The 111,920-nt window shown below is 32.9% G+C and carries 103 protein-coding genes; 35 read left to right on the top strand and 68 right to left on the bottom strand.

Annotated elements, in window-relative coordinates; all coding sequences use genetic code 11:
* Positions 1–216 precede the first annotated feature (216 nt).
* Positions 217–1,218 carry a transposase gene (locus tag CHB81_RS21490; RefSeq protein ID WP_089353376.1) on the top strand — a complete coding sequence of 334 codons (1,002 nt, stop codon included), beginning with the start codon at positions 217–219 and terminating at the stop codon, positions 1,216–1,218.
* Positions 1,219–1,322: 104 nt separating this feature from the next.
* Here the strand turns inward: CHB81_RS21490 and CHB81_RS21485 are convergent, their stop codons facing one another.
* The 5 genes from CHB81_RS21485 to CHB81_RS21465 all read right to left on the bottom strand — a co-directional run bounded on the left by CHB81_RS21485 (position 1,323) and on the right by CHB81_RS21465 (position 5,777).
* The gene (locus tag CHB81_RS21485; RefSeq protein ID WP_089353887.1) at positions 1,323–1,814 is read right to left on the bottom strand and encodes a hypothetical protein; all 492 of its coding nucleotides are present in this window, start codon (positions 1,812–1,814) and stop codon (positions 1,323–1,325) included.
* Positions 1,815–1,847: 33 nt separating this feature from the next.
* Positions 1,848–2,279: a hypothetical protein gene (locus CHB81_RS21480; protein ID WP_089353886.1), complete on the bottom strand. Its 432-nt coding sequence runs from the start codon at positions 2,277–2,279 to the stop codon at positions 1,848–1,850.
* Between the two features lie 83 nt (positions 2,280–2,362).
* Positions 2,363–3,433, bottom strand: a complete 1,071-nt coding sequence (locus CHB81_RS21475; RefSeq protein ID WP_176427565.1) for a PQQ-binding-like beta-propeller repeat protein — start codon at positions 3,431–3,433, stop codon at positions 2,363–2,365.
* 126 nt (positions 3,434–3,559) lie between these two features.
* Positions 3,560–4,483 carry a S9 family peptidase gene (locus CHB81_RS21470; protein ID WP_089353884.1) on the bottom strand — a complete coding sequence of 308 codons (924 nt, stop codon included), beginning with the start codon at positions 4,481–4,483 and terminating at the stop codon, positions 3,560–3,562.
* A 271-nt stretch (positions 4,484–4,754) separates the two neighbouring features.
* Complete coding sequence (locus tag CHB81_RS21465) at positions 4,755–5,777, bottom strand: aldo/keto reductase (protein ID WP_089353883.1); 1,023 nt, start codon at positions 5,775–5,777, stop codon at positions 4,755–4,757.
* A 521-nt stretch (positions 5,778–6,298) separates the two neighbouring features.
* Here CHB81_RS21465 and CHB81_RS21460 point away from each other — a divergent pair.
* Positions 6,299–6,604 carry a MazG nucleotide pyrophosphohydrolase domain-containing protein gene (locus tag CHB81_RS21460; protein WP_217899737.1) on the top strand — a complete coding sequence of 102 codons (306 nt, stop codon included), beginning with the start codon at positions 6,299–6,301 and terminating at the stop codon, positions 6,602–6,604.
* A gap of 355 nt (positions 6,605–6,959) precedes the next feature.
* On the opposite strand, the gene lysA is transcribed toward CHB81_RS21460, so the two are convergent.
* The 3 genes from lysA to gltB all read right to left on the bottom strand — a co-directional run bounded on the left by lysA (position 6,960) and on the right by gltB (position 14,755).
* Positions 6,960–8,183: a diaminopimelate decarboxylase gene (lysA, locus tag CHB81_RS21455; RefSeq protein ID WP_089353882.1), complete on the bottom strand. Its 1,224-nt coding sequence runs from the start codon at positions 8,181–8,183 to the stop codon at positions 6,960–6,962.
* Between the two features lie 492 nt (positions 8,184–8,675).
* The gene (locus CHB81_RS21450; RefSeq protein ID WP_089353881.1) at positions 8,676–10,130 is read right to left on the bottom strand and encodes a glutamate synthase subunit beta; all 1,455 of its coding nucleotides are present in this window, start codon (positions 10,128–10,130) and stop codon (positions 8,676–8,678) included.
* An 83-nt stretch (positions 10,131–10,213) separates the two neighbouring features.
* Complete coding sequence (gene gltB / locus CHB81_RS21445; protein WP_089353880.1) at positions 10,214–14,755, bottom strand: glutamate synthase large subunit; 4,542 nt, start codon at positions 14,753–14,755, stop codon at positions 10,214–10,216.
* Between the two features lie 415 nt (positions 14,756–15,170).
* Between gltB and sucC the strand changes: the two genes are divergently transcribed.
* Positions 15,171–16,364 carry an ADP-forming succinate--CoA ligase subunit beta gene (gene sucC, locus CHB81_RS21440; protein WP_089353895.1) on the top strand — a complete coding sequence of 398 codons (1,194 nt, stop codon included), beginning with the start codon at positions 15,171–15,173 and terminating at the stop codon, positions 16,362–16,364.
* A 242-nt stretch (positions 16,365–16,606) separates the two neighbouring features.
* On the opposite strand, the gene CHB81_RS21435 is transcribed toward sucC, so the two are convergent.
* Entirely contained in the window at positions 16,607–17,392 is a 786-nt protein-coding gene (locus tag CHB81_RS21435; protein ID WP_089353879.1) for a DUF5694 domain-containing protein, read from the bottom strand.
* A gap of 221 nt (positions 17,393–17,613) precedes the next feature.
* Between CHB81_RS21435 and CHB81_RS21430 the strand changes: the two genes are divergently transcribed.
* Together CHB81_RS21430 and CHB81_RS21425 are read left to right on the top strand one after the other, a co-directional pair.
* Complete coding sequence (locus CHB81_RS21430; RefSeq protein ID WP_089353878.1) at positions 17,614–18,654, top strand: sensor histidine kinase; 1,041 nt, start codon at positions 17,614–17,616, stop codon at positions 18,652–18,654.
* A 1-nt stretch (position 18,655) separates the two neighbouring features.
* Complete coding sequence (locus CHB81_RS21425) at positions 18,656–19,363, top strand: LytTR family DNA-binding domain-containing protein (RefSeq protein ID WP_089353877.1); 708 nt, start codon at positions 18,656–18,658, stop codon at positions 19,361–19,363.
* 8 nt (positions 19,364–19,371) lie between these two features.
* On the opposite strand, the gene CHB81_RS21420 is transcribed toward CHB81_RS21425, so the two are convergent.
* From CHB81_RS21420 to CHB81_RS21400, 5 genes are all read right to left on the bottom strand, one after another.
* Complete coding sequence (locus CHB81_RS21420) at positions 19,372–19,779, bottom strand: hypothetical protein (RefSeq protein ID WP_089353876.1); 408 nt, start codon at positions 19,777–19,779, stop codon at positions 19,372–19,374.
* A gap of 207 nt (positions 19,780–19,986) precedes the next feature.
* Entirely contained in the window at positions 19,987–20,451 is a 465-nt protein-coding gene (locus CHB81_RS21415; RefSeq protein WP_089353875.1) for a DUF1456 family protein, read from the bottom strand.
* A 170-nt stretch (positions 20,452–20,621) separates the two neighbouring features.
* Positions 20,622–21,647 carry an aminotransferase class I/II-fold pyridoxal phosphate-dependent enzyme gene (locus tag CHB81_RS21410; protein ID WP_089353874.1) on the bottom strand — a complete coding sequence of 342 codons (1,026 nt, stop codon included), beginning with the start codon at positions 21,645–21,647 and terminating at the stop codon, positions 20,622–20,624.
* Between the two features lie 5 nt (positions 21,648–21,652).
* Positions 21,653–22,663 carry a dipeptide epimerase gene (locus tag CHB81_RS21405; RefSeq protein ID WP_089353873.1) on the bottom strand — a complete coding sequence of 337 codons (1,011 nt, stop codon included), beginning with the start codon at positions 22,661–22,663 and terminating at the stop codon, positions 21,653–21,655.
* A gap of 19 nt (positions 22,664–22,682) precedes the next feature.
* Positions 22,683–23,486 carry an alpha/beta hydrolase gene (locus CHB81_RS21400; protein ID WP_089353872.1) on the bottom strand — a complete coding sequence of 268 codons (804 nt, stop codon included), beginning with the start codon at positions 23,484–23,486 and terminating at the stop codon, positions 22,683–22,685.
* A 56-nt stretch (positions 23,487–23,542) separates the two neighbouring features.
* Between CHB81_RS21400 and CHB81_RS21395 the strand changes: the two genes are divergently transcribed.
* A complete protein-coding gene (locus tag CHB81_RS21395; RefSeq protein WP_089353871.1) occupies positions 23,543–23,944 on the top strand; it encodes an excinuclease ABC subunit B in 402 nt (133 codons plus the stop codon).
* Here the strand turns inward: CHB81_RS21395 and uvrB are convergent.
* The 13 genes from uvrB to CHB81_RS21325 all read right to left on the bottom strand — a co-directional run bounded on the left by uvrB (position 23,941) and on the right by CHB81_RS21325 (position 37,355).
* A complete protein-coding gene (gene uvrB, locus CHB81_RS21390) occupies positions 23,941–25,932 on the bottom strand; it encodes an excinuclease ABC subunit UvrB (protein ID WP_089353870.1) in 1,992 nt (663 codons plus the stop codon). The two genes, CHB81_RS21395 and uvrB, sit on opposite strands and share 4 nt — an antisense overlap.
* A 171-nt stretch (positions 25,933–26,103) precedes the next feature.
* Complete coding sequence (locus CHB81_RS21385) at positions 26,104–27,048, bottom strand: alpha/beta fold hydrolase (RefSeq protein ID WP_089353869.1); 945 nt, start codon at positions 27,046–27,048, stop codon at positions 26,104–26,106.
* Between the two features lie 74 nt (positions 27,049–27,122).
* On the bottom strand, positions 27,123–27,362 hold the full coding sequence (locus tag CHB81_RS21380) for a uroporphyrinogen decarboxylase (protein ID WP_089353868.1): 240 nt from the start codon (positions 27,360–27,362) through the stop codon (positions 27,123–27,125).
* Positions 27,363–27,483: 121 nt separating this feature from the next.
* Positions 27,484–27,786: a type II toxin-antitoxin system RelE/ParE family toxin gene (locus tag CHB81_RS21375; RefSeq protein ID WP_089353867.1), complete on the bottom strand. Its 303-nt coding sequence runs from the start codon at positions 27,784–27,786 to the stop codon at positions 27,484–27,486.
* Complete coding sequence (locus tag CHB81_RS21370; protein ID WP_089353866.1) at positions 27,771–28,001, bottom strand: hypothetical protein; 231 nt, start codon at positions 27,999–28,001, stop codon at positions 27,771–27,773. The genes CHB81_RS21375 and CHB81_RS21370 overlap by 16 nt, the downstream gene beginning before the upstream one ends.
* Before the next feature lie 57 nt (positions 28,002–28,058).
* Positions 28,059–29,009 (bottom strand): 23S rRNA (adenine(1618)-N(6))-methyltransferase RlmF, encoded by a 951-nt coding sequence (rlmF, locus tag CHB81_RS21365; RefSeq protein WP_089353865.1) that lies wholly within the window; start codon positions 29,007–29,009, stop codon positions 28,059–28,061.
* A gap of 217 nt (positions 29,010–29,226) precedes the next feature.
* Entirely contained in the window at positions 29,227–29,889 is a 663-nt protein-coding gene (locus CHB81_RS21355; RefSeq protein ID WP_089353863.1) for a thiamine diphosphokinase, read from the bottom strand.
* Positions 29,890–30,088: 199 nt separating this feature from the next.
* Positions 30,089–30,544: a RidA family protein gene (locus CHB81_RS21350; RefSeq protein WP_089353862.1), complete on the bottom strand. Its 456-nt coding sequence runs from the start codon at positions 30,542–30,544 to the stop codon at positions 30,089–30,091.
* Between the two features lie 130 nt (positions 30,545–30,674).
* Positions 30,675–31,127 carry a DinB family protein gene (locus CHB81_RS21345; protein WP_089353861.1) on the bottom strand — a complete coding sequence of 151 codons (453 nt, stop codon included), beginning with the start codon at positions 31,125–31,127 and terminating at the stop codon, positions 30,675–30,677.
* A gap of 48 nt (positions 31,128–31,175) precedes the next feature.
* Positions 31,176–31,658: a GyrI-like domain-containing protein gene (locus tag CHB81_RS21340; protein ID WP_089353860.1), complete on the bottom strand. Its 483-nt coding sequence runs from the start codon at positions 31,656–31,658 to the stop codon at positions 31,176–31,178.
* Positions 31,659–31,670: 12 nt separating this feature from the next.
* Positions 31,671–32,492: a DUF4249 domain-containing protein gene (locus tag CHB81_RS21335; RefSeq protein WP_089353859.1), complete on the bottom strand. Its 822-nt coding sequence runs from the start codon at positions 32,490–32,492 to the stop codon at positions 31,671–31,673.
* 34 nt (positions 32,493–32,526) lie between these two features.
* Entirely contained in the window at positions 32,527–34,908 is a 2,382-nt protein-coding gene (locus CHB81_RS21330) for a TonB-dependent receptor (protein WP_089353858.1), read from the bottom strand.
* 224 nt (positions 34,909–35,132) lie between these two features.
* Positions 35,133–37,355, bottom strand: coding sequence for an NADP-dependent isocitrate dehydrogenase (locus tag CHB81_RS21325; RefSeq protein ID WP_089353857.1), 2,223 nt, complete (start codon positions 37,353–37,355; stop codon positions 35,133–35,135).
* Positions 37,356–37,758: 403 nt separating this feature from the next.
* On the opposite strand from CHB81_RS21325, the gene CHB81_RS21320 reads away from it, so the two are divergent.
* Positions 37,759–38,172, top strand: coding sequence for a helix-turn-helix transcriptional regulator (locus CHB81_RS21320; protein ID WP_089353856.1), 414 nt, complete (start codon positions 37,759–37,761; stop codon positions 38,170–38,172).
* Between the two features lie 548 nt (positions 38,173–38,720).
* Here the strand turns inward: CHB81_RS21320 and rplS are convergent.
* Together rplS and trmD are read right to left on the bottom strand one after the other, a co-directional pair.
* The gene (gene rplS, locus CHB81_RS21315; RefSeq protein ID WP_055098496.1) at positions 38,721–39,071 is read right to left on the bottom strand and encodes a 50S ribosomal protein L19; all 351 of its coding nucleotides are present in this window, start codon (positions 39,069–39,071) and stop codon (positions 38,721–38,723) included.
* Positions 39,072–39,332: 261 nt separating this feature from the next.
* A complete protein-coding gene (gene trmD, locus CHB81_RS21310; RefSeq protein ID WP_089353855.1) occupies positions 39,333–40,013 on the bottom strand; it encodes a tRNA (guanosine(37)-N1)-methyltransferase TrmD in 681 nt (226 codons plus the stop codon).
* Positions 40,014–40,235: 222 nt separating this feature from the next.
* Between trmD and CHB81_RS21305 the strand changes: the two genes are divergently transcribed.
* The 8 genes from CHB81_RS21305 to CHB81_RS21270 all read left to right on the top strand — a co-directional run bounded on the left by CHB81_RS21305 (position 40,236) and on the right by CHB81_RS21270 (position 46,581).
* The gene (locus tag CHB81_RS21305) at positions 40,236–40,700 is read left to right on the top strand and encodes a nuclear transport factor 2 family protein (RefSeq protein WP_089353854.1); all 465 of its coding nucleotides are present in this window, start codon (positions 40,236–40,238) and stop codon (positions 40,698–40,700) included.
* A 448-nt stretch (positions 40,701–41,148) separates the two neighbouring features.
* Complete coding sequence (locus CHB81_RS21300) at positions 41,149–42,021, top strand: archaemetzincin (RefSeq protein WP_089353853.1); 873 nt, start codon at positions 41,149–41,151, stop codon at positions 42,019–42,021.
* A 3-nt stretch (positions 42,022–42,024) separates the two neighbouring features.
* Positions 42,025–42,561 carry an NADPH-dependent FMN reductase gene (locus CHB81_RS21295; protein WP_089353852.1) on the top strand — a complete coding sequence of 179 codons (537 nt, stop codon included), beginning with the start codon at positions 42,025–42,027 and terminating at the stop codon, positions 42,559–42,561.
* A gap of 55 nt (positions 42,562–42,616) precedes the next feature.
* Complete coding sequence (locus CHB81_RS21290; RefSeq protein ID WP_089353851.1) at positions 42,617–43,489, top strand: sugar phosphate isomerase/epimerase; 873 nt, start codon at positions 42,617–42,619, stop codon at positions 43,487–43,489.
* Positions 43,490–43,539: 50 nt separating this feature from the next.
* Positions 43,540–43,890, top strand: coding sequence for a cupin domain-containing protein (locus CHB81_RS21285; RefSeq protein WP_089353850.1), 351 nt, complete (start codon positions 43,540–43,542; stop codon positions 43,888–43,890).
* A 142-nt stretch (positions 43,891–44,032) separates the two neighbouring features.
* Entirely contained in the window at positions 44,033–45,181 is a 1,149-nt protein-coding gene (locus CHB81_RS21280; protein ID WP_254921216.1) for an MFS transporter, read from the top strand.
* 60 nt (positions 45,182–45,241) lie between these two features.
* Positions 45,242–46,174, top strand: coding sequence for a peptidylprolyl isomerase (locus CHB81_RS21275; protein WP_089353848.1), 933 nt, complete (start codon positions 45,242–45,244; stop codon positions 46,172–46,174).
* Positions 46,175–46,269: 95 nt separating this feature from the next.
* Complete coding sequence (locus CHB81_RS21270; protein ID WP_089353894.1) at positions 46,270–46,581, top strand: cytochrome c; 312 nt, start codon at positions 46,270–46,272, stop codon at positions 46,579–46,581.
* Between the two features lie 113 nt (positions 46,582–46,694).
* Here CHB81_RS21270 and CHB81_RS21265 read toward each other — a convergent pair whose 3' ends face one another.
* From CHB81_RS21265 to CHB81_RS21255, 3 genes are all read right to left on the bottom strand, one after another.
* Positions 46,695–47,090, bottom strand: coding sequence for a GreA/GreB family elongation factor (locus tag CHB81_RS21265; RefSeq protein WP_089353847.1), 396 nt, complete (start codon positions 47,088–47,090; stop codon positions 46,695–46,697).
* A 427-nt stretch (positions 47,091–47,517) separates the two neighbouring features.
* Positions 47,518–48,072 carry a thioredoxin family protein gene (locus CHB81_RS21260; protein ID WP_089353846.1) on the bottom strand — a complete coding sequence of 185 codons (555 nt, stop codon included), beginning with the start codon at positions 48,070–48,072 and terminating at the stop codon, positions 47,518–47,520.
* Positions 48,073–48,275: 203 nt separating this feature from the next.
* On the bottom strand, positions 48,276–49,169 hold the full coding sequence (locus CHB81_RS21255) for an alpha/beta fold hydrolase (RefSeq protein ID WP_089353893.1): 894 nt from the start codon (positions 49,167–49,169) through the stop codon (positions 48,276–48,278).
* 136 nt (positions 49,170–49,305) lie between these two features.
* Between CHB81_RS21255 and CHB81_RS21250 the strand changes: the two genes are divergently transcribed.
* Positions 49,306–49,641, top strand: coding sequence for a tRNA-binding protein (locus CHB81_RS21250; RefSeq protein ID WP_089353845.1), 336 nt, complete (start codon positions 49,306–49,308; stop codon positions 49,639–49,641).
* Positions 49,642–49,927: 286 nt separating this feature from the next.
* Here the strand turns inward: CHB81_RS21250 and CHB81_RS21245 are convergent, their stop codons facing one another.
* The 3 genes from CHB81_RS21245 to CHB81_RS21235 all read right to left on the bottom strand — a co-directional run bounded on the left by CHB81_RS21245 (position 49,928) and on the right by CHB81_RS21235 (position 52,846).
* Positions 49,928–50,473, bottom strand: coding sequence for an alpha/beta hydrolase (locus CHB81_RS21245; RefSeq protein WP_089353844.1), 546 nt, complete (start codon positions 50,471–50,473; stop codon positions 49,928–49,930).
* 156 nt (positions 50,474–50,629) lie between these two features.
* A complete protein-coding gene (locus CHB81_RS21240; protein WP_017495419.1) occupies positions 50,630–50,998 on the bottom strand; it encodes a PUR family DNA/RNA-binding protein in 369 nt (122 codons plus the stop codon).
* Positions 50,999–51,067: 69 nt separating this feature from the next.
* Positions 51,068–52,846 carry an ABC transporter ATP-binding protein gene (locus CHB81_RS21235; RefSeq protein ID WP_089353843.1) on the bottom strand — a complete coding sequence of 593 codons (1,779 nt, stop codon included), beginning with the start codon at positions 52,844–52,846 and terminating at the stop codon, positions 51,068–51,070.
* A gap of 203 nt (positions 52,847–53,049) precedes the next feature.
* Here CHB81_RS21235 and CHB81_RS21230 point away from each other — a divergent pair, with 203 nt between their 5' ends.
* The 3 genes from CHB81_RS21230 to yajC all read left to right on the top strand — a co-directional run bounded on the left by CHB81_RS21230 (position 53,050) and on the right by yajC (position 55,691).
* Entirely contained in the window at positions 53,050–54,156 is a 1,107-nt protein-coding gene (locus tag CHB81_RS21230) for a Glu/Leu/Phe/Val dehydrogenase (protein WP_089353842.1), read from the top strand.
* A gap of 253 nt (positions 54,157–54,409) precedes the next feature.
* Positions 54,410–55,321 (top strand): transcription antitermination factor NusB, encoded by a 912-nt coding sequence (gene nusB, locus CHB81_RS21225; protein ID WP_089353892.1) that lies wholly within the window; start codon positions 54,410–54,412, stop codon positions 55,319–55,321.
* 94 nt (positions 55,322–55,415) lie between these two features.
* Complete coding sequence (gene yajC, locus CHB81_RS21220; RefSeq protein ID WP_089353841.1) at positions 55,416–55,691, top strand: preprotein translocase subunit YajC; 276 nt, start codon at positions 55,416–55,418, stop codon at positions 55,689–55,691.
* A gap of 373 nt (positions 55,692–56,064) precedes the next feature.
* On the opposite strand, the gene CHB81_RS21215 is transcribed toward yajC, so the two are convergent.
* From CHB81_RS21215 to CHB81_RS21195, 5 genes are all read right to left on the bottom strand, one after another.
* The gene (locus CHB81_RS21215) at positions 56,065–56,655 is read right to left on the bottom strand and encodes a YdeI family protein (protein WP_089353891.1); all 591 of its coding nucleotides are present in this window, start codon (positions 56,653–56,655) and stop codon (positions 56,065–56,067) included.
* Position 56,656: 1 nt separating this feature from the next.
* Complete coding sequence (gene pepT / locus CHB81_RS21210) at positions 56,657–57,934, bottom strand: peptidase T (protein ID WP_089353840.1); 1,278 nt, start codon at positions 57,932–57,934, stop codon at positions 56,657–56,659.
* Between the two features lie 269 nt (positions 57,935–58,203).
* Positions 58,204–59,334, bottom strand: coding sequence for a formylglycine-generating enzyme family protein (locus tag CHB81_RS21205; protein ID WP_089353839.1), 1,131 nt, complete (start codon positions 59,332–59,334; stop codon positions 58,204–58,206).
* 97 nt (positions 59,335–59,431) lie between these two features.
* A complete protein-coding gene (locus CHB81_RS21200) occupies positions 59,432–60,370 on the bottom strand; it encodes a DUF6515 family protein (RefSeq protein ID WP_089353838.1) in 939 nt (312 codons plus the stop codon).
* A gap of 161 nt (positions 60,371–60,531) precedes the next feature.
* On the bottom strand, positions 60,532–61,752 hold the full coding sequence (locus CHB81_RS21195; protein WP_089353890.1) for an OprO/OprP family phosphate-selective porin: 1,221 nt from the start codon (positions 61,750–61,752) through the stop codon (positions 60,532–60,534).
* Between the two features lie 462 nt (positions 61,753–62,214).
* Here CHB81_RS21195 and CHB81_RS21190 point away from each other — a divergent pair, with 462 nt between their 5' ends.
* Positions 62,215–63,249, top strand: a complete 1,035-nt coding sequence (locus tag CHB81_RS21190; protein WP_089353837.1) for a quinone-dependent dihydroorotate dehydrogenase — start codon at positions 62,215–62,217, stop codon at positions 63,247–63,249.
* On the opposite strand, the gene CHB81_RS21185 is transcribed toward CHB81_RS21190, so the two are convergent.
* Both CHB81_RS21185 and CHB81_RS21180 read right to left on the bottom strand, forming a co-directional pair.
* Positions 63,235–63,951, bottom strand: a complete 717-nt coding sequence (locus CHB81_RS21185) for a DUF3307 domain-containing protein (RefSeq protein ID WP_089353836.1) — start codon at positions 63,949–63,951, stop codon at positions 63,235–63,237. The genes CHB81_RS21190 and CHB81_RS21185 overlap by 15 nt on opposite strands.
* Entirely contained in the window at positions 63,948–64,562 is a 615-nt protein-coding gene (locus CHB81_RS21180; protein ID WP_089353835.1) for a SatD family protein, read from the bottom strand. Before CHB81_RS21180 ends, CHB81_RS21185 begins: the two co-directional genes overlap by 4 nt.
* Positions 64,563–64,777: 215 nt before the next feature.
* Between CHB81_RS21180 and CHB81_RS21175 the strand changes: the two genes are divergently transcribed.
* The 5 genes from CHB81_RS21175 to guaB all read left to right on the top strand — a co-directional run bounded on the left by CHB81_RS21175 (position 64,778) and on the right by guaB (position 70,218).
* Positions 64,778–65,644, top strand: a complete 867-nt coding sequence (locus CHB81_RS21175; RefSeq protein WP_089353834.1) for a hydroxymethylglutaryl-CoA lyase — start codon at positions 64,778–64,780, stop codon at positions 65,642–65,644.
* Between the two features lie 25 nt (positions 65,645–65,669).
* Positions 65,670–65,996: a hypothetical protein gene (locus CHB81_RS21170; protein ID WP_089353833.1), complete on the top strand. Its 327-nt coding sequence runs from the start codon at positions 65,670–65,672 to the stop codon at positions 65,994–65,996.
* 109 nt (positions 65,997–66,105) lie between these two features.
* Positions 66,106–66,657 (top strand): hypothetical protein, encoded by a 552-nt coding sequence (locus tag CHB81_RS21165; RefSeq protein ID WP_089353832.1) that lies wholly within the window; start codon positions 66,106–66,108, stop codon positions 66,655–66,657.
* Complete coding sequence (locus CHB81_RS21160) at positions 66,654–68,054, top strand: DUF5723 family protein (RefSeq protein ID WP_089353831.1); 1,401 nt, start codon at positions 66,654–66,656, stop codon at positions 68,052–68,054. The genes CHB81_RS21165 and CHB81_RS21160 overlap by 4 nt, the downstream gene beginning before the upstream one ends.
* A gap of 691 nt (positions 68,055–68,745) precedes the next feature.
* Complete coding sequence (guaB, locus tag CHB81_RS21155) at positions 68,746–70,218, top strand: IMP dehydrogenase (RefSeq protein WP_089353830.1); 1,473 nt, start codon at positions 68,746–68,748, stop codon at positions 70,216–70,218.
* Positions 70,219–70,496: 278 nt separating this feature from the next.
* On the opposite strand, the gene CHB81_RS21150 is transcribed toward guaB, so the two are convergent.
* From CHB81_RS21150 to CHB81_RS21030, 25 genes are all read right to left on the bottom strand, one after another.
* Positions 70,497–71,642: an NAD(P)/FAD-dependent oxidoreductase gene (locus tag CHB81_RS21150; RefSeq protein ID WP_089353829.1), complete on the bottom strand. Its 1,146-nt coding sequence runs from the start codon at positions 71,640–71,642 to the stop codon at positions 70,497–70,499.
* A gap of 41 nt (positions 71,643–71,683) precedes the next feature.
* Entirely contained in the window at positions 71,684–72,274 is a 591-nt protein-coding gene (locus CHB81_RS21145; protein WP_089353828.1) for a TetR/AcrR family transcriptional regulator, read from the bottom strand.
* Positions 72,275–72,663: 389 nt separating this feature from the next.
* Positions 72,664–73,533, bottom strand: a complete 870-nt coding sequence (locus CHB81_RS21140) for a L,D-transpeptidase (RefSeq protein WP_089353827.1) — start codon at positions 73,531–73,533, stop codon at positions 72,664–72,666.
* Between the two features lie 83 nt (positions 73,534–73,616).
* The gene (locus CHB81_RS21135; protein WP_089353826.1) at positions 73,617–74,192 is read right to left on the bottom strand and encodes a hypothetical protein; all 576 of its coding nucleotides are present in this window, start codon (positions 74,190–74,192) and stop codon (positions 73,617–73,619) included.
* A gap of 23 nt (positions 74,193–74,215) precedes the next feature.
* Positions 74,216–74,551 carry a hypothetical protein gene (locus CHB81_RS21130; protein ID WP_089353825.1) on the bottom strand — a complete coding sequence of 112 codons (336 nt, stop codon included), beginning with the start codon at positions 74,549–74,551 and terminating at the stop codon, positions 74,216–74,218.
* 67 nt (positions 74,552–74,618) lie between these two features.
* Positions 74,619–75,572 (bottom strand): alpha/beta hydrolase, encoded by a 954-nt coding sequence (locus CHB81_RS21125; protein ID WP_089353824.1) that lies wholly within the window; start codon positions 75,570–75,572, stop codon positions 74,619–74,621.
* Positions 75,573–75,747: 175 nt separating this feature from the next.
* Positions 75,748–75,990 carry a hexameric tyrosine-coordinated heme protein gene (locus CHB81_RS21120; protein WP_089353823.1) on the bottom strand — a complete coding sequence of 81 codons (243 nt, stop codon included), beginning with the start codon at positions 75,988–75,990 and terminating at the stop codon, positions 75,748–75,750.
* Positions 75,991–76,196: 206 nt separating this feature from the next.
* Positions 76,197–77,102 (bottom strand): amidohydrolase family protein, encoded by a 906-nt coding sequence (locus tag CHB81_RS21115; RefSeq protein ID WP_089353822.1) that lies wholly within the window; start codon positions 77,100–77,102, stop codon positions 76,197–76,199.
* Positions 77,103–77,183: 81 nt separating this feature from the next.
* Positions 77,184–77,765: an NUDIX domain-containing protein gene (locus tag CHB81_RS21110; RefSeq protein WP_176427564.1), complete on the bottom strand. Its 582-nt coding sequence runs from the start codon at positions 77,763–77,765 to the stop codon at positions 77,184–77,186.
* A gap of 57 nt (positions 77,766–77,822) precedes the next feature.
* Positions 77,823–79,094: an adenylosuccinate synthase gene (locus CHB81_RS21105; RefSeq protein WP_089353820.1), complete on the bottom strand. Its 1,272-nt coding sequence runs from the start codon at positions 79,092–79,094 to the stop codon at positions 77,823–77,825.
* A gap of 95 nt (positions 79,095–79,189) precedes the next feature.
* The gene (locus CHB81_RS21100; RefSeq protein WP_026981862.1) at positions 79,190–79,648 is read right to left on the bottom strand and encodes a Fur family transcriptional regulator; all 459 of its coding nucleotides are present in this window, start codon (positions 79,646–79,648) and stop codon (positions 79,190–79,192) included.
* 184 nt (positions 79,649–79,832) lie between these two features.
* On the bottom strand, positions 79,833–80,375 hold the full coding sequence (locus CHB81_RS21095) for a hypothetical protein (RefSeq protein WP_089353819.1): 543 nt from the start codon (positions 80,373–80,375) through the stop codon (positions 79,833–79,835).
* A gap of 38 nt (positions 80,376–80,413) precedes the next feature.
* Complete coding sequence (locus CHB81_RS21090) at positions 80,414–82,636, bottom strand: bifunctional (p)ppGpp synthetase/guanosine-3',5'-bis(diphosphate) 3'-pyrophosphohydrolase (RefSeq protein ID WP_089353818.1); 2,223 nt, start codon at positions 82,634–82,636, stop codon at positions 80,414–80,416.
* A 309-nt stretch (positions 82,637–82,945) separates the two neighbouring features.
* Positions 82,946–84,490, bottom strand: coding sequence for a serine hydrolase (locus CHB81_RS21085; protein ID WP_089353817.1), 1,545 nt, complete (start codon positions 84,488–84,490; stop codon positions 82,946–82,948).
* Between the two features lie 62 nt (positions 84,491–84,552).
* Positions 84,553–85,896 carry a S41 family peptidase gene (locus CHB81_RS21080; RefSeq protein WP_089353816.1) on the bottom strand — a complete coding sequence of 448 codons (1,344 nt, stop codon included), beginning with the start codon at positions 85,894–85,896 and terminating at the stop codon, positions 84,553–84,555.
* 30 nt (positions 85,897–85,926) lie between these two features.
* Entirely contained in the window at positions 85,927–86,355 is a 429-nt protein-coding gene (locus CHB81_RS21075) for a MarR family winged helix-turn-helix transcriptional regulator (protein WP_089353815.1), read from the bottom strand.
* A gap of 255 nt (positions 86,356–86,610) precedes the next feature.
* The gene (locus CHB81_RS21070; RefSeq protein ID WP_089353814.1) at positions 86,611–87,405 is read right to left on the bottom strand and encodes an RNA methyltransferase; all 795 of its coding nucleotides are present in this window, start codon (positions 87,403–87,405) and stop codon (positions 86,611–86,613) included.
* 113 nt (positions 87,406–87,518) lie between these two features.
* Positions 87,519–88,019: a hypothetical protein gene (locus CHB81_RS21065; protein ID WP_089353813.1), complete on the bottom strand. Its 501-nt coding sequence runs from the start codon at positions 88,017–88,019 to the stop codon at positions 87,519–87,521.
* Between the two features lie 132 nt (positions 88,020–88,151).
* Positions 88,152–89,237, bottom strand: a complete 1,086-nt coding sequence (locus tag CHB81_RS21060; protein ID WP_089353812.1) for a phosphoglyceromutase — start codon at positions 89,235–89,237, stop codon at positions 88,152–88,154.
* Between the two features lie 64 nt (positions 89,238–89,301).
* Positions 89,302–90,243 (bottom strand): hypothetical protein, encoded by a 942-nt coding sequence (locus tag CHB81_RS21055; protein WP_089353811.1) that lies wholly within the window; start codon positions 90,241–90,243, stop codon positions 89,302–89,304.
* A 115-nt stretch (positions 90,244–90,358) separates the two neighbouring features.
* Positions 90,359–91,690 carry a DUF58 domain-containing protein gene (locus CHB81_RS21050; RefSeq protein ID WP_089353810.1) on the bottom strand — a complete coding sequence of 444 codons (1,332 nt, stop codon included), beginning with the start codon at positions 91,688–91,690 and terminating at the stop codon, positions 90,359–90,361.
* Between the two features lie 74 nt (positions 91,691–91,764).
* Complete coding sequence (locus tag CHB81_RS21045; protein WP_089353889.1) at positions 91,765–92,778, bottom strand: MoxR family ATPase; 1,014 nt, start codon at positions 92,776–92,778, stop codon at positions 91,765–91,767.
* A 175-nt stretch (positions 92,779–92,953) separates the two neighbouring features.
* A complete protein-coding gene (locus tag CHB81_RS21040) occupies positions 92,954–94,162 on the bottom strand; it encodes a DUF4350 domain-containing protein (protein ID WP_089353809.1) in 1,209 nt (402 codons plus the stop codon).
* Complete coding sequence (locus tag CHB81_RS21035) at positions 94,155–94,928, bottom strand: DUF4129 domain-containing protein (protein ID WP_089353808.1); 774 nt, start codon at positions 94,926–94,928, stop codon at positions 94,155–94,157. The genes CHB81_RS21040 and CHB81_RS21035 overlap by 8 nt, the downstream gene beginning before the upstream one ends.
* Positions 94,929–94,936: 8 nt before the next feature.
* Positions 94,937–95,920 (bottom strand): stage II sporulation protein M, encoded by a 984-nt coding sequence (locus tag CHB81_RS21030; RefSeq protein WP_089353807.1) that lies wholly within the window; start codon positions 95,918–95,920, stop codon positions 94,937–94,939.
* Between the two features lie 20 nt (positions 95,921–95,940).
* Here CHB81_RS21030 and CHB81_RS21025 point away from each other — a divergent pair, with 20 nt between their 5' ends.
* The 10 genes from CHB81_RS21025 (at position 95,941) to CHB81_RS20980 (ending at position 111,165) form a co-directional block, all read left to right on the top strand.
* Positions 95,941–96,684 (top strand): RDD family protein, encoded by a 744-nt coding sequence (locus CHB81_RS21025; RefSeq protein WP_089353806.1) that lies wholly within the window; start codon positions 95,941–95,943, stop codon positions 96,682–96,684.
* Between the two features lie 139 nt (positions 96,685–96,823).
* Positions 96,824–97,687, top strand: a complete 864-nt coding sequence (locus tag CHB81_RS21020; protein WP_089353805.1) for a hypothetical protein — start codon at positions 96,824–96,826, stop codon at positions 97,685–97,687.
* Between the two features lie 53 nt (positions 97,688–97,740).
* Positions 97,741–98,343 (top strand): trimeric intracellular cation channel family protein, encoded by a 603-nt coding sequence (locus CHB81_RS21015; RefSeq protein WP_089353804.1) that lies wholly within the window; start codon positions 97,741–97,743, stop codon positions 98,341–98,343.
* Positions 98,344–98,665: 322 nt separating this feature from the next.
* Positions 98,666–99,616 (top strand): FemAB family protein, encoded by a 951-nt coding sequence (locus CHB81_RS21010; RefSeq protein ID WP_089353803.1) that lies wholly within the window; start codon positions 98,666–98,668, stop codon positions 99,614–99,616.
* Positions 99,613–100,779, top strand: coding sequence for a DegT/DnrJ/EryC1/StrS aminotransferase family protein (locus CHB81_RS21005; RefSeq protein ID WP_089353802.1), 1,167 nt, complete (start codon positions 99,613–99,615; stop codon positions 100,777–100,779). Before CHB81_RS21010 ends, CHB81_RS21005 begins: the two co-directional genes overlap by 4 nt.
* Before the next feature lies 1 nt (position 100,780).
* Positions 100,781–102,061, top strand: a complete 1,281-nt coding sequence (locus CHB81_RS21000) for an O-antigen translocase (RefSeq protein WP_254921209.1) — start codon at positions 100,781–100,783, stop codon at positions 102,059–102,061.
* Positions 102,062–102,118: 57 nt separating this feature from the next.
* Positions 102,119–103,228: a hypothetical protein gene (locus CHB81_RS20995; RefSeq protein ID WP_141130438.1), complete on the top strand. Its 1,110-nt coding sequence runs from the start codon at positions 102,119–102,121 to the stop codon at positions 103,226–103,228.
* 51 nt (positions 103,229–103,279) lie between these two features.
* Positions 103,280–103,708: a T9SS type A sorting domain-containing protein gene (locus CHB81_RS20990; protein ID WP_254921208.1), complete on the top strand. Its 429-nt coding sequence runs from the start codon at positions 103,280–103,282 to the stop codon at positions 103,706–103,708.
* 147 nt (positions 103,709–103,855) lie between these two features.
* Positions 103,856–110,641: an RHS repeat-associated core domain-containing protein gene (locus tag CHB81_RS20985; protein ID WP_089353799.1), complete on the top strand. Its 6,786-nt coding sequence runs from the start codon at positions 103,856–103,858 to the stop codon at positions 110,639–110,641.
* A 5-nt stretch (positions 110,642–110,646) separates the two neighbouring features.
* Positions 110,647–111,165 carry a hypothetical protein gene (locus CHB81_RS20980; protein WP_141130437.1) on the top strand — a complete coding sequence of 173 codons (519 nt, stop codon included), beginning with the start codon at positions 110,647–110,649 and terminating at the stop codon, positions 111,163–111,165.
* A 465-nt stretch (positions 111,166–111,630) separates the two neighbouring features.
* On the opposite strand, the gene CHB81_RS20975 is transcribed toward CHB81_RS20980, so the two are convergent.
* Positions 111,631–111,920 (bottom strand): IS3 family transposase (locus tag CHB81_RS20975; protein WP_141130436.1); only part of this gene is annotated, 290 nt, incomplete at its 5' end.

Raw genomic sequence — 111,920 nt, 5'->3', positions numbered from 1 at the left:
TTCGCCTTTACTTTGGATTAGATAAAAAACTTTAATTTTATTCAAAGGAAAGCAGAGGTGAACTTTAGACTTCGCTAGTTAAGAACCATGCTGTGCATTAGTCCTCTGCCTTCTCCTTGAATCTCGTTGAATTGCTTCAAATAGAATGATAGACATGACGGTCTAATAAAGGCTCTAAAGAAGTTCAACATTTTTATTCATCTTAAATTCAAAGTTATGAAAAAGTATTTATTTTATGTTGGTATCGATGTATCAAAAGCTAAATTAGACATTAATATTCTTGACGCTTTAACTCTTAAATCAGAGCATTTTATCATAGAAAACAATATTAAGAGTATTTCTATTTTTATTAAAAAACTGGATAGAAAAGTTGATAAAGAATGTACTCTTTTTTGTTGCGAGAACACAGGTGTTTATACTAATCATTTATCAAGTGTTATAGTAAAACTTAATTTAGATTTATGGATTGTTCCCGCTATTGAAATAAAAAAATCTAAAGGAATTTCAAGAGGAAAAAATGACAAAACTGATGCTAAAGATATTTCTTATTACAGCTATAGAAACATAGATAAATTAAAACTATTTACTTTATCAAGTAGAGATATTCAGAAATTAAAAATCCTTTACACAGAGAGAGAAAAAATACTAAAAGCCCTATTGCTTATACAAACGACTAAGGAAAGCAAAGCTTTTACTGATAAAATAATTTTCAAAGAAGTATCTCAGGTCAATCAATCGTTAGTCAAATCTATTAAAAATTCAATAAGTAAAATCGAATTAAAAATCAAAGAAGTAATAAAATCAAACGAGCAATTAAGCAAACAAGCTCAACTTATTAAATCAATTCCAGGGTTGGGGGAACAAACTAGTGTGTATTTGATAATTGCTACAAAAGGATTTACGGCATTTAAAAATTGGAGACAATTTGCCTGTTATTCAGGTGTTGCTCCTTTTGAATATAGTTCGGGTTCCAGTGTAAAAGGAAGGACGAGAGTAAATCATATGGCAGATAAAAAAATGAAGTCATTATTGCAAATGTGCGCTATGACAACATTAAAATATGACCCTCAATTAAAAGAATATTACAATAAGAAAAAAGCGGATGGTAAAAACTCAATGTTGGTTTTAAATAATATTAGATGCAAACTTATAAGCAGAGTTTTCGCTGTTATAAATAGAGAAACTCCTTATATCAATACTTATAAATTTGCATCTTGAATTTTAACCTTATTTATTTGTTTTTTATCATAGAATGCAGAGCGGGGATTATAAAAAGGAATTTCTTTCATAAGATATTTTAAATGTCTCAACTAGTGCGCGGGTTATTCGGTATGATATTTTTTTAAACAATCCTGATAAATTTCTTCCCTCCATTCTTCAAAAAGAGCAATTAAAGTTACAAACAATTCTTCGGATGAGTTTTCGGGTTGGGGATTTTTTAGCAAAGTTCCAATTCCAATATTGTGCGATTTACCGGAATGATTAATAGCATAATGCTGCTTACTCATATCTTCCATAAAGATATCGGCATAATGATATTTTAAAGTTAAAAGATCTAGATTTACTATTTCTGAAATGATATTTTTAATCTCAGAAGGTATTTCGCATTCAAATTGTTTTTCAAATTTGTCAAAATTTGTGGTGTAAAAACGTATCTGTACTTTGCACTCAAAAATCAAATCAATATAGATTCCTAAACTTAACAATCGTTCGCTCCAACCATCAGAATGATCATAAGACAGAATATAATCTTCGTTTAGTTTGAAATTTCCGGTATCGTCTATTCTTCTTATATCAAGTACCTCGAAGTTCATTTTAATTTTTTAATCAATTTGTATTTACTCTTTTTAAATAGTGTTTAATTCCATTTTCCAACTCCCATTTCCGGGACGATAAAGAATAGGAATAATACCAAATAAAAAAGCAATTTTTCGTTTAAATTTCCAGGTTCCAATAATTTCCGTTTTATTATCAGATAAAGTTCCGGAATAATATAATGTTGGATGTTTTCCTTCGAGACTTATTCTTTCTCCATTTGGATTTATCTGAATACGTTTTGGCATTTGTTTTATGAACGAAACTTTGTTTTTTATAATTTTCCCTGTAACTCTTCCTGTTTCTTTCATTCCGCCGGTTTTGATATCATCATTTACAATTCCGTTAAAATTAATGCCATCAAATTGTTCAATTGTAATATCGAAATTGGTTTTTTCAAAACCCATTGCTTTTTGTATTCTTTCATTTTCAAACTTATAGTAACCGCCCCAATTTCCTAACATTTTTATTTTATTTTCGATTTATAATTGCAATGTAAAATTTCTTGACTTTGTATTCGTTTTAATATTCTTTTTGAAATTAGACTTTATTTAAGAAGCCATATTTCGCTTCCGCCTGTTGGAAAATAAATTTTATTATTGTCAACAATTGGATTCAATATACCATAATTAAAGGGCTGAATGAAATTTGTTTTCCCGGTTTTGTAGTTTATCGAATATAGATTTCTGTTCATAGTTCCAAAATATAGATTTTCTTTAAAACTTATAATAGTAGTTTCTGCTGCATCTTCTTTTAAATCTAATGTCCAATTTTTTTTTCCGTTTTCGATATTCAAAGAAACTATTTTGTTGTCATATGTGCTTAAAATAACGTTTCCGTTTATAATACAAGGTTCATAATACAAATCGCAATTTAGAGATTTTGACCAAATTTCATTTCTGCTTTTATCATTTAACATCAGAATTTTTCCGCTTTTTAAATCTTTGTTTAGACAAACTAAAAGCCCATTTTCTGTTTTAAATTGTGTGATTTTTGAGAAATTTTTGTATTCATTTTTCCAAATAATTTCGCCGTTTTCGGTATTAATGGCTAATAGATTAGCAGTATGTTCTGATAAACCTAAATAAATATTATTTTTAAAAAACGCAGGTTTATTTGTTTCTGTAATAATTGAATTTTCAGGTAAAAACCAAATTACTTTTCCGTCTGTTTTGTTTAGTTTGCTAAATCCATTTCCCAGAACCGAACCATAAATATAATTTTCATATTGAGATAAATCAGTTTTTAAATTTGTTTCACTATTTATTTTCCATTTTAACTTCCCGGTTTTATCAAGATGAATTAATTCATTTCCGTATTCTGTTAAAAGCAGATTTTGATCACTTATTAATGGTTTTTGAAAAGGATTATAATCCGTTTTTATTTTGAACTTTACTTTTGCATTTTCTAAATTTATAGCATAAAAATCCCGATTTAAATTTCCGAAATATAACATTTTGTTTTTAGCAACTAAAGAAGTTGGTATCCATTCAAATTGTTTATTTCTCCAAAGTAATTTTACATATTTCTGATTGTCACCAATTGCATTTTTATTGTCGTTTTTACAACTTAAAAGAGAAAATAAAAAAGTAAAGATTATAATTTTTGTTATTTTCATTTTCAGATTTTCATTCACTAGAAATTTTGATTTAATTTTAAGAACAAAATGCTCTATAATTGATTTTATGAGATGCTTACCGAGTGATACCGAACAGGCGAAGAAAATCATAGGAAATACAAAATTTTACTTTTGATTCTTTAATTTAGCGATATTTTTCATCCAGTTAATTGCATCATTCATAGGCTCTTCGGAGTCTGAAAATGCTGTATTATGCCCCAGGTTTGGAAACAATTTGTGCTCATAATTTTTTCCTTTACCCTTTAATTTATTAAGATTTTCTATGGATAGATTCACAGGAACCTGAATGTCTTTGCCTCCATAAATCCAGAGTCCAGGAATCGATAATTTAGAAAGAATATCATTGGGATTTGTATCCGTAAACTCATATTTATCCGGGTCATTGAATACATGTTTTCTGGCATCTTCTTCTGTATGTGTCTCCCAAAATTTTTTATCTCCATTGGTATAAAATTGGAATCTCAATTGTTCTTTAACCGTTATAAGTGCTCCGCTAAATATAGTCATAAATTTGACTTTCTTATTTTTCTCTGCAGTCAATGGAATTATCCATCCAGCTTGACTACCTCCTATTAAACCTATTTGTATTTTATTATTAGACAAAGATTTAGATAAAGCATTTACAGCGGCACTAGCGTCCAGAGACAAAAGATTTAGGTTTGAGAAATCAACATTGTTAGTTCCTACTTCAGGTCCGGCATATAGACCGCTAGATTCTCCAACGCCGCGTTTGTCATAGGTTAAAACTGCAATTCCGTTGTTGGCCAGGAGTGTAGCAAATTTTGTCATTCTCTTTTCTTGTCCTGATCCATGAATAATCACAACGGCTGCCTGTATGTTGTTTGGTGTAAAAATAGTTCCTGCGAGTGAATTTCCTTCGCTAACAAATTTTATTTCCTTAGTAGTAAAATTTGGTGGGATTGCTGATGCATAACTAGTAACAAAAAAAAGCATTAAGAAAGAATACTTGCATAATTTTTTTGCTTTTAGAATGCTTTTAAAAATTGTCAATTTATTTTTATTTTTCATTTTTTCCAAATTCTTTCTAATTGACTAATGTTATAATTTAGTTCTTCTATATCAAGCTAAAATATTCATTTTTTTCTTATAAATTATCAAAGGAACTGTCTTTTATTATGAAAACGTTTTTGCGTCAGGGATCGAGGCGTTATCCTTTTGTGAAGTGGAACGAAGCAAAAGATATAGCCGAAAGCCCGACCCGCCTTTTTTCGGCGGGAGACGCCCAAATGATTAAAATTCAATTTTTCTAAATTCCAAATTCCAATTCTAAAGATTGTAGTTATTTTGTTTTCGCATTCAATAAAACAGGATCTTGAAGATTAATAAATGTTGCTGGATATTTTGGTTCTAATTTTGTTAGTTCGTCAATTTCACTGATCTCTTTTTCGTTCAGTTGAATTTCCTGACAGGCTAGATTTTCTTTTAGCTGCTCGGTTTTGCTAACGCCAATAATAACAGAAGAAACTACTTTTTTTGTTAATAGCCAACTTAAAGAAATCGCTGTAACGGTGGTATTATGACGTTTTGCAATTTCGGTTAATTTGTCAATAACAGTATATCCAAGTTCTCTATCAAAAAGTCCAAGGTCAAAGTTGTTCAGTCGGCTGTCTTTAGGAGTTGGATTGTCTCTTGTATATTTTCCGGTTAAAAAGCCACTGCTTAAAGGTGACCAAACCATCATTCCTATTCCATAATGCAAACTCATGGGGATTGTTTCACGTTCAACCTCTCGATTCAAAATGGAGTAGTGCATTTGTGATGCTACAAATGGGCTGTAATGCAGGTCTTTTTGTCGCTGTGTCATGGCAGCTGCTTTCCAGGCTTGATAATTAGAAAATCCAATATATCGAACTTTGCCTTGCTGAACTAAGTTTTCTAAAGCTTTCAAAGTTTCATCAATTGGGGTAATGGGATCATCATTATGGAGTAACAAAACATCAAGGTAATCAGTTTGCAAATTTTTTAGACTATTGTGGCATTGCTCAATGATATGTTTAGAATTTACGCCAGCATTAAATGCCTGTTCTCCGGTTCTAAAAGATAACTTGGTGGTAATTAATACATCTTTTCGTTTTTTGTTTAAAACCTTTCCAAGAATAATTTCACTTTGTCCATTTCCGTAGCCGTCTGCGGTATCAAAAAAGTTAATGCCATTATCAATAGCACTATCGACTAGCTCGGCTGCTTTTTTTTCGTCTATTGTGGATTGAAATCCAAAATGTTCTCCTTGTCCAAACGTCATTGTTCCAAGGCAAAGCTCAGATACAATTAAGCCAGAATTTCCTAATTGTTTGTATTTCATATTTAAGTTTTTAAGATTATGAATTTATTCAAAAAAATGAAGTCAAAATTCTGTATTATAATTAGTTGTGTAAAAGTAACTTGTGTTTTTTCTGACAGTTTAAAACGAAATTATAAAAAAATAAGATTGATTTTGCAAAGAAAGACACAATTACGGAAACCATTTTTTAGGATCCTTTTGAATTGTTTTTTTTAGAAAAATTCAATAGATTTTCTGAATTTTTGTTGTAGTAAAAAAAATCATGCTTCATAAGAAACGGGATTTTTACAATAGATATTCTCTTTTTTTTTTATTTTAAACTGTTGCAGCAACTTCTTGTGGCAACGGAATTTGATTTTTAAGCAAATCTTCGAATGTTTCGTGTTGACGAATTAAGATTCTTTTTTCAAAGTATTGAACATTGTTTTTTTTGTGCGATTTTTTCTATAAAAAAATAAAATAGTTTGTATCTTGGAAAACAATAGCATATTTTCTTATTATTGAAAAAAGGAAGGAAATAATTAAACACAAATTAGAATATAATGGATTTAAAAACTCTAACAGAAAAAGTGGTAATGGTATCTGATCAGTATGAAAAAAACTGTAATATAAAAAGAGATGAAGATTGGTATATTTTAAAACTGCATGAAGAAGTAGGGGAATTGACGCAAAATTATCTTTCGTATACACTTAGAGGAAGGGATAGGAATTTAACAAAAGAAGAATTAAAAAAGAATATCTCGAATGAATTAGCCGATGTTTTTGGGCAAATTTTATTGTTTGCGAATTATCACAATATAGACTTAGATAAGGCTATGGAAGATAAATGGTTTTCATATCTCAAATAGATTGGCAATAGGTTCGTTCTGTTATTTGATTCCCTAAAATATATTTGAGTTGTGAGTGCGTCAGGGATAGAGGCGGTATCCTTTTGTGAAGTGAAACGGAACAAAAAATATAGCCGAAAGCCCGGCCCGTTTTTTTCGGCGGGAGACGCCATAAAAATAAGTTTCAGGTTTTAAACCCCAATTATCCACAATCTTATCATTTCTGAAATGACGAACGTGGTGGTAGACCTTGTGGATTCTAAGATTTTGTAGCCTGACAATCCGGAATCTAAAATCTAAACTCAGAAATCTACAATAAAAAAATCCCGTCTCAATTAAGAAACGGGATTCAATAGATATTCTCTTTTTTTTTATTTTAAACTGTTGCAGCAACTTCTTGTGGCAACGGAATTTGATTTTTAAGCAAATCTTCGAATGTTTCGTGTTGACGAATTAAGATTCCTTGTCCGTCTTTCCATAAAACCTCAGCTGGTTTGTATCTTGAATTGTAGTTCGAAGACATGGAGAAACAGTATGCTCCAGCGTTTCTGAAAGCAAGAATATCACCTTCGGTAATTTCCGAAATCTTGCGGTTGTTGGCAAATGTATCTGTTTCGCAAATGTATCCTACAACAGAGTAAAAACGCTCTTTTCCTTTTGGATTAGAAATGTTTTCAATATAATGTTGTGAACCGTAAAACATTGGGCGAATTAAGTGGTTGAAACCACTGTCAATCCCGGCGAAAACTGTGGAGGTTGTTTGTTTTACTACGTTTACTTTTGCTAAGAAGAAACCTGCTTCGCTCACCAGGAATTTTCCTGGTTCGAAAATCAACGTTAAATCTTTACCGTATTCTGTACAGAAAGCATTGAATCTTTTTGATAATTTTTTACCTAATTCTTCAATATCTGTTTCGATATCGTCTTTTTTGTAAGGAACTTTAAATCCGCTTCCGAAATCTAAAAATTCAAGATCTTTGAAGTGTTTTGCTGTATCAAACAAGATTTCGGCAGCATACAAGAATACCTCGATATCAAGAATATCAGATCCTGTGTGCATGTGAATTCCAACGATGCTCATTTTTGTATTCTCTACAATTCGCAAGATATGCGGTATTTGATGTACCGAAATTCCAAATTTACTATCGATATGTCCTACCGAAATATTAGCATTTCCTCCCGCCATTACGTGTGGATTGATACGAATACATACCGGAATTTGTGGATATTTTGTTCCGAATTGCTCCAGAATAGATAAGTTGTCAATATTGATTTGTACACCCATTGCGGCAACCTCTTCGATTTCTTCAAGAGAAACTCCGTTTGGTGTAAAAAAGATTTTGTCAGGATCATAGCCAGCATGAAGTCCCAATAAAACTTCTTGAATTGATACAGTATCTAAGCCAGACCCCATGTTCTTTAGTAACTGAAGAATCGCAACATTTGACAATGCCTTCATGGCGTAATTAACTCTCAAGTTTTCTACCTTAGAGAAAGCTTTAGTTAACCTATTGTACTGAGATTGGATTTTTTCGGCATCATAAACATATAATGGACTTCCAAATTGGTCTGCTAACTGCAGTAAATCTTTTGCTTGCATTTTTTAAACTATTTTGGACAAATTTATTATTCTTTTGAGTAACCACAAATTTTTTGTAGAAAAATAACAAATTATAACAAATTGTTTGTTTTTAAACAAAAAGTGGTTTATTTCGAATTTTTGTAAAATTCTCTTTAGGTTCTAAGTTGCTGAGGTTCTAAGGTACTAAGATTTTTTCACAGGTTAAAGGATTAGCGCAGATTATTTATATTTTTCGCCACGAATTTGCTTCGCCTGTTCGCTATCGCTCGGGTCACGAATTTTCTCTAATTAAACTTGCGCATAGTAAAACTCTAACAATAAAAATTAGAGAAAAGTCGTGAAATTCGTGGCGAAAAAAAAGCCCCTGAATTAATTCAGGGGCTTCTGTTAGTTGTGTGTTATAAGGTTTAAAGACTACCTGATAATTTTTGATCTTTTAAGTTTTTTTAAGATGAAGGAAGTAAGAAAAACTTAGAACCTTAGCAACTTAGTATCTTAGTAACTCAAAAACTAAAGACTCGGTAAGTCTCCGTTTCCTTTGGTTGGCAAGTTGGTAGAGCCCATTAAGAACAAATCTACTTCTCTTGCTGCTTCGCGACCTTCTGAAATAGCCCATACAATTAACGATTGTCCTCTTCGCATATCACCAGCGGTGAAAATATGCGGAACATTCGTTTGATAATTTTTTGCTTTATAGTTGCTTCTCATGTCAACTTCAAGACCTAATTGCTCGCTTAAAGTTTTCTCGGGACCTGTAAATCCTAAAGCTAATAAAGCTAAATCGCAAGGCCAGATTTTCTCTGATCCTTCTTTTTCGATTAATTCAGGACGTTGACCAGGAGTCATTTTCCATTGAACCTCAACGGTTTTTAATCCTGTTAATTCTCCTTTATCATTCGCGATGAATTCTTTAGTATTGATTAACCAGTTTCTGTCGCAACCTTCTTCGTGAGAAGACGAAGTTTTTAACTGCAATGGCCAGAAAGGCCAAGGAGTAGACTCGCTTCTTCCAACGGGAGGTTTTGGTAAAATCTCAAAGTTAGTTACTGATTTTGCTCCATGTCTGTTTGAAGTTCCAATACAATCTGAACCTGTATCTCCACCACCAATTACGATTACATCTTTTCCAGTAGCTTTAATTTGATCTGGAATTGACTCTCCATATAAAACTTTAGTTTGTTGTGTCAAGAAATCCATTGCCTGAACAACACCTTTGCTTTCGATTCCTTTAGTTGGCAAACTTCTTCTTTCTGTTGCTCCACCACATAATACGATAGAATCAAAAGTATTTAGTTCTTCAACACTAAAGTTTACACCAACATTTACATCAGTTTTAAAAGTGATTCCTTCAGCTTCAAGGATTGCAACACGTCTGTCGATGATTCCTTTTTCTAATTTGAAATTCGGAATTCCGTAACGTAATAAACCTCCAATAGCATTGTCTCTTTCAAAAACAGTTACCGTGTGACCGGCTCTGTTTAATTGTTGAGCTGCTGCTAAACCTGCAGGACCTGAACCAATAACGGCAACAGTTTTTCCTGTTCTCTTTTTTGGTGGCTGTGGTTTAATCCATCCTTCGGCAAAACCTCTTTCGATAATGTTTTTCTCGATGTTTTCGATTGCAACCGGTTCTTTAATGATTCCTAATACACATGATTTCTCACATGGAGCAGGGCATAAGCGACCTGTAAATTCAGGAAAGTTATTCGTAGATTGTAATATCTCTAATGCACTTTGCCATTCTTCCTGATGCACCATGTCGTTGAAATCAGGAATTAAATTTCCTAATGGACAAGAACTGTGACAAAAAGGAATTCCACAATCCATACATCTCGAACCTTGTTCTTTTATTTTATCTTTTGCTAACGGAATAGTAAATTCGTTGTAGTTCGAAACACGTTCTGCAACTGCTAAATTACTTTCGTCGGCTCTGTTATATTCTTTAAATCCGCCTATTTTACCCATGACTTAAAATTTATCCTCCCCTCAGTCCCCTCCAAAGGAGGGGAAGCTAAAATGGGAATGAAATTATTTATTTTTTTACTATTTTAATTGTTTGCAAGTTCTTCCACAAGCTCCCCCTTTGGGGGCTGGGGGGATTTCTCTTCTGCAATTCGTTGTAATGCTTTTTTGTAATCAGTTGGCATCACTTTTACGAAATTGTTTTGTTCATTTTCCCAGTCTGCTAAAATTCTTTTTGCTAATGGACTGCTGGTATACAATGAATGGTTTTTGATCAATCGTTTTAGTTTTGTAACGTCTTCCTCTTCCATCGGATCAAATGCAACCATTTCCATGTTACATAAAGTTGAATCGAATTTTTGATTTGGATCATACACATAAGCTACACCACCGCTCATACCAGCTGCGAAGTTTCTTCCTGTTTTTCCTAAAACAACGACTGTACCACCAGTCATGTACTCGCATCCGTGATCTCCAATTCCTTCAACAACTGCTGTTGCTCCAGAATTTCTCACACAAAAACGCTCACCGGCCATTCCATTAATATAAGCCTCTCCGGTAATAGCTCCGTAAAGGGCAACGTTACCAATAATGATGTTCTCTTCAGGTTTGAAGGTTGCAGTAGGAGGGACTTTGATAATCAATTTTCCTCCTGAAAGACCTTTTCCTAAGTAATCATTACAGTTTCCGTGAATCTTAAACGACAATCCGTTTGTTGCAAATGCACCAAAACTTTGTCCGGCAGAACCTTCAAAATCAACTAAAATAGTGTCGTCAGGTAAACCTTGTGCGCCATATATTTTTGAGATTTCATTACTCAAAATGGCACCTACAGAACGGTCTGTATTTTTAATTTTAAACGTAACTCTTGTTTTTTCTTTTCTATAAATAGACGGAATCGCTTCTTTGATAATCGCAAAATCCAATACGTTTTCTAAATCGTGATCTTGTTCAGTTGTATTGTGATTTGGTACAGTTTTCGCTTTTTCCGGTTTGTATAGAATTGATGATAAATCTAAACCATTGGCTTTGTAATGTTTGATCGCTTTATTCACATTTAATTTTTGTGATTGACCTACCATTTCTTTTAAGGTTCTGAAACCTAATTGTGCCATGATTTCTCTTAATTCTTCGGCAATAAAATACATGAAGTTGATTACGTGCTCTGGAGTTCCTTTGAAATTTTTTCTTAATTCAGGATCCTGAGTTGCAATACCAACCGGACAAGTATTTAAGTGACAAGCTCTCATCATAATACAGCCAGAAGCTACAAGAGGAGCAGTTGCAAAACCAAACTCTTCGGCTCCTAACAATGCAGCGATAGCTACATCACGACCTGTTTTCAATTGTCCGTCACATTCCAGAACTACACGGCTTCTTAAATCATTTAAGATCAAAGTTTGTTGTGCTTCTGCTAAACCAAGTTCCCACGGAATTCCTGTGTGTTGTAATGAAGTAAGTGGTGCAGCACCAGTTCCTCCATCATAACCAGAAATTAGGATAACGTCAGCTTTTGCTTTGGCAACACCGGCAGCAATAGTTCCAACTCCAACTTCAGAAACTAATTTTACGTTGATACGCGCTTCACGATTCGCATTTTTCAAATCATAAATCAACTGAGACAAATCCTCAATAGAATAAATATCGTGGTGAGGCGGAGGCGAAATCAAACCTACATAAGGTGTAGAGTTTCTGGTTTCGGCAATCCAAGGCACTACTTTTTCTCCAGGAAGCTGTCCACCTTCACCAGGTTTTGCCCCTTGAGCCATTTTAATCTGAATTTCTTTAGCGTTTGTCAAATAGTTGATCGAAACACCAAAACGTCCAGATGCAACTTGTTTGATGGCACTATTTCTAGAATCTCCGTTAATTTCTTTCTGGAAACGTTTTGGATCTTCTCCACCTTCTCCAGAGTTACTTTTTCCGCCAATTCTGTTCATTGCAATCGCAAGATTCTCGTGTGCTTCTCTACTGATAGATCCGTAAGACATCGCACCCGTTTTGAATTTCTTCACAATTTCGGTCCAAGGTTCTACTTCATCAATAGAAATCGGATCTAAATTATTGAATTCAAACATTCCTCTAATAGTCATTAAATTTGAGCTTTGCTCGTTAACCATATTAGAGTATTCTTTATAACTTTCAGGACTGTTTAAACGAACTGCCTGTTGTAATTTAGAAATAGTTGTTGGATTAAACATGTGTTTTTCTCCACCACGTCTCCATCTGTAAATACCTCCAATTTCTAAAGGAAGCAAGTTGGCCACTTTTGAATTTGGAAATGCTTTTTGGAAACGTTTCTTCACTTCTTTTTCTACTTCGATCAAACCAATTCCTTCGATTCTTGAAGGTGTGTAAGGGAAATATTTAGAAGTAAATGTTTTGTTTAAACCTAAAATCTCGAAAATCTGAGCAGCTCTGTACGAATGTAAAGTAGAGATACCAATTTTGTTCATGATTTTAACGATTCCTTTTGCGATCGCTTTGTTGTAATTTACAACTGCATAATCAGCTTTTACGCCTGTGATGAATCCTTGTGCTACCTGATCGTAAATGATTTCGTTTACCATGTATGGATTGATCGCACTTGCGCCATATCCAAACAATAAAGCAAAGTGATGCGGTTCGCGAGGTTCTGCAGATTCGATTATGATTCCGAATTTAGAACGAACTTGCAAGATATTCAAAGAGTGGTGAATGTAAGAACAAGCCAATAACATAGGAATTGGAGCTAATTCTTCGCTTACACCTCTATCAGAAAGGATAATAATGTTACATCCTTCAGAAACTGCTTTAAAAGTTGCCTGAACACATTTTTCAAGCGCACGCTCTAAACCATTAACTCCTTTTTCTATTTTGTATAAAGTAGAAATGGTAGCCGATTTGAAATCTACGTGATCAATGTTTCTTATTTTATCTAAATCCTCGTTAGAAATAACAGGGTTCTGAATTTTTAGTTTTTTACATTGTTTAGATTCAATTTCAAAAATATTGAAATCTCCCCCAATTGCTAAACTGATATCAGTAATGATTTCTTCACGAATACCATCCAAAGGAGGATTGGTAACCTGAGCAAATAATTGTTTGAAATAGTTGTACAACAACTGTGGTTGGTCTGATAAAACAGCCAAAGGCGTATCGTTACCCATAGAACTGATTGCTTCAGCTCCCTGACCTCCCATTGGGTTAATGATGGTTTTTAAATCTTCAATCGTATAACCAAATAAACGTTGTCTTGTTAAGAAATCAAGTTTCTCAACCGGAGTAGGATTATTGGTATATGGAATTTTAGATAAAGGCAACAAATTAGCATCGATCCATTCTTTGTACGGACGTTTGGTAACAATTGCTTTTTTAACTTCTTCGTCTTCAATAATACGACCTTCGTTCATATCAACCAAGAACATTTTCCCTGGCTCTAAACGTCCGTGCTGAATTACATCTTCAGGATCGATATCCAATACACCAATTTCTGATGACATGATTACGAATCCGCTTTTTGTTAAGGTATAACGAGAAGGACGCAAACCATTTCTGTCTAGTAAGGCACCAATTACGTTACCATCTGTAAACGGAATAGAAGCAGGACCATCCCAAGGTTCCATAATACAAGCGTTGAACTCGTAGAATGCTTTTTTCTCCTCAGACATTGTCTGGTGTTTTTCCCAAGCTTCAGGAACTACCATCATCATCGCTTCAGGTAATGAACGGCCTGTCATTAATAAAAGTTCTACAACCATATCCATAGAAGCAGAATCTGATTTTCCTTCTAAGATAATTGGGAATAGTTTTTTGATATCATCGCCAAAAACCTTGCTTTGCATAAGCTCTTCACGAGCACGCATACGGCTAACGTTTCCACGAAGTGTATTGATCTCACCATTATGACACATGTACCTAAACGGTTGAGCTAGCTCCCATGAAGGGAAAGTATTTGTAGAGAAACGTTGGTGAACTAACGCCAAACGAGTCACTAAATCTGGATCTTTTAAGTCAACATAATAACGGCTGATGTCTTCCGGCATCAATAGACCTTTATATATTATGGTAGTTGTCGATAAACTAGAGAAATAAAACATGTGACTTTCAGAGGTTTTTGATCCTCTTACGGCATGTTCAGCAATTTTTCTAGCTGCAAAAAGTTTTGCATTAAATTCTTGTTCAGTTAAATCCTGACCGTTTTTGCTAACAAAAACTTGTTTAACTGTTGGTTCTTTTTCTGCGGCAATCTGCCCTAAATTTTCAGCTTCAACAGGTACATCTCTCCAACCTAAGATCTTTAAATTTTGATCTTTGATAGTCGATTCGAAAGCGTTCATGCAAAAAGAAACCTGGTTTTTACTTTTTGGTAAAAAAACCATTCCTACTGCATACTCACGCGTTTCAGGGATTTCAAAATCACATACTTTTTTAAAAAAAGCGTGTGGGATATCGAATAAAATTCCAGCCCCGTCTCCAGTTCTTCCATCAGAACTAACGGCACCACGATGTTCCAATTTTATTAAGATATCCAATGCTTTGTGAATAATATCGTTTGATTTAATACCATTCAAATTACAAATAAATCCTGCACCACAATTGTCGTGTTCAAATTCAGGCAAATAAAGCCCTTGTTCTTTAACTTTCATTCTTGATATTTTTTCTACAAAAATAAAGATTTCGTTAAACATAATGTATTGAAATTATAATTTGACTTACATTTTTATCGTAATATTAGAAAAACGCTTCTTAATTGATAATAATATTATATTAAGCATTGCGAATTGCCAAAATCATAAAGCAGATTGGAATATATTAAGAAAAATCGCCGCAAGGCTAATGAATACGGTCATGTTTTTGTTAAATATCAAACGTTTTAGTGGTTTTGAGTTAATATTAACAAATCGTTTTGTTAACCTTTTCTTCGCATTAAAAATCAATAAACGCTTTATGGATATCTCACTCGTTTTTTAATTGAAAAAGATTTTACTTTTAAGTTGAATTTTGCTACTTTTGTCGCACTTTTATTCTGAAATAAATTCAGAACCAGACAAATTCTATATTATGAACATACACGAATATCAAGGAAAAGAAATTTTAGCAAGTTACGGAGTACGCATTCAACGCGGAATTGTGGCTAATAATGCGGTTGAAGCTGTGGCTGCTGCAAAACAATTAACTGCCGAAACTGGTACAGGATGGCATGTGATAAAAGCACAAATTCACGCAGGTGGACGTGGAAAAGGTGGTGGAGTGAAGTTGGCTAAAAACTTGCAACAAGTTGAAGAAATTGCTGAACAAATCATCGGAATGCAATTGATTACTCCTCAAACTTCTGCTGAGGGTAAAAAAGTAAACAAAATTTTGGTTGCCGAAGATGTTTACTATCCTGGTGAAAGCGAAACTTCTGAATTTTATGTTTCTGTTTTATTGAATAGAGGTACAGGACGTAACATGATCATGTATTCTACTGAAGGTGGAATGGATATTGAAGAAGTTGCTGAGCATACTCCACACTTAATCTTCACTGAAGAAGTTGATCCTAATGTTGGATTACAAGGTTTTCAAGCAAGAAGAATTGCCTTTAACTTAGGTCTTTCTGGAAATGCTTTTAAAGAAATGGTCAAATTCATCGATTCGTTATACAATGCTTACATTGGTTCTGATGCTTCTATGTTTGAAATCAACCCGGTTTTAAAAACATCTGATAACAAAATTTTAGCTGTTGATGCTAAAGTTAATATCGACGATAACGCTTTATACAGACAACCAAAATATGCTGAGATGAGAGATATCCGTGAGGAGAATCCAATCGAGGTTGAAGCTAAAGAAGTAGGTTTGAACTATGTAGATCTTGACGGTACTGTAGGATGTATGGTAAACGGAGCGGGTCTTGCAATGGCAACTATGGATTTAATTAAATATGCTGGTTTTGAGCCTGCTAACTTCTTAGACGTTGGTGGAACTGCTGATGCAAAACGTGTTGAAACTGCTTTCCGTATTATCTTAAAAGATCCAAACGTAAAAGCAATTTTGATCAATATTTTTGGTGGAATCGTTCGTTGTGACCGTGTGGCGCAAGGAGTTGTTGATGCTTACAAAAATATGGGTGATGCTATTAAAGTGCCAATTATCGTTCGTTTGCAAGGAACAAATGCTGAAATTGCAAAAGAATTAATTGACAATTCAGGTATGCCAATCTTATCAGCTGTTCAATTTCAAGAAGCTGCTGACCAAGTTAAAGCTGCATTATCTTAATAATACATATTGTAGAGAAGCACAGCAGTGCATCTTTTCATTAATATATAAAATCCCTCCGATCATCGGAGGGATTTTTTTTGAGCCTAATTTAACCGCAAAGGGCGCTAAGATTTTTTACTTATATGACTTTATACAAACGCAAAGTTCGCAAAGCTTTATCAATTACAGCTTTGCGAACTTTGCGTTTGTGAGCATAAACCAGGATAAAACCTTCGCGCCCTTTGCGGTTAAATTTTCTACTATTTCAAAACAGTCGCCAATTCTACAATTTCAAAGTCAGGATTATGTTCTACAAATTCTCTAATCATGGCTGTGTGTCCTGCTCCCAATAAAACCATTATTTTGTCATCTTTACTTTCTGTCAGTTTCTGAATCAAAGCATACATATAAAGGTTTCTTCGGTACCATTCTGAAACTAAATAAGCACCAACAAAATTATCTGTTTTTCCACCTTTAATCGCTGTTTGAAGATACCAGCTAATATCTTGTTTATTAACATCCAAAAGTAATTGGGTCAAAGAATACTTTGTAATTTTTGTATTGAAATCTGTTTCATAATGTTTCATTGTTTCTTCATTCTTCTTGATTAAATCAAACTGATTGGCTGCTTTCATTCCATTTACCAAACTATCATATGGAAAATCAGTATCATTATAATCAATTGCATATAACTTTTTATGACCTAATTTTTTAGCTGATCTTAATGCTATTTGTACTATTTCGTCTGAATCTTTCTTTAGTAAGCTATCTGTATTTTTATTGTAGAATTTGTCTAATTTATCCTGTTTCTGATAATTCCATTCTATGAAAATTTTATCAGGACCAAATTTTTTAATTTTATCAGTAATGTTTTCCAATTCTTTCTGACTCTTGTCTGACATAACATTAAAGGTGTTTACTTTAGCAACATCAAGTCCGGGATTTTCAAAATGGAAACTTCCAAATAATAATATTTGTTTCTTTTTTGTTTGAGCAGATGATAGATTAAATGTAATAAGCACTAGTAATAAAATAATTTTTTGCATGGTGATTTTGTGTTTAAATTCATTGCAAATGTACAGGCAGATTAGAAGCGTTTTTTCCGTTTTTGACAAAGACTATATTCCGTTTGACAAACACTTGAAATTCTTCATTCAAATTTTACGTGTAAAGTTTTTCATAGTTCATCATTAAAAAATGAAGTTTCATATAAATAGAGTATTCATGTAAAGTCATAGTTGTATTTTTGAAATAACAACAACATATTATGAAGCTAAAAATTCCCTTTTATTATCATATTCTTCTTTTCTTAGGATTGTTTTTTACCTTTTATCTCTGGGATATTGGCGTGAGTAATCGAAAATTAGATTCTGTTTTCAGTAGAATGTATTTCTTTTTTAATACAGGTTTTGTTCTGTCCATTTTTGTCGTTTATCTTTTAAATTTTTACACGTTTTGTGACTGGTTTTTAAATAAAAAAAGGATATTATTTTATTTTTTGAGTGTTCCTGTTTCATTATTAATTTTTGCAGGAGTACGTTATTTTTTGCAGGAAGTAGTTGTGTTTAAAATTACCGGAATTCATAACTATGGTGAGGAAACACGTAAAATTGGATATTATATTCGGGATAATTTTTTCTTCGGATTACCGTCTATAATTTTAAGTGCTTTGAGTTATTTATTCTGGCAATTTCAGAATGCTTATAAGCAAAATCAGGATTTGTTATTAGAAAATAAAAAAGCGCAACTTCAAATGCTTAAATCACAGGTAAGCCCGCATTTTTTATTTAATACTTTAAATTCGTTCTACAGTCAATTGATTTTGAAAGATGACGAAATGGCTTCAGATATTTTAGTATTGTCTGATTTATTGCGTTACGTGATCACAGAAACTGAGAAGGACGAAGCGATACTTTCTAAAGAAATTCAGTTTATAGAAAACTATATTCATTTACAGAAAAAAAGATTTGAAGATCAGCTTTATCTCGATTTTTCTGTTGAAGGAAATTATGCAGAAGAAAAGATTTTATCATCGGCATTAATTCATTTTATAGAAAATGTTTTCAAACATGGAAAATTGAATAATCCGGAGCAAAAAGCAGTTATTTCGATACATATAACAGAAGACTTTCTGGAAATTTCGACTTTTAATTATATTGCTAATGGCGAACATTATTCTTCAACCGGAATTGGATTTGAGAATTTAACTAAAAGATTGGAATATACCTATGAATCTAAATTTAAGCTTGAAAAAACAGCAGAAAATAATACCTTTAAAACGTATTTGAAAATTCCTTTAAATAAATAATATGAAGTTTAAGTGTATTATTGTTGATGATGAACCGCCAGCAACGCGAGTTTTAAAAAGCTATGTAGAGAAAGTATCTTTTCTCGAAGAAGTTGGAATTTTTAATGATTCATTAAAAGCTTTGGAATTTCTAAATTCGAATAAAGTAGATCTGATTTTTCTGGATATTCAGATGCCGCAATTAACAGGATTGCAACTTTCAAGAATTATTTCTAAAGATGTAAAAGTCATTTTTACAACGGCTTATCCTGATTTTGCATTAGAAGGTTTTGAATTGAATGCGATTGATTATTTGCTAAAACCAATTTCGTTCGAACGTTTTTATCAGGCAGTTTCTAAATTAAAATCTGAACCCAGAGCAGAGATTTCATCAAATGATAATTCGTCTGATTTTATATTCGTTAAAACAGATGGTAAAAATAAGTTCCAGAAGTTGTTTTTGGATGAGATTTTATATGTCGAAAGTCTTCAGAATTACGTTTGTATTCATACTTTAAAACAGCAGATTATTACGCATTCTTCTCTAAAAAATGTAATAGAATCATTGCCTGAAAAAGATTTTATCCAAATTCATAAATCGTATGTAATTGCATTAAAACAAATTGAATCAACAGATAGTTTTTTAGTTTTTATAAATGCAAAAGAACTACCAATTGGAGCAACTTTTAAAGATGCCTTTTTTGAAAGAATTGATCAGAATAAAATCTAGATAAAGATTTATATTTTTACTAATTCGAGATTTAATTCCGCTTCATCAATTTTGAAATAAGCCTTATTGTTTTCAACTCTTACAGCAATTGACATAATTGTATAATGATCTTTGTCTGTACCAATTTTAAATTTTTTGTCTCTTTCGTCAAAAAGCCATTTTTCATTATTTAAACTTGAAATTAACATATTTATTACCCTGTTTTTTTCTTTAGACGTAACAATAAAATCACGGTTTTCTCTAAATGAAAATATTGCATTTTTGAAAGATCTTGCCATTTCTAACATATTTTTATCAGTAGATTTTATAGTAGAATTTTCTACTTTCCAGCTTCCAATAATTTGGTCTTTTATGTGATTTTGACTTTTAGCATTTATTGATAAAAAGAAAAGAGTGATAAAAAGTAGTTGCTTCATAATAGATTTGGTCTGATTTAAATTTGGATTTTTTTGGAATTCATTTTAACTGTAAAGAACGCAATTTTTTTATTTATTAAGGTTTTATACAAACGCAAAGTTCGCAAAGCTTTATCATTATAGCTTTGCGAACTTTCTGTTTTCTAAGCGCAATCTAAGGAAAAAACCTTAGCGTACTTTGCGGTAAAACTTTTGCAGTGCGGTAAATTATTTTTTATTTTTCCCGTTTTTGTAAACTACTTTTTCTACAACAGATGTTTTTCCATTTCCTTTAGGGAATTCTTTCTTTTTAGGTTTTCCAGCTGCCGGACCAGATTTAGAAGGTGCTTTATCACCTCTTCCTCTTTCAGAATCTTTAGCGCTTGCTTTGAATTCAGGTCTTTCTTTGGTATTGTCTTTTTTAGGAATTTCAGCTTTATGCTTAGCCAAAACATCATTCGGGTTTTTAGGATTTTCTTTCGTTCCTCTTAAATGAATTACTAATCCGTTTAAGAAATTACGCAAAACCTGATCACCGCATTCCATGTAATTTTCATGATCTTCGGCTCTAAAAAAAGCTCCCAATTCTGATTTTGTAATTCTAAAATCTACTAATTCTAAAATTTCAACTATTTGGTCGTCACGGAGCATCAAAGCCACGCGAAGTTTTTTTAGGATATCGTTGTTCGTCATCGTTTAATTTTTTACAAAGGTACGTTTTAAAACTAATTTGAATACAATTTATTGAACTGGCGGAAGTTTTTTTGCCACGAATTTCACGAATTTTCACTAATTGCGTTGGGTTTAAAATTTAATTCGTGAAAATTCGTGAAATTCGTGGCTAACTTTTTTCACTTCTTATCTCAACTATGATCGTTTAAAACACTTATTAGCTTATCTAAATCTTCTTTGATATGATTAGCAGTAATTACAATTCGGTTTAGATTTTCTGCGTGTTCTTGATATTTAAAACTGGCAATAATGATTTTATTTGCTTTCAATATTTCGATAAGATTCCCATCTTTTAAATAAATTAAAGGATACGTTTTGTTGAATTTGACAGCATCGTTTTTAGTTAATATCGTATCAATATAATTTAGATTCTCGAGCAGTTTTTGATGTTGTGTTTTATAAATATCGGTAGCATCAGCCAATGTTTGCACGAAAGCGGGATTCATTCCGGCAGCAGATACAAAAGTGCTTAAATGATGCATTTGATTGATAAAAGAAGCGTCACTTGCAATTACTCCACCAGTTAAACCAAAAGCCTTTCCCAAAGAAGAAACCATAATTTTTCTCTTTATAGGAAGATTGATTTCCGAATAAATTCCGCAGCCATTATTGCCTAAAATTCCAAGAGAATGAGATTCATCAATGACTAAAGTGATTTCTTTATGATTTGGAATTTCCTTCAATATTGATAAATCAATTGCCTGAGTTTGAAAACCAGTAACCGCATCGGTCAAAATGGTAATTTTCTCAATTTTAGAATCTAATAATCGTGGGTTTATTTTATCGTTTATAAATACAGGTAAACTATTGTCTACTTGAATAGCAGGATGATTGTCTGGAAAATGAAAGAACAAATCTGTTTGTTTTTTCAATTGCTCAATTACCAATTTTCCAGCCAGCATTCCGGAGGAAACGGTAACGGTACTTTCTGCTTTTGTGTATTTGGATAAAAAAGTTTCGCCATTTTCAAAAGCAGTAAGTTTTATATTAGCACTTCTGGAACTTCCGTAAGTCGTTCCCCAAGTCTGAATATTTTTGATAACCAATTCCTGAAAAGCCTTATTTGTTGGTAATCCTAAATAAGCCGTTCCGCCAAAATACAGATACTGTTCCTGGTCGATTTCAATAATTCTATCCGGAAATTGATTAACATTCATAAGGTTTAGATTAAAGTAACTCCAGTTCCATTAAGTTCAGAATAATGGATAACACCATTTTTGATCGTTACACCGGTTGCAATATCTTGCGCCAAAAGCAATGCGCCATCCATATCAACATAATCCAATTGAGGGAGTAAATGCGCAATTGCAGAAATCCCAACTGTTGATTCTGTCATACAGCCAACCATGGTTTTCAGACCTAGTTTTTTGGCTTCTTCAATCATCCGTTTTCCCGGAGTTAGTCCGCCGCATTTTACCAGTTTTACGTTTACACCATGAAAATGATTGTGACATTTTGCAACATCTTCTTCAATAATGCAGCTTTCGTCTGCAATTATGGGTAAAACCGAATGTTTGAAAACTTCTTTGTGTGCTTCCCAGTTATCAGCTTTCATGGGTTGTTCCAGAAATTCAACGCCTAATTTTTTTAATTCAATGGCATTATTTATCGTTTCATCAACGCCCCAGCCACAATTAGCATCAATTCTAAAAATGGCATCGGTATGTTTTCTCAGTTCTTTTACGATTTCGATATCTTCTTTGGTTCCAAGTTTTATTTTATAAATAGGCCAGGGAAGTTCCTGCATTTTCGAAACCATTTTAGCTATAGAAGCAATTCCAATCGTATAATCTGTAAGCGGATTTTTTTCTGTAGTATAACCCCAAAGGTCATATAGTTTCTTGCCTTTTTTACGAGCATACAAATCATTATAAGCCAAATCTAAAGCGCATAAAGCAAACATATCATCTTTTAAATATGGATGCATTTTTGCCCAAAATTCATCAGGAGTTTCATTTTCTGTAGCTTCAATAATGCTTCGGATTTCTTCTAAATCTTCCATCATCATCGGAACCGTAGTTTTGTAATACGGATTTGAAGTTGCTTCTCCAAACCCTGAAAAACCATCACTTTTAAGCTCAACAATTAAGGAAGGCTGAAAATCAATCGATTCTCTCGAAATAGTAAAAGTATGTTTTAGTTTTAGATTGTATTCTCTTAAAATAAGTTCCATAATAAATTCAATTTAATATTTAATAACCCAGCCAAAGCACTGCTTTTACAAAACCATCACGCCAAAGTTTTTCGTTATGTTCGCCACCTTTTACAATTTTAGACTTGGTAAGATGCAAACAATAACACCGTTTTGTATCTAATAAACGTTCCATTTTGGTCATGTCTTTTACCATATCATCACTTTCTTTATCTCCACATAAAAAATAAATTTTCGTTTTGATTTTAGGCGCTTGTTCTGTTAAGGTATATATGTCATTTGAAAACCAAAATGAAGGGGAAAAAGCTCCAACTTTCCCAAAAACATCCGGATATCTCAAAGCAGCATAATAAGAGACTAATCCGCCAAGCGAACTTCCCAGTACAGTCGTGTTTTTGGCTTTTGGTTTGGTTCTGTAGTTTTTATCGATATAAGGTTTTAATGTTTTTACAATAAAATCTACATAATCATCGGCTTTTCCACCGCCATATTTTTCGTTTTTATAAGGCGTTAATTCGTCTATGCGTTTGTCGTTTCCATGTTCAATTCCTACCACAATTACTTGTGCTTTCAGACTGTCCAGTTTTTCGTCGACGTTCCATTCGCCGACGTAGGAAGTTTTAGCATCAAATAAATTCTGAGCATCCTGCATATAAATGACGCTGTATTTCTTTTTGGCTGTAGCCGAATAATTTTCAGGAAGATAAATCCAGATTTTTTTGGTTGTGTTTAATTGAGGAGCTTCAATAGAAAAACTTGATACGTTTTTTGAAGCTGTACTTTGCTGTGCATTTCCAGCAAAAGTCACCCAAAGAAAAATAGAAAATAAGAATACTCGAATCATGAGTTCTTTTGCGTTTTAGATTTAAAAACAATAATTTAGCTAAAAATAATAAATTGATGAATACCGAAACAGAAAAGAGAAGTTTACTTTTAGAAATGATTGCTTTTTCTACCGTTGACGGCAAACTGCATAAAAGAGAATATGATTTTTTGTGGCTTGTTGCGCAGGAATTGAATATAGAATTGTCTGTTTTTAAAGATTTATTCCATCAGGAAAATGAGTTTGTAATTATAAAATCAGAATTTCAGCGTATTCAGCAATTTTACAGATTGGCTTTGATTATGCATTGCGATGGTGTTTTGCATGAAAAAGAAGCAACAGCAATTCAACAAATTGCAATTGAAATGGGATTAAATCCTGGTGCTGTAAAACGTGTTTTAAATTTAATGAAAAAAGCTCCAAACGCAATGATTGACCCTAAAGTTTTATTGAAAGTTTTTCAGGAACAGCACAATTAAGGTAATTGTTCCTGAAGTTTTTTAATATCGTCACGTAATTTTGCAGCTTGTAAAAAGTCTAATTCTTTCGCCGCTTTTTCCATTGATTTACGTTTCTCGCGAATCATTTTTTCTAAATCACCTTTTGATAAATAAGCAGTTTCCGGTTCGGCAGCTATTGCTAAAGTATGTCCTAGTTCATATTCTACCAACGGATTTTTAGTAAATGCACTATCGATTTTTTTGTTTAAAGCTTGTGGCGTAATACCGTTTTCTACGTTGTAATTAATTTGTTTTGTTCTTCTATAAGTAGTTTCGTCGATTGTTTTTTGCATACTCGCCGTAATTTTATCGGCATACATAATCGCTTTCCCGTTTAGGTTTCTTGCCGCACGACCAATAGTTTGAGTCAAAGATCTATGACTACGAAGAAAACCTTCTTTATCGGCATCCAGAATCGCAACAAGCGAAACTTCTGGTAAATCAAGACCTTCACGAAGTAAGTTTACTCCAATTAAAACATCAAAAATACCTTTTCGTAAATCCTGCATGATTTCGATACGTTCCAGTGTATCAACATCAGAGTGAATGTATCGACAACGAATATTTACTTTAGTTAAATATTTGGCTAATTCTTCGGCCATTCTTTTGGTTAAAGTTGTAACCAAAACTCTTTCGTCTAATTCACAACGCACCTGAATTTCCTCAATCAAATCATCAATTTGATTCAAACTTGGTCTGATTTCTATAATTGGGTCTAATAATCCTGTTGGACGAATTACCTGCTCGACATAAATACCATCTGTTTTTTGCAATTCATAATCGGCAGGAGTTGCAGATACATAAATCACCTGATTTTGCATGGCTTCGAATTCTTCAAATTTTAAAGGTCTGTTGTCCATTGCAGCCGGTAAACGGAAACCATATTCTACCAGATTTTCTTTTCGGCTGCGATCGCCTCCATACATGGCGTGAACTTGCGAAATCGTAACGTGACTTTCGTCAACTACCATTAAATAATCATCAGGAAAGTAGTCTAACAAACAGAATGGTCTTGTGCCGGCTTCTCGTCCGTCAAGATATCTTGAATAGTTTTCGATTCCGGAGCAATATCCTAATTCGCGAATCATTTCTAAGTCAAAATTGGTTCGTTCTTCCAAACGTTTTGCTTCAAGATGTTTTCCTATTTCTTTAAAATAATCGACTTGTTTCACCAAATCCTGTTGAATTTCCCAGATAGCACCTTGTAGAACATCCGGAGAAGTCACAAACATATTGGCAGGATAAATAGTCAGTCTTTTAAATTTCTCAATAACCTGAGAAGTCTTTGCGTCAAAGGATTCTATTTCTTCGATTTCATCTCCAAAAAAGTGAATTCTAAAAGCATCGTCGGCATAACTTGGATAAACTTCGACGGTATCGCCTTTTATTCTGAAGGTTCCGGGCGTAAAATCGGCTTCAGTTCTGGCGTATAAACTTTGTACTAAACTGTGTAATAATTTTGTTCTGGAAATTACCTGATCTCTTGAAATTTCAATTACGTTTTTCTGAAATTCTACAGGGTTTCCAATACCATACAAACAAGAAACGGATGCGACAACCAAAATATCTCTTCGTCCTGAAAGAAGGGAAGAAGTGGTGCTTAAACGCATTTTTTCAAGCTCTTCGTTGATAGATAAATCTTTTTCGATAAAAACCCCTGTTACAGGCATAAAAGCTTCGGGCTGATAATAATCGTAGTAAGAAACGAAATATTCAACAGCATTATTCGGGAAAAATTGTTTGAATTCCGAATACAATTGTGCCGCCAAAGTTTTGTTGTGAGCCAAAACTAAAGTTGGTTTTTGAACTTCCTGAATGACATTGGCAACAGTAAATGTTTTCCCGGATCCGGTAACTCCTAATAATGTCTGATATTTTTCGCCGTCTACAATACCTTGCGAAAGTTTTTCAATAGCTTGCGGCTGATCACCTTTTGGACTATACTCTGAGGATACTTGGAAATTCATTTTTGACTGATGAAAAGATTAGTTTTGTAAAGATACAAAGTTTGAATTCTATAAAAAAGATAAAAAAGGGTTGCCACGAATTTCACGAATTTTCACTAATTGTATTGCGTTTAAAATTTAATTTGTGAGAATTCGTGAAATTCGCGGCAAAAATCACCGCTCTTATTTTACCTAATCTAGGAAATCAATCATTGCATCATTTACAATTTTTGATTGATCAATGGATAAAAAATGTCCTGCGTCTTTGATTATTTTTGTTTTACAATTTGGTAGATATTTTTGTGCACGCTCCAAACTATCGTCAGAATTAATAACATCATGATCTCCAATTAAAACCAAAACAGGATTGTTAATTGATTCCAGTTCTTTATCTGAAAAAGGAGTCATTTTAAGCATGCTTGAATTTGATTTTGCATATTTATTGGCGAGATAAAATTGCCTTCTATAAACAGGACTAATTTTTTCGGGATGTGTAGAAAATGTTACTAATGTTTTTACGAATTTCTTTTCGCTTGGAAATAGTTTTAGCATTAATGCAGAGGATGATTTTCTTACTTTATCAATAAATTTAAAGGTTTGAGCAGGACTTAGTAAAACTACTTTGTTAATTGAGTTGGTTTTTTGAGTAGCCAATAAAGTCGCAATCCAGCCGCCGCGGGAAGCGGCCACAATATCAAATTTCTTTAATTTATAATGTGTAAAGATTTCGTTGTAGTAAATTACTATTTCGTCTGATGAAAGTGGTTTTGAAGTTAGTGTCGATTTGTTGGGTTCCATTATAAAATCAATAGCATAAATGCGATGATTTTTGGCTAAAGCTTTAATGTTTGGATACCACATTGTTGAGCTGGCGTCCATTCCGTGGAGTAGAACCAAGTCTTTTCCGTTTTGTGGACCTGCAATTATAATATGTGCCGTTCCGAAGCTGGTTTTTATATTTTCTTCGGAATAGGGAATATCCCAAAGTTTTAAAGCTTTGTCGTAAGAACTTAAATAAGTTTGTTTTTCGGATTTTGTTTTGAAAACGTAATCCTCAAATTTTGCTTTTTTAGATGAAGCACAACTCACAAGTATAAGAAACAGTAAAATCCTGATAAATATTTTTGGCGTACTCATGTAATTCAATTTACCTTAAAGGTACTGAGAATAATGCAGATAGAGTATCAGGATTTTGTTTTAAAATATCAGAATTACAATCTCTTAGGATCTTTTACGGTCAGATGATAGATTTGTACGATTGCTAAAATAGCATTTGGAATAATAACAGGTAAAAGCCATTGACTGAAATCTTCATAATCTTTTAAAAAGATACCGTAAAGCACAAAACAGATGCATCCAAAAAGGTTAATGAAACGTATTGTTCTGAGATCTTTCAACAGAAAACCTCCGACTATAAAAAATGATGCGAGGTAACCAATATAATCAGCCATAATTTATTAATTGCTTTTATAGTAAATTTACCAAAAATAATAATAAATAAATGATTTGATTCTGAAAATCAGTTGTTTGGCAAAGTTTGGATAAACTTCGAAGGTGTTTTATAAAGTAGAATTATAGTTTTTTAGGATTTCGACTTGTATGTCTAATTCTTAAAATATGAATTTCTTTAGATTTGACTTTATAAGATATTCTATAGCTGTAAATTTCGTAAGCGCGATAATCTCCGTTATTTGAAATTTTCATTTCATCTAATTCGTAAATTTCCCAATTGGTACTTAAAATGCTGACTGAATTATAAATAATATCAATTACTTTATTGGGAATGTTTTTGCTTTTAGTTTCTTTAAATAAATGGAAGTAAATTTTTTCAAGCTGATTTTGAGCAGTAATAGACCAAATTATTTCTTTTTCCATTGTTCTATTTTATCCTTAACATCATTATGACTATAAAAATTGCCGCTTTGAATATCTTCTTCAGCAACTTTTAGTTCTTCATTATATTGTTCTGAATAATTTTTAGGAGAAGGTTTTCGACTGTCCAAAATAGTTTTTAATGCTGATAAAAAGCTATCATCATCGATTTTTTCAATTTCAGAAATCAAAATATTTCTAAGTTCAAGAGTGTTCATATTCACTTAATTTGCACGAAGTTACAAAACAATAAATTAAAATATCGTTTAAGAATCTTAAAGTTTGAATGATTTTTGCTGACTTTCGCTCATAAAAGTCCAGGCTACAACACGGCTTGTTTTTTGACCTTGCGCCATATCGATTGTTTTGATGGATGCTGCATTTATTTTATTTAATGTTTTATAAATGCTTGACAAATTATCTCTTTTCGAAACCAATGTTGTGAACCATAAACATTGCATGGCAAATTTTGCACTTTCGTAGATCATTTGGGTTACAAAGCCAATTTCGCCACCATCGCACCATAATTCGGCATTGTGACCGCCAAAATTTAAAACCGGATTTAGTTTTTTCTTTTCTTTTGGATTTAAGTTAGAAACTTTACGAACAGTGCTTTGGTTTGCATCTTCGGCAGAAGAATGAAACGGAGGATTACACATCGTGAAGGTGAAACGATCTTCGGGCGTGATGATGTTTTTGAAAATAAAACGGGATTCGGTTTGTTGCTGCAAGCTTATAGCGTCAATCAATTTTGGATTGGCTTCGATTATTTTGCTGCAATTTTCAATTGCTTTTTCGTCAATATCGGTACCTACAAAACTCCAATCGTAAATTGCATTTCCTAAAATTGGATAAATACAATTTGCGCCTGTTCCTACATCCAAACCTAAAACTGCTGAACCTTGCGGAATAATTCCGTTGTTGGTTTCGGCTAGTAAATCGGCTAGATAGTGGATATAATCTGCTCGGCCGGGAATTGGCGGGCAAAGGTAATTTTGGGGAATATCCCAATTTTGAATATCGTAGTAGGTTTGTAATAATGCTTTGTTAAGTAGTTTTACCGAAATAGGATTACTGAAATCAATAGTTTCAATTCCGTGAACATTTACGGCAACTTGCGATTTTAATTCTGGACAATTTGCAATAAGAAGTTCGAAATCATATCGGGAACGATGAAGATTTCTAGGATGTAATATACTTTTTTCGGAATTGTCTATTTCTTTCATTTTTCTGAATTTCCGTGCAAAGATAGTCATTCCTTTTGGAGAAAGAGGTAATTATAAAAACGATCGCTCTAGCCCTGATGGGAACGGCATCCTTTTTCTGGCTCCTTTAGCCAGGAAAAGATATAGTGGACAGCAGGAAATAGCTCCTAAAAATTCCAAATTTTAAATTCCAATAATCCTTCTCCCGAAGCCTCGGGACGCTCAGGATGACAATTCGTTAATCCATACATTCCATTAGCAATAAATCTCCGTGAGTGTGTGTGATGGTAACAAGACCATCTTGTGCGACTGAATTGCTGCTGCCGGTTCTGTAGCCAATTGTCAAGGTGTCGTTTTGAAGTGGATATTCTAAATTGGTGGAATTAATACCGCTTACAACTCCTATTGGAATTAGGGAAATTGGTGTTTTTGCCGTATACCATTTCTCAAATTTATTAGGTAATAAAAATATTTTTGAGTGATCGTCGAGAATTACAATTTTTAGTAAATTACGGTAACGAACAATATTAGTTAGGTTTGTAATGGTATGATCGGCGCGTTTTCCGGTTGCCCAAACTACGTTTACAGCTGGAATTTTTCGTTCGATTAAATAATCGAAAGCTTTTTCCAGATCGGTTTTGTCTTGGTCTGGGGTGTGGACAATTTCTATAGGATATTGTGATGTTTTGTAAATTTCAGGATCAAAACCACGGTCGAAATCTCCTAAAAGTACATCGATCTTTATGTCTAATTCTATGACTCTTTCTATGGCGGAATCGAGTACAACTACCAATGGCGACCATTCTAACAATTGTCCTAATAACTCTGGATTACAGGCTGCTCCGTTGGCAATAATTAAGGCTGGTTCCTGGTCGTCGCGTACGATATGGTGTGAAGACATTTGATGCTTGATTTGAAATGTGCTGCAAATGTACGAAAGGAAAGGATTGTAGATGTTAGATTTTAAATTTTAGATTTTTTTTTGACGGAGATTATTAAGATTAAAGGATTTATTTACGTTGTCTTTGTTTTTTACCATTAAGATATTAAGTTTCATTAAGCCCAAACTTAATTTGCTTAATATCTTAAATGGCGAAAAATCATTTTGCTTTGAAAGCGGTTGCATCGACTTCGATTAACATTCCGTCGATGGCTAATTTTGAAACGGGTATTAATGTGCTTGAGGGAAATGGTTTGTTTTTCCAGACTTTAGTGATTTCTTCGTTCCAAATTTTTAGTTTTTCAGAGGAATGGTCTACAATTAGAATCGTTATTTTCATGACATTCTCTGGTTTTAGGCTGTAACTGTCAAGAACTGTTACGATGTTTTGCAAGGCGATTTTTGTTTGTTCTCTAAAGTCGTTGCTTAATATGTGCTCTTTTCCTAATCCACCGCTTTGTCCGGAAATATAAACAAGTTCGCCAGGAGTTGAAACGGATGATGCGTGACTAAAACCGTAAGGTGTTGGATCAAATAATGACAGAGGATTTTTGAAAGTTTGTGCTTTTATAGCAAATACAGAAAGGGAAAGTAAAGTAAGAAGTAAGTGTTTCATGTCTCTAAATTTTGAATTAAGTACTGGCAAAGGTTGCTTAATTCTAAATCTTTAACATTTACATATGTTGAGGTTTGAGAGATTTTTCTTTTACCATAAAAAATGCCCTCAATTTAAGGGCATTTATAAGTTAGTTTACAAAATCTAACAATCTTCTGTGATAGTTGATTTGCCCTAAATGATAGGCTAAATGTGTAGAAAGATGTACAAGAAAAAAGCCTGTTGTCATTTCTTTTTCGAAAACAATTAAAGGATAAATCTCTTCTAAATCTTTAACAGATAAGCTGTCAAGCGTTTTATCAACGACTTGTATGGTGTCTTCTATTTTTGCAATTAATTCTGATTGTGGAACATTTTTAAGAGAAAATTCTAAAGGGCGATCTCGGACATAATCTGTTTTGCCAAGTTGATTTCCTATATAAAGATTGATGTTTCCCATAAGGTGTAAACAAAGATTTCCTGCTGAATTGGAAATTTGTTTATCAATTGCCCAAATCTGACTTTCATTTTGATAGGATTCGATTTCGAGTTTTAATTTGTTGAGATCTCGATCAAAAAGTGATTTTAAGGTTTCGATTAGCATGATTTTTTTGTTTTTTAAACGTAGATTAGTTTTAATTGAGATAAGATATTAATCTTTATTTTTTATAGGAATCCAGATTTCTTCTTCAGAATCAGGATCGTCTTTTTTGTGTTTTTCATCCATTACGGCAAAATGTGGTCTTTCGTCAATTGTGTAATCAGAGTTTGGGAGCCATTCTACAAAAATGGAATGATAGGTTTTGTGTCCTTCGCTTGCGGGGCCTTTATGAATAAAAACGGCATATAATCCGGTAGAAATTATTAAGGTTTCCATGTCTTTGGGGATTATATCAAAATCTGAAACTTCTACTGCTGCCCATTTTTGGAAAGTGTTACTTGCTTCAAAATTATCAAAATGTCCAACAGGAAAAACTTCAAGCGAATACAAATTCGAATTGAGGACATTTTTAATTTCTTTTCTTCTTGGCATAAAACTATTCCATAATTGAAAGGTTTTATTTTCTATAAACGACATTTCAATGTGTTTACCAAGAAGTTTTTTTTCGGTAAAAATTTTGATTTGGGCTTCCATTTTTTTTCTTAATTATTCGATTTTGTATTTTTTTGTAACGGTTTCACAAAGGGAAAAATACCCTAAAGGATAATTTGCTTTATCGGTTGTATTGATAATGTTTCCTTTTACGGTTGCAGGTGGCGACTGAAACGGCCCACCAACATTACTTCCGGCAATACTAACCAATATTGTCATGTAATTATAGTATTGTTTTGAAATTCCATAATGGGTTATTTCAATGGTATTTCCAATCTCTAAATCATCGTCATTTGATTTACTAAAAAACTCATTTCCCTGATAGAACTTGTCTTCATCAGCATAATAGGTAGAAGTTACTTTATTGGAGTATAAATATTTGTAAAGATAATAATTGTCTGCATCACCCGGATCATTATAATAGGCTCTAATTTCAATATCAGTTCCTGCAATTCCGCCTTCATTATTTTGTTCTATTCGCGTTATTGGAGCGACAGATTTTAGGGTTTCACTGGCGGTATAAGTGTTTCCCTGACTAATTACCGTGAGTGTGTATTGCTCGTCTATTTTTGGTTCGAAGTTCTTACATATATATTTACCTGTTTTAGGAACTTCAATAAAATTAAATTGCTGATTTGTGCTGTTTTTGATAAAAACAGTTGCTCCAGTAACTATCGGAATTTTGTTTTCAAAATACCCTGTAGTCGTAGTTAATTTTATGACTTGTTGGTTTCCAACGGTTCCTTTTTCCCAATTGATGGCGGCTTCGATTACTAATTTTGGCGGTGCTGTGTCTAAATCTACATCTACAACCTCTTCACAACTTGCGAAGAAAAGTGATATAAAAAATACGATTAATAAGGTTGCTTTTTTCATGGTATATTTTTTATTTCTTTGAAAGAAAATGGTTTTAAAATTTAAAATTATAACTAACAGCCGGCACAATTCCAAAAATTGAGGTTTGTACTGCTTCATTTGCACCGGTATCGATATTCTGGCGGAAATTTATAGAAGCTGCATTATGGCGATTGTATAAGTTGTAAATACTAAAAACCCATTCTCCTTTCCAGTTTCTGCCTTTGTTTGTTCGAGGTGTTAAAGTTGCCGAAATATCTAAATGGTGATAAGCGGGCAATCGATTTTCGTTTCTCAATGCATAACTCGGAACTGTGATTCCCAAATATTCGTATTGTGAGTTTGGGTATGTAACCGGCTGACCGGATTGCAAAGCAAAGTTAGCACCAAAAGACCATTTTTCGTTTAAATTATAAGAAGATGTTACAGCAAGATTATGTCTTTTGTCGTAAGGAGAATTATACCATTGACCATTATTTATCCCAGTTTCTTCAGGCGTTCTTCCCGGAGTCTGTTGTTCTGATTTTGATAGGGTATAAGAGATCCAGCCGTTCAATTTACCTTCGTTTTTCTTCAGCATAATTTCTAAACCGTAAGCGCGCATGTGTCCGTTTAAAATGACTTGCTCAATGGCTTCATTTGCAATTAAATTGGCACCATCAATATAATCGAGTCTGTTTTGGATTTTTTTGTAATAGGCTTCTGCTTCAAATGAATAAGCTCCGTTATTAATATTTTTGAAATAACCCAACGCAACCTGATCTGCAATTTGCGGTTTGATATAGTTATCACTTGGCATCCAGACGTCCAGCGGAGTAGGAGATGAGGTATTCGATATTAATTGAAGATATTGTGCCATGCGGTTATAGCTGGCTTTTATGGACTGGTCATCATTTAGCTGATATGAAACGGCAAATCTAGGTTCTAAGTTGTTATAGCTTTCAATGACTTTGTTTTTACTGTAATATTTAGTAGAAGTTGGTATGCCTTTTTCGTAAATCTGCATGTCTGTATTGAAAGTTACAGGCTCATTATTATCATAATAATTAATAGTTGATGCACCTAAACGGTAAAATAAACTATAACGCAATCCATAAGAAACGGTGATTTTTTTTGAAAGTTGATTCTCGGCTTCAATATAAGCGGCGGGTTCAAAGGCGTATTTTTTATCTAATTGATCCGGATTTATTCCGGATTTAGCATTTGTTGGTTTTATAGTTCCCGGATTGAATTCGTAATAAATTCCGTTTATACCATAATTCAGTTTGAATTTATCTGAAATGTAGTTCTTGAAATCGTATTTAATATTGTAATTTTTAATTCCGGAATCCCAATTGAAACCTACAAAGTTTAGGTCAAGTCCGTAATAATAATCACTGTAAATCAAAGATAAATTGGCAAATAATTTATCAGAATACAGGTGATTCCAACGCAGGTTTAAAGTTGAATTTCCGTACGTATTCGTAAAACTTTTATTCAGGCTAAAAACATCACGACCAAAATAACCGGATAAATACAAGCTGTTATTATCATTTAGTTTATAGCTTAATTTGGTGTTTAAGTCATAAAAATAAGCTGAATTGTCTTTATTCTTTTCGGACAGTTTTAAGAATAAATGGGCATAAGAAGCTCTTCCGCCAATTAAAAAAGAGCCTTTATCTTTTACCAAAGGTCCTTCGGCAAGAATTCGGCTGGAAACCAGACCAATTCCGCCATTTACATGAAATTCTTTACTATTTCCGTCTTTTTGGTAAATATCTAAAACAGAAGAAGCTCTTCCGCCATAGCGAGCGGGGATTCCGCCTTTATACAATTTTAAATCCTTAATGGCATCCGGATTAAAAACAGAGAAAAATCCAAAAACGTGCGATGAATTAAAAATCGTAGCCTCGTCTAATAAAATCAGGTTTTGATCTGCTCCGCCACCTCGTACATTGAATCCTGATGCGCCTTCGCCAGCATTTGTAACTCCGGGAAGCAATAAAATAGATTTTAAAACGTCGACTTCGCCCATAACCACCGGCATTTTCTTGATAGTAGCAATAGACAGTTTATTGGTACTCATTTCCGGTGATTTGATATTGATTTTTCTTTTGTTGTCCGTAATTACAACTTCTTGCAGTTCTTCGCCGCCTTCGTTAATGGCAAAATTATTTTTTGTATTTTGATTTAAAACAATTGTTTTCTGAATGGTTTTATAGCCAACATAACTAATTTCGATTTCATATTCTCCTTTGGGAGCTGTAAGCGAATAAAAACCGTATTCGTTTGTCGTGGTTCCAATTTTTAAAGACGGAATATAGATATTTACTCCAATTAAGGTTTCATTGTTTTTATAATCAGTTATGGTACCGCTTAGGGTGAATTTTTCCTGAGAGAATGAAGTTAAGGTTATGAAAAGTAGAAAAAATAGAAGCCCAATTTTTTTAGTAATCATTGTCTTGGTTTTGAAACACATAGTTAACAATTCTTGCTAAATATAACTACGGAACGTTTGTTAAACATTAGTTAAGAATAATTTGTTTTTTAAAGATACAGAGGTTCAAAGATACAGAGGTTCAGAGTTTTTGGTTTAAAACAAAAAAAAGACAACTTTATAAAAGTTGTCTTTTTTTTATAATATCGTAGAGACGCACAGCGGTGCGTCTCGTAACTTATGTATTATTTTATTTCAGCAATAATAGAGTTGAAAGTTGCACTTGGACGCATTGCTTTGCTTACTAACTCGGGAGTTGGTTGGTAATAACCACCAAGAGTTTGAGGTTTTCCTTGTGCACCAATTAATTCAGCATCGATTTTAGCTTCATTAGCTTCAAGTTCAGCAGCGATTGGAGTAAAGATTGCTTTCAATTCTGCATCTTTGTTTTGAGCTGCCAATGCTTGTGCCCAATATAAGGCAAGGTAAAAGTGAGAACCGCGGTTGTCAATTTGACCTACTTTACGAGCTGGAGATTTATCGTTAGCAAGGAATTTATCATTTGCTTCGTCAAGAGTTTCAGATAAAATAATTGCTTTAGAGTTGTCTAAAGTTTGTCCTAAATGCTCTAAAGAAGCACCAAGAGCTAAAAATTCTCCTAATGAATCCCAACGTAAATATCCTTCTTCTGTAAATTGCTCAACGTGTTTAGGAGCAGAACCTCCGGCACCAGTTTCGAACAATCCACCACCATTCATTAACGGAACGATAGACAACATTTTAGCTGAAGTTCCTAATTCTAAAATTGGGAATAAGTCAGTTAAGTAATCACGTAAAACGTTTCCTGTTACAGAGATAGTGTCTAAACCTTTGATGATTCTGTCTAAAGTAAATTCTGTAGCAGCAACTGGGTTTAAGATACGGATATCAAGATTTACGGTATTGTAATCTTTAAGGTATTTTTGAACTTTTGCGATCAATTCTCTGTCATGCGCTCTGTTTTCGTCTAACCAGAAAACAGCAGGAGTATCAGATAAACGAGCTCTGTTTACAGCTAGTTTAACCCAGTCCTGAATAGGAGCGTCTTTTGCCTGACACATTCTGAAAATGTCATTGGCTTCAACGTCTTGCTCCATTAAAACAGTTCCTTTATTGTCTACAACACGAACAACACCGTCTCCTTTTACCTGGAAAGTTTTGTCGTGAGATCCGTATTCTTCTGCCTTTTGAGCCATTAAACCTACGTTAGGAACACTTCCCATTGTTTTAGGATCAAAAGCACCGTGTTTTTTACAGAAATCAATAGTTGCAGTATAAATTCCAGAATAAGCACGATCCGGAATAAGAGCGATTGTATCTTGTTGTTTTCCGTCTTTGTTGTACATCTGTCCAGAAGTACGAATCATTGCCGGCATAGAAGCATCTACAATAACATCAGATGGAACGTGTAAGTTTGTAATTCCTTTATCAGAATTTACCATTGCTAAAGCTGGACCGTTTTCGATCGCTTTAGTAATATCGGCTTCAACTTCAGCCTGCTCAGGTCTTCCTGCAATTTTTGCATAGATATCACCTAAACCATTTCTTGTATCAATATTTAATTCAGCAAATAAAGCTTCGTATTTTTTGAAAAGATCAGCAAAATAAACTTCAACGATAGCGCCAAAGATAATTGGATCTGAAACTTTCATCATAGTAGCTTTTAAATGCACAGAAAGTAAAACACCTTCTTTTTTAGCATCTGCAATTGCATCAGCAGCAAAAGCTTTTAATTTTTTTACACTCAAAACTGAGCTGTCAATTATTTCACCTGCTTTAAGCGGAGTACTTGCTTTAAGAACAGTTGTTGTGCCGTCTTTTGCAACAAACTCGATTTTTACATCGTCAGCGTCTGCAACAGTAAGTGATTTTTCACTTCCGTAGAAATCACCGTTTGGCATTGAAGCAACTTTAGTTTTTGAGTCAGCAGACCAAGCACCCATTGAATGCGGATTTGCTTTTGCAAAGTTTTTTACTGCTCTTGGTGCTCTACGATCAGAGTTTCCTTCACGTAAAACCGGATTTACAGCAGAACCTAAAACTTTAGCATATTTTGCCTTAATTTCTTTTTCGGCATCGTTTTGAGGATCTTCAGGGAAATTAGGGATTTTGTAACCGTGAGATTGTAATTCAGCAATAGCAGCTTTCAATTGCGGTACAGATGCCGAAATGTTTGGTAATTTGATGATGTTAGCTTCAGGTTGTGTCGCTAATTGACCTAATTCAGCCAAAGCATCTCCAGTTTTTTGAGCATCGGTTAAAAGCTCAGGAAAATTCGATAAAATTCTACCTGCTAAAGAGATGTCTCTAGTTTCAATAGCAATACCAGCAGTAGCAGTAAATGCTTGAACAATAGGTAAAAAAGAATAAGTCGCTAATAATGGCGCCTCATCAGTTAAGGTGTAATAGATTTTTGAATTCTGTGTCATTTCTTTTTTTTTTTTTATAATCGTATCGCCGAGATTAAGCGATGTAAAGGTATAGTCGGCTCAGAATGAGCGGAGCAAATATAATAAAATCAGTCCGAAAACGGTGTAGTTTTGATGAGAAATGCCGAAATTATCAGATTGTTATTTCGGACTCATTAAATTGCTAAATCGATTATTTTGATATTAAAAAATTGCAGTTTTGATGAATCAGAGTTAAAAGTGAAAGCTTCCGAAAAAGGAAAACGCCAGAAGTTGTAGAAATCCATTTTAGCTTTGATAGTTTTTGTCTGAAAAGTTGTATTTTTGACTAAAATGCAAGAGACATATAACAAATGTAAGATACATTGTTTAATATGTTTTTTACTTGTTGGTTATTATTACGCTTAATCATTATCTTTGAATTATGAGCACACTTACAAAACCAAACCATATAGGGCGAAAAATAAGCTGTATTCGTGAACTTCGTGATATGAAACAGGAAGCTTTGGCACAGGCTTTAGGCATAAGCCAGCAAACTATTTCTACTATTGAAAACAGTGAAACTATAGAGGAAGAAAAACTTGCAGAAATTGCAAAAGCGCTTGGTGTAACTGTCGAAGCAATCAAAAGTTTTTTAGAAGAAAATATGATTAGTTATTTTAATAGTTTCCACGACAATAGTATTAATAACGGTCATTTTGGAAATAATAATCATTATACATTTAATCCATTGGATAAATTAATGGAGACTTTTCATGAAAAAGAAAAGCTTTACGAACGTTTGCTACAAGCTGAAAAAGATAAAATCGAATATTTGGAAAAACTATTAAATAAATAGAATACCAATTTTCATTAAAATACAAACCGATGCTTTATGAGTGTCGGTTTTTTTATTTTGGGCGTGTTCGCCGAAAAAGGCGAACCGGGATATCCGTTTCAAGTCCTCGCAATATTGTTGTTTTGTTCCATCGGAACATTTCATTGGTAGTCCAATAATACGGCGTTTTTTCACGTTCCGTAGGAACGTTTGATTTTATAAATAATATTGGTAAAACATATACAGATTGCCTGTACAATTTCTCAAACGTCCCAATGGGACGATATTTTTCACGATGCATTTTTTTTCTACCGATGAGGTGTTCCGATGGAACACAATCTAAAATATCTTAACTTAATGGCATTGATTTTTATCCCTCACGCAAACCATAAAACAAGAACTTTTGTTTACTAAGCGCAATTATCACTACAATCTCAGAAACCCGACAGGTTTTAAAAAACTGTCGGGTTTGACGTAAACTAGATTCAGGATATTTTAAAAATTAGGCACAAAAAAAAACTCGTTTCAAATAAATGAAACGAGTTTTTTTATAACAAAGAGATAAATGATTATCTTCTTTTATCTTTAATCTTAGCTTTTTTACCAGTAAGTTCTCTGAAGTAGAAAATTCTAGCTCTACGTACAGCTCCTTTTTTGTTGATTTCAATTTTCTGTAAAGCTGGTAAGTTTACTGGAAAGATACGCTCAACTCCAATTGCACCTGACATTTTACGAATAGTAAAAGTTTCTGTGTTACCAGAACCTCTTCTTTGAATAACAACTCCTTTAAAAAACTGAGTTCTTGTTTTTTCACCCTCTTTAATTTCGTAGTAAACTGTGATAGTATCTCCAGCTCCGAAAACAGGGAAATCTTTTTTAGCAACTAATTCGGTTTGAACGAATTTCATTAAATCTGCCATGATATCTTATAATTATGGTTTTTATAGAGCAACATTCACGGATCTCGCCAGAGGTTAGTCTAATTCGGGTGCAAATGTAGAAAATAATTATGAATTATAAATTGTAAATTGTGAATTATTTTAAGTTGCTGATAAATTGAGGGTTAAGGGTGTTTTTTTGTTTGCTTCGCCTGTTCGGTTTTCAGCCTCGGGTCAGGTTTCAAGTTTCAGGTTGGATTGCGCAAAATTGGAACTTGAAACAAAAGAAACCTGAAACAAATTTTAATGTCCCTCCAATAAATCAGGACGTCTGTTCTTCGTATGTTCATACGCCATATCTTCGCGCCATTTGTCAATTTTAGCAAAATGACCACTGGTTAAAACATCTGGAACTTTCCATCCTTTGTAGTCTGCAGGTCTTGTATATATAGGTCCTGAAAGTAAATTGTCCTGAAAACTATCTGTTAATGCCGAAGTTTCATCACTTAAAACACCAGGAATTAACCTAATCAAAGCATCAGATAAAACTAAAGCGCCTAATTCTCCTCCTGATAAAACGTAATCACCAATCGAAATTTCTTTCGTAATAAAATGATCACGCACACGCTGATCTACACCTTTATAATGTCCGCATAAAATGATTATGTTTTCATACATTGACATTGTGTTTGCCATTTTTTGGTTCAGTGTTTCTCCGTCAGGCGACATATAAATGATTTCGTCATATTCACGTTCGCTTTTCAAATGCGTAATACAAGCGTCAATTGGCTGAACAGTCATAACCATTCCGGCGCCACCTCCAAACGGATAATCGTCGACACTTTTTTGTTTGTTCGTAGTATAATCACGCAAATTATGAAAATGAACTTCTACCAGACCTTTGTCTATAGCACGTTTCATGATCGAAGCCTCAAAAGGACTTTTTAATAATTCCGGCAAAATCGTTATAATGTCAATTCGCATTTTTTTTCTTCAATAGTTCTAAGCGGCAAAGATACAAAGTTAATATTTGAGAATTTTAAGATTTTAAAATTGAAATAATTGCTTTTATAAGAATGTTAGAAATGTAATGTTTTGGCTTGTAATTTATTTAAAATCAATGTAATGAAAATTTGGTTATTGGAATTCTTGTACTGATTTTTATTATATTTAAATCATTTTAGAATAATTTAAACTCAAAAGAAGATGAGAAAATTAACAATAATCGCAATTGCAGTTTTTATGTTTATTTCCTGTAACAACCAAAATCAACCAAAAATTGTGGATACAACTCAAAATGAAAAAGTGGTAAAAGAGTACTTTGATCATTTTAATAATCATGATTGGAAAAAGATGTCGGAAATGTATATAGAAACTGCTGATTTTAAAGACCCTTCTTTCGGAAAAGGAATTGTAAAACAAACCCGCAAACAAACTGAAGATAAATATGCGGAGTTAAATAAGATTTTCCCTGATTTACATGATAAAATTATCCAGATTTACCCATCGGGAGAAAAGAATATAATTGTCGAATTTGTTTCAACAGGAACTGCACCGGATAATTCAAAATTAGAACTGCCTATTTGTACCGTTTTCACAATCGAGAACGGATTAATTGCCAAAGATTATACATATTTTGATAACTTTGAAGCAGATACAAGTAAGAAGTAGAAATCTTACCAGGTGTAGTCCCAGAGGGTAATGTCATTAAATTAAGGAAAAATCCAATAGAACAATTTGTTAAGGATAATATCTTTTTGTTTCATCGGAACATTTGGTTGGTAGTAGCCCATTAAACACGACGTTTTTTCACGTTCCGTAGGAACGTTTGATTTTATAAATAATAATTGGAAAAACATATCCAGATTACATATACAATTCCTCAAACGTCCCAATGGGACGATGCTTATCACGATACATTTTTTTCTACCGATGAGGTGTTCCGATGGAACAGAATCTAAAATATCTTAACTTAATGATATTGCCCTACGGGATAATTGTACTGCGGTGTTGATTTTTTTTGAATAATTTGAATAAAAAGTTTAAAAAAAAATTGATAAAAAAAATCAAAAAGAAAAATAAGAATAGCTGTTTTTTGAATATATTTAACAAAAAGTATATGAAGAAAATAGCTATTCTTATTTTTATAATATTTTGTTCCTGTAGCAAAAACAAAGAAGATCAGTATTTTGATTCGATCAAAAATAACGATGTTAAATTATCTACACCCGTTGATGGAGAATGGTTGTTTTCTCATAAAGAAAACGGACAGAGTTTTGAACAGTATAAAGATTCCAAACATATTACTCCAACAAAAGATTCAAATATCATTTATATAAGACCAATTGGGAACTTTAATGTTTTGCAAAAGAAACAAATTGAGTTGATGAATGAATATTTAGAGGTTTTCTTTCAGTTAAAAACAAAAACATTAGAACCTATTTCTAATGATATTGTGCCAATTTCAGCTAGAAGAATTGGGAATGAAGGCAATGAACAATTTTTAGCAGGATATCTTTTAGATAGTATTTTAAAAAAAGAAAAACCCTTGAACGGAATTGCCTTGATGGGACTTTCAGAAGTAGATTTGTTTCCAAAACCGTCATGGAATTATGTTTTTGGTTTGGCGTCTTATCGGGATAAAGTAGGTGTAAGTTCTATTTACAGGTTTCAAGATGGGGAATTAACTTCTGAAAATTTTAATTTATGTTTATCCAGATTATTAAAAACAAGTTCTCATGAAATTGGACATATGTTTGGTTTGCACCATTGTATTACTGCAGATTGTGTCATGAATGGAACTATTAGTTTGGCTGAAACAGATAAAAGTACCATAAGATTATGTTCTGTCTGCCAAAGAAAATTGAATTCCTGTATAAAATATGACAATAAAAAAAGGCTTTTAGATTTAGAAAAATACTTTAAAAAGAATAATTTAAACGACGGATTTGAATTAATGAAAAAAGATATTGACATTGCCGCTATTCGATAAAAAATGAAAACAATAAAAATCCTTGCTATAACTGGCAGTACAAGAAAAAACTCAAGCAATTATAAAATCTTAAAATACATTTCAGAAAAGATAAAACCTGAGTTTGAGGTTGAAATTTTTGAAGATTTGGCTGATATTCCACATTTTAATCCAGATTTAGATAATGAAAATCTGCCCAAAGAAGTCAAAGATTTCAGGAATAAAATTACCTCTGCGGATGGAGTCATAATTTGCACTCCGGAATATGTTTTCAGTTTACCCGGAAGTTTAAAAAATGCTTTGGAATGGTGCGTTTCAACGACTATTTTCTCGAATAAAAAGACAGGTTTAATTACTGCTTCGGCTTCGGGAGAAATGGGACATGAACAGCTGATATTGGTGATGAAAACTCTGGAAGCTAAATTTGATGATTCTACTAAACTACTGATACAGGGCGTTCGTGGAAAAATTAATGAGGAAGGAAAAATCATTAATGAAGAAACGGAAATTGCTCTTCTAAGTTTTATAAATAGTTTTGAAAGACAATTTTTAGTGCCGTAATGAAAAAGTTTTAATTAAAAGATTAGTTTTACTATTCTCAAATTTCAAAGCAAAAATGACTACAAGAAGAAACTTTATCATAAATACCAGTCTGGCTGCAACCGCAGTTTTGGCTCTTCCATCATTAGCCTTTAGTATGAATAAAAAAGAAATTGGATTACAGTTATACACTTTACGGGATGAACTTCCTAAAGATATAAAATCGACTTTAGAAAAAGTTGCTGCAGCGGGATTTACAACTGTCGAAACGTATGGGTTTTCTATCAAAGATCAGTTTTGGGGATTGTCACCAATCGAATTGAAGAAAATACTAGACCAAAACGGACTCAAAGCAGTAAGTGGACATTATAATTTAGGAAGCTTTTTAGAAGACGGAAATACGGCAGAATTACTTCCGGCTATTGAAGCAGCAAAGGTTTTGAATAGCGAGTATTTAACAATTCCGTGGATCAATGAACCTTTTCGAAAAAATATCGCCGATTATAAAATAATTGCCAGCCGTTTGAATCAAGCGGGTAAAGCTTGTACAAATGCAGGTTTAAAACTGGCCTATCACAATCATGATTTTGAATTTCAAAAGCATGACGGAATCACAGGCTATGAAATTCTATTAAAAGAAACCGATAAAGACCTGGTTTATTTTGAGTTGGATTTATACTGGGTTGTTCGCTCAGGAAATGATCCGCTTAAGTTATTTACGGCAAATCCGGGACGTTTTAAAATGTGGCATGTAAAGGATATGGATAAGAAAAATCCAGCTTTAAATACAGAAATAGGCTCCGGTTCTGTAGATTTTAAGAGTATTTTTAAGGAAGTAAAACTATCCGGAATGAAACATTTTTTTGTAGAACAGGAGAATAATTATAATCCAAATCCTTTTGAATCTATTAAAAACAGCTGTGATTTTATTTCTAAAAACTTGATTTAAGCAGAAGCTGGTTTTTTAAAAATAGTATATAAATTCAATTAAAAACAGATATGAAAAGTTTCGGGACAAGCAAAGAATTTATAAAAGGAGATGAACTGGAGTGGGAAGTTGTTGAAGAAGGAATCAAACGCAAAATAATGGCGTATGATGATCGTGTGATGTTGGTTAATGTTTATTTTGAAAAAGGTGGAATTGGCGTTCTGCATGAACATTATCACTCACAGGTAACTTATATTTCCAGCGGAAAATTTGACGTTACGATTTCGGGTGTTACACAAACGCTAAAAGAAGGGGATAGTTTTTATATTCCACCTCATGCAATTCATGGTGTGGTTTGTTTAGAAAGCGGACTTTTGACGGATGTTTTCAGTCCAATTCGGGAAGATTTTATGTCATTATAAGATTTTAAAAATCAGTATAATCCTTAAGAAAAATGTCTAGTTTGTTTCCGAATTTGAAAAATTTATAGATTTTTTAAACTTTTGATAAAGATTAGATTGGTATTTTTGCAAAATGAATTTATCCAAAACGAATGTCTTATTTATGGCAGCTTGCACTGGACTTATAGTTGCAAATCTGTATTACTGCCAACCTTTAATTGTTTTAATTGCCAAAGAATTTAAAATTCAAGAAGATTTCGCAGGTACAATAACGTATCTTACGCAAGCTGGTTATGCGATTGGTCTGTTTTTTATGGTTCCATTAGGCGACAAACTCGAGCGTAAAAAGCAAATTCTAATGACAACTTTTGCCTCCGTAATAGCATTAATCTTAGCGGCAACGGCAAAAAGTTTTTTTCTGCTGCAAATTGCTTCTCTATTAATCGGAATTACTTCAATCGTTCCACAACTAATTTTACCTTTGGCAGCTTCGTTAAGTAGCCCTGAACAACGAGGAAAAGTTATTGGAACCATTATGAGCGGTTTACTTGTTGGTATTTTATTATCACGAACTTTAAGCGGATTTATTGGTCAGATTTTTGGCTGGAGATCTATGTTTTATATCGCTGCAGGAGTTTGTTTGTTGATCTTTTTTGTGATTCAGAATAAATTTCCGGTCAACAAACCTCAGTTTCAAGGAACTTATGGACAGTTGATTCAATCCCTTTTTACGCTTATAAAAACACAACCAATTTTACGTGAAGCTACAATAATTAACGTGTTTAGTTTTGCACAATTTGGAGCTTTCTGGGTTACTATGGTTTTGTTGCTTTCAGGAGAGCCTTTTAATTATAATAGTGCAACAATTGGTTTGTTTGGGATTGTAGGTGCTTCAGGAGCTTTAGCAGCGCCTTTGGTTGGGAAATTAGGAGATAAAGGAGGTTCAAGAGTAGCCGTTGGTTATGGCTGTTTATTGATATTAATTAGTTTTATAATATTTTATTTTTCAATAGAAAGTGTCATCGGAATTGCAATCGGAATTGTATTTATTGACGTAGGAATTCAGGGAGTTCACATCTCTAATCAAACCCGAGTTTATTCGTTGCTTCCCGAAGCCAGAAACAGACTAAATACCGTATTTATGTCATTCAGCTTTTTAGGAACTGCAGCCGGATCTGCTTACGGATTATTATTATGGAAACTGGGCGGATGGCACGCTGTAACTATCGGATGTGTTGGTTTGTCAGCATTGTCATTTGTAGTTTACGGTCTTACTTATAAATCAATCCCGAAGCCTCGGGATAAAAAATAGAAAGCACAAATTGATATAAAATTAATTTGTAAATTTGCAATCAAATTAAAAATAATAACAATGGAAAACGGAATATACGCTAAATTCAACACTAGTAAAGGTTCGATTTTAGTAAAACTTACACATGATTTAACACCAGGAACCGTAGGGAATTTTGTGGCTCTTGCAGAAGGAAATATGGAAAATAAAGTAAAACCTCAAGGACAAAAATTCTATGACGGATTAACATTCCATAGAGTTATTCCTGATTTTATGATCCAGGGTGGTTGTCCAAAAGGAACAGGAACTGGAGATCCAGGTTATAAATTTGATGATGAGTTTCACCCAAGTTTAAAACACGATCGTCCGGGAGTTTTAGCAATGGCAAATTCTGGTCCTGCAACTAACGGTTCTCAATTTTACATTACTCACGTTCCAACTTCTTGGTTAGATGGAAAACATACTGTTTTTGGTCACGTAATCGAAGGTCAGGATATCGTTGATGCTGTTGCTCAAGGTGATTCTCTTGATAATGTAGAAATCATCAGAGTAGGTGAAGAAGCAGAAAAATTCAATGCTATTGAAGCTTTCATCGCTTTAAAAGGTGCTCGTCTTAAACGTGATGCAGCTTTAAAAGCAGAATCTGAAGCAAAAATGGAGCAATTAGCTGCTGGTTTTGATAAAACTGATAGCGGTTTACGTTACAAGATGATCCAAAAAGGAGACGGTAAAAAAGCGGAAGCTGGAAAAACTGTTTCTGTACATTACGAAGGATCTCTTGAAAACGGAAAAGTTTTTGATTCTTCTTATCCACGCAAAAAACCAATCGAATTTAGATTAGGTCAAGGTCAGGTTATTGAAGGATGGGACGAAGGTATTGCTTTATTGCAAGTTGGAGACAAAGCTCGTTTTGTAATTCCATCTGATTTAGGGTATGGAGCTTCAGGTGCAGGAGGAGTTATTCCGCCAAACGCAACTTTGATTTTCGACGTTGAATTAATGGACGTAAAATAAGACTTTTAGATACAATTTAGTATTATTTTAAATAACAATCCCATACGCTTCGGCATATGGGATTTTTTTATATTTACTTAAAAATAAGTAAAGTAATGAAAACAAAAATCTTAATCCTAGCAGCAGTAGTTCTATTTGTAGTATCGTGTGGTACTAAAAAATCAGCTCCTGCTACTCCGGCAACTCCAGCTGTAACTGAGGCTGTAAAAACTACAGAATTAACGCCAGAATTGGCAGCTGGCAAAAGCATGTACGAAAACAATTGCGCAAAATGCCATAAATTATTTGACCCAAAGAAATTTAGTCAGGAAGATTGGAAACCAATTTTAGTAAAAATGCAGAAGAAAGCGAAGTTAGATGATACTCAAATGGCTTCAATATCAAATTATATATCTTCTCAATTGTAAGAAGTTGTTATTGTAGACTTGTAAAAACTATTCAGTAAATTTTTATTGGATAGTTTTTTTTGTTTAAAACAGGATATAAAAAAACACCTTCACGAATGAGGTGTTTAAAAAAATTAAGAAATGCTTTCAGAAGTATTGCTAACCGCAACTATTTTTAAAGTTTTTATTCCGGCTGGCAATTCCCAGTCAACTTCATCATTTTCTTTAAAGCCAATAATAGCAACACTTAAAGGTGCAAGAATTGAGATTTTACTTTGCTTTACATCTGCAAATGAAGGTAAAACGATTTGAATTTTCATTTGTTTGTTTGCTTTTACATCTTCGATAGTTACATAAGAATTGATCCTCACAATCGAGTTGTCTAATTCGCTTTCTTTACTAATAATCGCGCGATCTAATTCTTGCGAAAGCTGATTGGCTTCCTTTGTATTTGTTGAATTTTTACTTTTTAAGATTAAGTCTCTCAAAAACTGATAATCTGTTTTACAGAAGGTGGGTGTTGGTTTCATAACGAGTGTTTTAATTTATATTGTTATTAATTTATTTGAATTTCAATGTTTGTATGATTTCTTTACAGGCTTATAAAAGCATAATTGCTATTCCAAATTGTATAGATACAGATTGGAGTTTTGAAAATAATTATGTTTTGGAAATTTTTGATTGAAAAAACCAAAAAAATATTTGAGAGAGTATTTACTCTTTCAAATAAAATAAATGATTAAATCTTGGTATAAATCCTCCGCCTGAAAGAAGAAATTGAAATAGACGGAGGCCTAATTAATAAAGGCCTTACTATGTGAAATAAATACAGCAGTAAGTGGTTTTCTCGTAAGAGAAAACAACAACATAGAAACTGTAAATATAAGTATAGTGCTCACAATGAGAATTTTTATTAATCTGCAAAGATAGGAAAAGTTTTCGGAAAACCTAAGAACTTTATTTCCATTTGATGTTACAGCCAATACTTGGTTTCTGAATTTCGTTCAGACTTCTATTGTAAATCAGGCCATCAATCGCACTTCGAAGATCACTTCCGCTTAGCGGAATTCCATTTCCTGGTCTCGAATCATCAAGCTGACCACGGTAAAATAAGCGATCCTGACTGTCAAATAAATAAAAATCCGGAGTGCAAGCTGCTTCATAAGCTTTTGCAACTTCCTGAGTTTCGTCAAACAAATAAGGAAAATCGATTTTGTTCTGGAAAGCAAATTCCGTCATTAATTCCGGAGAATCCTGCGGATATTTTACAACATCATTACTTGAAATAGCAACAACACCAATTCCCTGAACACGATAATCATTGGCAATCATTACAATTTCCCTAATCACATGAAGCACAAACGGACAATGATTACATATAAAAATTACAAGTGTACCTTTTGAACCCCTTAAATCTTCAAACGAATATTCATTATTAGAATTAGTGTCTTTTAGTTTGAAGTCCGGAGCAATTGTTCCAAGCGGAATCATATTTGAAGGTGTGCGTGCCATTTTACAGAATATTAGTTACTCAAAAATAACTTTAAAATTCTGTAAAAGAAAGGGTATAGCGGTAATTATTATTAAGTACCTGTTTTATTGGTGGGTTTTAGCTTTTACCACAGATTTTATTGATTTTGGCAGATTGAAATTTCCGTATTTAAGAGAATACGGAAATCTTTATAATCATAAAAGGCTGTGACATTTTGAATTATTTAAGCATTCAAAAATTCTAATAAGTCTTTGTTTAGTTTGTCTTTGTGGGTATAAAATAAGCCATGCGGAGCGCCTTCATACACGATATAGGTGTTTTCACGAATAGCTTTAGCCGCTTTTTTTGAAGTAAGTTCGATAGGAACAATTTTATCGTCGTCGCCATGAATTATTAAAGTCGGAACTTTTATTGAATCCAGGTCGGCTCTAAAATCTGTAAACGAAAAAGATTCGGCACATTTTAAAGTAGCTCGGGGAGAAGCAAAGGAACACAACGTTCTGTAATATTCTAATAATGGAGTACTCAATGGTCTGTTGATGATGTTGATTCCGAAGAAAGTCTTTCCAAAATTATCCATAAATCCTATACGGTCCGTTTTAATTGCATTTGCGGTATTTTCGCTTTTTTCTTTTGGATGACCGTCAGGATTATCATTGGTTTGCAATAAAAAAGGAACTATTGAAGAAATTAAAACTGCTTTTATAACGCCTTTTCCACTATAACGGCTAAAGTAGCGAACAACCTCTCCGCCTCCCATGGAGAAACCTACAAGAGTTGCATTTTCTAGTTGAAGCAGCTCGATAATTTCTTTTAAATCATCGGTTAAAGTATCATAATCATATCCGTCATAAGGCTGTGATGATTTGCCAAATCCACGGCGGTCATAAGCAATTACACGATAATTATTTTGAACCAGAAAATCGATTTGGTATTCCCACATTTCATTAGAAAGTGGCCAGCCATGAATTAAAATTACCGGTTTTCCTTTTCCGTAATCTTTGATATAAAGTTTTACGTTTTTATCTGTTTCAATGTATTTGTCTGTATTTAAATGTTGAATATAAAAGTCAAAATCTCTAAGAGATGAGCTGGTGTTTACAAGACTATTTTCCATTTTGTATATTTTTTTTTGTGTTATTTTCATAAGTTGCTGCGTAAAATTAGAAGCTGCATTAAAAAAACGGTTACAGAATTAGCGGTAATAGTTACAAAATTTATAGGTTTGTAAATGAACAAATATTGAAATAAGAATGGATTTAACCTGGAATGAATTTGAGAGAACCGATATGCGTGTCGGAACCATTATAGATGTAAATGATTTTCCCGAAGCAAGAAAACCTGCCTACCAGCTTACAATTGATTTTGGTGTTGAGATTGGAATCAGAAAATCATCGGCACAAATAACAGTGCATTACAAAAAAGAGGATTTATTAAACCGACAAATTATAGCGGTAGTAAATTTCCCGAGAAAACAAATCGGAAAATTCATGAGCGAATGCTTGGTTCTTGGTGCAATAGGCAAGGAGGGAGATGTTATTTTATTAACTCCTGATTTTAAAATAGAAAATGGACTTAGGATTGGATAGTTTTTTAGTGTTCAGTTTTCAGTTTGCCATGAATGGACACCAATCTACACGAATTCTTTTTAGATTCTAGCTTTGCGAACTTAATTGGCTAAAAACTTTGAAAACTTTGCGTAAAATCTTGGTGAACTTTGCGGTTAATTTTCGCCAAGAATTCACGAATCTGCACGAATTGATTTTTACATCTGGCTTTGTGAACTTAATCAAGCAAAACCTTTGCAAACTTTGCGTAAAACCTTTGTGAACTTAGCGGTTAATTTACGCCCAGACTGAAAACTGCGACTGAAAACTAAGAAATTTTCTCAATTAACTGCTGTAATATCAATTGTCCTTCTTCCCAATATTTTAAATCAGAATCTGAGTTGATGTGTCCTTGCTGTCCGACATTTACAAAATCGCTTCCCCATTTTTCTGCAAAATATTGTTTTCTTTCGAAGGAAGCATAAGGATCATTTTCGCTTGCTACAACGATCGACGGAAAAGGTAATTTTGAAGTTGGAATTGGTGAAAAATTCCTAATAGATTCTGGTGTGTGTTGAGGTGAATCAACATCGGCAGGAGCTACCAGTAATGCGCCAACAATATTTTTGTTAGTATTAGCTTCAGCCCAATGTAATACGAGTGAAACGGCTAAGCTATGTGCAACCAGAATAGTTGGCTGATTGAGTTTAGAAACTTCTTCGTTTAATCTTGCTAGCCATTCTTCACGAATAGGTTCGTCCCAATTGTCCTGAACCAATCGAATTGAATTTTCGAATTTTTTATGCCAAAAGGTTTGCCAGTGTTTTTCGCCGGAATTTCCTAGCCCGGGTAATATTAAAATTTGTGTTTCCATTGCCGTGGATTTTATTTAGTGATTAATTTTTTAGAGGAATGTAGTTATGTTTTAGAATTGTCGTCTAAAAAAGCCCTTTTTGCATTTTTAAATATATAAAAAAAGTCCAAAATGCGGGACATATTGGACTTGTACTTTTAAAAAAGTTATTTTCGACTAAATATCGTCAAAATCAATATCAGTAAAACTAGTTCTTTGACCTTCAGGTTTATCAGAACCGTATTCTTTTTTGAAATCTTTTTGGTGTCTTTCAGAAATTACTTCTTCGCCTTTGTGGTTCAAGACATATGAAGTCATTTCTTCTAGTATTTCGGCAAAAGCACTAAAATCTTCTTTGTACAAGTAAATTTTGTGTTTTTTAAAATGAAAAGAACCATCTTCTTCAGTAAATTTTTTACTTTCTGTAATCGTGATATAATAATCGTCAGCTTTAGTAGCTCTCACATCAAAGAAATAAGTTCTTCTTCCTGCTCGTAATACTTTAGAAAAAATCTCTTCTTTTTCTAACATGTCATTTTCTCTCATAATACGTTCTATCATTTTTTGGAATTAATAGTACTCAAAAATCATAAAAATTTATCGATTACGCAACAATTAAAGTAATTCTTTTTCCGAAAGTTGTTTTAAATATAACGATGAATAATAGCCTTCCTGATTTATTAATTGATTATGAGAGCCTTGTTGAATGATCCTGCCGTCTTCAAGAATGATTATCTTATCAGCATTTTTAGCAGATGAGACACGATGGCTTACTATTATTGTAGTCTTATCTTTACATATTTCAAATAAATTGCTCAAAATTGTTTCTTCCGTTTCAGTATCTACCGCAGACAAGCAATCGTCGAAAAGTAAAATTGCAGGGTTTTTAATAATCGCACGCGCAATAGATACACGCTGCTTTTGCCCGCCGGAAAGTGTGATTCCTCTTTCACCTAAAATGGTATCATATTGTTTGTTGAAAGCGATGATATTGTCATGAACCACAGCGCTTTTGGCAGCTTCTATTACTTCATCATCTGTTGCATTTTGATTGCCAAATTTGATGTTATTTTTAATGGTATCCGAGAATAAAAAAGCATCCTGAGGCACAATTCCAATGTTGTTTCTTAAGTCATTTAGGTTTAAAGTACTTATTTCGTTTTGGTCAATTGTGATTCTTCCTTCAGTAACATCATATAAACGGGAAATCAATGATAATATTGTAGACTTTCCGGAACCAGTCTTTCCGAGGATTGCTAATGTTTCTCCTTTTTTTACAGTGAAAGTTACATTTTTCAGCGCTTCAATGTTGGTGTCTTCATAAGTATAACTCACATTTTCGAAAGCAATAGACCCTTGAATATCCGAGTGATTTTCATTTTTATTTTCGATTTCAGGTTCAATTTTCAAAAATTCATTCAAACGTTTCTGAGAAGCTTCCGCTTCCTGAACCATAGACGAAACCCATCCTAAGGACGCTACAGGCCAGGTAAGCATGTTTACATATAGAATAAACTCTGCAATTGTGCCAATGTTAGCAATCGTTCCGTTGATGTACATAACACCTCCAAAATAAATTACCACCAAGTTACTAATCCCGATTAAAGCAATCATCAAAGGGCCAAAAAGCGATTGCACTTTGGCAAGATCCAAACTTTTCTTTTTGCTCTCCTCGGCAAGAGCCACCATATTATTCTGATGTTGATTCTCTAAAGAATACGCTTTTATAACACGAATTCCTGAAAATATTTCCTGAGTAAAACTGGAAACTTTCGATAGATATTGCTGGAAAGTGGTGCTTCGTTTATTGATTTCTGAACTCAGTTTAAAAATACAATACGAAAGAATTGGCAATGGTAAAATCGTGTATAAGGTCAATAAAGGCGAAACATTATACATATATATAATAACGATGGCAAAACGGATAAAAGTATTGATGGTGTACATAACTGCCGGACCAACATACATACGAACTTTTGAAACGTCTTCGCTAATACGGTTCATTAAATCTCCGGTACGGTTTTGTTTGTAGAAATTCTGTGAAAGATTCTCGTATTGCTTAAAAACTTCATTTTTTAAATCAAATTCAATATGGCGTGACATTACGATTAAAGTCTGACGCATTAAAAATGTTAAAAAACCTGCTACGATCGTAGTAGCTATGATTAGCAGTACGTTATGAATTAGACCTTCACGATAAGTATCGATAATTACCTGCGATGCCTGATCTGATTTTGGCAGTTTATCAAACTTTTCGATCGCGTTTAAAGACTTGCTAATGAGCTTTGGAGTAAATAAAGAGAAGATTTGTGCGATTATGGTGATTAAAATTCCCAATGAGAAACTATATTTATATTTGATGAAATATTTGTTTAAATAGCTTAATTCTTTCATTTTTTTAAGAGATTCAATGTTGAATTGTTTTGATTTTGTAAATTATTATCAATTAAAAGTAATGGAATGTATAATTTTATCAGAACAAATTGATTGTTATATTGTTATTTTAAAGATAAAAAATTAGCACATGTGTATTTTTTATTTAAGTTTGAGAAGTCTTTTTGACAAATTCATAATTTTAACTAACAAATACTATCGCTATGGATGCAACTTTCGCAACTGGAAAGGAACTTCAAAAAATGGATCCTGTTTTTGGTCAATTATCTTTTGACGATCACGAACAAATTGTTTTTTGCAATGACAAAGATACAGGTTTAAAAGCAATTATTGGTATTCATAATTCGGTTATGGGGCCAGCTTTGGGAGGTACTAGAATGTGGAATTATAATACTGAATGGGAAGCATTAAACGATGTTTTGCGTCTTTCAAGAGGTATGACATACAAATCTGCAATTACTGGGCTTAATATTGGTGGTGGTAAAGCAGTAATTATTGGTGATGCTAAAACGCAAAAAACTCCTGAGTTAATGCGTAAGTTTGGTGAGTTTGTTCATTCTTTGGGAGGTAGATATATCACTGCTGAAGATGTTGGAATGGAAACTAAAGACATGGACACTGTTAGAGATGTAACGCCTTATGTTACGGGTATCTCTGAAGAAAGAGGTGGTTCTGGGAATCCTTCTCCAATAACGGCTTACGGTGTTTATTTAGGAATGAAAGCTGCTGCTAAAAGTCAGTTTGGTACTGATGTTTTAGACGGTAAAAAAGTTTTGGTTCAGGGTATTGGTCACGTTGGTGAAGCTTTGGTTGAGTATTTGACTAAAGAAGGAGCAATCGTTACAATTACTGATATCAACGAAGAAAAATTATATCAGGTAGCTCAAAAATACAATGCAACGATCTATACAGGTGAAGATTTGTATACTGCAGATGTTGATATCTATGCGCCATGTGCAATGGGAGCGATCATTAATGATAATACAGTAGACAAAATTAAGGCTAAAGTTATTGCTGGTGCTGCCAACAATCAATTAGCTGATGAAAATGTTCACGGTCAGAGATTACAAGAAAGAGGTATTTTATATGCACCTGATTTCTTGATCAACGCTGGTGGAATCATCAATGTTTATGCTGAATTAGAGCATTATGGTAAAGCTGAGATCATGTCTAAAACAGAAAATATCTATAATACTACTTTAGAAATTATCGATTATGCTGTGAAAAACGGAATGACTACACATAAAGCTGCTCTTACAATTGCTCAAAATCGTATTGATTTGAGAAAAATTGAAAACAGCAAAAAATAATATTTCTTATTCTTATAAAAAAGCCTGATAATTCAGGTTAGTTTTGAGTCAGAAACTATTCAAAATCACAATAAAAGGCCTGAAAAATCTATAAAAGTATTTTTCAGGCTTTTTAAATTGTAAAAACTTATCAAATTGATATACTTTTTATCACTTTAAATTTTATTATCACCTGTTAAATTCTTATTTTTGCAGACTAATTTTTAAATGTTCTTACAAGGTGGTAAATAGAAGACACATACGCGTTAAAGTAATGCAATCCATTTATGCAATGCATCAAAGCGGTTCTGATAATATGGAAAAAGAAGAGAAATTTCTTTTTTACAGTATTGATAATATTCAGGACTTATATCTTATAATGCTTTCTTCATTGATTGAGATTTGTAAAAAAGAGTCTGTTTTTTTACATCTTTCAAGTAAAAAACATCTTGCAACTGCTGCAGAACGTAATCCGAATGAAAAGTTTGTCAAAAACAAAATTTTTCAACTTCTTGCCGAAAGTAATTCTTTAAGTATTGCTTTAGAAAATCGTAAAATCAACAACTGGTCTTTAAATGATGATTATATCATTTTGCTTTTAAATGATATTAAAGCAAGCGACTTGTATGCAAAATACATGAGCACTACCACAAATACTTTTGAAGAAGACAGACAATTTGTAATTGATTTGTTTGCAGAAGTAATTGTTCCTAACGAAAAATTATATGAGTATTTAGAAGACGATAAGTTAACTTGGGTTGATGATATTCCGGTTGTAAATACACATATTATCAAACAATTGAAAGCAATCAAAACAGAAGATCCTGACGATTTTAGAGTGCCAAAATTGTATAAAGATGTTGAAGATAAAGATTTTGCTAAAGACTTGTTCAGAAGAACAGTTTTAAACGAATCTGTTCTTGCAAAAGAATACGATGATAAAACTCCAAATTGGGACAGCGAAAGGATTGCTGAGATTGATACTATTATCTTGAAAATGGCAATTTGCGAATTTTTAAAATTCCCTTCGATTCCAGTAAAAGTAACTCTTAACGAATATTTAGAAATTGCTAAAGAGTATTCTACACCAAAAAGTAGTATTTTTATCAACGGAATTTTAGATAATCTTGTTAAAGAGCTTACGGCTAATAAAAAGATGATTAAAGTTGGACGTGGGTTAATGTAATTGAGAAGAAATTCCAATTTTTTAATCCCGAAGCTTCTGGACCAAATTCCAAAGAAAACATAAATATTAATAACAAAAATAAAAACTGAATACTATGCAAGATTTATTAAAATTTGCCCCTTATTTACTAATGTTTGTCGTGTTGTATTTCTTCATGATCAGACCACAACAAAAAAGAGCAAAAAACGAAAAAGAATTTGAAAGCGGCCTAAAAGTAGGTGATAAGATAATTACAAAAAGTGGTTTTCACGGTAAAATTGTTGAACTTGCTGAAACAAGTGCAGTAATCGAAACAATGTCTGGAAAATTAAAAATCGAACGTTCAGCTATTTCTATGGAAATGAGCGCTGCTTTGGCTAAAAAAGCGTAATTTTTTTTAGAAATTCCAATAAAATATAAATTCCAAATTCCAATGTATAATTGGAGTTTGGGATTTTTTTTTGTTTTGAAATTAGGCGCATTGTGTGTCTTTGCCTTTACTTTGGATTAGTTTTAAAAAAGAGTAAATTTATTCAAAGGAAAGTAGAGGTGAACTATAAAGTAACCCCAAAGTATGTCATCCCAAGGAGCGAGGGATCTCCGCAAGAAACTCTGTATAGTAATTCTTCAATCTTTGTCGAGTTACTTCGTGAGATTGCTTCGTTCCTCGCAATGACGCGCTTTGTGTAATAAAAAAACCTTTGTCAAAGTTTTAAACTTTGACAAAGGTTTTTGTCCAGAATTGGAATTTAAAAAATTGGAATTTACTTCCTGTATTTATCATTCAATCCAATATTCTCTAAAATCATCGGAATCACTTTTTCGATTCTCGTTAGTTTAGTTTTCTCTTGTTTGGCAGTTTCAATATATTCCAGAAACTCATATTGTTTATATGGAGCGAATTTTTGAAAAGCTTCTGCTAAAGCTGGGTTTTTATCCATTTCTTTTTGAAGAAGTTCAGAAACAATCGCTTCTTTTTTAGTTGCTTTTATGACTTTTCCCTGCTTCTCGTTTTCAATTGCTTCATTGATGTATGCTAAAACTTCTTTTTCGTTTACTTCTTCTTTTGAAGTAAAACGCCATTGACGCAAGGATTTCGTTTTGTCTTCCTGAGCGTTGATTAGTCTCTTTTTCTCGTCTTTTAAGAATACTCCATTCAGAAACCAAATAGCAAAATAGTTTTTGAAACCTCCAATCCCGATAACATTCTTTTTGTCGTAAACATAGATTGGTCCGCCCCATTTTATGGTTTCAATCAGTTCAGTTTTATCAATAATCGATTTAAGGAAAAGAAGTTCTTCTTCCCAATTATTGATTTTGTCCCAAAAATGTTTTTTATCAGAATCAGGTTCCATTTTATTTTTTCTTTGTTGGTTTTTCAGGTACATCAAAAATGCCTGGAATTGCAGTTAATTCGGCAATTTTTACAATAACATCAGTTGCTTTTTGAATACTTTCTGCAGGAACATATTCGTATTTTCCGTGAAAGTTATGTCCACCAGCAAAAATATTCGGGCAAGGTAGTCCCATAAATGATAATTGAGATCCATCAGTTCCGCCACGAATAGGTTTAATGATTGGTTTGATGTTTAATTCTCTCATTGCTTTTTCGGCAATGTCAACAATATGTTTTACAGGAAGTACTTTTTCTTTCATGTTGTAATACTGGTCTTTTACAACGGCAGTTACAATATCTTCGCCAAATTGTTTAGCATATTTCTTGTTGATTTTCTTGGCAATTTTACCAATTAAATCTTTTCTTTTTTCGAATTTAATCTTGTTATGATCGCGAATAATTAATTCTAAAACGGTTTCTTCGATGCTTCCGGTTAAGTGGTGAACGTGAAAAAATCCTTCGTAGCCTTTAGTTTCCTGAGGCGTTTCTCCTTTAGGAAGTTCGTTGATAAAATCGTTCGCAATCAACATCGAATTGATCATTTTTCCTTTGGCATAACCCGGATGAACGCTTTTTCCTTTGAAAGTAATTTTGGCTCCAGCCGCATTAAAATTTTCATATTCTAATTCACCAATCTGGCTTCCGTCCATTGTGTAAGCCCATTGTGCACCAAATTTTTCTACATCAAAATGGTGTGCCCCACGACCAATTTCTTCGTCAGGAGTAAAACCAATTCTGATTTTTCCGTGTTTAATTTCAGGATGCTGAACAAGATATTCCATTGCTGAAACAATCTCTGTAATTCCGGCTTTATCATCGGCACCTAATAGAGTAGTTCCGTCAGTTGTGATGATCGTTTGTCCTTTATATTGTAATAAATCTTTGAAATAATTTGGAGATAAAATAATGTTTTTCTCTGCATTTAAAACAATGTCTTTTCCGTCATAATTTTCGACAATTTGTGGTTTTACATTTGCTCCACTAAAATCCGGCGAAGTATCAAAATGCGACACAAAACCAATTGTTGGTACTTTGTGGTCTACATTACTTGGCAAAGTTGCCATGATGTAAGCTTTGTCGTCTATGGTAACATCAGCCAGGCCAATTGCTTTTAGTTCTTCGACTAATTTATTGGCAAGATTCCATTGTTTTTCTGTGCTGGGAGTAGTTTGTGAATTTGGGTCTGATTCGGTATCAATTGTTACATAACTGATAAAACGATCTATAATATGTTGCATTTGTTTATTTTTTAGCAAATATAAACAATTATTTAGGCGTTTGAGCGATGTAAATTATGGAAATCGGAAAAAATATAGATTGAAAAGTTTGCCACGATTAGAAGGTATTCTGAAAAAAAGTTTGCCACGAATTTCACTAATTTTCACTAATTAATAAGTGTCTAAAAAAAATCCAATTTCACGAATTTACATTCATAAAATTGGATTTATAAGTTATGTATAGTATATTTAATTCGTGCTAATTCGTGAAATTCGTGGCAAAAAAAATATTACTGTACACATCTAAAACCAATATGATTGGCTGGTGATTGATAATCTCCTTTTCCTCTTGTACCTACCATATAACGGGTACAATATTGGTCTGTACATAAAAATGATCCACCACGTTGTACTTTTTTAGGTAAATTAGGTTCTCCCGGATCATAAGAAGATTCAGGACCTCGAGGGTTTTTAGTAACTTGCCCGTTTTCGCTTATCACAGTATAATAATCTGCCGTATACCAATCATTTGTCCATTCCCATACATTTCCTCCAATATCATAAAGTCCATAAGAATTTGCTTCAAATTGTGCAGTAGGAGCGATGCCAATGTAACCGTCCTCGCCTGTATCTCCTTTTTCTATCGGAAAGTGTCCCTGATAAATATTAGCCTGAAATTTTCCTTTAGGTTTTAATGTATTTCCCCAAGCGTATAATTGACCTGTTTTTCCACCACGAGCTGCAAATTCCCATTCAGCTTCTGTTGGTAATCTTTTGCCTGCCCATTTTGCGTAAGCAGCGGCATCATCATATGAAACTTGTACAACAGGATAATTGCCTCTTCCTTTTATAGAGCTGGTTGGGCCTTCAGGATGTCTCCAGTCTGCACCGCCAACATAACTCCACCATTGCATGTAGTTGTTTAGGTTTACATTTGCCGGAGTAGGGGTAAATACGGCCGATCCTGCAATTAGATTTTCTAATGGAGCATCAGGGTAGTCTTCGTGTTTTGGTTTTTTTTCGGCCAATGTTACATAACCGGTGGCTTTTACGAAGGCTTCAAATTGGTCATTTGTAACTTCGGTTTGATCCATATAAAAACCATCTACATAAACTCTGTGTATTGGTGCGGCATCTTTTGTCACGCCTTTTATGCTGCATAAGCTTTCGTCTTCGACATTGCTTCCCATAGAGAATTCTCCACCGGGAATCCAAACCATTCCTTTAGGAGTTTTGCCTGTTGGTTTGTTTTTGTTTTCTATTGTTGGTTTAAACAAAGAAGTTTCTGAAGCGTTTGGAGTTTCGGCACAATCCATTGCAGTCAATTTATCTTTTGGAACTATAAATTTTGTGTAGCCGTAAGCTATTGAAATAATGGAGATTGTAAGTATTGCAAAAATCCAATAGGTCTTATTTTTCATTATGGTTAATTTTAATCGGGTAGAGGTTATTAAATAAGGATAAAGTTAAAAAAATAACTTTATCAAATTCTATTTATTTGATAAGGTTACTATGGTTTTATTTATCTTCTTGAACATCAACAACTTCGTATTTGTTTTTTCCGTCAACCTGAACTGGTTGGTAATAAGTTTCTCCAAATTTTACGTATTTAGCGTCTCCTATCGTAACTTCTTCACCACCTTCTGGTAAGTTGTCTACAAGAGTTCCTGCTGTTGGCGGTACTACTTTATACGAACTTCCGTCTTTTTCATAATAGGTTCCTCCGTAATAATAGTTATTGACGGTTCCAGTGTTGACCGTTTCTGCTCCGCTTGGGATATTGTTTACGGTTCCTCCAACGGGCGCTGGCACGGCTGTATAACCTCCGCTTGACGAGGTATACCAAACTCCCTGATCATAGTGATATTGAGTACTTTCTACGCTTACTACGATTGCTGTTACGGCCAATGTTGCTACGAAGAATCCCCATGGATGCCAAACTGGTCCCCAGTAAAATGGGTGGTAAGGACGTGGATAATAAGGATGGTAACAATTGTATCTATAACCTCCATAACGGTAAGGAGGACGTGCATAAGGTCTTACACCTGGTCTAACGACTGTGTTGCGATTGTTGCGGACATGTACACTATTGTTTACATTGATATTTACATTGTTTCTATTTCTGTTTACTGTGTTACCGCTAATGTTGTTGTTTCTATTGCCAACGTTATTTCTATTTACAGTGTTTGTATTTCTGTTATTGACTGTTTTATCTCCAATTTTTGAGTTTGTAGATGGTCTGGTAACTTTATTATTAGTTGCAGGTCTTGTAGAAGTAGTTGATCTTTTAATTCCTGAGCCGCCAGATCCTGGTCTGCTGACTTTTGCGGCACCTCCACCAGCTCTGTGCCCACCTCCACCATGACGTTGTGCAATACTATCAATTGAAATCAAAAAAAATGATCCCATTAAACACATAAGTGCTAATTTTCTAAGAGTTTTTTTTATGCTTTTCATTTTCAGTGTTTTATGTTCATTAAAATTATTAAAAAAAAATAAGAATAGTAATAAAAAGTTAAAAACATTTAACTTCAAAAATATCTAAATACTGCAGTGATAATTTTCACAGAAATACGATACCTTATTTTGTAATTTGCTGTTTTTCAGTGTTTTTTTTGTTATAATGAGATGTCCCATTGTACTCTAAATCGCCAACCTTGTTCTAGTGGTAAAGACTTATCCTGAAAGCTGAAATAGCTAAACTCTGAGGTAAGTTTGTTTTTATGTCCTTTAAAAAACCAGTTAAAAGCAATCGTTGTTTCGTCTTGCAAATTTTGTCTAATTGCATTATCAGGACGATATGCGGCATGTCTTGCTGCCATTTCTAAATGTTTTGGCCACCAGTCAAAAGCATTATGGAAAAAATACCCCGCCTGAACATAGTATCCCTTTAAGGTTGTTGTGTCGTCATTATTTAGCTTGTCTATAATCTCCTTGGTATGCCACTCGCTTTGCCATGAAAATCCGCGATACATAAAAGCACTTTCCAGATTCCATTGATTTACCCTATATTGTCCCGGAGCTCCATTTTCATACCCTTCAAGAGAGCCTCCGCCGGATTGCGAAAATCGGGTATAAGGGCTTCGGTTTGTAAGTGCCGAAAAGGCAATAATAGGTGTTGGTTTTTCATGAAACTCTATATCACTGCCTTCAAAATCAAGAAATCTTCCCAGAAAATTCCATTGAGCCCTCCCGAAATACATTAAGTTGTTATCATCGTTTGTTGTATTACCACGTCCGGTTCCGGTAAGAGCGGCGGCCCAATAATTAAAATCAGCAATTCCTTTACCTTTAAGATGTCCGTAAACTTCCACTCCCATTTGTCTGTCTGCCGTAAAAGGCCTATTGATTAAAGATCTGTCTACGGTTTGCTGCTCGCCTGAGCTTATAAAACGTTCTCTTGTAAATTCTACTTTCCATTGTCCAACTTTAAAACTTAACCATTTCCATTTTTCAATCATAAGCCTAAAATCCAATAAATTAGATTGGCTCAATTCATATTCCCAATAATACTTCAGCCAAGGTTCAAAAGCATGGCCACCGACTTTTAATCTGGCGCGATTAATTTTGAAAGTAGTTTCCTTGTTCTGGCTATAATCATCATAAGTCAATGGATCCTGATCGTTTGGGGTAGAAAAACGAAACTGTAAACGGCTTTGCAATTGAAAAAGAAACTTATTGTCTTTCGTTCTTAATTCAATTCCCTTATTGCCATAACTTACATTAATCAATTTGGTAGTATCTTTTATTTGCTGCGCAGTAACAGATAAACCAATAAGAAAAAATAAAGGCAGGAACCAGTATTGTATAATAGGATTTATGATTTTGATTCTGTGCATAGGCTTTGTTGTAAATGAAACTTTTTTTTGGTCAGCTTGATTATTTTCTGCCAAAGTTTTTCGCAATTCCTAGTCCGATTCCTCAACTATCATAAGCATTCCGTTTAAAATCAAACAATTCCGAATATTTTGAAACAAGAATTTTCTTAATATTCATTCAATAACTCAAAAATAAGTATTAAATGATCTAAAAAGTCTTCTGGAAGCCGTGACGTTGTTTCATTTTATAATTTGGAACGTTAAAAATTAGTTTTTGCGTAGGAGATTATATTTATAAATGTGCCAAGTTTTTTAAAGATTACTAAACTTGATTTTATAATCGTTTTATTTTTAGTGCTTTATAAGGCTCCTAAATTTAGATACGTTGATTTAAGAGGTCTAATGATTTGTTTCTTGTAAAAATGATTCATTTACAAGTATTATAATTAAATTTGCAACCGAAAAAACAACAACACAACTCTTATGTATAAATTGATAATTCGTCCGATACTTTTTTGGTTTGATCCAGAAGAAGTACATTATTTTACTTTTTCATTTGTTAAATTCATTTCAAAAATTCCGGGAGTTTCATCAATAATCAGATCAATTTACGAAGTAAAAGACAGTCGTTTAGAGCGTGAAGTTTTCGGAATTAAGTTCAAAAATCCGGTTGGACTTGCAGCAGGATTCGATAAAGATGCAAAACTATACAAAGAGCTTTCAGATTTTGGTTTTGGATTTATAGAAATAGGAACCGTGACTCCGGTTGGTCAGGAAGGAAATCCTAAAAAACGTTTGTTTAGATTGAAAGAAGATCAGGCGATTATTAACCGAATGGGGTTTAATAATGGTGGAGTTCTGGAAGCTGTAGAACGTTTGAAAAAGAATTCAGGTGTTTTGATTGGAGGAAATATTGGAAAAAACAAAGTAACGCCAAACGAAAATGCGGTTGACGATTACATCATTTGCTTTGATGCTTTGTTTGATCATGTAGATTATTTTGTTGTGAATGTAAGTTCTCCAAACACTCCAAATTTAAGAGCTCTACAAGACAAAGAACCTTTGACAGCTTTGTTACAAACACTACAAAACAGAAATGTAGAAAAGCAGAAAACAAGCACTCAAAAAATAAAACCAATTCTTTTAAAAATTGCTCCGGATCTTACAGACGAGCAATTGTTAGATATTATTGATATTGTAAAAACGACTCAAATTGCGGGTGTAATTGCGACCAATACAACTATTTCAAGAGACGGATTACAATCTGTAAATCAATCTGAAATGGGTGGATTATCAGGAAAACCATTAACAAAACGTTCGACTGAAGTGATTCGTTTTCTTTCGGAAAAAAGCAATAAAGCATTCCCAATTATTGGAGTAGGAGGAATACATTCTGCAGATGATGCGATCGAAAAACTAAATGCAGGAGCTAGTTTAGTGCAATTGTATACCGGTTTTATTTATGAAGGTCCAGCTTTGATAAAAGCGATCAACAAAAAAGTTTTACAGCAATTGTAATAACAAAACCTGCACGATTAATCCCGTTGCAATAGCAGTCCCAAAACTTATCAGAGTACCAATTAAAACGTATTCGGTAAGTTTTCGGTCTTTGGCTTCTTTTAAATCTCCAAACCTAAAAATAGATTTAGCTGCCAATAAAAATCCGATAGCTTCAAAATGTCCTGTTAGGATAAAACAGAATACAAACAAACGTTCTAATACACCAATGTAGTTTCCTGCCTTGGCAAGAGAATTGTCATCGTGGCTGTTTTGAGTTTCCGGATTCCAGATCGAAATAATTGTTTTAATGATAATAGAAGTTGGTTTTGTGATGAATAAAACTCCCGTAATCAAAATCCAAAACTGATTATTGAACCAAAGAAAGTTTATCGTTTCGCCTTTATACAGAAACACAACCCCAACTAAAACTAAAACATGCACCATTTGGTCTACAACAAACCAGGTACGTTTTGTGCTTTCTTTTTGAAAATTTAGTTTTATTAAATCAATAATTCCGTGTGTCACGGCAATCAATATAGCATAAGGGATAAATTGAATTTCTCCAACCAAAATTGCGGCCAAAACGCCATGCAGAAGTATATGGAGATACAAGTAGATACTTTGGTGTTTTTTGGATTCTTTATCAGCCACCCAGGAATTGGGCTGCCAGATAAAATCTCCCAGTAAATGTGCTAAAACTAGTTTTATAAATAAAATCATGTGGCGGTAAGTTGTTTTATTTGTTTTCTAAAATAACGATCTAAATTCAGTATCAAATCAAACTGAGCCCGTTTTTGTCTTCGGCTTACGGCAGCTTGGTTAATACCTAATTTTTGACCTAATTCTTCTTGTGATAAAGTTGGATTTTCTATGGCAACAGCTACAAATTCTGCCGATTGTGCAAGCCAATTATCCATAAATGTCAAAGCCAATTGTATCATCAAATTCAATTTCTCATCAATAGCAACATCACCTGTTCGCATGGCAAGAGTTACTTTTTGTTTTTTTAAAGTCTCAAAAAGCTCTCCCGAATGTATAAAAGCGAAACCATTGCTTTCGGATATTTTTTCAGCATCATGGGTTTTATCTCCAAAACCAATACTCATTCTCGCATCTAATTTTATAGCTCTTAAATGTGCTTTTATTAAAATAGCAGACCATAAAGCATCTTCGGGATTTTTAATTTCAACTTGAAATTCGTCACCTCTGTACACTTCCCATTGGTCTGGCGTTTCTCCAAAACGAGCTAAAATATTCTTCAAGCCTTCAACCCAATCCTTAGAATTTTGTTGTCTCGAATCAATTATATCACCTGTAATTACACTAGTCATAATAATTCAAATATAATTAAAAATAAATAAACTTAATATTACAAATATACGTAATGTTTTTTGTTATTACGTTTTTCGGTAATATTTATTATTATTACGTAATTGGGTAATAATTTAAAGTATTACCTTTTTTAGTAATAGAAAAATTAAAAGAAAATTATAACTTTTATTTCTTTAAAAAAGAAACTAACTTAGCCATTACAAAAGAATAAGCTTTGAATAAAAAAATCAAAATTATCGAATGTCCACGTGATGCTATGCAAGGCATCAAAACTTTTATTCCCACAAAAAACAAGGTCACATACATACAGGCTTTGCTTCGTGTAGGTTTTGATACCATTGATTTTGGAAGTTTTGTATCTCCAAAAGCTATTCCGCAAATGCAGGATACGGCTGAGGTTTTGGCACAGCTAGATCTTTCGCAAACTAGCAGTAAATTGCTTGCTATAATTGCCAATACACAAGGAGCACAATTAGCGGCAGAGCATGAGCCTATTCAATATTTAGGATTTCCTTTCTCTATATCTGAGAATTTTCAGATGAGAAACACTCATAAAACCATCGCAGAATCATTGGTAACACTCGAAGAAATTCTTGAAATTGCCGATAAAAAAAATAAAGAAGTCGTAACCTATCTTTCAATGGGTTTCGGGAATCCTTACGGAGATCCGTGGAATGTTGAAATCGTAGGCGAATGGACCGAAAAATTGGCGGGAATGGGAGTAAAAATATTATCGCTCTCAGATACCGTTGGTACTTCTACGCCGGAAGTAATCACTTATCTTTTTTCGAATTTAATTCCAAAATACCCACAAATCGAGTTTGGAGCACATTTACATACCACTCCAAATAGTTGGTTCGAGAAAATAGAAGCTGCATCAAATGCCGGTTGTACACGTTTTGATGGCGCTATTCAGGGATTTGGCGGATGCCCAATGGCAACCGATAAACTGACTGGAAATATGCCTACAGAAAAGCTGATTTCATATTTTACAGCCAATAAAAAAGTAACAGGTTTAAATTCTCTAAGCTTTGAAAGTGCTTATAATGAAGCTTCAAAATTGTTTGGGAAATTTCATTAGAAATATAATCTAAAATACTAGTTTAATGAAGGATTTCGAACTTTGGTTAGAATTTGAAGCAGTTGATCCTGGAAATTGGGACGTGACTAACGATTTTTGCAATATTCATGTTCAAATGAAAGATGGAAGAGAATATGGGATAAATGTGTGGACTTATAATGTTTTAACTAAAATTGTTGAATTTGATCAAAAGAATGGAAATAATCTTAATGGTTTATACCAAATCCCGCCTGATTTATTCGTAAAAGAACTTACTAGAGATTGTATAGAAAAGACGATTCAAGACTTATTAGATATTGATGATCTTGAGAAAGTATTAAATACAAGTATAATTTCGAGAACTGATATTTAACAGAGGTAGTACTAGTTTATCATGTAATAAAAAACTTATATTTACTAACGAAAACAGATAATAAGTAATTGTAAAATAACGTTACTTATTATTTAAATATAACTTAGTCATGAAATTAAATTTCACCCATACGATTTCTAAAGTTTTACTTTTAGTTTTTGTTTTCTCTTCATGTTCAAGTAATTTGGATTTTGATCAGGTTAACGATCTCAAATTAAAACCCGTTTTTGTAGCAAACTTGGCTTATTTTAATGTTCCGGCAAATCAATTGATAAATGACGGAGAATTAGAGCCTTTTTATGATGTGAGTGAGTTTAATGCTTTCAAGGATAAGTTTTTCAGAGATAATCTGGTAAAAGCAGAGCTAAATTTTGAGGTTGAAAATACTATAATCAGGTCTTTTACAATACAAGTAATGTTGTTGGATGCTAATGATCAGGTACTTGAAACAGATTCTTATAAGGTTCCCGCTTATTCCGGTACTTCAAATATTATAAAATATCCAACCGAAGTATTCGAAAATCAAAGATTAGATCTTTTAAAAAAAACAGCTAAACTTGGTTTTGTTGTGATAATGGATGCCGGACCTCCATTAGACGCAAGTAGCAAAGGAAGTTTAAAATTACGCTCAGGAGCAACTATTTATATGGAAATAGAATGAGAAAAGGATACCTGATTTTATTCGTAGTTTTTCAGCTTTCTTGTTTTGCTCAAAACAAACAAGTGTTGTATAATTTTACCTCAATTCCGCAATCTTCATTAGTAAATCCGGGAGCTGATGTTTCGTATAAATTCTATTTTGGAATCCCAATTTTGTCCGGGATTTCAGGAAATCTAGGTTCAAGTAGTTTCTCTGCCTATGATTTGTTTGCTAATAATGGAGTTGATTTCAATGAAAAAGTTCGGAATGTTATTAATAATTCTTCTAATAAAGATAAAACTCAAGTCAATCAGCAGCTCGAAATTTTCTCAGGAGGTTTTAGAGTTGGCGGGCGGGAAAGTCAATCTTATATTTCGTTTGGAGTCTATCAGGAATTTGATTTCTTAATGTATTTCCCCAAAGACCTTGCTATTTTGGCCGTTGATGGAAATCAAAAATATATAGGAAAATCATTTAATCTGGCTGATCTGAATTTAAGAGCCGAGGTACTTTCTGTATTACATGTAGGATTTCATAAAAAACTAAGCGAAAAATTAGTCTTAGGCGGACGAGCAAAAATTTATTCTAGTGGCGCCAATGCTACATCAACCCGAAATTCAGGATTTATTTACACCGGACAAAATGCCAATTCACCAAATCTTTACAACCAGGTAATATCATCAAATCTCGAATTAAAAACATCAGGTATTAGTAAGTTTACAAAGGATGAATATGATGGCAGTATTCCGAGTGATATTGCTCGCAATACTTTTTTTAACGGAAGTCTTGGTTTGGGTTTAGATGCCGGAATTACTTATTATTTCAAAGAAAATCTACAATTTACAGCCAGTATAATTGACTTTGGATTTATAAAACAATCAAAAGATGTTGAAACATTAACTTATAAAGGAACCTACAATTATAAAGGAGCAAATCCAATTTTTACCACAGTAGACAAACCAGAAGATGTTTTTGATGAATTCAATAAAGCCATTCCCCGTGACACTTTATACAATAAATACACCACCTGGCGTCCAACAAAATTATATTCATCGATTCAATATTCTTTTGGAGAATCCAGATCTGATGAAGAGTGTAATTGTAAAGGAAGCGTAAATAGAAGATATGTTAATGCAATTGGAGGGCAGATATTTGCCATGACAATGCCAAAGGAACCGTATGTTGCCCTAACAGCTTTTTATAAACGAAGTATTTTCGAAAAATTAGATTTTAAAGCTACTTATACAATCGATCCATATTCAAATAAAAATATTGGATTGGGACTTTCGGGAACACTCGGTAAGTTAAATATGTATCTTCTTGTTAATAATGTTCTGGAGTATAAAGACGTGTCCAAAGCCAATAGTTTGGCATTTCAATTTGGTTTCAACTTTGTTTTTCAGAATTCCGAAGACTGATTTTTTACCATGTAAGTTATATAAGTTCATTTAATATTGTTGTCGAAAAAAGTCAATTGTCAGTTCGAGCGTCTCGAGGCTTCGGGTAATATCATTAAGTTAAAGAAAAATCCAATAGAACAATTGTTAAGTACAATATCTTATCACTTGTTTTGTTCCACCGGAACATTTCATTGGTAGCCCAATAAATAAGGCGTTTTTTTACGTTCCGTAGGAACGTTTGATTTTATAAATAATAATTGGTAAAAACAAAAAAAGATTACATATACAATTTCTCAAACGTCCCAATGGGACAATGTTTCTCACGATGCATTTTTTTTCTACCGATGTGGTGTTCCGATGGAACACAATATCTTAACTTAATGACATTGGGCTTCGGGAGAGAACCTTCATCTTATAATTTCTTATATAACTTAATATGGTGAATTTTTTTAGAAGCAATTTCCAGCTGTCCATTACAAGCACTCGAGCAGAACCACTTTTTTCTAAGGTTTTAAAAGAGCTTCCGTTGGTCGCTTTTTAAACCCATGAAAAAATGTAGTTTTGCTTCTCGTGGCTTTCCATTTTCATCTGGGCTAGGCTTTATATATTTATAAGATCTTTCTTGTAAATACAAATTTATGAATAAGTTAGTGTCCAAGTTTCCAATTTATTCACTATATTTGCACGCAATTCAACTAGAAATTGCACCATGATAGCACACAACTCCAAGATTATCGGCGAAGGTTTAACTTACGACGATGTATTATTAGTACCTAACTACTCGAATGTGCTTCCTCGCGAAGTGAGTATCAAATCAAAATTTTCACGAAACATAACGCTAAACGTTCCAATAGTATCAGCTGCTATGGATACCGTTACCGAAAGTGCAATGGCAATCGCTATGGCGCAAGAAGGCGGAATTGGTGTTTTACATAAAAACATGACCATCGAGCAACAAGCTGCGAAGGTACGAAGAGTAAAACGTGCTGAGTCTGGAATGATTATCGATCCGGTAACATTACCAATGAACTCAACTATTGCAGACGCAAAAAATGCAATGAAAGAATTCGGAATTGGTGGAATCCCAATCGTTGACGAAAACAAAATTCTAAAAGGAATCGTTACAAACCGTGACTTACGTTTCGAAAAAAACGGAGCAAGACCAATTGCTGAGGTAATGACAAGTACAAACTTAGTAACTGTTGCCGAAGGAACTTCATTAGAACAAGCCGAAGTAGTTTTACAAGGTCACAAAATTGAAAAATTACCTGTAGTAAATGCCAATTATGAATTAGTTGGTTTAATTACATTTAGAGATATCACAAAACTGACTCAAAAACCAATCGCTAACAAAGATGTTTTTGGTCGTTTAAGAGTAGCTGCCGCAATTGGAGTTACTGGTGACGCAGTTCAAAGAGCAGAAGCATTAGTTGCTGCAGGTGTAGATGCAATTATCATTGATACCGCTCACGGACATACAGAAGGTGTTGTAAATACCTTAAAAGAAGTAAAAGCAAAATTCCCACAAATAGATGTAATCGTTGGAAACATTGCAACTCCCGAAGCTGCTAAATATTTAGTAGAAAATGGAGCAGATGGAGTAAAAGTAGGGATAGGACCAGGTTCTATTTGTACAACTCGTATCGTTGCAGGTGTTGGTTTCCCACAATTCTCAGCAGTTCTTGAAGTAGCAGCAGCTATTAAAGGAACAGGAGTTCCGGTTATTGCAGATGGTGGAATTCGTTACACTGGAGATATTCCTAAAGCAATTGCAGCAGGAGCAGACTGTGTAATGTTAGGTTCATTATTAGCAGGAACAAAAGAATCACCGGGAGAAACTATCATTTTTGAAGGAAGAAAGTTCAAATCATACCGCGGAATGGGTTCTGTTGAAGCTATGCAAACAGGTTCAAAAGACCGCTATTTCCAGGATGTTGAAGACGATGTTAAAAAATTAGTTCCGGAAGGAATTGTGGGTCGTGTCCCTTACAAAGGAGAATTAAACGAAAGTATGCTTCAATTCATTGGAGGTCTTCGTGCCGGAATGGGATACTGTGGTTCAAAAGATATTCCGACTCTACAAGAAACAGGACGTTTTGTTAGAATCACGTCAAGCGGAATTACTGAAAGTCATCCACATAATGTTACAATTACAAAAGAAGCTCCAAATTATTCAAGATAATTTTAGTTTTCTACATAAAACAAAAGGCATAAGATTTAGTTCTTATGCCTTTTTTTGTATTTTTTAGGAGCTAATCCCGCTATCCGTTACAATCTTTTTATTTTTAAAGAAAAAATAAAAAGGATTTCCACTTTTATCGGGGCTAGGGCAATGGTTTTCATAATAACACTTTCGTTTGCTTTGTCATTTCGATTACTATGATAAAAGCTACAATGAAAATAATATTTATTCTAACTACAATGAACTTATATCACTTATATGGTGAAAAACAAAATCTTTTAAACTCCACCGCGGCTGTTTCGGATTTTTTCAGTTGTAACATCTGAGTGTAACAGTTCTTCCATTTGGTATGTTGTACGCTGAGCTTCTAAGGCATAACCAAACATTTTTTGTTCATAATCATCAATTGCATCCTGAAGGTTTGTAAACTCTCCGTTAGTCAGATTCTCCGTTAATTGATAAGCATCCATTAATCCCATATTGACACCTTCACCTGCAAATGGAGGCATTAAATGTGCTGCATCGCCTATAAGCGTAATATTTGAATGTTTTTTCCAAGGCTCTTCCAGAGAAAATAAGCGTAATGGTAGTCCTGAAAAATCTGTAGAAGCATTAAAAAACGTTTTAAAATCGTCATTCCAATTCGCAAATTTTTTGTTTAAAAATGCTCTTATAGCTATATTATCTTCAAAATCGAGACCGTTATTCAAAACCCAATCTTCATTTGCTTTAAACGAAACTCCAAAATGCACAGAACCATCGCGTAAAGTGTGGGTATAAAACATCTTTTTTTCTCCCATTGCCATCACATTTCCATCGCCGTATTTAGGTTTGAAAGCAGGGTAATCAATATTTGGATTTTCAATTTCGCCCTGAATAATGTAAGTTCCTGAAAGTTGAGGTTCTTTGTCTGTAACAAATTTTCTTGCATTAGATCTTCCGCCATTTGCTACGATAACAAAATCGGCAATTGTTTTAAAACCATTTTTAAATTCTAAATGATAATGTTCTCCAATTTTTTCAATGTCTGTTAAATGACTGTCCCAAACTACTGTGTTTTCGTGGAGATTTTCCAACATAATTTTTCTTAAATCATTTCGGTCAATTTCGGGGCGTGAATAAGCATTTTTTTCAGTTGGCATTTCGCTGGACGTTATGTTTCCATGCATATCCGCCATTTTTTCGCCAGTTGGTCTTGCGTATTTATAGAACTCGTCCATCAAGTCCGCTTTTTCAATTGCTTTTTGTCCGGAATCTGAATGTATGTCTAATGTTCCGCCCGAAGTTCTGGCTTCTTTATTTAGGTCTCTTTCATAAACCGTTACATCAGCACCATTAATTTGTAAAATTCTAGCCGTTGTTAATCCAACAGGACCACCGCCAATGATGGCGATTTTTTTGTTTTTTATAAGTGAATTATTCATATGATTTTATATTTAGATTGCTATTAAATTTTTGATGTTTATCAGGGAGTCAAAGCTTTTATAACCAAATTAAATGCTTCATCTCTAATATCATCAGTAAAGACAAAAGGTTTTCCGGACATTGATTTTCCTTCTCTATGAAGTTCTATAAGAGAATAAAGAGATCCATAAGCAATACTCCAAAAGACTTCGAAAGTAACAGGGAGAAGCTCTTTTTTTTCGATGGCTTTGGTAATGAATTTTGTCATTTGATCTTTAAAATCAGAAGTAATTTCGGATAAAATGGCGTCACCGTAACTTGAATGTTTTAAGAGTTCTAAACAGGTGGTTTGCAAAGAAAAATTGATTGCAAATTTAGACCGGTTTTCCCATTGTTTTCGCAAACCTTCTACGAACGACATTTCTGAAGAAAATCCAACAAGCATTTCTTCAAAGAAATTTTTGCCAATTTCGATTCCAATTTTACGAATAAGATCTTCCTTGTCTGAATAGTAGATGTATAATGTCGCTACAGAAACGCCGCATTCTCTGGCTAGTCTGTTCATTCCAAAACCTTCTACGCCTTGTGAAACAAGCATTTCGATTGCTTTTTGTTTGACAATTTCTTCCTTATTTGTATCTCTTGTTCTCATAATTTGAATTAATTATGGTACAAAGATATTAAAAATAAATGAACGTTCACTTAGTTATGTGAAAAAGGCTCAAAGTTGCAAAGGTTTAAAGGGACAAAGGTTTAACGTAGAGGTGCACAGCAGTGTGTCTTGTGCGGGGGATGTTTCAGATGTGTAATTGTTTATTTTCATTGTGAAGGCTCTGAGTTCTTTTATGTAGAGACGCACAGCAGTGCGTCTACCTTATGGTGTGTAATATTAAATCTAAATTATTGAATAGCCTTCAGCTTTAGCTGGAGGTTTAAAAAGGTATTAATATTGGCTTTAACCAAATTATCTTCAATAAAAAATCAGCTAAAACATGTTTAAATATGCTTTAGCTGATTTTATAAATGTTTATATATATATTCTTAGAGAGTGGTCGTTTGCTCCGCTTCTCTGACTTTTTGATTGTCTAAGATTTTCTGTAAAAAAGGTTTTACTTGATTTTCAATTTCGGCTTCAGATATATCTAAAGCCTTTGGATCATTAACTAATGCGAGCCAGGGTTTTGGACTATCAAAATTGTAACTTCCAAAAACAATTACCGGAGTTCCTTTTACTTTTACATTTTCACTGTCTTTCAAAATCCATTCATCGGCCCATTTATAAAGATATTTTGCATCTTTTTCTTGTAGTCGTAAGCAGGAATGTGAGGCGGGATAACCTGGTAATTCGTATTGGTGAAAACCAACACCGAGTTTATTTTCGATATTAAAATTCCATTTTAAGTCCCATTCGTCATTAAAAGTACTGGTTGTTTTTTCGGCTTTCCAATTGGTGAAAAATAATCCGGTTGGAGTAGGATCTTTTTTTCTTCCCATATTGGTTGGTCCTGTGTAAACCAATTCACCATTTTCGTAAGCTGCAAAAGCCTGAGCGGGATAGGAGAAAATTAAAACTTTTGAAACTTCTGCTAAAGCTTCGACGTGCAATGGAAATGGAAGGTAATAAACCAAATCTCCGCTAAAATCAGCAGGAATAAGTACTGAATCTATTTTAGCAAAATTTGCTTTATCGGTTCTGTTTATAGCATAAGCTATAGTAAGTTTAACTGAGTCATCTTTATTGATTTTAAGCCATTGTTTGGTGTTTTCCAGATGAAAGCCAATAGATTTCGGTTTTTTGTATTCAATTGTTTTTTTTGCTTTCTCGGGTTTACTATTTTCTTGTTTTTTACAAGAGAATAAAACTAAAATAGCCAAAATAAAAATCGTTAATGTGTAATATAGCTTTCTCATAATAAGATTTTATACTAGTAAAGTTATCTGTTTTATTACAGAAGTAATTACACAATTTCCTTATTTGGTTGTTGGATTTTCATTTAGCAAATGGCATTCATCCGATATAAATCATCTAAAATCAATTTAAAAAGCTCAAGTAATGATTTTAAAGTTTCAATATCTTTGATTTCGTCATCGATGAAATAAGATAATTCAAATTCATTTTCTGGTAATTCTTTCTCCCAAATTCCTTGGTAATTGGAGATTTGAATGTTAACCTCTGTTTGAGAACTAATAAGATTTCGGATTTCTTTGTTTCGTAATAGCGTTTTTATTTTAGATTCATTATTACTTTTAATTGTGAATGCTTTATCAAAATCAGGATAACCGATTTCTATATCTTGTGCTCCGAAAAGTTTTTCAATTTTCCGAACAAATCCTTCACGATAGATTTCAAATTTAAAATTATCTTTCAGAGTAATTGGAGCAATTACTCGAGTCATTTGGGAGGAATGTTTTCCTGACCATAATCTATAGTGGTCGGAAACAATTGTCCAATTTTTGTAATTAATAGTGTTCGAGTCAGATCGCCAGGAATAACCTTCTTTAAAAGTTCCGTTAGTTTCTTCTGCGAGTTCTTGCCAGATATTGATTTTGTTTTTTAAATTATTAGGCATTTGTTTTATGTTAAGAAGGGATTTTACTTTAGGATTATAAATTTTAAGGGAAACGTTTGATTGCGAATAGTTGCAGTTCCATAAATAACATCATTTTTTATTTGTTCAAACTTTACATTCATGATTTCTCCCACTTTAAATGGAAAATCCGGTAAAGTGATTTCTGTTATTTTAGCATTATATTCACAATCGCTTAACCATTCTAAATCAGATTTAATGTAATATTTTCCACCTTCTAAATTCTCAATATGTTTGTTGTCTTTGATAATAATATAATCAGTATTGTCTTGCCTGTGTGCGTATTTTAATTTGATATCCTTAAGGATTTTGCAGTCAAAGTTTTGATTGTTCTGAGCCATTGAAATTGTTGTAGTAAGAAATAGATTAAAAGAGAAAGTAAATTTAATAGTTTCATTTTTGTAAAGATTAGAATGTTTTTTTATTTAGAAGGAAGTCAGAGACATTTTTATTCCAATCGAGTTTATTTTTTATCAGGTAATTTTCATGTCCTGTGTTTTTAAAAATATTTATTTTTTTTGGACCTTTCAAATTCGTATAAATTTCATCAATTTCTTTTAGGCTAACACTTTTATCTTTTTCTCCATAAAGCAATAAAGTTGGGCAATTTACATTTTTTGCATATTCCGTTGGATTATGACTAAATCCCCAAAATCCATTTTGGATTCCGCCCCAAAAGAGTAAAATTCCAGCCATTGGAAAAGTTGGTGCATTCATTTTTTTAAATCTGGTACAAACCGTTGTATACATTGACCCAAATGGGCATTCGATTATAATTCCTTTTGGGGTTATTTTATAATCATTAATACACTTCATGATGGCAACTGCTCCCATTGAAGTTCCAAATAAGTATATATTTTTCTCTCCGTTTTGTGTTAAATAGTCAAATGTTGTTTTTACCTCGTCAGCTTCTTTATAGCCAATTGTAGTTTGATTTCCTGCTGAGTTTCCGCTTCCCATAAAGTCTACAAGCATTGTGTTGAAACCAAGTTTTACGAATTCATTTGATTTATCAATCATTGAAGATTTCTCTCCGCCGTAACCATGAAATAGAATAATTGTTCCTTTTGAGTTTTTGACTTTTATTAACCAACACTCAATTTCTTTATTGCTTTTTAATTTTATGGTTTGATATTTTTGAGTAGGAAACTTTGTGTTTTTGGGTTTAGGATTATTAACTCCAACGAATAAGGTTTTTACTTTTTCAAATGAAGATAGTTTTTCGGGGCTATTTGTTTTTACAGATTCGTTTTCTGTAAAATGTGTGAATTTGTAAGCATGAAAAAAAGCTATAATATTGATCAATAGAAAAAGTAACAGTATTACTGTAGCGTATTTTCTCCAATTTTTAAATAATTTCATTGAGAGTTTTGTGTAATAAAAAGAACTATTATTTAATAGATTTCAAGCTATGCTCAAACTGAGTATATTTTTGAATCTAAAAATACTTAAAAAAACTAAATCAAAAGGATTCTGTTTTTAAAAGAATCACGTAACTTTTAATGTATTGAAAAGTTATGTGATTTTGTAATAGGTTTTATTTTCTCCAGTAGTTATTTGCGGCAGCAATAGTGGCAAATTCTGTAGCTACAGTTTGTCCAATAGCAATTAGAATTGTAGCATCTTCTGCATAAATTGGACGTAATTTTTCTCTTACTGAAGCGTCCGGTTGTGTAATTTTGATAATTAAACGAGCCATTTTTACAGCCAACTGACGGCCTTCTTCAGGAGTGTTTGTAAGGAGGGAATCATTAGGGATTAATTGAACTTGATCAGACATAATTGTTTTGTTTTTTGGGTTACTTTTCTTTAATTAAAATTAAATAAAAAAATAATTAGAAAAACAGTAATGTGTCTGATAATCAATACTTAGTACAGGATGAATACTAATTCTAAATTAGTGTTTTTGTTTTTAGATGTTGTAACAGTATAATTGTTTATTTGATTTTCGTTTCAAAATAATAACATTATTTTTCGTGATTTCAATTATTCGATATTGAAAAATTTTGCGGCGTTTTTATAGAAAATTTTATCTTTTTGGGAATCGCTTAAAAATGGGGCTTCTTCAATAGTTTTGATCGTTAAAGGAATTACATCTTCCCAAATCATTTGGTCTGAACCATACATAATTCTATTGTCGAAACCTGCGTCTACTAGTGATTTTAGATAATTGTAAAATTCTTCTTTTGGTACTAACCAATCAATAGCGGATACGTCTGCGTAAACCTGTGGATATACGTACATCAATGCTTTTGTTTCGTCTAAGAATGGAAATCCCATGTGCATTAATTGAATTTTTAACTTTGGATATTTTATTAAAATGGGTTCGAGAAGCAGTGGTCTCCCTGCTTCAATTCTAAAGTTAGGACAACAGGTGTAAGGTGTATTTGGTGCTGCGATTCCGGTATGAATTGCTACTGGAATTCCGAATCTTTCACAAATTGCTAAATAAGGCTGATACTTTTTATCATTTAAAGTTTGGCCTTCATATTGCAATCCAAGTTCCCCGAAAGCTACAATTTTATGTTCCTCACATAGTTTTTTAAAAGCTATGGTGTCCGGTAAAGCATTATTTTGGTGATCAGGATATTCTAAAGAGCTTAGGAATCTTGTTGGATCTTTTGAAATGTAATCAGAATTTCTTTTCAGTGTTCCGGAACAGATTGCTTTTACAACATTATATTTTTTAAGGAGCGCAATATTACTATTGAATATTGCCTCATTAGTTTGTGCTTCAGGCGTTTTTCCTGTTATGGGATTTGGAGGAGGGATTTTTCCATAATCTCCGGCAGAACGGGTATGAAAATGTACATCAATTATTTTTCTGTTTTGAGCAATTATATTTTGAAGAAATAAAATAGGAAGCAAAAATAATAATATACGTTTATTCATTTTGGCCTGTTTTAATTGTGATTACTTCGTCCTGATTTAAGAATCAGGACGTTATTAGTAATCTAAAGTACTAAAAAAGAATTATATAAGTCCTTTTATCTTTGCATGTTGCAACAACATAATAGTTTTGGCATCTGTAATTTCACCAGATTCGATCATGGCATACGCTTCATCAAAAGTATATTCCAGAACCTCAATATTTTCCTGCTCAGCATCTAATCCGCCGCCATCATTTACTTTCATGGTTTCGTCATACGCTCCAACAAACAGATACAAAATTTCAGTTACAGATCCCGGAGACATATAGGTTTCTATAACTTTCTGAACTTTGCTTAAACGATAACCTGTTTCTTCTTCGGTTTCGCGAATGATTGCTTTTTCAGGATTATCCTGATCAAGAAGTCCAGCGCAAACTTCGATCATCATTCCGGTTTTGTTTCCGTTAAGATAAGTTGGTAAACGAAATTGTCTCGTTAGAATAACTGTTTTTTTAGATGAATTATATAGTAAAATAGCAGCTCCATTCCCACGATCATAAACTTCGCGAATATGAGATTCTACTTTACCATCCTTCTTTTGGTAATCAAAAGTTACTTTGTTGAGTATATACCAATTGTCTGATAGTAACTTAGTTTCGGTAACTTTGATTTCTGGATTTTTCATAATTTGAAATATTTTGTATAAAAAAAACGCCCTGGTTATCAGAGCGTTTAGTGTTTATTATTTTGTTATTGTTTGCTTTCTGTCTGGTCCAACAGATACAATCTTAATTGGCACTCCAACTTCTGTCTCAATAAACTCAATATATTCTTTTAGCTCGATTGGTAATTGATCATATGTGGTCAATCCAGTTAGATCAGCATGCCATCCTTTAAATTCTTTATAAACTGGAGTTACATTTTCTGGCTCGATGTTATAAGGAAAGTGAGAAATGTTTTGACCTTTATAGTTATATTCAGTACAAACTTTCAAAGTTTCAAATCCTGAAAGAACGTCGCCTTTCATCATCATTAATTGTGTAACACCGTTTACCTGAACAGCATATTTTAAAGCTACTAGGTCTAACCATCCACAACGTCTTTGTCTTCCTGTAACAGATCCAAATTCGTTTCCAACTCTTGCCATAGTTGCACCAACTTCGTCAAAAAGTTCAGTAGGGAATGGTCCACTACCAACACGAGTTACATAAGCTTTAAAAATTCCGTAAACTTCTTTGATTTTGTTAGGAGCAATTCCTAAACCAGTACAAGCTCCGGCAGCAGTAGTATTTGATGAAGTTACGAAAGGATAAGTTCCAAAATCAACATCTAATAAAGATCCCTGAGCTCCTTCGCATAAAATAGATTTACCCGCTTTTTGAGCTTGATAGATATATTCTTCACTGTCAATAAAATCTAATTTTTTTAATTCTTCAATAGCTTCAAAGAACTCTTTTTCAAGTTCAGCTAAGTTGTATTGAATCGCTACATCATAAAAAGCAATCATTGCTTCATGCTTGTCAGCTAACGCTCTGTAGCGTTCTTTAAAGTCTTCTAATTCAATATCTCCAACACGTAAACCGTTTCTACCAGTTTTGTCCATATAAGTTGGACCAATTCCTTTAAGAGTAGAACCAATTTTCGCTTTTCCTTTTGATGCCTCAGAAGCTGCATCTAATAAACGGTGCGTTGGTAAAATTAAATGTGCTTTTCTTGAAATGATCAATTTACTTTTGATATCAAGGTTAAATTTCTCTAAACCTTCAATTTCTTTTTGAAAAACTACCGGATCTATTACAACACCATTACCAATGATGTTTATTGATTTTTTATGAAAAATTCCAGAAGGAATGGTTCTAAGCACATGTTTGATTCCGTCAAATTCTAATGTATGTCCTGCATTTGGTCCTCCTTGAAAACGTGCAATAATATCATAATTAGAGGTAAGAACGTCAACAATTTTCCCTTTACCTTCATCTCCCCATTGTAATCCTAGTAATAAATCTACGGTCATTCTGTTTTAATTTGCGTTGAGGCAATCTCAATTGCCCTACTGATTAATGTAGTTAATTTTCTTTTTTTTATTTTCTAAATAATTCCCTTTCCGGATTATTGTTTTTGCTTTTTGTTTCCGTAGAAATAAAGTGAATGATTCGTAATTTCGATATCAAATATTTCTTCGATTGTTTTTTTGATGGTCTGAATTCTTGGATCGCAAAATTCAATTACTTCGCCAGAGTCAGTCATGATAATGTGATCGTGCTGTTTGTCGAAATACGATTTTTCGTAGTAAGCCTGATTTTGTCCAAATTGATGTTTTCTAACCAAAGCGCAGTCTAACAATAACTCGATCGTGTTGTATAATGTAGCTCTACTCACACGATAGTTTTTGTTTTTCATTTTGATATATAAGTTTTCTATGTCAAAATGCTCTTCGCTATCGTAAATTTCCTGAAGTATAGCATAACGCTCAGGAGTTTTGCGATGCCCTTTTTGCTCAAGATACATTGTAAAAACGTTTTTTACAATTTCTTGATTTTTAGTGTTGTCAGTTGAAATGAGTGTCATATCCGGCAAAGATAATTTTTTATTTTTAATGAATAAAAGTTTCGGGTTTAAAGTTTAACGTTCCTGTTTAGATTTGATCAGCAATAATGTACCAATTTAAGGCTTTTGCGGTGACAAAATTTAAAGAACCCGAATGAACTTAATTAACATAATTATTTTTATTTATGATAAAACTAACAAATTTTTAACTAGTTTTAGACATATACATGTACCAATTCCATTCCCAGGTTTTTCCTTTGTCGTCTGACATTGCCTGGCTCCAAACTGGATTATTTTCATTTCTGGCATCCCAACGAAATACTTGCAATACATTTTTTTCTTCAAAAATATCTTTAGAGAAAAAATGGCCAACTTTGTTTTCAAAAGAGCCAATTACAGGTTTGTCTAAAGTTCCTGTATTTGAATCTGCCCAATAAATGCTCCACAATTTTGTTACAGGATTAAATAATCTAACGGTCATTCCTTCGAAAGGTTCACCGTCAAAAGTGGCCAGAAAATTATCGATATTTCCAATTCCGTTCAAAATCTTGTACATTTCCTGAGTCGAAGGAAATTCGATCCATTCTGTACAATTTGCAAATCGTTGTTTTAATTTCTTATTTCGAATAACCGATTTCCCTTGAAAAAAATCAAAATCATCTTTTGAAGAAGATTCAGAGGCAACAATCAAAAGTTCGCCGTTTTCATCAAAATGTATTTGAGGTATTTCCAAAGAATCATTTTTCATTATTAAAAATATTTACGTTTGAATTATTTTAAAAGAAGTTAAGTCCTGTATTCACGAGTAACTTTGTCAACACCGTCGATTTTTTTGATGGCATTGATCATTTTCTTCAAGATCGTATTATTTTTTACAATAACAGCAATTTGTCCATGGAAAATTCCGGCATCAGTACTCAAAGAAATACTTTGAATATTCACACTCATATTGTTCGAAATTACCCTTGTCAATTGGTTTGTAAGCCCTAAAACATCCATTCCGGTAATGTTGATAATAGCTTTGAATTCTTCTTGCGAAGAGTCAATCCATTTAGCACTCATAATTCGGTACGCATAATTCGACTGCATTCCAATCGCATTAGGACAATCTTTTTTATGTACTTTGATTCCTTCGTTTATAGTTACAAATCCAAAAACATCGTCTCCCGGAATTGGGTTACAACATTGCGAAAGTTTGTAATCGAGTTTGTCATGTTCAGTTCCAAAAACCAACATATCATAATTACTGCTAATAACAGGTTTATGAATATCATCGGCAGCGGTATTGTCTTTATTTCGTTTAATTTTATTTTTAAAGAAATTGATAAACGTATTACCTTTTTGAGCTGCGTAATCTTTTAATTGCTGATTTTCGATTGCACCGATACCAACTCTATAAAATAAATCTAAACTTGTTTTAAGTTTGAAAAAGTTAACCAATTCATTGATAACTTGCTCATTGATAGTTATTTTAAGGTGTTTAAGTTTTCTGGTAAGTAATTCTTTTCCTTCCTCGGCAATTTTTTTGGTGTTCTCGTTAAGAACGTTTTTGATTTTATTTTTGGCTCTTGAAGTAGTTACATATTCCAACCAGTTTACCGTTGGTTTTTGATTTGCAGAAGTTATAACTTCGACCTGATCACCACTTTTTAATTCGTGATTTAATGGAACCAAACGTCCATTTACTCGGGTTCCTCTGGTTTTTATTCCAATTTCTGAGTGAATACTAAAGGCAAAATCAAGTGAAGTAGCCCCTTTTGGAAGTGATTTAATTTCTCCTTTTGGAGTAAAGACAAAGATTTCTTTCGAATACAAATTCATTTTGAAATCTTCGACAAAATCAACCGCATTGGTTTCCTGATTTTCCAGAGCTTCACGAAGTAAATTCAACCAAACGTCCAGACCGCTTTCTTCAGTTGCACCGTTTTTGTATTTGTAATGTGCTGCATAACCTTTTTCGGCAATTTCATCCATACGCTCGCTTCGAACCTGAACTTCGACCCAACGGCCTTTTGGTCCCATAACGGTAATGTGCAAAGCTTCGTAACCGGTTGATTTTGGAGATGAAATCCAGTCACGCAAACGACTCGGACTCGGTCTGTAATGATCTGTTACAATAGAATAAATTTTCCAGGCAACGAATTTCTCATCATGCGGATCTGATTTGTAGACAATTCTAAGTGCAAATTTGTCGTAAACTTCATCAAAACTCACATTTTGAGCACGCATTTTTCGGCGAATCGAATAAATTGATTTCGGACGCCCTTTTATGATGTAATCAATATTTTCTAAATCCAAAGACTTCTTTAAAACATCCGAAATGTCTTTGATGTAAGCATCCTGTTCTTCTTTTGTTTCCCGGATTTTACTTACAATGTCATTGTAAACTGCTGGTTCGGTATATTTTAAGCCTAAATCTTCAAGCTTCGTTTTAATGTTGTAAAGTCCTAAACGATGGGCGAGTGGGGCATAGATATAAAGCGTTTCTGAGGCGATTTTGGTTTGTTTGTATTCCGCCATCGAATCCATGGTTTGCATATTGTGGAGACGATCTGCCAGTTTGATCAAAATTACACGAACGTCATCGTTCAGTGTCAGAATCATTTTTCTGAAATTTTCTGCTTGCATTGAAGCATTTAAATCTTTTTGAACTAATGATATCTTAGTTAAACCTTCAACCAATTGTGCTACTTTTGGGTTGAATAAACGCTCAATATCTTCGACCGTCATTGGAGTATCTTCAACTACATCGTGCAATAAGGCCGCAGCGATAGAGGTCGCTCCCAAACCAATTTCTGAGGCAACAATTTTTGCAACTGCAATAGGATGAAAGATATATGCTTCGCCAGATTTACGTCTTTGTTCTTTGTGTGCATCAACAGCAACATCAAATGCTTTACGGATAAGTTTTTTGTCGGTTGGACTTAAAGTCTGATAACTAATTCGAAGTAATTCTTTGTACTCTTGCGCAATTGCTTTGTTTTCTTTTTCAATATCTATTTCTATCATAACGGCATGGTTCAAGTACTAAAAATAGGAATAAGTTTGAACATACGCAAGGTTTTGGATTGTTGATTTCTGAATTTAGATTTTAGATTTTAGAAGGTAGATTTTGATATGTAAAATCAAACGGAGTCGAGATCCTTTTATGATAAAAAGGACTTCGACTCCGCTCAGTCTGACAGTGTATTTTTTTAACTGTTGATGTGTTAATCGCGTAAAAAAAAAGCGCTTTTAAGAAATAGTTAAACTATTGTTTACTAACATCTTTGTTAAAGTCGAAGACTTTGACAAAGAGAGAAAATCTAAAATCTAAAATTACTCTTTCGAAAAATCCAAATCCTGGAAATCATAACTAAAATCAGTTAATTCAGAAATTGGAAGCATTTTTAAATTAGCGACCTTTCCACTTTCATCGTATTTAAAAAGTAAATGCGCATCAGCGTGGAAGAACGCATTATTCCATTTCACTACATAGTTTCCATCTTTATAGAAAAAGACTTCACCAGCAAGTTGCGGAGAGCGTTTTGACACAAAATAGGCTTTTCCTTTTTTCTCTGTTATGGTGATTTCTCCAAACCAATTGTCTTTGTAAGTTCCTGTGATCTTAGAAAAATCAACTTTCAGTTTGTCTTTTTTGTTTTTGACAACAGTTGCCCAAACTTCATCGGTTACTTTATCAGCTGATTCTTCATAGGCTTTCGTTCTATTACTGTAAACTGTTACATAGTCATCAGATTTAATGCCTAAATAACTGTCTTTTATCGTGTTTGTAATGGCGCTAAATGCTGCTCCTGATTGTTGGTTTGTCAAAACAATAATTCCTAAACCTAGTTCCGGAATCAAGGTAGTTTGCGTTACATTTCCTTCTAAACCGCCTGTATGCGAAACTTGTTTGTATCCTTTTACATCATTAAGAAACCATCCTAAACCATAACCTGAAAAATGAGTGTTGTACGGTGGTTTTGTTGTCGCCGGAATAATAGTTTGCAATTGCCACATTTCGTTGTGTTCTTTCTCGGAAAACAGTTGTTTATTATCTCCGTATTTCCCGTTATTGATTTGCAAAATAGCCCATTTACTCAAATCATTTACACTCGAATAAATTCCGGCTGCACCATCAAAAAGATTATTTTCATAACGTTTTATAGTTTTCAGTTTTCCATCAATAGGAACGTGTGGAGTGATAACGTTACTAGTATCTTTTAATCGTTTAATCGAAGCAACACTATTATTCATTTCCAGAGGTTTCATGATACGTTGTTCAACAAAATCTGCCCAGGTTTGACCAGTTACAACATGCACAATTTCGCCGGCGATGATGTACATTAAGTTATCGTAATCGTATTTAGTTCTAAAACTGGAAACCGGTTTTAAATATCTTAAATTATGAATGATATCCTGCGCTTTAAAGTCACTTCCGTCAGGCCAGATCATCAAATCTCCGGCACCAAGTCCAAGACCGCTTCTGTGTGTTAATAAATCACGAATTGTAAATTCACGAGTTACATAATCATCAGACATTTTAAAATCCGGAAGATATTTTGTCACTTTATCATCCCATTTTATTTTGCCTTCGTCGACTAACATTGCAAGAGCAGCAGTTGTAAAAGCTTTACTGTTTGAAGCGATTCCAAAAAGAGTGTTTTCATCTACTTTTTGTTGAGTTAGTACTGATTTTACACCGTAACCTTTTGCCAGAACTACCTTTCCGTCTTTTACAATGGCAACGGCAATTCCGGGAACATCGAATGCTTTTATGGTACGATTTACTAATTCATCGACTTCCTGATTGGTTATTTGCGCAAAAGATTGGATGCTAAAGGCAAGAAGAAATAAAATGCAAGCGTTGATTTTTTTCATGTATTCAATTTAATTGGGTTCTATTTTAAAATCTATATTTCTTCTCTGAGTTTAAAAAGTGATTAACTTTTATTCTTATCAAAGTTTTCTGTAGTTCCGTTTACATTTACTATTGTGATACCGGAGATTTTATTGTTCACTTTTTTAAATTCTACTCGTAACATTCTGTCTTCTAAGTCAAAAATATCCTTTTTTAGTGGTAACATTTTGAGTTTACGAACTGAATTTACCTGACAGTATAAATTTCCGTTTTCATAGGTAATAATTCTTGGACCAAATATACCAATATAACTTTCATATTCCTTTTTTTCTAATACTAAAGGATGTTGTTTTGCTTTTAATGATGTCAATAACCATGAATATTTTTTAATTGGATCTTTAGTTTCGTTTGCAGCCAGTTTTTCCAAAGCTTTTATTTGTGCGGTATACAATGCATCATCTGCTGGAACTACTATATCAGGTTGTACACCTGTTCCTTCCCAATTTGTTTTAGTTATTGGGTTAATTGCTCTTCCGGTTGGTATCCAGACAGTGAATCGGTCTGTTGCAATATTATCTCCACCAGGATTTGCGCCACCTCCGGTAACTTCACCAATAATGGTGGCACGATGCAGGTTTTTTAGATTGTAGGTAAATTCTTCTGCCGCAGAGAATGTGCCCCTACTTGTTAATACATAAAGATCTATTTTCGGCATACGTTTTCCATTTACATAAGGCAAAGTCCATGTTTGAGTATTGGAATCGTCTGGTCTGAAATAGAAATTATTTAAATGAACAGGTTCTGAATCATAAAAGTAACTGGTAATTAATTGAATCATTTGTGGTGAACCGCCTCCGTTTTTTCTTAAATCAATGATCAGAGCATTCGCATTAGCGAAAAAATTCATAGCGGCAACGGCAGTTTCACCTCCAACCGAAGGATCCATAAAGTTGCGCAAATCAAGATACCCAATATTTCCGTCCAGTATTTTAATTTCCTTAAAACCATAGTTACTGGATTTCCATTGGTCAAGCACAGATGAAGGTATTTCTTCATGATCTGAATTTTTATTTGTTTCTCTTATTTCTTTTATAAAAGCAGGATTAAAAACAACACGTATGTGTTTATCATTGCTTATAGATAAAAGATCTGCAGTTAGTTTTTCAGAGAACATAGTGGGATCTGTAATTGAAGCGTATGAGCCGTTTTTCAAATTTGATGCAATTAAGTCGCTCATTTTTTTTGCCACTTCCGGAAATACATAATTTTTGTTTAGTAATAAACTAACGGAATCAATAACTTGCTGTTGTTCTGTTTTTGTTACAGGATCTGGAGTAGTGTTTTGATTCGCTACAGATTGTGCCATTGATTTTATTGGAATCAGCAGCAAAAAATAAAAGAGGAGTAAAACGTTCTTTGTTTTCATTTTTTTAAAGTTTAATTGATTGTTCGTGATTTAATTGATGTTTGATATTATTTTTGAAAGAGTTGAATGAAGATTCTTTATCTCTTCATCAGTTATATTTTTTAGTGCCTGAGCTCTGTTGATTTGAATATAGGGTTGCATTTTTTTAATAATGTCATTGCCTTCATCTGTCAAAGTCAATTCAAATCTTCTTCGGTCTTGCGATTTTAATTTTCTTGACAAATATCCTTTCTGTACTAATAGTTCAATAATTCGGGTTATTGAAGCAACGTCTTTAAATGTTTTTATAGCAATATCTTTTTGTGCTATCGAATTATCTTCTTCAATAGTTTTCAATACAAGCCATTGATCGATTGTTATTTCGATACCGGCTTTAGAAATGTTTTTCTGGGCGAATTGCCTATATGTTTTTATTGATTTATCAATTGAATAAAAAATTATATCACTTAGTTTTTCCATCGTTTTTATAGATTGCTGATACAAATATAATTGATATATCAATTAAAATAAAAAATATTTTTGGTTTATTTAAGTGTTTGATTTTTAGTTTTGTTTACGGGTATTTTGTGTCCAAATCAAACTTTGTCGATTTAGGATTTAGATAGCTATTTTACCGAAGTTGTATTGCAATAGCATAATATCCCAAGATTGAGGGATTGTTTTTTTATTTTCGATTATGGAACAGAAACTTTTAAGAAATGGATTTTTTTAATTTTATTGTTTAAAACCTCTTTGTCTTTTGGCTTCAAAAATTAAAATAGCCGCCGCAACCGAAACATTCATGCTGTCGATTTCGCCTTGCATCGGGATAATGATATTTTGTGTAGCAGCATCACGCCAATCTTGTGTTAATCCTGTGGCTTCTGTACCAACGACCAAAGCGGTTGGAGTTGTAAAATCCTGTGTGTGATACGATGTTGAGTTTTGTAACGTAGCACAGTAAAAATCAATCTTTTTTTCTTTCAAAAAAGCAATGATTTCGGCTGTGGTTCCTGTTGCAATTTGATTGGTGAATAAACAGCCAACACTAGAACGCACAATATTTGGGTTGTATAAATCACTTTTGGGATTTGCGATTAAAACAGCATCTAAATTAGCCGCATCTGCCGTACGTAAAAGCGCACCAATATTTCCCGGTTTTTCAGGCGCTTCGGCCACAATAATCAACGGATTTGCAGATAATTTTAAATCAGATAATTGTAATGATTTTGTTTTGGCTATAGCCAAAATCCCTTCTGTAGTGTCGCGATAAGCTAGTTTTTGGTAAACTTCTTTATTGATTTCGATTAATTGAACTGGCGAATTAACCAATTTATTAATCTGACTTTCAGTAACCAATTCCGGTAAAAATAAAACCGTTTCTATTTCGTAACCGCCTTTTATAGCAAGAGAAATTTCGCGTAAGCCTTCAATTAAAAATGTTCCCGTTTGTTTGCGATTTTTTGCCTTTTCCTGTAATAAAACAAGTGATTTTATAAACGGATTTTGTATTGAAGTAATTTGTTTCATTTTTTTTAAGGCTCAAAGTTGCAAAGGGGCAAAGGTACTGAGTTTTTTTTAAAATAGGAACAAAGGTTGAGAGGTTCAAAGTAGCAAAGGTTTTCAAAACTTTCTAGGTTTAACTACTTCCATAATTTTATAGCTTCTTTTTTTGTCAATGCCTTTATTAGTTTTTTGGAGAAATCTACCTCAATAAGAGGGAATTCCTTCTGATTTTCACCAGTTAGAATTAAAGGTTTGCCTAGAATTTGACTAATTTGATTCATAAAGTTTATGACCTTAATATAATCTTCGAAAGAATTTATTTCTCTCAGATCGATGTCAAATTCAATTTCATTTACGGAGAAAAAATGGTTATTTATAATAATACCGTCAATAATTATAGAAACGGTTTTGCATTCCATTTTCCCCGTTTCATCATTCAACATTTGAATTAAATATTCCTTATTAAGCTTATTTATTATTTGATTTTCTCCTGTAGGACCATATTTAATAATGTAATTAAGGTTTAAATAATCCATTAAAACTTTCCAATCTTCAATAGTTATATTTTCAATATAAATATCTCTTAATGCTCCATCGGGCTCAAAAATCCAATTTATTTCATCCCAATTATTAGTCATTTTATTAGTTTATGATATTTCCTTACTTCAAATAAAAAAGTTCGCCATGAATTGCCCGAATTTTCACGAATTAATATTACATCAATGCGAAAAAAAAATTAGAGAAAATTAGTGTAATTCGTGGCAAAAAAACTATTTCTTAATTACTTCTGAAATTTCTTCTGCAACAGGATGTGATGTTGTAAAAGTGTAGCCCATGATTTTTGCGATGGTTTGTGCAACTTGTTTTTGATACAATTGAGAATCTGTTTTTACTTCGCCTTTTGGTGCGATTTCAGGTCCCATTGCGGCAAACCAAATTTGTGAAGCACCTGGAACATCAGCACCGTGATCTGTCCATTGTGCTTTTTTTTCGTCACCGCGACCGTGATCTACCGTGATTATCAAAGTCGTTTTGTTTTTGTATTGCGGATCATTTTGTACAAAATCCCAGATTTCTTTAATCCATTTGTCTACTTGATTTGCAGCGTCAAGATATGATCTGTAATGTCCTGCATGCGCCCATTCATCGGTTTCTCCGTAAGCGATATAAAGTACTTTTGGTTTCTTGGTTTTCAGCTCATTCAAAGCTTGATAATGTGTAAAAACGTCCAGACATTCATCTTCATGAAAAGGCTTAAACGAATTATTGCGCATTTCATTTAGTAGTTTTTCTGTTTCAGTTGGTTTATTTCCACCCACATTATCAAAAGCAGAAATTACAAGAAAACCACTTCTTTTTTCATTTAAAATTCGGTCGAAAGCATCCCAAGCACCAAAAGCGGCAACTTTTCCTTTTAGTTTAGATTGTTGATTTAAAAACTCCAAAACATTGACATTCGGGTTTGCTTTATAATGATTTGAATTTACGGCAGTGTCAACATTTCCGGTCATAATCTCGCTATATCCGGGATAACTAAACCAATACGGATTCGAAACATCGACTTTGTTTCCTAAGTCACGATTGCCATAAATTTGCCCTTTCGTTGCTATTTCTGACCATAAAAAAGGCATGATTTTTTTGCGTGATTCTTTAAAATCTGAACTGGAATATTTTTTATAAATATAAGTACTATCGCCTTGGTTAAATTTTTTATCATTGGCAATAGCTGAATCCATTCCTTTAAAAATTTCCTGCCATCTAAAACCGTCTGTGGTTATAATGATAATGTTTTCTGTTTTTTGTGCATTGGCAAAGAAGCTTGCGAAAACGAATAGAAGTAGAATTAGTTTTTTCATTTTATGAGTTTCAAAAGTTGAGACAAAAAAGTTTAAATTTTATTAATCGAATATTCAGATTTTTTTATTCTACATCATTAAACGAATTTACTTTGTAAAGTAATCGCAGTTTAATAGGTTCCTTTTTTGAATTAGGATAGACTTCGCTGTTAACTCTTTGTTCAAAGACTTTCATAATGTCTAAATCTAAATCATCTTTAACAGCATAAGTTATTTCGTTTTTTTTCTTTTTCAACTCAAATTCAACCATTATTTTTCCTGATTTCATTGAGTTTTTAAACAATTCGTCAAATATTTTATTTGTTTTTTTTAGGATTAATTCCAGATCTTCCATTGAAGTGTTTGCTTTTAACTCTTCGTCACTATTTAAAAAGATAACCTTTTCTAAAGCGGTTCCTTTTTCTCCTTTATAAATAGAATCAATTTCTTTTCCGTCTTGATATTGTTTGTAGGCAACTTGATTTGTATTATTTTGTTTTGGAGCTTCATCTAACCACAATAATTTTAAATCTTTTTTTAACAGATTTAAAATATAATTATGCTCTTTAGTTTCCACAATTAATAATGGCTCTTCAATGTCAAATGATATAACAGACCAATAATAATTTAATTCTTCTTGGTTGGCTTTTCTAATAATGTAATCGTTAGAAACTTCATTTTTAAATTCATCCCACACTATTCTAGAAGCAGCTATATCTTGGCTCATTTTACCATCTAATATTGCATTATCTACATGAAATTCAACTTTTCTACCTTCTATATTTTGTATTTTGGAGTTGTCTTTAAATCTTTTCCAGAGTTCAGGACCAATAATAAGATTGTCTTGTAATATTTTGTAGTCGTTGTTAGAAGATAAATTGTCGCTAATTAGTTTTTTAGCTTTTTCAATTACTTTAGCATCAGCATATTTATAAACTACACCGTTAGGAATTGTTATAGTTTCGCTTTTTTGTGCATTAGACAAAAAACTTGTGAAAAGGAATAGGAGTAAAATTAGTTTTTTCATTATTTTTGAGAGTTGCAAAGATTCAAAGATTTTTGATCATTCTTAAATTTAACTTATGAAATTGATATCTAAATAATATTCATTTTACATTTTCACAACATAGGACTTCTTACATCTACAAAATCCCTCTTGCTTTAATTTCGAGATATTTATTAATAGTATCCAAAGTCAGGTTTTCAGGTTGTGTTAAAACCGAATATATTCCATATTTCTTGAGTTCGTTGGCAATGAGTTTTTTCTCGAACATGAATTTTTCGGCAATTACTTTATCGTATATCTCCTGAATAGTATTTGTTTTTCGGTTAATGATCTGATTCAATTCGGTATTACTAAAGAAAACAACCACTAATAAATGGCTTTTTGCAATTCCTTTTAAATAAGGTAATTGACGGTTTAAACCATCCATTGTTTCAAAATTAGTGTATAAAATAATCAAACTTCTCTGATTGATATTTTTTTTAATATCGACATACAAACGGCTGTAATCACTTTCGAAAAAGTCAGTTTTGATGTTGTATAGCGTTTCGAGAATTTTCTGCATTTGCGAAGATCTTTTTTCAGCAAAAACTCTGTTTTCTACTTTTTTAGAGAAGGCAAAAATCCCTGCTTTGTCGTGCTTTTTCAGAATTACATTTGATAAAACCAAAGTTGAATTAATCGCATAGTCCAATAAACTCAATCCGTCAAAAGGCATTTGCATGACTCGGCCTTTATCGATTGCCATATAAACCGATTGTGATTTTTCGTCCTGAAATTGGTTAACCATTAAAGAGTTTTTCTTCGCAGTAGCTTTCCAGTTTAAAGTTCTAAGATCGTCGCCCTGAACATATTCTTTAATTTGTTCAAACTCCATAGTGTGACCAATTCGGCGGATCTTTTTGATTCCGTATTGGTATAAATTATTCGAAAAAGCCAATAAATCATATTTTCTCAATTGAATATAAGAAGGATATGTTGGCACCATTTGATCTTTATCAAAAGTAAATCTTCTAGAAATTAATTTTAAAGGCGAAGAAACATAGAGATTTAAATTTCCAAAATAATATTCTCCACGTTCTGTTGGACGCAAATCGTATCCGATTTCTTTTTCGGCGGAAGCCTTAATTGTCTTCACAATTTTGAAATCACGAACCTGAAACTGAAACGGAATTTCGTCAATAATTTTTACTGAAATTGTAAAGGTATAATGGTTTTTAATACTGATACTTATAGGATTCAAATCACCATTCGAAAGTTTTTCAGGAGTATTTCGAGTTGCCTCAATTCCAGTTCTTGCAAAATATAAAAGCAAAATATCAAGTCCTAGAAATGTGATTAAAATCAAAACAAGAAACCAGACAGCATTATATAAATTCGGAAAAATAAAAGCACAAACAAAGAGTCCTATAATGCTCAAAAGCACATAGAAAAAGAAGTTGTTTAAGTATAGACTTTTTATGAATTTCACGATTTTAAGGTTTCAGGTTTTTCTTGTTTCAAGTTTCAGGTTCTCAGTTGATATTAACAATTAATCATTAACAACTACCTTGGTATTTCGACAGTTTCAATAATTTGTTTAATGATTTCGGGACTTGTAATTCCTTCCATTTCGCGCTCAGGAGTTACAATAACACGGTGTTGTAAAACCGGAATTGCAGCTTCTTTAATGTCTTCTGGCGTGACGAAATCGCGTCCGCGAATGGCTGCAAAACCTTTGGCGGCATTTAGTATTGCAATCGAAGCACGAGGCGATGCACCAAGATATAAAAAGGCATTTTCGCGCGTGTTAACTACAATTCTGGCAATGTATTCCAATAAATTTTGCTCTACTCTAATTTGTTTTACCAACGCTTGGTAACCTTTAATTTCTGCTGCGGAAAGTATGGTTTTTATAGCTTCTAATTTTCCGTGATCCTGCAATAAATGCTCTCTTTGGATAATTAAAATCTCTTCGTCTAATTTTGGATAATCAATTATGATTTTGAATAAAAAACGGTCTAATTGTGCTTCCGGCAAACGATACGTTCCTTCTTGCTCAATTGGATTTTGTGTTGCAATAACCAGAAACGGGGTTTCAAGTTGATAAGCAGAACCATCAATTGTAATTTGACGCTCTTCCATAACTTCAAAAAGAGCTGCTTGTGTTTTGGCAGGAGCACGGTTGATCTCGTCAATCAAAATTAAATTTGAGAAAATTGGCCCTTGCTTAAACTGAAATTCAGAAGTTTTAAGATTAAAAATCGAAGTTCCTAAAATATCTGATGGCATCAAATCTGGTGTAAACTGAATTCGGCTAAAGCCAATATTCAAAGTTTTGGACAATAATTTGGCGGTAATCGTTTTGGCAACTCCGGGAACACCTTCAAGCAAAACGTGTCCGTTTGATAGAATCGCAACCAAAAGCTGATCGATCATTTTATGTTGCCCTACAATTACTGTTTCAAGCTCTTTTTTGATGCTGTTAACGTGCTCTAAAAGTGGGGCTAAATTTATTCTGGTCTCAAAATTCACATTTTCATTAGTGATTTCAGTTGTCGGTGTATTGATATCGTCCATAATTGGTATATTTTCTTTAGATTGGTTGTTTTTTTGCCACAGATTTAAAGTTTTTTTGCCACGAATTTCACTAATTTTCCCTAATTCTAATTCAAATTGAACCAACTTAATTGGTGTAAATTAGTGAAATTCGTTGCAGTATTTTTTTTAATCTGTGTCAATTTTTTTTAAAATATTAATTTAATATCTTTTCGATTGCATTATTAATTCTGATTAGATCTTCTTCAAGACTTCCGTGATAACTCTTTCTGTGTTCATTAATTAAGAATACAAGTTCCTGAATATCGGTTTCGTTTTTCCCTGTTTTATAATGCAGTTTTTTGATAAAATCGTCGTCCAGTTTTGTTGTATCCATTAAATATTCATTTCGGATTCGCTCCAGAAAATAAATGATTTTTTTATCGATAATATTGTCGTGATCGCCTTCCTGATAATATAAATTCCCGATGGTTTTTGTAAAATCAACGGTTAAGTTTGGTAAAGGTTTCAGTATTGGAACAATACGTTGTTTTCGTTTAGCATTAAAAATTATAAAGATTAATATTCCAATCAGGGATAAATACCAAGCCCATTTTAAAGCTGGCTGACTAAAAATATAACGCAATGGCGATTGCGAAATTCTCTCGTCATTTATCGCTTTGGTGTACCAAAAAACACCATCTTTTGGTAAATAAGACAATACATTTTCGGTGTATTGATAATGATCTTTTTTTAGCAAATGAAAATTGCTAAAAGCGGCCGGTTGAGTATGCAAATAAAAAAAGCCCTTTTTGTATGCAACTTTTATAAAGTTAATATGTTTTTGCTTAGGCTGATAGCTTTGATAACCTAAAACGGTACTGTTTAAAGTATCAATTTTTGAAAAGTAAGAATCTCCAACGCCTTCTATTAAATGATATTTTTTGTTACGTACTTTTTTATTAGCAAGCCAAGTGGAGTTGCTATTAGGAATTCCAAAGCTAAAAATACTTTTAAGTTTTAGACTGTCTAATAGAACTTGTGGAAATTCTTTCATGCTCAAAAAAGCATTATTTCCGTGTGATACAAAATAAAAAAGCTCCGTTACAGATTGGTCATCAATATTGTTGGCTTCTGATATGTTTAAAAAAGTACCTTTTATTTTATAATTTTCTACTAAAGTATCGTCATCATATTTAGAATCCAGAAACTCGTACGGAGTTATAGTGGCAATTTTTTCAACTTTTTGATGTTTTAAAATACCATGAATTTCTTTGTCAAAAACATATAATCCAAGTGGAATTTTGTCATTAACAGAATACGTTGGACTCCAATCAATAGGTTTTGCCTGATCACGATCGGCAATTAAAGTTAATGCTAAAACAAAAACCAGAATAGCGATATAAATTTTGATATTTTTATCCATGGTTAAACATTTTTAAGGCATTCTTAAATCTATTTTCTGCTTTACTGAAAGAGGTTTCGTTAATTTCAAATTCTCCGTACCAAATATAATTGTACAGGTAAGATAAATAGGTGAATTCTTCTCTATGTGCAGGTTTTTGAAGCTCGTATAAATAATCTGAATTTGTTTTTTCGATATCCCATTCTATGTAATGGTTTTGTGCCATGACTTTTAATAACCAAAGATAATAATACCGAATTGCGATTCTTTTTTCGCCGGAATTTATGCTTTCTTTTATTAATTTTTCGAAATCTAAAAGATGTATGTTTTTTTCAATATCCGTATAATAAATGGTCTTTTTTTGTGAGTTTTTGCCAAAAATCCATTGCCCTTCTTTATTGATCAACGCTTTTGCAATTAGATAAATCACAATGATAATAACTATTACTGCAATAATTCTCAATAGAATTGCTACAAATTTGATTGAGTTTTCTGTATTTTCAAAACTAAATAGCTCTCTGAAAATGCTTGCTAACCACTCTTTAAAACGATCCCACATATTTTTTTCGGGCGTTTTATATTCATATACAAAATCTGAATCAGTATATTTTTTTTTGAAGTTTTTCTCAAAGGTTTTGGCTTCAACTGTACTCGAATCGATCTTAATGTCTTTCTCGGTATATTTTATCGAAGCAACTTTTGGAGGTTCGGCTGTAGCCAAAGAATCCTGAGCATGCGAGATACCGAAGAAGAAAAGGAAAGATAAAATAAAGAAAATTCTATTCATTATTGGTTTCAATTAATTCGATTGGCTGATAGTTGTTGCATTTTTTTGTGGACTATAAAAGGATAAACCAGATAATAGAATGAAATTATTGCTAACGTAAATAATATAATAAAAGAGCTTAACCAGTTTGGCATATCTATAGAATATCGGGTAATAAAACCTTCAAGAAATCCGGCGCTAATCGTAAAGGGAAAAGTACTCAGGAATATTTTGAAACTATTTTTAAAACCAATTTTAAAAGAGTTCATTCTCGAAAAAGTTTTAGGAAACAAAATCGAAGCCCCAAGAATAAATCCCGCAGTAGTTTCGATTACAATTGCAAATATTTCCATAGAACCGTGAATCCAGATTCCGCGAACGCTTTTCCAGAAAACTCCCTGCTCATAAAAAAAGTATTGAAACGATCCCAGCATAATAGAGTTTTGAAGGAAAATATAAAAAGTCCCTATTCCGCCAAGAATGCCATAAAAATAACATTGTGCACCTACTTTTAAATTATTGAAAGTGATGCCAATAAAACTTCCCCAATTGCTTCCGGAACCATAAACGGCCATTGGATTTCCTTTTTTGATGTTTTCCAAGGTCATATTAACATACGAATCTCCCAAAATTAAGCGAACAAAATTAGGATCGTATTTTGCCGAAACAACACCAATTGCAACAGTGACAAAAAATAAAATAAAAGCATACATCAAGTATCTCTTGTATTCGTAAACAAGCAGTGGAACTTCAATTTTGAAAAATTCTACTAATCTGTTCTTTTCCGTTCGTTTTGTTTTGTAAATTTTTTGATAAATCTGCGATGCCAAATGATTTAAGTAAATAACCGTTTTACTTTTGGGATAATAAGTTTGGGCATACGACAAGTCATTCATCAATTGAATGTACAAATTAGCTAACTCATCAGGATTTTTTTTAGCTTTACCAAAAATAGCTAGTTCAAATTCCAGCCATTTTTCTTTATTTTGTTTTATGAAGGCGACTTCTCTCATTGTAGGCTAAAATATAAAATATGTCAGAATTATCTATTAATACAACACAAAATGTTAAAATAAATTTTATATCGGCATCAGTTGGTGAACGATTAGGCTCCTATTTCATTGATTTACTTATAAAAATCTCTTATGTAGTAGTGGTCTTATTAGTGTTTTTTTACTGGCTGCATTTCGATAAATTGTTCAATAAATTAGATTCCTGGTCTGTAATGTCGATCCTTTTGGTTTTTTATTTACCAATTATGTTCTATTCGATCACTTTAGAAAGTGTTTTTGAAGGACAAACGATTGGAAAAAAGCTTGTAAAAATAAAAGTGGTAAAAATTGATGGTTACCAAGCCGGTTTTGGAGATTATTTGATTCGATGGTTTTTTAGAATAATAGATTTTACATTATTGTATGGACTTGTTGGTTTAATTGCCGTTGTTACAAGTAGAAAATCACAGCGATTAGGTGATATGGCAGCAGGAACGGCAGTGATTACCTTAAAGAATAAAATTGATATCAGTCATACGATTTTAGAAGAAATAGGAGATGCTTATGTACCAACTTATCCTTTGGTAATTAAGTTATCTGATAATGATATGCGAATTATTAAAGAAACGTTTCAAAAAGCAGAAGCTAAAAATGATCATGAAATGATTTATAAGCTGGTTGCGAAGATTGAAAAAGTTACAGGAATTAAAAATCAATCAGGTAACAACAATGATTTTATTCGAGTTATTCTCAAAGATTATAATTTTTATACGCAAAATATGTAATTAAATTGATTTTACAGAGGTGTTGATTTAGGATTTCGTAACTTTGTGTATGCTTTGAAAGGTAATAAATTTAAAAGCTGAATTTTTGTAAAAGGCGTAACCGAAAAGCCTAAGAGTAGGAAAATTTAATTTAAATACCATGAAAACTAATAAAGTAATTGTTGTATTAGTATTGTTGCTTGTTTCTGTTTTTTCTTTTGCCCAAGGAGGAAAAAAATTAGATAAAATAATTAAAAGAGATTACCAGATAATAGAATGTACAATTGCAAAAATGTCTGATAAGACAGTTGAATATTCTTTGCCGGGAGAAACACTTCAAATTTCGCTTGATATTTCTCAAATTGCCAGAATAGATTTTGCCAGCGGACGTTCACAAACATTTGATGTGTCTGCAAGTACAGCTCCTTCAAATAATGTTGCCACAAATAATTCAGATCAGGTTATTGCCTCGGCAGATATGAAACCAAATACGATTGCGGTATTGCCAATTCCGTTTTTGAATTCAGCTACTCAGGAAAGTTCTGAAGAAATGGCGAAGTTTGCACAAAACGATATTTATAACAAATTGTTAGACAAATCTGCTAATATTTTCCCTCTGACTGTTCAGGATTTAAGAGTAACAAACAGTTTGTTGCACAAAGCAGGAATCGATTATAAAAACATTGATGAAACCCCAATCGAAGATCTTCAAAAAATCCTGGGAGTTGATAATGTTATAGCTTCAAAAGTTTCGTATACCATTACCGAAGGTTCAACAGCCTCAACATACAATAGCGGAAATGCTAAAGTGAGTAACGATAACAAAAAACTAAAAACAAACGATTATTCGACCACAAATGCCAGTACACAAACCTATTATAACTATATGGTTTATTTTGATATGTACAAAAACAATACAAAAATCTACTCACAAAGCCGTAAACCATTCTTAAATATAAAAGATAGTTGGGTAGATGCCATTTCGTATTTATTAAAAAGAAGTCCGATTTACGTAAAAAGATAATTAGAGTTACCTTTGTATCTCTGCAACTTTGAACCTTTGCACCTAGAAAAAAAATGTTTCATCTATTAGATCTTATCGGTACGATGGCCTTTGCCATGTCCGGCGCTTTAACGGCAATGCACAAAAAACTCGATCCGTTTGGGGTTTTTATCATAGCATTTGTAACAGCCGTGGGTGGCGGAACATTGCGTGATGTATTAATTGGCAGAACTCCGGTAGGCTGGATGAAAGATTTACAGTATGTTTACGTGATTATTTTGGGTTTTTTATTGGCTATTCTTTTTAGGAAAAAATTTAATAAACTAAGAACTTCCTTGTTTCTATTTGACACGATTGGACTTGGAGTTTTTACCTTAATAGGACTCGAAAAAGGGATTTCGATTGGTTTACATCCCGTTATTTGTATTGCGTTAGGAACCATGACGGCTTGTTTTGGAGGCGTTACAAGAGATATTTTATGTACCGAGATTCCAACAATCTTTAGAAGAGAAATATATGCCACGATATGTATCTTTGGCGGAGTTGTATTTTTTGCCTTAAGAAAACTGAATTTAGATAATGACCTTTTATATTTGGCAACATCAGTTGTAATAATCACGGTTCGATTAATGGCCGTAAAATTCAAATGGTATTTACCGGCATTTGATCATAAATAATTATATTTAGCAATAGTAGCTGAAATTTTTCACCATAACCCGACCGTAGGGAATAAGCGAAGCAATTCCCGAGTTTATTGGTCTCAGATCGGAGTTTAAAACCCTGCAATTTATTGCAGTACTTTAGTAATGCGAAAAAATATAATCTTTTGACTTTTTAGTATTGATAATAGTTTTCAAAGTTAAGAGGCTTTCAGTCTCTCGTCAAATAAACCTCTGCACTTTCAGTGCAGAGTGGTTTAGTTGTTTATATTTAACGAAAATTCGAGAATTCGTGGCGAATTTTTTAATTTAGAATAAAGGAAAATAAGTAGCCAAAAAAATGACAAAATTCATTGTAAAAAAATACCACCAAAACGATTATAGCATTTGGAACGAGTTTATCACTCAGGCAAAAAATGCTACTTTTTTATTTCATAGAGATTTTATGGAATACCATCAGGATCGTTTTGAAGATTTTTCGCTTTTGATTTTTGAAGATCAGAAACTAAAAGCAATTCTGCCGGCGAATAAACAAGGAAATTCTGTCTATTCACATCAGGGATTAACTTATGGAGGTTTGGTTTTTTCGAATAAACTGAAAGCTGAAAAAGTAGAATCAATTTTAGAGGAGATTTTATTTTTTCTAAAAGAAAATTCCATTGAAAGCTTTTATTATAAACCAATTCCATGTTTTTATTTTCCCAATGGGAATAACGAAATGGACTTTTTTTTATTTAATAGAGGAGCCATTTGTGAACAAAAAGAAATGAATTTGGCAATTAATCTCGAATTACCTTTGCGGATTTCTAAAAGCAAATTAAAACACTTTAGAAGAATCGAAAACCTTGATTTGGATATTGTAGAGGAAAAGGATTTTGAGCCCTTTTGGGAATCAATTTTAGTTCCAAAATTGCTAGATAAATTCAATGCAAAACCAGTTCATACTAAAGAAGAAATTTCGCTTTTAAAAGATAAATTTCCAGAAAAAATCAAGCAATATTCCGTTTATCAAAATGATGAAATTATTGCTGGAATCACTATTTTTGAAACCAAAAATGTAGTCAAATCACAATACGGCGCAACTTCGGAAAAGGGAAAAAAAGTAAGAGCACTAGATTTTTTATTCATTAATTTGATTCACAAATACAAGCGTAAAGGGAAACTGTTTTTTGATATGGGAATTGTGGGAGAAGATAATGAAAGTGGTTATAATGAAGGTCTTTTAACACAAAAAGAAGAATTAGGCTGTGCGGTTTACAATCAGGATTTTTATAAAATTGATATAAAATGATACTATTTCTGGATCTAAAAAAAATCAATGCACGGTATGAAACTGCATTTCAGGAAAAACTGAAATTGGTTTTAGATAATGGCTGGTATATTTTAGGGAAAGAAGTTGAAAATTTTGAAAAGGCTTTCGCCGAATATTGCCACACAAAATACTGCATAGGAGTAGGTAATGGTCTTGATTCTTTGGTTTTGATTTTTAAAGCCTATATTCAGTTAGGAAAGCTCCAAAAAGGTGATGAAGTTATCGTTCCTGCGAATACTTACATTGCCAGTATATTGGCTATTTTACAAGCAGATTTGGTTCCGGTTTTGGTTGAGCCAAAATTAGAAACCTACAACATCAATCCAGATTTAATTCAAGAGAAAATCACTCCAAAAACAAAAGCCATTTTAGCTGTTCATCTTTACGGACAATTGGCTGAAATGGAAAAGATAAACGAAATTGCAATTCAAAATAATCTTTTAATTATAGAAGATGCAGCGCAATCGCATGGAGCGGTTGCAAATTCCAATAATTTTATCCCGAAGCATCGGGACCAAATTCCAAATACTAATGATGACACAAACGAGAATCAACAATTAACAATTAATAATCAACAATCAGCAAAGGCTTATAGCTTTTATCCTGGAAAAAATTTGGGTTGTTTAGGCGATGGCGGTGCAATTACCACAAATGATTCTGAACTTGCAAAAGCACTTTTCTCGCTTCGGAATTATGGCTCTGAGAAAAAGTATTACAACAAATATATTGGTGTGAATTCAAGATTAGACGAACTTCAGGCTGCATTTTTAAATCTGAAATTACCAAATCTAGACGTAGATAATGAGAAGCGAAGATCAATTGCAAAACGATATTTATCTGGAATTAAAAATGATAAAATCAAACTTCCGTTTTGGGATTCGTCAAATAATCATGTCTTTCATTTATTCGTTATTCGGACTCAAAATAGAGAAGGTTTACAAGAATATTTAACAGGGAATAATATTCAAACTGTAATTCATTATCCGGTTCCGCCACACAAGCAAAAAGCATTTCCTGACTGGAATAATTTGTCATTTCCAATTACGGAAAAAATCCACAATGAAGTTTTGAGTTTGCCTATAAGTCCTGTTTTGACAGAGACTGAAGTTAATTTTATTATTGAAATTTTAAACCAATATTAGTTTGAGTTTCTTTAAAAAAATAATAGGAACTACTTTGTTTAAGATTACTTCATTAAACAGTTTTAGCGTTGGATTAAAAATTGGAATTGGGATAATTACCTCTAAAATTCTTGCCATATTTGTAGGTCCCGGCGGAATGGCTTTGGTTGGAAACTTGCGTAATTTTTTGACTTCTTTAGAAAGTATTTCAACATTAGGTTTTCAGAATGGGGTTGTGAAATATATAGCCGAAAATCAAAAAAATGACGAAGAATTAAAAAAGATAATCGCAACGGTTTTTATTAGTTTAATTTTTATTGTCCTTGTTTTAAGCGGCGTTTTATTCTTTTTCGCATCTTATTGGAGCAATGAAATATTAGGATATCATTCGGATTATTCAGTAGTATTCAAAGTTTTATCATTGGCTTTGCCTTGGTACGCGGTGTCCGTTTTTTTATTGTCTGTTTTAAATGGCTTATGTCAATTCAGAAAAGTTATTTGGGTCAATATATTTGGAAATTTAATTGGTCTTTTGATTTCCATTTTAATGATTCTAAAGTTTCGCACATTAGGAGCATTATTGGCTATTGTAATAACGCCTTCGTTACTTTTTTTTGTAACGTTTTACTTTGTGCAGAAAGAGATTAAGTTTCTCCAGACAATTCGGTTTAATTTATATGATTTTAAAATTATTAAAAACCTGTTGCCTTATTCTTTAATGGCATTGGTTTCATCGGTTTTAGGATCAATCGTTTTGCTGGCAATCCGTAATAATATTATTAAAGAGTTAGGGGTAAATCAAGCTGGTTTTTGGGAAACAATGACCAGGATTTCTTCTTATTATATGCTTTTTATCACTACAATTTTAACTGTTTATTTTCTGCCAAAACTCTCGCAGGCAAAAGATAATAAGGAAACTAAAGCATTATTTTGGCAGTTTTATAAATCTATTTTACCTATTTTTTGCATTGGTTTAGTTGTCATTTATTTTTCTCGTTATTTTATTATTCAATTATTATTTACCAAAGAATTTTTGCCTGTTACCTCACTTTTTCTATGGCAATTATTAGGAGATGTTTTTAAAGTAGCTTCACTAATTTTAGGGTATCAATTTTTTGCCAAAAAGCTCACTAAAGCCTTTATAATTTCGGAGTTATTCTCGCTGGCAGTTTTATATTTTTCAACACTTTACTTTGTTGATTTTTTTGGATTAGAAGGTGCGGTAATTGCGCAGGCATTTGATAACTTACTTTATTTGATTGGGTTGTTGTTTTATTTTAGAGATATACTGACAAACCGCTAAAGACTTTTATTTTTTAAATTCCTTGGCTTTTTTATTGTTAATAAAATCTTAATAAGTATGTTTTTATATTTAGTAAGAAAAGGTCTTTTTGTTAATTTTGTACGGAAAATAATAATAAATACCATGCAGAAAATTAAAAATAAAATTTATCCAATCTTTCTTTTATGTAGTGTTATAAACTTAAACGCTCAAATTAGTACAAGTACGGGTGGGGCAGCAAATGTTTTAGCAAATTCTCCCACTTCTAATACCAATGTAGGAATAGGGACAAATAATCCGACAACTAAATTAGAAGTAAATGGTGATGTTAAAGCAAAAAGTGTCATTTTTTCAGGAACTAGTCTTCCCGATGGGCAAACTTTTGTTGATTCTAATGATCGAAATCAAAAAAGCAAAGTTTTGCAGGCTGGTAGCTTTGTAAACGCAACTAGTAGAATGATGAATTTTAATGATTTTCCAGCTTCAAATATTAATGTAAAATCTATGTTTTGGTTTTCAATCGACGACCGAGCAGATAATCAACGATTTAGATCATATGCAGAAACAGGTGGTTATGGAGGTTTCGAGATAAACGATAGTAAGCAACGCAATGTATTTAAAGTTTCAGAAGAAACAACAACAGATGGCTGTAATTTTAGCCATATTTCCTTTCCACAAGCGAACACAAAATTAATAATTGGTACAAGTTATGAAAGCTTAACATCTGATGAAAATGTAAAATATAAGTTAATCATTAAGGCGGGTAAATGCGGGGCAACATTTTTAGATGGTTCTGGTAGTGCATTTATCGAAGGGAATACTGTCGTAATGGGTAATATTGGTATTGGAAGTTCAAATTTTACAGATGGAGCAACTATTTATAAACTTTCTGTTAAAGGAAAAATTAGGGCAGATGAAGTAAAAGTATATAATACCTGGGCAGATTATGTGTTTGAACCAGCCTATGAGTTGCCAAGTCTAAAAGAAGTTGAAAGTTATATCAAAAAAAATGGTCATTTGCAAAATGTACCATCTACAAAAGAAATAACTGAAAATGGATTAGAACTTGGAGAAATGGCAAAAATTCAACAAGAAAAAATAGAAGAACTTACACTTTATTTAATACAGCAAAATAAAGAAATTGAAGAGTTAAAAGCCCAAGTTAAAGCACTATTACTTAAAAAATAAAGACCCAATTTCTGTAATTATTACATTATGAGATATTATATAACTTTCCTCGTGTTAGGATTTTCACTCTTAACAAAAGCACAAACGAAAATTGGCTTTGAATATGATACAGCTGGAAATCAGATAAGACGTTATTTATGTGTAAACTGTCCTCCATCAACAGGAAAGACTGCTGATGTCAAAGAAATAGACTCACTCGAAGAAAAAGATTTGCAAAAATTTTTTAGTGAAGATGTGATTTCATATTACCCAAATCCCGTAAAAGAGGAATTGTATTTAAAGTGGGAATTGTTAAATAATAACACAATATCCTCTATACAAGTAAGTAATATGAACGGTCAAATTTTAAAAAAGATATCTAATCTTCAACAATTGAATACTCAAAATCTTGCTTTTGGAGAATATGCCTCAGGCTTATATTTAGTTGTTTTGAATTACAGTAATGGTGAGCAAAAAACGATTAAAATTATTAAGCGATAAAGGGTAGTTAAAATTTTTAAGTTCTTAGCACTCTGAAAAAGAGTGTACTTAATTTATTAAGAATTAATAATATCACTTTAAATAATAATCTTCAGTTCCTGTTTCATTTTCTAATGAAGTTAGAGAGCGAGGTAATAAAACATCATAATGAAACAATATTACATTTATTTTTCCTTATTATTTATAAACTTAAGTTTTTCTCAGCAAATACTTAATAAACCCGAAACAGCGGCAAGAACGATTTCTGATCCTAATGTGATTATTTTATCGAATGGCTTTAGTGCTAATTCTGCAGTAGCGAGTCCTTTTGTAGCAAAGATTGGAGCGAGCTCAGATCCATTTACAAGTGGAGGAACAACAAATTCTACGGCAGGCGAAAGTAATCTGTCGGGAGAAGTAGGAACTGGCAATTTTCATGATACGAAAGGTGAGATTACCGTGGGAGGTGATGGGCAACTTCAGTTTAACTTGCCAATTGCATTGCCTCCAAGTATTAATGGAGTTGCTCCACAAATGAATTTGTTTTACACAAGTGGTTTTGGTCCTGGTATTGCAGGTATGGGCTTTTCTCTTTCGGGTGTTACCAGTATTAAAAGAGTTGGTAAAAATATCGAGAAAAATGGAGAATCTAAAGGGGTGCAACTTGACTATACTGATTTTTATGAATTTAATGGACAAAGGCTATTGCTAAAAACACCTGGTGATGCAGCAACATATGGAAAAGATGGTACTGAATATGTTACAGAGAAATTTTCAACACTAAAAATAAAATCTGTTGGTGCAATTAGTGGTCAAACTTACACTGGACCAAATTCATTTGAAATTACTTTTGATAATGGATCTCAGGCATGGTATGGTATAAGCGCAGATTCCCAAACTCCGTTGGAATATAATATTGTAAAATGGAAAGATCCTCAAGGTAATTACATAACGTACAATTATAAAAAAAACAATAATGTAACAGTAATTACTAGTGTGCAGTGGGGGGGAAATGAAACTTTAGGGAAACCGCATTTCAATTCTATTGTTTTTAATTATGTTGTGCGTGATCAGCAAGAAGTATCTTATGTACATGGAATTAGATTTTTGCAAGACAAAATACTTTCAGAGGTTGTAGTCAATGCTAATAGTAAACAATTTAAAAAATATATAATCGCTTATGGTAAAGATGCAAATGGAACCAACTACCAATATGTTACTAATATAACCGAATACAATTCTCAGAATAAAGCTGCAAACCCAGTAGCCATGAGCTACGAAGGGTCAAGTGCGTCGGCTTGGGCTGCTAAATCATATGCAGATAACGAGAATAATAAAATTGTAGGAGATTTTGATGGAGATGGAGTTTTAGATTATTTAAAGTACTTTGATGCAACAGTAGCGACTTCAATATGTACTAAATGGGAAAGGCAAGACCATAGTTATAATTGTGTAAAATATGAGGTAACACCTGCCAAACCTAAATCGATACGATTTTTTAAATCGTTTATGGATGATACAATAAATGGAGATTTGACTGTGATGAGTTCTCCAACATTCACTAAGGAAGAATTTAATAAAGCTGTAGTTATAACATTTAAAAACAGTAATAATGAAATTAGTTCCAGGCAAGGTATCTTTATAAAAGGTCAGATCTATTCTGTAGATGGAAATAACCAATTAAAGTTAGAATATAGTAAACCAATAACAAATGACAAAACTTTAAGGAATGTATTTTCGGAATCCGGTACAAGGGGAACAGGTGATTATCAAAGCTATCGTATAGTTACTACTGTTTTAGATCCTATGCAAATGGATTTAGACGGTGATGGATTATCGGAAATTATTATTCAAATTAAAGATAATACAACATCTGTTTATGAGACTCTTGATATTAACAATTTGGTAAGTCCATTAAACAAAAGTGCAATAATTCCTCCAGTAAAAGGAAATGTAATAACGAACACTAATTCTGTAGATCAATATAGATATATGATATTGAATCTCGATAATAATGTTGGTGACGCAGATTCTTTTTCAGAATCCCCTTATAATAGTACAATTTTTCAAAAACCAATATTTGGAGATTTTAAAGGAAATGGAAAAATCTCAATTCTTAATATTGAAGCAGGTAATTCATCAACTATAACCTCGTTTAAAAAAGATAAAACTTCACAAAAATTCATTGCAGAAACCAGCTTGATTTCATTTGCTTTTAGTGGATTACTGGAGAATGCCGTCGTGGGAGATTTCAACGGAGACAAAAAAACTGATTTGATAATTCCAGTTGCTTTGGGTACTCCAGTATCGACAATGAACATGCAAACCAACTATAAAGCAGATGCTCTTGCGGGAGACTGGAGACTTTATCTATCTACAGGTACAGGGTTTAAAGAAGAATATAAATCGGGATTAGGCAAATGGTATCCTTTTCAGCCTTTAAACTTATCAAATGTAACCGCGTCAAGAAGAATAAATTATCAAGCTTTAGATCTTGATAAAGATGGGAAAAGTGAATTGATTCAGTTTGATTATTACACGATAAATTCTGAATTATCTGCTGGAGTATATTCAGAAACTACTATTACTGTTATGAGCGATAGCGGTGCGAACAGTACGATTGATGTTAATTTTAAACGCGGCTATAATTCCTCGTTCAAAAATGATGGTTTATTCGATTATAACGAACTTGTTGGGGATTTTTATATCAATCAAATTAACAATAACATTGTACTTTTAGGTAAAAACCGACAGGATGTTTCTAAAGGTTTTATGTACACCTTTAGTCTTTATGATACTTCAAAAACATCAAGGATCAATACAATAACGCAAGGTAATATCCCTACCGCAATTGAATATAAGGAGTTGGATTCACAGTTGGATTCTGATTTTTATGCTTCCTCTAAAAAAGAAAAATATCCTTATGTAGAATTAGACAGAGTATCGAAATCTTTTGTAGTAGCACAATTGCGTCAACTTGAAAGGAAGCAGGACTTTAAATACCGCGGACTTTTAGCTCATGTAAATGGTAAAGGAATGATTGGTTTTCGTAAATCTGCGCGTACTAATTGGTATGCTTCGGGTTTTGAAAATACTAAAATCTGGTCTGGTTTAGAAATTGATCCATTGCAAAGTGGTTCTGTAATTAAAGAATGGAGTACAAGGGAAGATAGTGCTGTTTTTCCGACAGATGTTTCTGTAAATAATTCACAGCTCTTATCATTTAAATTTTTAGAATATACAACAGATAAGTCGGTAACAACAGGAGTAGAGACAATAGTGCCGTATCGATCTACTGAAAAAGATTTCTTAAAGAATAGAACTGAAATCACTACTATGACGTATGGAAGTTTTTATTTGGTTACAAAAATAGAAACTAATATCAATAATGGTTTTGCGACAATAACATCTAATACGAGTTATCTGGACAATGCTACTGGTACAGGAAAAGATTATTATGTCGGGAGAGTTAAAGAAAAAGAAGATATCGTAATCGCGTACAGCGATACTAAAAAGAGTAAAACGGCTTATACTTATGAAAATGGTTTACCTAAAACAATAACAACATTTAATCAGGATTATTCAAAGTCTGTTACTGATACTTACACTTATGATGGTTTTGGTAATGTTATTGAAAAAAAGAAAGCCAACAATCAGGACAGTCAAGCTCAATCCCTCAAAAGCGAGTATGACGCAAAAGGATTATTTGTTGTAAAAAGCACTGATAATTTAGGCTTGATTACGCAAAATACCAGTAATGACTGGGGGCAAATACTAACACAGACAGATCCGTTAGGAAACACTCTTACTAATACTTATGATGGATGGGGAAAACTGACTAAATCTAAACAGAACTTAACAGGTACCACCACCTATACATATGAAAAACAAGGAGATGATATAGTTGTTGCCGAATACAGTCCAACAGGTAATATAAAAGAAACACGTACCAACAAAAAAGGAGAGCAATATCTTATAAGAACCAAAGGATTTGAATCAGGATCTTATATTGCGCAGCAGGTAGAGTACGATGCAGTTGGTAGAAAAATAAAAGAAAGTGAACTCTATGATCAGGCTGAAACACCAAAATGGAATGTGTTTAGTTATGATAGCTCTGTTTTTCCTGCAAAAGTGACTGTAACAGGCTTTAATGGAAAAATTTTAGAGACACAGGTTATAGGGCTTACGACAACTGCAAAAGAGTTAAATGGCTACAATAGAGTCAACCGAAAAACTAGTGATGTATTGGGTAATACTATAGAATCTGAAGATAAAGGAGGTGTTATAAAATTTGCATACAACGCTGCAGGTCAAAATGTTTCGGCAACTTATGGTCAAAATATTGTAGTGACAAAGTATGATTCCTGGGGAAGGAAATCAGAATTTACAGATCCATCCAACGGAACTTATCGATATGACTATGATGGGCTTGGTAAATTGTTAAAAGAAACTAGTCCAAAAGGAACAAAAGAGTATGTATACGATCCCAAAGGACAGTTGATTACTCAAAAAGAATTATCAGTAGGAGATAATGCTAAGGCAACAAATAAATCCATTAGTTATATTTATAATAATTTAGGAATGGTAACCGATAGAAAAGGTACAACTAATGGAAAAAGTTATCTAACTTACCTGACCTATGATGCAAATGGACGTGTTCTAACCACTAGCGAGAATAGTAATGGCAAGTTATTTTTTAAAAAGAATATAACGTATGATGATAAAGGACGAGTAATTAGTTATGACAAGGGACTATACTCTTCGGGATTGATGACACAAACGAGTCTCCAAAATGTTTATAATACATGGAGTGGTGATTTATATCAGATAAAAGATAAAAATACAGGTAAGGTATTATCACAAATTAATAAAGTGAATGCCAATGGCCAATTACTTAAAGTTAATTTAGGTGCAGTAACTATTGATAATAACTATGATGGGAATAATTTTCTAACGTCAACAGCACATATTTCGGCAGTACAGCCTAATGTGTTGCAAATGACTTACTCTTTTGATGCTATTAAAAATGAACTAAAAACTCGTTCCAGAAAGGGAGGAATAGTTGTTAATGAAGTATTTACTTATGACGATAATAACCGATTAAAAAGCTGGACAAACCCTAAAACAGGGATTTTATCGACTAATACTTACGACGATAAAGGTCGTATTGTAGAAAATGATCAAACAGGAACAACGACTTTCAGAACAGACAAAATATATCAAGCGGACACTCAGGTTCTTAATGCTGTGGGGGTTCAGAATTATAATAATAATATACCATTAACCATAAGCTATAACGAAAATAATGATCCTATATATATAGATGGTCAAAATGGTGATGCTCAATTTAGTTACGGGCTTACTGAAATGAGGCAAATGGTAACTTATGGGGGTAATTTTGCAGAAGATAAACAGGGAAAATTTACTAAATATTATAGTGAAGATGGTAGTTACGAAATTACAACAGACAATACTACGGGAAAAGAAAAACATATATTATACATAGGAAATCCTTACGATAGCGATATTATTTATGCGAAAAATTATACTGATGCTAATGCAAAATATCTATTTTTACATAAGGACTATTTGGGAAGTATACTGGCAATAAGTGATGAAGCAGGTAATTTGGTAGAACAGCGTCATTTTGATGCGTGGGGTAATCTAACAAATGGCGTATTAAGTATATTAGACCGAGGATATACAAGTCACGAGCATTTTGCAGAATTGGGTATTATACATATGAATGGAAGATTGTATGATTCGATGCAAAGACGTTTTTTGAATGCCGATGAAAATATTCAGGACCCTTATAATACTCAATGTTACAATAAATATGGATATGTAACGAATAATCCACTACTATTTAATGATCCAAGTGGGGAAATTTTTGGTTTAGGTGAAGGGTTACTTGCTGCTGTTATTATAGGAGCAATTATAGGAACGGCAAGTTATATGATAGGGGTTACAGCTGCCATAATGAATGGTGCTGATGCCAGTTTAAGTTTATCCGGAATGCTTAAATCAGCATTTTGGGGAGCGGTATCAGGCGCTGTGACTTTTGGTATAGGGAGTTGTTTTACTGCCGCAGCAACAGGAGCTAATGCGACATTTGCATCAAGTATGCAAAGTACAAAATTTTTGATTCAGGCAGCGGCACATGGTGTAGCACAAGGAGTAATTGCAATGGTGCAATCTGGAGGATCTGGTTTCCTAAGCGGTGCAGCAGCTGGATTTTTTGGAAGTTTAGGAGCAACGGCCTGGAGTGCAGGTGCAGGTAACTTTGCAAGTAGTAAAGTAGGAACTATTGCTTTTGGAGCACTAAGCGGAGGTGTCGGAGCTGAACTTACAGGAGGGAATTTTTGGCAGGGAGCAATTACTGGTGGTATTGTTGCCGGATTGAATCACGTTCTTCATGACCATCAAAATAAAGCACTTATATCAAAATTAAAAAAAGAAATAAGGGCATTAGGTTCATTCGCTGGTGATAATTCTGCAAGATTAAAAAAAATACTCAGTTTGGATACTTTTAAAAAATTACAAACTAGGGCTGGAGGAAAAGTAGATGTTAGATATATTTATACAGAAAGTGGTTTAAGTTCTTCTGGTGATGAAGCTTATTATACGACAATTAAGAATGCGGCAGGTGAACGCTATACAGGTTCTGATGGTGGGTATATAAATGTATATCCAGCGTCATTTTATGATGGTTGGTCTAGCTTGGCTAATAATTTAGTGCATGAGTTCGGACACGCAATCAATAGATATATTGGAGGTTTTGCAAATAATTATTTATCAAATAAAAAAAATTGGGCAGTAACAATAGCACTTGATGAAGTATTTGCATATGATTTTCAATCTTTTTATGGTTTTTCAAAATTTCCTTTAACAACAGGATTTCAAGATTCATTACAAATATTGAAAAATAATAATATAACAATTAAAGAAAAATAATATTTATGAAAATAGTATTGAATTATTTACTTTATACTATCATATTTTTTATGGTAGTGTCCTGTAAGAATGAAATGAATGATTGCAATTTAAATAAAGATAAATATATAAAAAATCTTGTGTTTTCAGGTGATAAGAATCGGATTGTATTTTATAAAATAAAGACTAAAAAAATATTAAATAAAAATGACATTTCATTTGTTTACTTTGAAAAGCATGAATTTCAAACTTTTGATACTTTAATGTTTAAAAAAAATGAAATTTATTATAGAGGAAATAAATTATTAAAAATTGACTCAATGAACGTTAATTTTAAAAATAAAAAAATAACAATTAATAAATTACTATATCCAGATATTTACCCACAGAAATATTTGATTTTTTACGTAAGTAAAGAAATTGGTATAATTTCAAATAAATCTAATTATAATAATGTTCATATTTTTTATGATATAGAAAATAATTATGATCTAAACAATAAAGTAGTAAATCATAATTTTTTAAAACATGATCTAGAAAAATAAGAGATATTTTGTTAAAGCTTGATTATACGGAGCGTGTTGAATGACTTTTGCAAATTTTGTCTTTCCTCACTGTTGCAAATGTCTAGCCAGTGAACGCAATGAAAATCAATAAAGCAAAGCCATTCATTACGGGATGGTTTTGCTTTTTTAAATAAAGTTTTTCTTTGCTAGCGTATGCGTGCTCTAGGAAGTATTATCATAAAAACACACAGCTTTTCATAAGAAGACTTCGGGGTGGCACAAATATATCTAGCGAATAGAATTAAAAACAAAAAACTCCAGATTTCTATAATGATTTGTTTTAATATTTCGACGTGACGAAGACCCGAAACTATGTCTGCAGTTGTGGGCATAAGTCCAACGAATCTTATTAAATAAAAGAGCCCCTCTCTTCAAAATATTCAAATAAAAAAACTGCGCAAATATTACTCTAGACTGCACCCAAAAGTTTAGACGAATTTATAATTAAGTTTGATAATAATGAGCTCGATATTGTATCGGGCTCATTCCTTTTAGATTTAGTTTTATTCTATCGTTATTATAGTAATTTATATATTCAATTATTTCTTGTTTTAATTCACTAACTGAACTGTATTTCTTAAGATAAAAAAGTTCTGATTTTATTATTCCGAAGAAATTTTCTATTACAGCGTTGTCAAGACAATTTCCTTTTCTTGACATACTTTGTCTGATTCCTTTTTGTCTTAATAAATATTGATATTGTTTCATTTGATACTGCCATCCTTGGTCTGAGT

It is taken from the genome of Flavobacterium sp. ov086 (genome assembly GCF_900187965.1).
GTDB lineage: Bacteria > Bacteroidota > Bacteroidia > Flavobacteriales > Flavobacteriaceae > Flavobacterium.
Note: the sequence above shows the minus strand (reverse complement) of the source record. Positions and strands in the feature narration are given on the sequence as shown.

Bases quoted from the DNA above. Each gene is read 5' to 3' on its own strand.
- CHB81_RS21140 (WP_089353827.1), bottom strand. From the start codon at position 73,533: ATGAGAAAGCTATATTACACATTAACGATTTTTATTTTGGCTATTTTA.
- CHB81_RS21340 (WP_089353860.1), bottom strand. From the start codon at position 31,658: ATGGAAGCCCAAATCAAAATTTTTACCGAAAAAAAACTTCTTGGTAAA.
- CHB81_RS21065 (WP_089353813.1), bottom strand. From the start codon at position 88,019: ATGACTAATAATTGGGATGAAATAAATTGGATTTTTGAGCCCGATGGA.
- CHB81_RS21275 (WP_089353848.1), top strand. From the start codon at position 45,242: ATGGAAAACGGAATATACGCTAAATTCAACACTAGTAAAGGTTCGATT.
- CHB81_RS21350 (WP_089353862.1), bottom strand. From the start codon at position 30,544: ATGAAACACTTACTTCTTACTTTACTTTCCCTTTCTGTATTTGCTATA.
- CHB81_RS21245 (WP_089353844.1), bottom strand. From the start codon at position 50,473: ATGGAAACACAAATTTTAATATTACCCGGGCTAGGAAATTCCGGCGAA.
- CHB81_RS21250 (WP_089353845.1), top strand. From the start codon at position 49,306: ATGGATTTAACCTGGAATGAATTTGAGAGAACCGATATGCGTGTCGGA.
- CHB81_RS21100 (WP_026981862.1), bottom strand. From the start codon at position 79,648: ATGACACTCATTTCAACTGACAACACTAAAAATCAAGAAATTGTAAAA.
- CHB81_RS21080 (WP_089353816.1), bottom strand. From the start codon at position 85,896: ATGAAAACAAAGAACGTTTTACTCCTCTTTTATTTTTTGCTGCTGATT.
- CHB81_RS21465 (WP_089353883.1), bottom strand. From the start codon at position 5,777: ATGAAATACAAACAATTAGGAAATTCTGGCTTAATTGTATCTGAGCTT.
- sucC (WP_089353895.1), top strand. From the start codon at position 15,171: ATGAACATACACGAATATCAAGGAAAAGAAATTTTAGCAAGTTACGGA.
- CHB81_RS21260 (WP_089353846.1), bottom strand. From the start codon at position 48,072: ATGGCACGCACACCTTCAAATATGATTCCGCTTGGAACAATTGCTCCG.
- CHB81_RS21020 (WP_089353805.1), top strand. From the start codon at position 96,824: ATGAAAACTAATAAAGTAATTGTTGTATTAGTATTGTTGCTTGTTTCT.
- rlmF (WP_089353865.1), bottom strand. From the start codon at position 29,009: ATGAAAGAAATAGACAATTCCGAAAAAAGTATATTACATCCTAGAAAT.
- trmD (WP_089353855.1), bottom strand. From the start codon at position 40,013: ATGCGAATTGACATTATAACGATTTTGCCGGAATTATTAAAAAGTCCT.
- CHB81_RS21325 (WP_089353857.1), bottom strand. From the start codon at position 37,355: ATGACACAGAATTCAAAAATCTATTACACCTTAACTGATGAGGCGCCA.
- CHB81_RS21470 (WP_089353884.1), bottom strand. From the start codon at position 4,483: ATGAAAAATAAAAATAAATTGACAATTTTTAAAAGCATTCTAAAAGCA.
- rplS (WP_055098496.1), bottom strand. From the start codon at position 39,071: ATGGCAGATTTAATGAAATTCGTTCAAACCGAATTAGTTGCTAAAAAA.
- CHB81_RS20985 (WP_089353799.1), top strand. From the start codon at position 103,856: ATGAAACAATATTACATTTATTTTTCCTTATTATTTATAAACTTAAGT.
- CHB81_RS21255 (WP_089353893.1), bottom strand. From the start codon at position 49,169: ATGGAAAATAGTCTTGTAAACACCAGCTCATCTCTTAGAGATTTTGAC.
- CHB81_RS21240 (WP_017495419.1), bottom strand. From the start codon at position 50,998: ATGAGAGAAAATGACATGTTAGAAAAAGAAGAGATTTTTTCTAAAGTA.
- CHB81_RS20995 (WP_141130438.1), top strand. From the start codon at position 102,119: ATGTTTTTATATTTAGTAAGAAAAGGTCTTTTTGTTAATTTTGTACGG.
- CHB81_RS21190 (WP_089353837.1), top strand. From the start codon at position 62,215: ATGTATAAATTGATAATTCGTCCGATACTTTTTTGGTTTGATCCAGAA.
- CHB81_RS21120 (WP_089353823.1), bottom strand. From the start codon at position 75,990: ATGTCTGATCAAGTTCAATTAATCCCTAATGATTCCCTCCTTACAAAC.
- CHB81_RS21490 (WP_089353376.1), top strand. From the start codon at position 217: ATGAAAAAGTATTTATTTTATGTTGGTATCGATGTATCAAAAGCTAAA.
- lysA (WP_089353882.1), bottom strand. From the start codon at position 8,183: ATGCAAGCAAAAGATTTACTGCAGTTAGCAGACCAATTTGGAAGTCCA.
- CHB81_RS21205 (WP_089353839.1), bottom strand. From the start codon at position 59,334: ATGAAAAATAAGACCTATTGGATTTTTGCAATACTTACAATCTCCATT.
- CHB81_RS21040 (WP_089353809.1), bottom strand. From the start codon at position 94,162: ATGGATAAAAATATCAAAATTTATATCGCTATTCTGGTTTTTGTTTTA.
- CHB81_RS21280 (WP_254921216.1), top strand. From the start codon at position 44,033: ATGGCAGCTTGCACTGGACTTATAGTTGCAAATCTGTATTACTGCCAA.
- CHB81_RS21415 (WP_089353875.1), bottom strand. From the start codon at position 20,451: ATGACGAACAACGATATCCTAAAAAAACTTCGCGTGGCTTTGATGCTC.
- CHB81_RS21450 (WP_089353881.1), bottom strand. From the start codon at position 10,130: ATGGGTAAAATAGGCGGATTTAAAGAATATAACAGAGCCGACGAAAGT.
- CHB81_RS21135 (WP_089353826.1), bottom strand. From the start codon at position 74,192: ATGCCTAATAATTTAAAAAACAAAATCAATATCTGGCAAGAACTCGCA.
- CHB81_RS21375 (WP_089353867.1), bottom strand. From the start codon at position 27,786: ATGGAAAAAGAAATAATTTGGTCTATTACTGCTCAAAATCAGCTTGAA.
- CHB81_RS21400 (WP_089353872.1), bottom strand. From the start codon at position 23,486: ATGATTCGAGTATTCTTATTTTCTATTTTTCTTTGGGTGACTTTTGCT.
- CHB81_RS21320 (WP_089353856.1), top strand. From the start codon at position 37,759: ATGAGCACACTTACAAAACCAAACCATATAGGGCGAAAAATAAGCTGT.
- CHB81_RS21410 (WP_089353874.1), bottom strand. From the start codon at position 21,647: ATGAATGTTAATCAATTTCCGGATAGAATTATTGAAATCGACCAGGAA.
- CHB81_RS21005 (WP_089353802.1), top strand. From the start codon at position 99,613: ATGATACTATTTCTGGATCTAAAAAAAATCAATGCACGGTATGAAACT.
- CHB81_RS21025 (WP_089353806.1), top strand. From the start codon at position 95,941: ATGTCAGAATTATCTATTAATACAACACAAAATGTTAAAATAAATTTT.
- pepT (WP_089353840.1), bottom strand. From the start codon at position 57,934: ATGCAACATATTATAGATCGTTTTATCAGTTATGTAACAATTGATACC.
- CHB81_RS21195 (WP_089353890.1), bottom strand. From the start codon at position 61,752: ATGCACAGAATCAAAATCATAAATCCTATTATACAATACTGGTTCCTG.
- CHB81_RS21110 (WP_176427564.1), bottom strand. From the start codon at position 77,765: ATGAAAAATCCAGAAATCAAAGTTACCGAAACTAAGTTACTATCAGAC.
- CHB81_RS21085 (WP_089353817.1), bottom strand. From the start codon at position 84,490: ATGAAAAAAATCAACGCTTGCATTTTATTTCTTCTTGCCTTTAGCATC.
- CHB81_RS21395 (WP_089353871.1), top strand. From the start codon at position 23,543: ATGAATACCGAAACAGAAAAGAGAAGTTTACTTTTAGAAATGATTGCT.
- gltB (WP_089353880.1), bottom strand. From the start codon at position 14,755: ATGAAAGTTAAAGAACAAGGGCTTTATTTGCCTGAATTTGAACACGAC.
- CHB81_RS21165 (WP_089353832.1), top strand. From the start codon at position 66,106: ATGAAATTAAATTTCACCCATACGATTTCTAAAGTTTTACTTTTAGTT.
- CHB81_RS21435 (WP_089353879.1), bottom strand. From the start codon at position 17,392: ATGCAAAAAATTATTTTATTACTAGTGCTTATTACATTTAATCTATCA.
- CHB81_RS21295 (WP_089353852.1), top strand. From the start codon at position 42,025: ATGAAAACAATAAAAATCCTTGCTATAACTGGCAGTACAAGAAAAAAC.
- CHB81_RS21300 (WP_089353853.1), top strand. From the start codon at position 41,149: ATGAAGAAAATAGCTATTCTTATTTTTATAATATTTTGTTCCTGTAGC.
- yajC (WP_089353841.1), top strand. From the start codon at position 55,416: ATGCAAGATTTATTAAAATTTGCCCCTTATTTACTAATGTTTGTCGTG.
- CHB81_RS21150 (WP_089353829.1), bottom strand. From the start codon at position 71,642: ATGAATAATTCACTTATAAAAAACAAAAAAATCGCCATCATTGGCGGT.
- CHB81_RS21420 (WP_089353876.1), bottom strand. From the start codon at position 19,779: ATGAAGCAACTACTTTTTATCACTCTTTTCTTTTTATCAATAAATGCT.
- CHB81_RS21010 (WP_089353803.1), top strand. From the start codon at position 98,666: ATGACAAAATTCATTGTAAAAAAATACCACCAAAACGATTATAGCATT.
- CHB81_RS21185 (WP_089353836.1), bottom strand. From the start codon at position 63,951: ATGATTTTATTTATAAAACTAGTTTTAGCACATTTACTGGGAGATTTT.
- uvrB (WP_089353870.1), bottom strand. From the start codon at position 25,932: ATGAATTTCCAAGTATCCTCAGAGTATAGTCCAAAAGGTGATCAGCCG.
- guaB (WP_089353830.1), top strand. From the start codon at position 68,746: ATGATAGCACACAACTCCAAGATTATCGGCGAAGGTTTAACTTACGAC.
- CHB81_RS21215 (WP_089353891.1), bottom strand. From the start codon at position 56,655: ATGGAACCTGATTCTGATAAAAAACATTTTTGGGACAAAATCAATAAT.
- CHB81_RS21015 (WP_089353804.1), top strand. From the start codon at position 97,741: ATGTTTCATCTATTAGATCTTATCGGTACGATGGCCTTTGCCATGTCC.
- CHB81_RS21170 (WP_089353833.1), top strand. From the start codon at position 65,670: ATGAAGGATTTCGAACTTTGGTTAGAATTTGAAGCAGTTGATCCTGGA.
- CHB81_RS21230 (WP_089353842.1), top strand. From the start codon at position 53,050: ATGGATGCAACTTTCGCAACTGGAAAGGAACTTCAAAAAATGGATCCT.
- CHB81_RS21380 (WP_089353868.1), bottom strand. From the start codon at position 27,362: ATGGCTGATTATATTGGTTACCTCGCATCATTTTTTATAGTCGGAGGT.
- CHB81_RS21480 (WP_089353886.1), bottom strand. From the start codon at position 2,279: ATGTTAGGAAATTGGGGCGGTTACTATAAGTTTGAAAATGAAAGAATA.
- CHB81_RS21475 (WP_176427565.1), bottom strand. From the start codon at position 3,433: ATGAAAATAACAAAAATTATAATCTTTACTTTTTTATTTTCTCTTTTA.
- CHB81_RS21030 (WP_089353807.1), bottom strand. From the start codon at position 95,920: ATGAGAGAAGTCGCCTTCATAAAACAAAATAAAGAAAAATGGCTGGAA.
- CHB81_RS21035 (WP_089353808.1), bottom strand. From the start codon at position 94,928: ATGAATAGAATTTTCTTTATTTTATCTTTCCTTTTCTTCTTCGGTATC.
- CHB81_RS21095 (WP_089353819.1), bottom strand. From the start codon at position 80,375: ATGAAAAATGATTCTTTGGAAATACCTCAAATACATTTTGATGAAAAC.
- CHB81_RS21235 (WP_089353843.1), bottom strand. From the start codon at position 52,846: ATGAAAGAATTAAGCTATTTAAACAAATATTTCATCAAATATAAATAT.
- CHB81_RS21355 (WP_089353863.1), bottom strand. From the start codon at position 29,889: ATGTCTTCACACCATATCGTACGCGACGACCAGGAACCAGCCTTAATT.
- CHB81_RS21485 (WP_089353887.1), bottom strand. From the start codon at position 1,814: ATGAACTTCGAGGTACTTGATATAAGAAGAATAGACGATACCGGAAAT.
- CHB81_RS21370 (WP_089353866.1), bottom strand. From the start codon at position 28,001: ATGAACACTCTTGAACTTAGAAATATTTTGATTTCTGAAATTGAAAAA.
- CHB81_RS21060 (WP_089353812.1), bottom strand. From the start codon at position 89,237: ATGAAAAAACTAATTCTACTTCTATTCGTTTTCGCAAGCTTCTTTGCC.
- CHB81_RS21180 (WP_089353835.1), bottom strand. From the start codon at position 64,562: ATGACTAGTGTAATTACAGGTGATATAATTGATTCGAGACAACAAAAT.
- CHB81_RS21405 (WP_089353873.1), bottom strand. From the start codon at position 22,663: ATGGAACTTATTTTAAGAGAATACAATCTAAAACTAAAACATACTTTT.
- CHB81_RS21335 (WP_089353859.1), bottom strand. From the start codon at position 32,492: ATGAAAAAAGCAACCTTATTAATCGTATTTTTTATATCACTTTTCTTC.
- CHB81_RS21290 (WP_089353851.1), top strand. From the start codon at position 42,617: ATGACTACAAGAAGAAACTTTATCATAAATACCAGTCTGGCTGCAACC.
- CHB81_RS21070 (WP_089353814.1), bottom strand. From the start codon at position 87,405: ATGAAACAAATTACTTCAATACAAAATCCGTTTATAAAATCACTTGTT.
- CHB81_RS21385 (WP_089353869.1), bottom strand. From the start codon at position 27,048: ATGAGTACGCCAAAAATATTTATCAGGATTTTACTGTTTCTTATACTT.
- CHB81_RS21460 (WP_217899737.1), top strand. From the start codon at position 6,299: ATGGATTTAAAAACTCTAACAGAAAAAGTGGTAATGGTATCTGATCAG.
- CHB81_RS21125 (WP_089353824.1), bottom strand. From the start codon at position 75,572: ATGAAATTATTTAAAAATTGGAGAAAATACGCTACAGTAATACTGTTA.
- CHB81_RS21265 (WP_089353847.1), bottom strand. From the start codon at position 47,090: ATGAAACCAACACCCACCTTCTGTAAAACAGATTATCAGTTTTTGAGA.
- nusB (WP_089353892.1), top strand. From the start codon at position 54,410: ATGCAATCCATTTATGCAATGCATCAAAGCGGTTCTGATAATATGGAA.
- CHB81_RS21045 (WP_089353889.1), bottom strand. From the start codon at position 92,778: ATGGACGATATCAATACACCGACAACTGAAATCACTAATGAAAATGTG.
- CHB81_RS21075 (WP_089353815.1), bottom strand. From the start codon at position 86,355: ATGGAAAAACTAAGTGATATAATTTTTTATTCAATTGATAAATCAATA.
- CHB81_RS21160 (WP_089353831.1), top strand. From the start codon at position 66,654: ATGAGAAAAGGATACCTGATTTTATTCGTAGTTTTTCAGCTTTCTTGT.
- CHB81_RS21430 (WP_089353878.1), top strand. From the start codon at position 17,614: ATGAAGCTAAAAATTCCCTTTTATTATCATATTCTTCTTTTCTTAGGA.
- CHB81_RS21105 (WP_089353820.1), bottom strand. From the start codon at position 79,094: ATGACCGTAGATTTATTACTAGGATTACAATGGGGAGATGAAGGTAAA.
- CHB81_RS21200 (WP_089353838.1), bottom strand. From the start codon at position 60,370: ATGAAAAGCATAAAAAAAACTCTTAGAAAATTAGCACTTATGTGTTTA.
- CHB81_RS21145 (WP_089353828.1), bottom strand. From the start codon at position 72,274: ATGAGAACAAGAGATACAAATAAGGAAGAAATTGTCAAACAAAAAGCA.
- CHB81_RS21130 (WP_089353825.1), bottom strand. From the start codon at position 74,551: ATGGCTCAGAACAATCAAAACTTTGACTGCAAAATCCTTAAGGATATC.
- CHB81_RS20980 (WP_141130437.1), top strand. From the start codon at position 110,647: ATGAAAATAGTATTGAATTATTTACTTTATACTATCATATTTTTTATG.
- CHB81_RS21055 (WP_089353811.1), bottom strand. From the start codon at position 90,243: ATGAAAAAACTAATTTTACTCCTATTCCTTTTCACAAGTTTTTTGTCT.
- CHB81_RS21425 (WP_089353877.1), top strand. From the start codon at position 18,656: ATGAAGTTTAAGTGTATTATTGTTGATGATGAACCGCCAGCAACGCGA.
- CHB81_RS21090 (WP_089353818.1), bottom strand. From the start codon at position 82,636: ATGATAGAAATAGATATTGAAAAAGAAAACAAAGCAATTGCGCAAGAG.
- CHB81_RS21270 (WP_089353894.1), top strand. From the start codon at position 46,270: ATGAAAACAAAAATCTTAATCCTAGCAGCAGTAGTTCTATTTGTAGTA.
- CHB81_RS21305 (WP_089353854.1), top strand. From the start codon at position 40,236: ATGAGAAAATTAACAATAATCGCAATTGCAGTTTTTATGTTTATTTCC.
- CHB81_RS21330 (WP_089353858.1), bottom strand. From the start codon at position 34,908: ATGATTACTAAAAAAATTGGGCTTCTATTTTTTCTACTTTTCATAACC.
- CHB81_RS21285 (WP_089353850.1), top strand. From the start codon at position 43,540: ATGAAAAGTTTCGGGACAAGCAAAGAATTTATAAAAGGAGATGAACTG.
- CHB81_RS21345 (WP_089353861.1), bottom strand. From the start codon at position 31,127: ATGCTAATCGAAACCTTAAAATCACTTTTTGATCGAGATCTCAACAAA.
- CHB81_RS21115 (WP_089353822.1), bottom strand. From the start codon at position 77,102: ATGAATAAACGTATATTATTATTTTTGCTTCCTATTTTATTTCTTCAA.